This window comes from Ruegeria sp. BB9 (genome assembly GCF_056539345.1).
In genome coordinates, this window is the sequence record NZ_JBQFUU010000001.1 from 1 (window position 1) to 113,243 (window position 113,243).

A 113,243-nucleotide genomic window follows, 5' to 3' on the forward strand; every position below is an offset into this window, starting at 1 on the left:
ATAGGCAACAGACCAAACCAAAGTGTCGCGGGATGGAGCAGCCCGGTAGCTCGTCAGGCTCATAACCTGAAGGTCGCAGGTTCAAATCCTGCTCCCGCAACCAAACTCAAAAAATCAAACTACAGCCCGAAAACCCAAACGGCCAACGGGAAGTAAGTAAGATATGCGCGTAGTCACTGCGCGAAAAGTGCAGCGCGCCGCCGAAGAAATCTTAGAATTTTTCGAAACCCTCGTCAGCTCCGCGGCTCTTGGCACACCCGTCACGGTAACCAAAATATCGGTGTCTGCCCTCGGAACGGGACAGTCCGATCACAAGCCGATGGGTGAAAGTAGACCCTGATGATCTGTCGCTATCGGCAGCCGATCCGCCGGATAGGCCGATTGCGGCGCTGCGCGTTTCTTCGTGTCGCCCCTTCACAACGTTCTACAGGTCATCGGACATGATCCGTAGATCGGGCACCTCTTCTATTACCCAGTCTTCGGGCGGGTTCAGTTGCGCCTGTCGTTTGCCGGTGTTTGGGTCTTTGACGAAACGCTGCCGGTTCCAAACCAACCGCCCGATATAGAGTTCGTTGTTCAAGATGCCGGTGCCACGCTGGTAGTTGCCGTAGATCGTCGATGATCCCCATGTGCCAAGGGGGCCGTGAATGCCCTCATTGTTCAGTTGAGCAGCGATGTTGCGTGGGCTTTGCCCATGGCTGTAGTCCTGAAAGATACGTTGAACGATCTGGGCTTAGCTTTCATTGATCCGCCGTTCCCCTGTGGTGATAGACCCGTCTGCGTCCATATCTAGCGCAATGTCGTAACGGTATGTGATACCACCGGTTGATTTACCTTTACGCACACGTCCTTCAAGGTCGCGATGGGTCTTTTGAGCCAGGTCTTTCAGGATCAGGCTGCTCATAGTGCCTTTGAGACCGATATGCAGTTCAGAAATTTCTCCCTCTGCCACGGTTACAATCGGGATGCCCTGAAACCGCATCTGCTTGAAAAAGGCCGCGATATGTTCCTGATCTAGGCTTAAGCGGTCGAGACCTTCGGCTACGACGACTTCGAAATTATCAAGCCGGGCGTCTTCCAAAAGCCGTTGATAGCCAGAGCGAAGATGAGATGCTCCGCTCAGTCCTCGGTCGGAAAAGGTCTGGGCCTCCTGCCAACCATTGCTATTGATCAAGCGCAGGCACAGCCGATGCTGGTCCTCAATGGAGGCGTCACTTTGAAGATCGGTGGAGTAGCCGGCGTGGATAGCGGCGCGCATGGGTCGGGCCTTTCGGCCTTAGGAGCTGGTTGGTCCAACCCGTTATAGGCATGGATTGGGCCGTGTTTTGTACTTTCATTGCAACCCGTTGCAATGAAAGATGCTTCGGTCATAGGTATTTGGCCGAACCGACGAGCGGCTTTAGGGTGCGATAACTTGCCGTTTGCGACCCAAGGTCTTCATCTTTGCCTGCAGGAGAGATTGGTAGTCGTCACAGGCTTACAGTCCGATGGAGCGATTGTAATGCTTCTGAGACATGTCCAGCGTGGCATGTCCGAGGATATCCCGGATGATGTTGACATTTTCCGGGTCTGTCTCTGCGAGGCTGGTCGCCGCAATGTGCCGAGAATTGTGTGTGCGCAACTTAACGCCCAGCAAGCGTTTTGCCGCTTTCGGCAGCTCACGAGACAGGCCATTGGCGGTAATCGGGTCTCCATATTGGCTGATCCACAGCGCATTGGATGTCTTGGGTCCAACCAGGATCGGACGATAGATCCCCAGATAAGACACCATCGGTTGCACCAGTAATTTGGGTAGAGGAAACCAGCGCTCTTTTTTGTCTTTGGTGTCCTCAGCCGAAAGATGAACTTCAAAAGCATCAGGGCTTGTATCGTGCGTACCCAAAGTCCATATACACACGGCTTACGTTTTTCTTTTTCGACCTGCTGTCTCCTCAATTCGGCGTTCAGTCTCTCGATTCAGACCGACCACGCCGAGTCGCCGCAATGATGCGGGCGACAAGCATTAGGAGACTTCCACCATGGCAAATGGCACAGTAAAATGGTTCAACTCAACCAAAGGTTTTGGCTTTATCGAGCCTGACGATGGGAAGCGCGACGTGTTCGTGCATATTTCCGCACTTGAGCGTTCCGGCATTAGCGAATTGAAGGACGGCCAGAAGGTTACCTTCGACGTCGAAGCTGGCCGTGACGGACGCGACAGCGCTTCCAACCTGGCACTCGCATAGCCTGCTACGGGCATCCTTCTGGGGTGCCCGGTTGCTCAGAGGGTTCCCAAGAGCCGTTGGAGAACAAGTCAGTTGCAACAGCAGGAATTGACCCGGGCGCTCGTTCAATACCGCGTACCCGATACGAAGCGTAGTGTTTTTGAACTGACTATTACTGTTATCCCTTTTTTCGCGCTATGGGGCGCAGCGTGGTTTGCGCTTTCCCTTGGTGTCTGGGTCGCTATTCCACTGGCAATCCTTAACGCTGCATTTCTGGTGCGTCTCTTCATCATCATGCATGATTGTGGTCACGGATCATTTTTTAAAAACCGTACCGTTTGCAATTGGACAGGCCGGGTCTTGGGTGTTCTCGTCCTCACACCTTATGACGTCTGGCGGCAAAGCCACGCGATTCACCACGCCTCAACCGGCAACCTCGATCGGCGCGGGATGGGCGATATCCCTACGTTAACTGTAGAGGAATATCTGAAGCGAAAGTGGGTCGGGCGTGCCGCTTACAGGTTAATCCGGAACCCCTTCTTCCTGTTCTGTATCGTGCCTGTCTACACGTTCTTTCTGCAAAATCGCTTACCCTTTGGTTTCATGCGGTCAGGCTGGCTGTATTGGGCAAGCGCAATGGGAACAAACGCCGCGATTGCGGTGGTCCTGGCCCTGATTTTTTGGACCGGAGGCCTGGATGTGCTGGTTTATGTATTCCTGCCGACCATGATCGTCGCCGCCTCGATTGGTATTTGGCTTTTCTATATTCAACACCAGTTTGAACACACGACATGGGAACGGGAAGAAGAGTGGAACCTTCAGGACGCCGCATTCTATGGAAGTTCTCATTATGCCTTACCAGGCATCCTGCTTTGGTTCTCTGCAAATATTGGCGTACACCATGTTCACCACCTTGCCAGCCGCATACCGTTTTATCGGCTAAACGAAGTTTTGCGGGACCATTCCGAGTTGGAAAATTGCCAACGTATTACTCTATATGAGAGCCTTCACTGTGCACGATTGCATCTTTGGGACGAAAAAAGCCAGCGCCTGCTGACATTTTCCGAGGCTTTGTCGAACGCCAATTCCAATAGGCATTTAGTGTAGCCTGGCGCGTACCAGATAGGCTTCGACTGTATCACCGCCCAAGGCACGAATGGCCTCTAACCGGTGAAGGCCTTCAATCAGCACGAATCTCTTGTTGTCCGAGCGTATCTGGATCGGGGTTTGCTGGCCGTTTTTCAAAATATCTTCGGCCAGCGTCAGAACTTTTTGTTGATCAAGCGTTTTTGCCCGTTTCACAGGTACATAAATCAGGTCGAGCGGATATGGTCGTTTCTCCAACATAAGCTACGTGACCAACCTTTCGTACATTTGTTCCGATTTAGAGCTCACTTCAAAAGCGGGGGCTGGAACGTGCGTCATAGAACTGAACGAACAGCGTCGCGCAGTTCCTGATGCATAATCCAAGTTGCGGGCTCGTCGTCACTTTCGATGTAAGAAAATGCCAGAACCTGTGCGGCTCCATCATTCTGTGCCGATCCGGCTTCGGGAAGATCCAGCTCCAGATATTCCGCAATCAATAGCCCGATTTTCTTGAAGACCTTGATAGAGGCTTCGCGCGATTTGTAACCGGCCGCCTGAGACAAGTTACCAATGGTCAGACCGTCCTTGCCTGCGATTGTAAGTGCTTTCAGCAACCTGACCTGCGCAGGGGTGAGCCTGATCTGGCGCAATGCCTCGGCATATTCTCTTTCACTGGGAACGAGGGTTCCGGAGTTTCCCTCCAAACGGCGTTGACCGCTACGCTTCCTGTCTCGTGCTTCGAGAATTTCTTTCAAGGCTTCTATAGCCAATGCTGGTGTTTCTCCAACTGCATCGGCAATCATTGTCTGCGTTTTGGCCGGCGGTTTGGGAAATGCCCGTGCAACACTATCGCCGCTCAGAACGCCGGCCTTGATCAAGTACTTTCCAAACTCTTCCTCAATCACTCCTGATACGTCAGCGTTCCGCGACTTACGAACACTGCGGTCCTGAAATGCTCGTTGTTCCAGACCTCGAGCTGACATCTTTGAACCGGAAAGGGTAATTTGAGGGGTATTTTTGCGCATCAGAGAAACACCACTACAACTATCGCTGCGACAAACACCGCCGATGCAATAGATATCTTTATCCCATTGGACCGGCGGCGCGCCTTTTCAGCCTTGATGCTCTTGCCCAGGTTTTCATCAATCGAGTCATTGTTCACGGCTTTGTCCTTCCTGATTTCTCATGCGGCATAGGTTTCCACCAACGCATTGTTATGGCACATTTTCCGTGCACGTATCGTTCTGTCTTGTGAATGGACGATTACATTCCCAACCGTCACCTCTTCGGTTCAAATGAGCGTTGGAAGGAACTTGAATCTTATCGCACCTGTTCCGGTTTGCGCGAAAACCACGTTCGCATTTCCATCCGGAAAAAGTCTCAGGGGCGAGATATGCATCCTGTGGAATTGCCACTGGTTCACAGCTGCTCTCCGCCGCCCTGTAACCTCTGAGGCACACCCATCCATCCGAGCTTCTTTTGTCGCTCAGACGACCGTTTTTTGGGACATCTATTTCAACACAATCCTGGCTCTCTTTACGAAATCCCCAGTTGCAGTGTATTTCCTGCACGCCAAACCGAGTTTCGACGTACCCATTTTGGGGCGAAATCACTTCTTCACACTCTTCTCCGGCACGCTGGAACAGCCGATTGCACGCCCACTGATCTCCGGTTGATGCCAGGTAGGCATTTTCAGGAACTCTTATTTTCTCACAGAGTTCTCCGACATTCTGAAAACCGTGATTGCATTCCCACCCGCGGCCATAGGAGCTACCCGTTAAATATGCGTTTTGGGGTACGTCTGGACTTTGGCAGGATCCGTTTCTGTTTTCGAAACCTTCGTCACAAACCGTTGCACTGGCATTGCCTGCGACTTGGGCAGCAAGCTGCGTTCCTGAGAGCGACACCAAAAGTGTCGAGATCAAACAAAGTATGCAGCGCGTAAACCCAATGAGTGACTGATCCAAACGGAGCCAGAGACCTGATCTATCGGGCATCAAACACGCAATTCATGTGCCAAGTGCTGTTCATGCGGCGCCTTCTTTCCTTGGTCACGCGATGACAGGTGCATGTCCTGTGACAGTTGCAAATGCTTGCGAGGAACGAGCTCATAGCGAAGACCCCAGCGAAACCCGTTCCTATGCTGGGGCACATGCTACAGTTAGTCTGAAGGCCATTGGTTTATCGTAACCGGCAGCATCGCGGCGACGAGATACTTTCACCAATACACTTTTGTGGTTCGTGGCAGCGATAGAGTCAAGGAACTTTCCTTCGTCGCCGTGGCAGCACCGTTAGGGCAGGTAGTAATTGAAACTGCAGGTGACCAAGTTGCCAAACAAGCCTCCGAAAGAAATTAACTGGCAGCGGTCTGACGTTGTAGAGATTTCGGACTGGACCAACAGCGAATACCAACTTTGTCTCGCGTCGCCCTTATCGGGCCTGAGCGCCGCGAAAGTGCTGTACGTGATCAAGGTTTCCAGGTGTCTATAGATGATTGGCCAGACGTCATCAGGAGCAGTGCAGCGACAAAAGTGCCGCATGCTGCGCGATGCTCAAATTACAGCAATGCACATGAAGCGGGCATGGTGCAGTCGCTGAGCATTCGGTCTCAATGACATTGTGAGAAACACTATTGGCCGAAGTTTGAATTCAAACTCCTAACTTGGTGGTTTCCAATTGGCTTGTCTCATGGCGTAACTGAGGTCTTTGCCGTATTTCGAATCTACAAATAGCTCCTCAAAGAGCGCATCCACGCGACTGTCAGGCCACTCGCGTGACAGTTGCTCAGATAGAGTTTGAGCTTCTGCCTTATTCCCCAACATCTGATGTGACGCCATAAGGTAAGCAACGGTTACTGGTCCCACAGGGCCGCCTTTTTCAGCTACGCTTTCAAAGGCTGACACAGCGCCTTCGTAGTCCTTCATATGGAACTTTGCTGACCCCATCGCGTTCTGAAAAACATAACCCCGCTCTAGCTCGATTTTTGAGAGTGCGTCCTCGCTAATTTCTACGACTTGTTCAAACGAACCGGAATAGAGCAGGACCAGCGACACGAACTCCAAAACATGTACATCGTGTGGTGCCAAACGCCGTGCTCTTTGCGCAAATTCTATGGCTTCAAGCCAGTTTCCCTTGGCAAATTTGACCCAAGCCATTGCGGCTTGGCTCCACCCCGCTTCCGGAGCCAATTCGATGGCCCTGTTGGCCTGAGTGTCCGCGTAGTTCAACATGTCCTGAGCTAGGTCGACGTCGGATGTCAGCACTGCAATTGTGGCGGCGACTTGTGCAGCGCCTGCATGGCCGCCGAAATAGCTGTCGTCGTTTTCAATTGCTCCCTGGAATATGGTTAAGGCCGCGTCAAGACGCGCAGGTTCCAAGGCCGGAAAGATCAGGTCCCGACCAGTATGGGCCAGATTTACAGCCTGAAGACGCATTGGGGATGCATCAAAAATGGCGCTGCGCTCATCACGGCTCAGCCCATCGACCGATAAGTCAGTTGGAACATCCTGCTTTGTCGAGCTCACCAAAAAAGCAATCGCACAACAGCCTAGAATTGTGATCCCGACAATCCTAACAGCTGGCCGTGCCAATGCACGAGCACTGGCGTCCAGCTCGGAGAAGTGGGGGTGAGCCGTTTCGGAGCCGCTTCTCAAAATCCGAGGTGCGTAACCACCCTTTGGCAGTTCAAACACCGTTTTTTCCCCGTGCCCATCTGCAGCGTAATATTCGGCAAGCTTGCGTCGCAGGCGCCCAGCGTCCACTCGCACCACATTTTCACGGCGAGCCATCTCGGACATTGATCCGCCATAGACATCCATTGCAATCGTCTTGGCGCGAATTTTATCGGCCCTTCCATTGAGAGACTCCTCGACCACATACGCAAGAAAGTCCTGCAAGCGCTGCGAGCCCGTGAAAGTCGAAGACCTGATAAGCCGCTGAAGTGCCGCCCGAACATCTTTTGCAGCAGGTGACCCGCTCTCATTCAGTGGAGAAGATGTGTCTTTGGTTAAACCCATATTTTCAGTAAGTTACGCATCTGATTACACCGTATTATGCCCCGATATACCTATTGTTAAAAGTGAATTCGTCCAACACTCCCCTAAACCAGTTGATCCATTGAACGAGCTCCGAAATGAAAGGCATCGCCCTTGATAACCTGTTTCCCAACCATCGGGCCGCGATTGCGGACCTAAGGCGGGCGGACACCGTTTTCGATGAAATCTGCCGAGACTATCAGCTTCTAAGTGACGAGTACCTCTCCGTGAACACTGAGCCGAGAAGTCGGTCGTACACGATTGCCCGCGACATCCGCGAGTCTTTGGATGGTCTTCGGGATGAAATTGCTGAATCGCTGCGGCGTGCAGGGAAGATATAATTCAAATAGGGGAAGGGAAACCGATGAGATCAATATTGAAACATGCCACAGCCATGGTGCTGATTTCTGGCGCGGGTTTTGCCCAAGAAGCGCCTATCATACACGACGGCGAGTTCGAGTTTCTCCGCGCGCAGTTTGGCGAGCAATGGGATGCTCAGGATGCGGAGGTAGAAGTTAAGCTTGCCGAGATCCGTGGCGCGAATGGAGGACAACCACCCAACATTCTCTACATTCTGATTGACGATGTGAGTTTCGGTCAAATGGGCAACCGGACGATGAACTATGTCACCGGTTTCGATACGCCCAACATCAATGACTTTGCCACAGAAGGCATGTCTTTGATGCGAATGTACACGGAGCCATCCTGCACACCGACTCGAACGGCGATGTTGACCGGTCGACATCCGGTGCGCGCGGGCGTGGAAGAGGTCAAGGTCGCCCTGGTCGGCGAAGGTCTTGCGTCCGAGGAAGTCACCATCGCCGAAATCCTCAAGGAAGTAGGGTACAACACCGCGCACGTCGGGAAATGGCACCAAGGCGATATTGAACAGGCCTATCCGCACAATCAGGGCTTCGACTGGGCGGCTTTTCCCTTGCATCAGCAGGTTCAGCTGAGCTTGATGACACGTGATGCGATGGTCGCCAACAATATGCTTGGTTACCATTGGTCAGGGCAGTCCAACCAATTTCAATTGGACGAGCGGTTCAAACCCTATGGCCTTGTGACCGGCGTAGAAGGTGAAGCGGGTGGTCTGGCTCGCGAAGTCGAAATGGAGCCCGGCGAAGAATGGACCCAAGCGAAATACGAGGAAATGAACTTGCGCTATCAGCTTCAAGCATTGGAGCAGCTGGAGCGGCTGGCTTCGCAGGACGCGCCATTCTTTATGCAATACTGGCCACTCTATCCGCTGAACTTTGCTTATCCTGAGCAGGCCGTATCTCGCAACGGCGGCTTCCATGCGGACAAATTGCAGGTTCTAGACGGTTGGATCGGCGAGGTTTTGGCCAAGCTGGATGAAACCGGCAAGGCAGACAATACCGTCGTCATGATCATGGCCGACAATGGTTTGATGTACCACTACGAAGGTACATCCGGCCTGAACCAGCTGATATATCGCGGCGGAAAGACACAGCACCTTGAAGGCGGAGTGCGAACCGATGCCTTTATCCGCTGGCCCGGCGCCATTGAGGCGGGCAGCGCGGCAGGTGACATCGTGCACGTATCTGACCTGTTCACCACCTTCGCCCGTATAGCAGGTGCGACTGACCGTATTCCACGGGACCGTGTGATTGATGGCATCGACCAGACGGCATTGTTGCTTGAGGGAGAAGGCAATTCGCGCCGTGACTACGTCTACGTGTACGAAGGGCCTGTTCTGCGCTCAGTTGTGAAGCAAGAGTTCAAGATGCATTTGCCGGCCCCCGGCCAGCCCGGCGCTGCGGCCCCCGTTTTCAATGTCTATCGAGACCCACGTGAAGAACATCCGCTTGTCGGGTACTCACTATGGTCCGGTGCATCTTTCCAAGACATGGTGAAGCGCCATCAGAAAACTATAGCAAAGCACCCGCATCTGCCACTGGGAAAGGGCGTTCCGTATGAGGGGATCGAGAACCTTCGTCCTGAAAGCGAACTGACCCGAGAAGTCTTCTCCAGTTGGCAATGATGAATGTAGACGGCGGCGCAAACCCGTCGCCGTCTAACCAGACCATTCAATTTCTCTCAGGCATATGATGCCACGCATCTTCCTGTGTTTTGTTCCCCTGATCTCTGCGCTGCTCGTGGTGGGCTATGCAGCCGAAGCTGAGGAAACGCGTCAATTCCATTGGCTGTGGTGAACAACACCGACATTCGATATCAGTATTTTGATTTGGGAGGGGGTACAGACCTTCAGGATTCCTTTGTCGATGGTGCATACATGCTGCGCCCTGATCTAAAACTAAAATACGAGCTCCACTAAAATTCAACGAATGCGACTGGCGAAAGGTTCAACGGGTTCGAAAAGACCAGCTTCAAGCTGATCTACTTTCCCTCACAGAAACCCTTGTCTGACACCTGGAGCAAAAAATCCGCACTTGGTTTGGAGTGGATCCTCGATTTTGTTGACCCCGACGAAGGCATCGGCATCGGTACGGATCAGATCGCCCCATTTGGTGGGTTCGCTTTTGCAAACACGAATACTGGGCTGACTCTGATCCCTCTGGTCCAGCACTTTGCTTCGCATAACGCTTCTACTTGATATCAGCCAAATTGCGCTGCGCCTGATTGCGCTTCAGCCATTTGGTGACGGGTATTGGGCAAAAGCAGATATCAAAGCGCCATACGATTGGGAAAATGACGCGTGGCCCGCGACCGCCGAGTTCCAGATCGGTAAAAACCTCAACCCTGGAACTGCTCTCTACACCGATGTGTTGGTCGGTATTGGTGCTAACAGACCCTACGACCAAGGTGCCGGGATAGGTCTCAGGTCCAACTACTAAGCACCGCCAATATGCAAGGAAGCTTTGATGCTCCACCTCAGATGAATTAGCGCCCTCGTAGTTCTGACCGGCGTATTTTCTATGCCCGGGCTTTCCCGCGCTCAGACTCTACCTGCGCCAGGTCAAAACGAAACAGGCTGTCGGCATGGAGCCTCATTCTATCTGTTCACACCCCTGCGAATCACGGGTAAGTCAACCGTGGCTGGACAATCCGCGGATTTGGATCTGGACCTTGGTGACGTTCTGGATGTGCTCGATTTCGCGGCAGCTGGCCAGTACGAGGCATGGAACGGGGGTTTTGGGATAATCGTAGATGCGAATTAAGTGGTGATCGAACAGTATACCACTTTGCCTGGCCCCCTGGGAGCCGGGGTTAACGTTGACGTTCGTCAAAGATGGTTTGGTGAACTGTGGCCTTACTGTATTTCAGATGGCGAATACGGCAGCAGCGGCCAGAGATGTACAATCGATCTCCAGGGCGGCCTGAGGTACAATTCCATCCGTTAGGAAATCGACATAGCGACCCCAGGTCTGGGAAACCCACCAACATTGGACGGAGATCAGGGTTGGATAGAACCAGTCGTCGGCATACGCGGAATGTGGCGGCTAAACCAGAAATGGACTGGGATTGCGTCTGTGGAACTTGGCGGTTTTGGTGCCGGTGGAAATGATCTCCAGATTGGCACAAGTATTGGCTTTGACTATCAGCCCTGGGAGAAAACCTCACTGACATTCGGGTATCGTTACTTTAGCGTCGACTATAGCGACACACTGAGTTCCGGTGAATTTGCCTATGACGTCGATCAGCATGGTCCATACATTGGTATCAAGTACTTTTTCTAGCGAGCGGGCGTAAGGTGAATTTCATAAGAAACGAACTGGGCCGGAAACTCGCGCTGCGTCAGCTCAGTCGCTAGTCTGATCGCGGCCGGGCCACATGTGCTTAATCGCGTTGAAGGTCGATCAACACCGGCATCAACTGCAACTGCAAAGCGCGGTTACCTCCGGCATTTGGTTAGCAAAAAACTCGGTTCATATTGTCTCCCTTGGGTTGCGAACATTCCTTGATTGTTCAGCCTTCGATGACGGCTTTGTCCGCACAACGTAATTCTAAGAGTGGCAACACTGACGTCCGCTTGGCGAATAAACCTGACATCTCAATTGCGTTCGGAAACGGTGGTTGCGCCCTCCCGCAACCAAACTCAAAAAATCAAACTAGCGCCCAAAAAACCAAGCTGTGGGCAAAGGTCGGCCCTATTCCGATAAGGCAATGCCTTGGGGCGCCAAGCAGAAGCGCTTTGGGAGTGTTTCAGCGAAAGTGGTCCACTGTAACGACGCACCTTCACGCCCGATGAGCCAATCCGCCTAACTTACGTTCGCGCTACCGTCGATGCGATTGACATCTGTGTTGGGAAAGAACTCTGCCCAGACGTGCCAGAACAAACCGGCACGCAAGGTTTCAACCCGCGTGAGTTGCCCCTGATCGCTATTTCCCCAAAAGTCACAACGCTTTACTGGTTTGCCGCTGTCGTTGTACCAGACCCCGAGGCTTTCGAAATGTGGGTCTATTTGAACCACAAGATCACGCCCTCCGACTTGTGTGTTCACCAGCCAGTTCTGGTCAACCACGAAGTCGTCGGTCCAACACACGGCATCCGACCCGATGGTCACGCCCCAAACAGGTGTCTTGTTGGGCAGGCGCGTGTCAGGCGCGCGCTCCATGTTGTCCATGACGGGGTCAGCCTCCTGATGCTGCCTGGCGATCCCCCATCCGAAAACGATCTCCAGCACCATGTCCAGCAGTCTCAGGAACGGGTTGCTCGACGGCTTGTTCAGAAAGACCTCACCGTCCGGGTAGGCTTTCTTGAAGCCACGGAATGTCATGCGGAACGTTGGCCATGGCTCCATTTGAGCTTCCGGACGCAATGGGCAGGCGGGCCCGTCCGACGCGGTGTCCCGATCCGCTTCTCGGAACCCATAGATGTGTTGGATTGGCTCCCCGGAGTCGTTGTCCCGCAGGATCAAGTTGTTGCCATGTTGCGCTAGAACTTGAAGGTTAAGCCGTTTTCCTTCGATGGATGGCCTGTAACCCTGACCAAGATTGGCCATTGCGCAATAGGTCATGACCACGTCTTCGCCCCCAAGCCCCTTGGCGTCGCCGGCCAGATGCGGCCGCATGATCTGGGCGTCAGGATGTGCCCGGGCGAGATCGCCGTTTGTTATCACGATCACGGGCGCGGTCGGTCCGACGAACCGTTCGGCTTCGGCAATGCTGTAATACCGGGCTGTGTTGAGCTGGTTTCTCAACCCTAAATGGACCCACACATAGGGAAAGCCATACAGAACCAATGCCAGAGCCGCGCCCAACCACCAGATCGCGCCGATGCCGGCACCGAACGCAAAGTGGGCTATGGTCGCAACCGCAAAAGCCGCAAGGCCAAGCCCGATCAACCGATATTCGTTGCGAATGAAGCGGATCATGTTTTCTCGCTTTACCTTCAGCAACATCTGGGAAACGTCACCGAGGTCGCGGAAATAGACAAAGCCAATCCCGAGCGAGATAGCGAGGCCAGTATAGAAGATCAGATTGGCAAGCATGGAGGTGCCTCTTGAACGTGGCGGGCCGAGGTGAGGTCGGACTGCAGTTAGCGTTCGACCGCAGTCTGTTTGGTCAGAAAGGCTTCGACCGCGGCAACGGTTTCTGGGCGCAGGTTTTCGATGCCTTCATACGGCACGCCGCGCGCAGGTTCGGTATCAGGATACAGCTTTTTTCGGGCAAGATGCCGTCCCAGAATGCGCTGGAATTCCTGGCCGCCCCACGCGCCAACTTCGGTCGAAACCGGGTACTTTTCATGCGTATCCCGATAAATATCGAAGAAATTCGCCAGAATTGCACTTTCTCCGGCACCCGGAAGGTTCAGTTTCAACTGATCCTTCACGATCGCCTTCGGGGATGCCACCGAATAGATGATCACATGATCGCGACGCGTTTTCGACTCGTCGCCGAACAGGATTGACGCGGATTGGTCCACCCCATCCACAAGCCTGTCCCGTGGGATGAACGCGTCGGCACCAGCCAGGCGGGACAGGGTCGTATACAGATCCGACACATGGATGATGTTGTTCACGATCGAGTCCGCCTCGATCATTCCGGGCCAACGGATAAAGGCATCCACACGTACGCCGCCTTCTGTCGTATCTCCCTTGCCGCCACGGAAAATCATCGGCGTGAAACCTGACTGTGGGGAATATTTCGTGAAGTGCCCGTTGTCGCCCATCAGCACCACAATGGTGTTTTCGGCTACGCCAAGCGTCTCCATCTCGTCAAACAGCACGCCCAGATATTCGTCCAGCAGTTGCAACTTGTCCGCATAAAGGCCGCCATTCACGCTTTCAGGGCCGTCGCGTCCGGCGCGCGTGTTGTCGAGCGGGATCATCGGCCAGTATTGCAGAAAGAAGGGGGTGTCACCGCCTGCCAGCCGCTGCAGTTCAGACAGCGCCTTGAGCTGGAACTGTTCGTTCATCTCATCGTATTTTTCTGCGTCCCAACGCTCGCCGGGCTGCATGCGGATTTCGCGGATTGGACCGCCAGCCTCACCTTCGATGACGGTGGCCATGGCGGCAGGATCCGGGCGGAACCAATCGTCTACGATATAGTCCTCTTCAAAGTCCTGGATGCCGACCGAGACCTGCTCGCGGATCGCATCATCGTTGAAGATTGTCAGTTGACCCTGTTGATGGATGGCATGCTGCGCATAGTCGAAACCCTGATTCATCGCCCAGCTTTCGGCGATATCACCCATATGCCATTTGCCGACATGACTGGTGGCATAGCCGGCCTCTTTCAGAACCTCTGCCAGTGTGACCTCATCTCCGGGAAGGCCAAAGCCGGCAATGTCGACCGTAGTGTCGCCCATACCCATGCGCACCGGCAGCCGCCCGGTCATCTGGGCCACGCGCGTCGGCGTGCAGGACGGCTCGGTATACATTCGAACCATGCGCATGGCTTCGTCCGAGAACGCATTGATGTTGGGGGTTTCAATTCCGCGTACCGCATTCAGTTCGGGAATGCCCATGTCGCCGAAACCCAGATCGTCGATCAGAATGGACACGATGTTGGGATGGTTGCCAGCATTGCCTTCCCGAAACTCGACCAGTAACGCATCGACGGCAGCGTTGTCTTCAATCCACTGCTCGCCATTCTGCGCTTCCAGAATATAGTACTGTGCGTCATGGATGATCGGCGTGTCCTGCGCAAAAAGCGGGGAAGACAACAGGATCGAGATGGCCGGCGCCAAACAAAAAAGTCTTGTGAACATAAAGGGTTCCCCGCTGTAGGAAGGTTGCGATTGCGACAAGTCTAATTATTTCGGCCTCTAAATCAAATTCAGGGGCGGTGGCACGAGGGCCGGTCGCCCCGTTTGGGGGCAAACCACCGGCGTGATCGCTAGGCTGTTTCGAACAGGGCGTCGGTGAGCAGGTGTTCCGAAAGCGCACCGGGCGCGCCGATCGCCACAAGCCGCGTCTCGGGTTTTCGATCACCCCATGCGCCATCCCGTGAAATGTCCATGCGCTTTCCGACGACCTGCACAAGAATGCGATGATCCGGGTCCTCCTCGCTGAAAACAAATCCTTTGAGGCGATAGACGTCGCCCGGTAGCTTTCGAATTGCGCCTCTCAGCGATGACAGGCTGATGGGTTGCTCGGCCTTCATCATCGTGGTTGAGAATCCGTCAGAATGGTCAGCGTGTTGGCACCCGCAGTCAGGCCCATGCTCATGATGCTCCGGCACTTCTGTCTCAAGCTGTTCGGCAGCAAACCGGCCGACCGACAGCAATATGTCCAGCGGGACATCCGCATTGACCGCTTCGACCAGGCGATACCTGCGGAAACGCGAGCCGAGCCAGTCGTGCACTTTCTGAACTGTTTCTCTGCTGACCAGGTCCACCTTGTTCAAGATGACCATGTCGGAAAACGCGATTTGCCTGAGTTTCAACTCCATCTGCTCTGGTGCGGCGAACAGCTGCTCGGCGTCGACAAGGCACATGAGGCTGTCGAGGCGGATCATGTCCCGGAACTTCTGGTCCGTGAACGTCATCGCAATTGAAGACGGATCAGATACGCCACTGGCCTCGAGGACGATGTATTCCGGTTTTTCCGGCCGGGCGAGAACGGCCTCGACCGTTTCGATCAGGTCATCCCGGATCGAGCAGCACACACACCCATTCGCCAGGCTCATCACATCATCTTCCAGGCCAACCACAAGATCAGCATCCACATTGATCGAGCCGAAATCGTTGACCAGAACTGCAACCCGCAGACCATGATTGCCGGTCAGGATGCGGTTCAGAAGGGTAGTTTTCCCCGCCCCGAGAAAGCCGGTCAGAATTGTGACCGGAATTGCCGAAGTCGAACCAAACTCGATCATAGTGTCACTCCGTCTTCTTCTTGCGGTTTGGAATGACGTCGTCGGTTTTGATCACGAAGTCGCTGGGCCATTCGGGATTGGGCGCACGGAACACGTCGGAGGGGTAGTATTCCTTGGGGTCGATCTCCATGTCGCGGTACTTTTGGTCCTGCTGTTCGGCGCGCGATGACCGCGGGGCAGGTGGCTTGATTTCATCGGGCAAGGTGATCTTGCCTTCGGCTTCCATCTTGCCCAATTCACGGAACGGTGCGACCGAGCCTGACTTGCCGGGCAGTGTCGCCTTCCGATACCAGATCGCATCTTTTGTGACGTTGACCACGGCCACGTCCAGACCCCAGGCGAACAGCCCATCATAATGGGCCCGGATACCCGCCAGCATCTCGGCATCAATGTCCTCGTCCTGCGTGTAATGGGTCACCATCGCAAGCCGGGGGCGTGCCTCAGCCATCATCTTGCCAACCGCATAATGCGAGGTGTGATGGGTATCGATCGTGTAGTTGAACAGCTCCTGCGGCAGGCCGTATTTGTAGGTCATCAACTGGCCGATATCCTGACCGGACATTTCGGTGACGAACACATCAACGCCTTTGCCGTATTCAAGGCTCAATTCATCCGGTCGGCCGTCCCCGGTCCAAACGAAGCTCAGGCCGTTCCAATCCAGGCGATACCCGACGGCGCCGTCCTTGGCATGGCTGCGTGGCCAAGAGCGCACGGTGACGCCATCTTCGTCATAGACGATGCCGCCTTCCTGACGGAAATCGAACTCGTTGACCTCGATTTCGTAACCGTCTCCAATCGGGAATACGTCGAAGGCCTCTAAATGCCATTTCAGCATTTGCTTCATGCCGTCCACCATGCCCGCCGTCCCAAGCTCGGGGGTCCGACCGGACGGGCCGTGGATCCGCAGCGGCGTGTAGCCTCCCGACCAAGCTCTGAACGGATAGATATAGGGGATGTCGGCGTAGTGATCGACATGCAGATGCGTGATGAAGATATCGTTGATCAATTGCGCAGGCACCTGCATCCCGATGATGTTGCGCACACAGCCCGACCCGAAATCGAAGAAGAACCGTTTTCCATTGCCCAGCTCGACCATCACACAGGTGCCTGCCTGATCCTCACGCGGAGGAAACGGCGTTGACCCGCAGAAGGAGATGCGCATCTCGTCGGGCCCCAATTCCTCGGAAAGCGGGAAATAGTTTGCGTTCGACCCGGTCATGTATTTCGTCGGCCGGAAGTACTCTGGCAGAGTGATGCCGCCGGCAGGCCGGCCGCCATAGGGGTTCTTCAGGCTTTCACCCAGAGGGCCGTCCCCCTCATGCGCCTGTGCTGCGCCGGAGCCGTAGCTGACAGCCCCCGTTGCCACCGCACCTGCCGCCAGCCCCTGCATGACATGCCGGCGCGAAGGGTTTTCGATCTCATCCGCTGGCTGGTTTTGCTCGTTTTCGTGATCGTTGCTTTGGTCTTTGTCGGTCATTGCGATACCCTCAGTCGGATGCGTTTCTAAGATTGCGCTTCGCCAGACGACGAAGCTCGTTCACAAGTTCAGATTTGATGTGGGCCCATTCCTCGCGCTCGGACGCGGTGATCGACGTATCCTTAAGCTTTGCGCAGACTTTGCCGAAGTCCTCGATGGCCTCGCTCAGAAATGCGTCCGGTTTGAACTGGCTGGAAAGCGCAGTCGAAAGCTCGGGTAGCTCGTCTTTGAGGTCGTCCGTCACTGGATAAAGCCCGATTCCCACTATCTATTCTCGCATCAAGATGCGTGCGGTTGACCGGGGCGGCCAAGTGAGTCACCGTGAGTTGGGGGTGAGTTTGCAGTGAACCAAGCCAATGATTTATCGATAGATCAAGATGTTGGGCTGCCATCACCTGACCTGGTTCGGCAGGCGCTGCGTGACGTTGTTGCCAGCGCCGAGTTCCAAACGTCGCCCCGGCTTCAGCAGTTCCTCACCTATGTCGTCGAGGAAACCCTCGCCGGTCGCGGTTCCCAGATCCGCGGCAAGGCCATTGCCGTCGAAGTGTACGGTCGCAGCATTGATGGCAGCGGCGGTCGAAATCTGGTTCGGGTAGAGGCCAGGCGACTACGGCGTTTGCTGCGTGAGTTTTACGAAGACCATTGGGACGGTCAGGGCGTTCGGATCTTCGTCGATCCAGGCGGATACAAACCGCGGTTTTCACACCAAGCTTCCCTGGATGATCCCAAGTCGGACTTGGCAAGCCACGGCCCGTCCGGCGGACCCAGCCACCTGCGTGGACTTCTGTTGGTCGGGCTGTGCGTTGTGGCCATGATCGTCATGCTGGGCATGTGGCTGAGACCCGGCAACGACGAGGCCGGGCAACCCACCAACACCACCCGGCAGGCCGAACGGGCTGCGCTTGGTCAGCAATCGCTTGCCAGATTGCAGGCGGCCAACCTGGCGGATCAGGCGCGGGGGATGTTCTTTCCGGTCTTCGATGTCAAACGCCAGCAGATCGCCCTGGGAATGTTCCAGCATTCCACCGAGCTCGACCCGGCCTTGCCCGATGGCTATGCGGGAATGGCTCAGGTCTTGGCCACACTGGCTCTGCTGTCTCAAGACGAGGACACACGAGAGGATCTGTTGCGGCAAGCATCCCAGATGTCAGGAACGGCGCTTGAGTTGTCCCCGTCGGGTGCTTGGGCCAACGCCTCGAACGGTTGGCGATTGGCGGTGTCGGGCGACGCGGATGAGGCTTTGAAATATGCGCGCCTGTCTGCTGAACTAGCGCCTGAAGATGGCCATGTTCTGGACCTTGTCGGGATTGCCGCCCTGATTGCGAACGAGCCTGAACTTGCGGCCGAGGTCAGTAATCCGACGCGGGTCAGATCCGGATCCGGCCGATTTGGGGCGAGAAATATCTGGGGGGTATCCCAGCTTGTGCTCGGGAACTACGAAAACGTTGTCGAAGCCTTTCAGGGCGCACCGGCTGCTGGAGCGCCCGTAAGCGGGCCATCACTTTTATTCCAGGCCGTCGCTCATGATCGGCTGGGCAATTTTGACGAAGCACAAAGACTTGTTGACGAGTTGGACACCACGTGGCCGGATTTTCCGTCCGAATTTCTGGTGCAAAGGATTTTTCCGGGTGATGCCGATATGTGGAAGAAGATACTCGAATCTCTGGCGAAGTACTGACAAGCCCGTCGCAGCCGGCGCCATTCAGAAGTCTTCAAGTTTCAACTGACGGCGTCATGAACGGTCCGGGAGATTTGCGCTGTGCATCCCGGATCCGGCTTACACTTCGACCACAGCGATGGGGGATTCGGCCGTTTCTCACGATTGGAATCCTCGGGCGGCTTAGCTCGGCGATGACCTTTCGGTACGGTGCTGCAGTCCTTCGTCGGCTTTGGGCGAATTTGCAGCAAACTTCTCTTGACCTTCCAGCGCGGGAATGGGGCAGACAGTCCCCCCGAAACTGTGCGCAAGGCGGCAAAACCGGCAGGTCAAGCAGGTTTGATCAGTGTCAGACCGTTTCGGTGTCGCCTGCGCCAAGCCAAAAAACAACCGAGTGAAACGAGCCGATGAACAAACTGACGCTATTGGTAGGCGGCGTTCTGATCGCAGGCGCTGCCGTATTTGTCTACAACTACAACCAGCAGCCTGCGGGCCATTCGATGGTGGTGCCCGACACGTCGTCGCTGTCGCAAGGGGAACCAATCGCGCAGGTCCGGGTGCCAGCGACGTTGAGTGCGCAGGCGCAGATGGGCAAGGTTGCCTTTGACGTCAAATGCGCTGTCTGCCATGGGGCGAATGCCACGGGGTTGGAAGGCCTGGCGCCGCCGCTGGTGCATAAGATCTACGAGCCCAGCCACCACGGGGACGAGGCCTTTCAGCGGGCGGTTCAATATGGTGTTCAGGCCCACCACTGGCGCTTTGGCGACATGCCGCCGGTCGCTGGCTTGACCCGTGCAGACGTGCAGGGCATCGTTGCCTATGTCAGGGAACTGCAGCGCGAGAACGGGATAAACTGAACCTTGCACAGCTGGGCGGACAGGATGATCGGACGGTGGATTCTGGCCTTGGGCCTGGTTCTGGCCGGTATTCTGGTGTTCTCGGAACCCGCCTTTGCGCATGGGGGCGATGGGGGCACACATGCCGTCGTCGATCTGGGAGCACCCGACCCCGACCACGTCGAACAGGGCCACCCGGGCCATTGCCACGGCGGGGCCTTCTGCAACGGCGTCGCAATGACCGTGGCCGCGCCAGTCCTTTCCGCGCTGGTATCAAGGATCAGCCGTCGTGCCATCCCGCCGGGCCGGTACCGGATGCTGCCGGTGGCCCTGTTCGATCCGCCCCCGCCACGCGCCGTGTCCTGAGTCATGAAAGGCCCCTTTCGGTGGGCGAGTTGAAGCAGACATACAGGACAAGACGATGACCCTTTTCAAGCTGACGACGGGCGCCGTGCTGGCGTCGATGATTGCCGTGACCGCCCTGGCGCATGGTGGCGCCACCGGGATCGTGAAGGAACGGATGGACGGCATGTCCGCCATGAAGGACGCCATGAAGACCCTGACGCCGATGATGCAGGGCAAGACGCCCTATGACGCCGCCACCGTCCGGCGCGCAGCCGAGGCGATCGGCCGCCATGCCGGCGACAGCATGACCCGGCTGTTCCCCGAAGGCAGCAACGGCATGCCCTCCGAGGCCAAACCCGCGATCTGGCAGGACTGGGACGCTTTCGCCGAACTGGCCGAACAGCTGCAGACCAATGCCGAGGGGCTGGCTTTGGCGGCCGACAACGGGCTGATGATGGCCGGTGCCGGGCAGGGGTCCGGCATGATGAGCGGATCGGGCATGATGGGTGGCGCCTCGATGATGGGGGGCGGGGCCATGATGGGCGGAACCCCCAAGCGCGAGGAGCTGTCCGAGATGCCCGCCGATGACGTGTTCATGATGCTGGGCCAGACCTGCTCGGCCTGTCACACGCGGTTTCGGTCGGAATAGGGTGCCACGATGAAACGCATCTATCGTCTGGGCCTTGCCTCTGCCGTTCTGGCAGCGGCGGGGCTGGCCGCCGTGATCGCGTGGCCGATCGGCCTGACGCCGCAACTGCCCGACCTGACAAGCGAGGTTGACCGCGGGGCCTACCTAGCGCGGGCGGGCGGCTGCATCGCCTGCCACACCAACTTCGCCGAGGGCGGCGCGCCTCTGGCCGGCGGCGTCAAGCTCGAGACGCCCTTTGGCACGCTGTATTCCCCGAACCTGACCACCGACCCGGACCACGGCATTGGCGGCTGGACGATCGAGGAATTTGCCAAGGCTGTGCGTCAAGGCGTGGCGCCGGACGGGCAGCCTTATTACCCGGCCTTCCCGTACCCGTTCTACGCCGATTTCACCGATCAGGACATCGCCGACCTGTGGGCGGCTTTCCAGACCGTGCCGCCGGTGGCCACGCCGTCCCGCGTGCAGGAGATGGCCTTTCCCTTCAACCAGCGCTGGGGGCTGAAACTGTGGCGCGCGGCGTTCCTTGAGCCGCCGCACACCGATCCGGTCCCCGGCAAAGGTGATGTTTGGAACCGCGGCCGGCTGCTGGTCGAAGGCGTCACCCACTGTGCCGCCTGCCACACCGGGCGCAATCTGCTGGGCGCCCGCAAGTCGGATACCGAGCACTTCAAGGGCAGTGATGCACTGCCGGGCGGCGACAAGGCGCCGGCCATCGACTCTGAAACCCTGCAGATGCGGGGCTGGACCGTCGACAGCCTGGCCTATGCCCTGCGCACCGGCATCATGCCCGACGGTGACGTATTCGGCGGCGCAATGGGCGAGGTCGTGACCTACGGCACCAGCTTCCTGACGGACGAAGACCGCCGCGCCATGTCAACTTATCTGCTCGATGACCATGACGGAGGGTGAAAAGGTGGAGGTGCTGCGCGGAACGATCTCGCCAATGATGAAATGGGGTACACCGGTGGCCGTTGTGATCATCGTCTTGGCCAGCGCTCAATGGTGGATGTCGAAAGGGGTGCCTGACGGAGCATCCGGCGATCCGCTACGTGGGGCGGCGCTTTATGCCGAGAACTGTGCATCGTGTCACGGGGCCAACCTGGAGGGTCAGCCCGATTGGCAAACGCCTGATGCGGACGGCGTCCTTCCAGCCCCGCCGCATGATCGAACCGGGCACACCTGGCATCATGGCGATGGCCTATTGTTCGACTATACCAAGTTGGGCGGCGAGGAGATGCTCAAGCGAATGGGAGTCTCGGGGGTCAAAAGCGGAATGCCGGGATTTGCCGACAGCCTGTCCGATCAGGATATCTGGGACATTCTCGCGTTCATCAAGAACAGCTGGCCCGAAGGCGAACGCGCGATTCAACGCCAACGCACCGAGGCGGAACATCAGGCAGGCAACTGACTATTGGCCGGGGTGGGCGCGTCAATTCTGTGTCTGCCCAAGTCGGTGGGGCGAGATCACTGCTCGCCTCCGCACGGCTGGGTCCCGTGCCGGCCCACCCTACGAGGCAAGCAGACCCGACAGTTTGAGTGCCCCGGACTGCAGCAGTGGCAGGAATTGCTTCAGGCTTGTCAGATCGTGACGTTGTGTGGGTGCGTGCACGGACAGAGTGGCCGCAAGCCGGTCATTCTCGTCAAAGACCGGAACCGCGACGGCGGCCATGCCGGGCATGAACTCCTCGTCGTCGGTCGAGTAACCGTTTTGGGCGATTTTGGCGATCTCGGCACGCATGGCCTTGGGGTCAGTAATGGTTTTCTCGGTGTTTGCGGTCAGTCCGCGCGCCGAGAGAAACCCATCCAAGGTGTTTCGGCGCAGGGTCGAGAGGTACATCTTTCCGCTGGCGGTGCAGTGGAATGGCACCTGGGTCCCGATCGGCAGCTGGATTCTCAGCGGCCATTTGGTCTCGACCCGATCGAGATAGATCATGCCCTCGCGGTCGGGGATGGCAAGGTTGCAGGTTTCGCCAATTTCGTCGGCTACTCCGCGCAGGATTGCCAGCCGGGCCGTGCGCAGATGTTCGGACGAAACAGTGTTCACGGACATCTGCCGCAACCGGGGGCCGGGCCCATAGGACCGGCCGTCCAGATCACGTTGAAGGAACCCTTCGGCCTCGGCCGTCTGCAGCAGCCGGTGGACCGTCGGCTTTGCCAGACCCAACGCTTCAATCAGGTCTGCCGGTTTGACCGCGACCCCGCGCCGCGCGACCTCTTCCAAGATCAGCAACAGGCGCAGGTTCGTTGGAATCTGGGTGTCCTTGTCTTGTGTGTCCGTCGCGGTCATCCGGCTACAGTCTAGTTTTTCGGCAGCAGTATCAAGGCCAGATCAGGCACCAGTGACACCAGAATCCAGACCGAGAGCAACGCCACCAGATAAGGCACCGTATACCGCAGAAGCCGGAAATACGGCACGCCTGTAACTCCCGAGGCGACATACAGGTTCAGCCCGTATGGCGGCGTGATGAAGCCAATGGATGCTCCGACAAGGAAGATCACCGAGAAGTGGATCGGATCAATCCCGACCGAAGCTGCGATCGGAGCCAGAATCGGAGCCAGAATGATGGTCACCGGCAGGCTTTCCAGAACCATGCCCGAGAAAAACACGATCACCATCGAGGTGAACAGAACAGCATGGTAGCCCCCCATCGAGGTCACGAAATTGCCGATCGTTTCCTGGGCACCCAGCAGGGAAAGGATCTGCTGCATCACCACCGAGATGGCAATCAGAGGCGCCAGGATCCCGGTGATCTGTGCCGAACGGATGACGATTGACGGGATCTCGGGGATCGTGAAGCCCTCGACCACCAGCATTTCGGCAAAGCTCTTGTCCGTTGGGGAAACATCGTCGCGGGCGCCCATGATCCGGTTGATCGGATAACTCACCAGCCCGGCGATGACGCAGAAGCCAACGGTGACCCCGGCGGCCTCGGTCGGAGAGAACTTGCCGGTGTAGATGCCCCACAGCACGAGCCCGATGGCAAAAAAGCCCAGCCACGCGCCGAAGGCGGTTTTCAGAACGCGGTTCAGCTGCAGCGGGATCAGGTGACCCCAGCCGTTCATGCGGCAGATGATCCAGCAGGCAAACTGCATCCCGATGACCATCAGCGCGCCGGGCAGGATGCCGGCCACGAACAGCTCGGAAATCGGCAGGTTCATCAGGAAGCCATAAACGATGAAGATGATTGATGGTGGGATGATGATCCCGACTGTGCCGCCCGCCGCGGCGGTCGCAGCGCTGAAGCGTTCGTCATATCCGCCCTTGACCATCTCGGGGTGCAGCATCGATCCGATCGTGGCTGTCGTGGCCGAGTTCGACCCCGAGATCGCCGCGAACAACCCGCAGGCCCCAAGCGAAGCCATCGCCAGACCGCCGCGTATCCAGCCGAGACAGGCATAGGCGAAATCGCTGAGCCTTCGGGCGATACCCGACTTGTTGATCAGGTCTCCGGTCAGGATGAACAGGGGCATGGCCAGCAGCGCGAAGCCCTTGTTGAACACGTTCAAAAGCTCGGCGCCCATGTTGTCGAGCGTCAGGCCCAGAACAAACGAGCAGCCGATCACCCAGTAGCCGATGACCAGAAGGACCGGCACGCCCAACATGAACAGGAATGTCACGCCGAGCGAAATCAAAGTAACCCAAGTTCCGTCTGCCATCAGTCTGCCCCGATCACGGCCTGCTTGATCAGCGGCTCGCCTGTTTTGAAGTTGCGCAGATCGTCCGCCAGGTTCTGGAATACTCGGCCGACCATAAGAAAGAATGACAACGGTGCCGCCAGCAGGAACCACCACTGCATGACGTTGTCCGTGCCCAGAACGATCTGGAAGTTGGACGCTGACAAGGCCACCAGCCGCGACGTGGTCACGATGACGATGACCGCGAAGATGAACCACAGCACCGCGTCCAGGATCAGGCAGGCCAACTGCCCGCCGCGTGGCATCGCGGTCCGGAATTCGCTGAAGCTCAGATGCGTTCTGAGGCGCACGTTGTAGGAGGCCCCGAACCACGCCATCACCATGAACAGCAAGGGTGGAATCGTTGTGGACCAGGGTTCCTGGTCATTGAAGACGAATCTGTCGATCACGCCCCAGAAGATAATCAGCGCGATGGCGAGATAGGAATACACCATCACGGATCGTTCCAGATGGCGCTCGATGAAGGGAACCTTGCGATAGATCAGCATGACCAGAAGCCCGCCCAGCGCAGCGACGACGGCGCCGACAACCCACGCTGCGTCGGGCTCCAACGCTGATTGAATTTCAAAGGAATCCTGGCTGAGAAAGGCGCTGAATATCGCGCCAATGTCTGCCCAAAATGACATGAACCCCGTCCTCCCAGTCGGTCTTCGGATGAATCGGCCCACGCGGGGCCGGTTCAAATCAGTTTATCAGGCTTGGCCCATCCACCAACGGCGGGGCTCGACATTTTCCGGCAGGGTGTCTGCCGGGATCTCGCGCGCGATGTCGTAGATCTCCTGATAGGTGTCGATGCCGCCGGCCCACTTGTTCAGGCGCTCGCGCCATTCCGCCCAGGGTTCCGGGTTGAAGTTCGGGGCACACATTTCCTCGGCCAGCTTGATCTGGTCGTCCGGCAGGAAGGCCGCACGCACACCGTTCTCGGCAAAGATCGTGTTGGGCAGCTGCGGATCCGAGAAGCCGACCGTGTTCAGCAACGCGGCTTCGTTTGCACCCTGGATCAGCGCCTGCGTGAAGTAGGACGATTCCATGACCGCATCCTGCAACTCGCCGCCCAGGCTGTCGAAGACCTTGGCCGACATCGACGTGTGTTCGGTACCGCAGAAGAACTTGAGGTTGACCGACTGGGAAACGACTGGCGCCATGTTCGCATAAGCCACCGCCGATGCCCAGGTTTCGGCCCCATCGATCAGACCGGTCTTCAGCGCATCCAGCGTCTCTTCCCAGGCCACCGGAACAGGGTTCAGGTTCAGCAGTTGCATCGCGATTCGACCCAGCTGAGTGCCGGTCACGCGGTTCTTGGTGCCAAACAGCTCTTCCAGTTTGGTGACGGTGGGCTTGTCCGCAAAGGTCGACCCCATCTGAAGCCCGCGCAATTCGCAGTGGGTGAAAAGGAACTTCAATCCGTGGCGCTTCTCGAGCGGCTCGCGCAGGATCCGCTGGCTGGCGGGGCTGTAGAAGAAATGATACTGCGCTGCGCGGCTTGGGAACATGTAGGCATAGTCCAACACGTTCAGATAGGGTGCGCCACCGGCCGAGTTCTGGGTCGAGGCCGCGTAAATGTCCACGATGCCCTGCTGGGTTTTCTCGACACAGCTCAGCTGACCGCAGATCTGGTTGTCGCCGATGAACTCGATGCGAATCTCACCGTCCGTGCGTTCCTCGAGGTCGCGGGCGAATTCGATGGCGCCGGCCCGTTCGATGAGAAGGTTGCGCGTGTTGAAGCCTGCCGCACCGAATTTCAGCGTATGCTTAGGCTCTTTCGAGAACCGTTTTTCATACGTGGATTCAGCCGCCTGCGCGAGATTGGCAAGGCTCATGGCCCCACCGAAACCCCCTGCTGCCAGCAGAGTGGAACTCATGCCATAGCGTCCGGCAACGCGGAAAAAGTCCCGCCGTGAAATGCCACTTAACTTTCGTCCGATCTCCATTGCTATCCTCCCGTTTCGCAATTAATGAGACGTTTTGTATCAAAAAATGCTAGCTTAATTCATGCATCTTGCATAGGGTTTTTTTAGCAACTTCGGGAGGAGCCGATCATGGAAGTGGACTATGTGATTGTCGGTGCCGGTTCTGCGGGATGTGTCATCGCCAATCGGCTTAGTGCTGATCCCCAAACCAAAGTTGCATTGATCGAGGCGGGCGGACCAGACACCAACCCGTGGATTCACATCCCGGTCGGGTACTTCAAGACCATGCACAACCCCTCGGTCGATTGGTGTTATCGCACCGAGCCTGACCCGGGCCTGAATGGGCGTTCCATTGATTGGCCGCGCGGAAAAGTGTTGGGTGGGTCGTCGTCGTTGAACGGGCTTCTGTACGTTCGCGGACAAAAAGAGGACTATGACCGCTGGCGCCAGATGGGAAACGTCGGGTGGGGCTGGGACGATGTTTTGCCCCTGTTCAAACGCAGCGAAGATCAAGAGCGTGGAGAGGATGAGTATCATGGCGTAGGTGGGCCATTGTCCGTCTCCAATATGCGCATACAGCGCCCGATCTGCGATGCTTGGGTCGCTGCGGCACAGGCCGCAGGCTATCCGTTCAATCCCGACTACAACGGCGCCAACCAGGAGGGTGTCGGGTATTTTCAGCTGACCACGCGCAACGGGCGACGTTGCAGTGCAGCCGTCGCCTATCTCAAGCCCATCCGCAACCGTCAGAATCTGACGATCGTCACGCGCGCGCTGGTGACGCGGGTTGCCATGGACGGCAAGCGCGCAACAGGCGTTGTCTACCGCGATCGGTCGGGCGAAACCAAAACGGTGAAAGCACGGCGCGAGGTCATCCTGTCCGGGGGGGCAATCAACTCTCCGCAGATCCTGATGCTGTCAGGCATTGGTGACCCCGATCATCTGAAGGCAAACGGAATCGAACCCGTTCACGCCTTGCCGAACGTCGGCAAGGGGCTGCAGGACCACCTCCAGGCGCGTCTGGTATTCAAGTGCAACGAGCCGACCCTGAACGATGAGGTGCGAAGCCTGTTCAACCAGGCCCGCATTGCGCTGAAATACGCGTTGTTCCGGGCCGGTCCCATGACCATGGCGGCCAGTCTGGCAACCGGTTTCATGAAGACCCGTCCCGATGTTCAAACCCCGGACATCCAATTTCACGTCCAGCCCTGGTCGGCGGACAGCCCGGGCGAAGGCGTGCACCCGTTTTCGGCCTTCACGATGTCGGTCTGCCAACTCAGGCCGGAAAGTCGTGGAGAGTTGCGGTTGGATGGACCGGACCCCGCCAGCTATGTCAAAATCATCCCGAATTATCTGTCGACAGAGACCGATTGCCGAACGATCGTCGCTGGCGTCAACATCGCTCGCAACATTGCGCGCCACAATCCGTTGGCCTCAAAAATCTCCGAGGAGTTCCGACCGACGGCCGATCTGTCCTGTGATGACTATGAAGGTACGTTGGACTGGGCGCGCTCGAATTCGGTGTCGATCTATCATCCGACCGGAACCTGTGCGATGGGCACGACCGACGCCGCCGTTGTCGGTCCTGACTTGAAGGTGAAAGGGATCGAGGGGTTGCGCGTTGCGGATTGCTCGATCATGCCGGAAATCGTCAGCGGAAACACCAATGCGCCCGCCATCATGATCGGTGAGAAGGCCAGCGATCTGATCGCGGGACGCGGCTGACGCCGTGTTTGGGGGTCGGTTTTTGGCTCGGTAAGGTCAGAGCGTCATTCGACCGGCAATCCGAATACCGCGATTGCTGCGCCAAGAATGCAGAACAAAGCAAACATCAACGCGCGGAGGCGCAGGTTCTGCTGAGACGCCGACCGGGCCGCGATGCCGGCCTGCAGCGCGTAATAGGCTGCAAAGGCGCGCGACGCATAGCTGATGATTTCAAAGACATTCGATGTCCAGGTCAGTATCAACCCGACGCCGACCAGAACGGTATAGGCGGTCCGTTCAGAGACGCGCCCGCCTGAAATCTCGGACAGCAATCCACCGGACCCGCTTGTATCCGCGACGGCGGCGCTGAACTGGGCCGACAGGGCCGCAATAACCAGAAGAACGGGCAGTATCGGGGCGACGACTTGCATCAGGTCAATGATTGCCGTTTCGTCCAGAACCAAGCCGCCCGGTTCGACCGAATAGGTCAACAGGCCGATATAGATCAGGTAAACTGCGCTTGCGATCAACTGGGCCCACCGCATGGAGCGAATTCGCGTTTCCGCATCATAGGCGTGGCCGAGGTAGCGCGAGGTCTCAAATCCCTGCACGGTGACGATCAGCCCGGCCAATAACATGAACGCGTGCGAGCCACGCTCGGCCGGCGGGTCAAAGACAAGTGCATCATGGCTGTATTGCTCGGCAAAATACGTGGCAAGTCCGACAAGCAGCCCGGCGATGATTGCCAGTTTCAGGCCGACTGAAATCTGCTCCAACCGTTCCAGCGCGGAAAACCCCCGGGTGCAGCCGACGAAAAGGATCAGCACAAGTACGCCAGAGGTCACAAGGCGGGCATGGAACGCGTCGTCCACTTGGGTCAGGCTCACGCCAAACGAGCCGAACAGGTTCAGGTAGTAGGCGACCGATATGAAGTAGGCAAAAGCCAGGCTTGCCGACGCGACTCTTTCGGCCCGCTCGATACCGGCGCCGCGGTCGGATCTGTGCGCCATGTCGCGGATGTTGTATCGAATTGCGCTTCCGAACCCCCAGGCCGCGGCGCAGAGGCCCAGCATGGCAAGCGGGGCCAGATCGCCAAAACTGACGTCCAGGATCGGACCAAGAACAAGGAACCCGCTGCCGATGATCGACGCCAACGGGGTGATCGAAGCTCGCCACATCCGGGAATTGGCGACACCCGGCCAAACCAGAATGGCCAAGACCACCACGACCGCGGACAGGATCAGCGTATTCTGCAACTCGGTCGTCAAGGGAAGGGTTCTGCCTCGCTAGTGCTCTTCGGGACGCCGCTGGTGGGGGGCAATCGCTGAAGAGGCGATCATGGTATGTGTACCGGCATCCAAGGTCGCTCAGATTTACCAATCAGCGGTATCCCGTTCAACTCTGGCGCTTGGTTGTGCCGCGTTCCATCGCCTTTTCCGAAGCCAGATGGCCCGCGCGCCCAAAAAACCGGCTGGCTGTCAACGTCTTGTTCCATCTTTCGTGAAAGGTCTTCCTGCACGCCAATATGACGTGACGTGCCGGGGTATGAGTTGGACATTTCGCGTGTAATCCATCAGGTTCCGGGCAACACAGCTCCGGTCGCTCGGCCCTTGCATGGCCGCGTTCGGCGCGCAGCATTCGCAGGTTGAACCAGATGCAGTATCACAACAAACCCTATGATCAGCTCAACATCGGGGACACGGCCGAACTGAAACGTTTGTGCACCGAGGATGATTTTTATGCCTTTGCCGCGAATTCGGGCAATCACAACCCGCTGCACCTGGCCCATGAAGACGGGGACGGAGACGACCGGCCCGAGGCGGTAGCGCCATCGCTGTTCGTGGGCGCGCTGATCTCGGCGGTTCTGGGAAACATCCTTCCCGGGGCCGGGACGCTTTACAAATCGCAACAGTTCGACTTCGTGGGCCGTGCCATGGCCGGGGACGAGCTTTTGGCGCGTGTGGTCGTCACCGAAAAGCGCGCCAACCGCGAGGTGGTCCTGGATACCACCGTCACCCGATGCAGGGATGACGCGGTCATCGTCAGCGGCAAGGCCGTGGTAATCGCGCCGGACCGCGCCCTGTCGTTCCGTGAAGTCGAGGTTCCCGGCCTGATCGTTCAGCGGCACCGTCACTTCGACGCGTTGCTGGAGAAATCCCGGCCGATGGACCCCATCCCGACCGCCGTCGTCGCGCCGGAGGACCCGAACTCGCTGGGCGGCGCGATCCTGGCTGCGCGGGAAACGATCATTGAGCCGATACTTGTCGGTCGCCCGGACCTGATCGGGCAGGCGGCGCAGGAACTGGGCGAAAAGCTGGATGGTTTCGAGATTGTCGCCGCGGAAGAGCACAGCGAAGCCGCCCGCATCGCCGTCGACCTTGTGGTCGAAGGCCGGGCCGGGGCGCTGATGAAGGGGCATCTGCACACCGATGATCTGCTGAGGGCCGCATTGCGGAAGGATCAGGGATTGCGCGCGGGCCGGCGCTTTACCCATGTTTTCGTCATGGACGTGCCCGGGCAACCGCACCCGCTGCTGGTGACCGACGCCGCGATCAATATCGAGCCCGATCTGCAAACCAAGATCGACATTACCCAGAACGCGATTGATCTGGCGATCTCGATCGGGATGGAAACGCCCAAGGTCGGCGTTCTGTCGGCGGTCGAGACAGTGAACCCGGCCATTCGGTCCTCGATCGACGCGGCGTTGCTGTCCAAAATGGCTGAACGGGGCCAGATCATAGGAGGCTTGGTCGACGGTCCGCTGGCCATGGACAATGCGGTCAGCATGGCCGCAGCACGGATCAAGGGGATCGTCTCGCCAGTGGCCGGACAGGCCGACATACTTGTGGTTCCGAACCTGGATGCGGGCAACATGCTGGCCAAACAGCTGACATATATCGCCAACGCCGAAGCGGCAGGGGTGGTTCTGGGGGCGAAGGTGCCGATCATCCTGAACAGCCGCGCGGATGACGACAAGGCGCGTTTGGCATCCTGCGCCGTGGCTGCCCTGCACGCCGCCCGCATTGCCGGGGGGCGGTCATGAGCCATGTCATCACGCTGAACGCAGGCTCGTCGTCTCTGAAGTTCGGGCTGTTTTCGTTGCCATCCGATGACCCGGTTGCAATCTGCACCGGAATCGTGGACCGCATCAGCGCCGCTGGCGCGACCATCCGCGCCAAAACGTCGGATGGCCGCACGTTGGGCGGTGATGTGGCAGACGGGATTGCCGATCATAACGAGGCCCTGAACCATGTTCTGGACCTGATCGTCCAGCAATTTCCCGCGGCCAATATTGCAGCCGTCGGCCACCGCATCGTTCACGGTGGTCCTGACCACGATCAACCGATCTTGCTGACACCTGAAAGCCTTGCAGCGCTTGACGAACTCTCGCCGTTCGCGCCGTTGCACCAGCCCTACAACCTCAGCGGCGTTCGTGCCTCGGTCGAGCGGTTCCCCGATGCGGTGCAGGTTGCCTGTTTCGACACCGCCTTTCATCGCAGTCACCCTTGGGTCAACGATACGTTTGCCTTGCCGACCGAGTATTATGACAAGGGCGTTCGCCGTTATGGGTTTCACGGCCTCAGCTACGAATACATCTCGGGCCATCTGGCCAAGACCGCGCCGCTGCTGCATGGCGGCCGGGTCATCGTGGCGCATCTGGGCAACGGCGCGTCGATGTGCGGTATGATCCACGGCCGCTCGGTCGGGTCCAGCATGGGGTTCTCGGCCATAGACGGTCTGCCTATGGGAACCCGATGCGGCCAGTTGGACCCCGGTGTCGTCCTCTACCTCATGGACCAGAAGGGCATGAGCGTGGATGAGATCACCGAACTTCTGTATCGCAAATCCGGTCTGCTGGGTCTGTCCGGTCTGTCCAGCGACATGCGAACTCTGGAAAAGTCCGACAGCGGCAGCGCGCGCCGGGCCATCAGCTATTTCAATTTCCGTGCGCGGCGTGAACTCGGTGCCCTTGCGGCTGTGCTGGGCGGGCTGGATGCGGTGGTGTTCACGGGTGGGATCGGCGAGAATTCTGCGCTGGTGCGCGAAAGGATTTGCGTCAATATGGGGTGGTTGGGGATTGAACTGGACCATGATGCCAATACGGACCACGCCCGGATTATCTCGACACCGCTGTCCCGGGTTCAGGTCATGGTCATCCCCACCAACGAGGAACTGGTGATCGCCCGTGCGGCTGCTCGCTTCGTCTATCCGCACATGTACGAGACGCTATTGGACAAAGCGAGCCCAGCCTCGCCGCCCCCGGCCGATGGTTCGGGGCCTGAGTGATCAGGCGCTGGACGTCAGCGAAGGATTTTCGGCGAATTTTCGAAAAAATGGCTCTCTACGGGAAACCCCCAATTTCGGGCATAGGTGGGCTGGGCTATTGTCTGATTAACCAAGGTCAAACTTGGCCTACCACTTTCCCCGAAGAGGGGCTGGCTACCTACCCCCTCAGCCGGCCCCTCAAAAACCCCCAAAAAAGTTGAATCCCTTGACAGCCAAAGCCTTAGAGCCCGGTACCAGATAAGCCCGTGATGCGCATTGCCAGGTCAGGGAGGAGCGCAAAGTCGTCGAAGCTGGCCAAATGGGGAAGTTCCGAGACCGGCGACTTTCGATACCCTTCCGAATACAGAATAAATGGGACTTGGGCACGTTGGGCGGTTTCTGCGTCCACTTCGCTGTCGCCCACAAAGACCCGCGCGTCGTTTGTGCCCAGTGCCTCGAACGTGGCGGTCAGGTGGGCGGGGTCGGGTTTGCGGGATTTCACTGTATCTCCGCCGATCACCACGTCGAAGAACTGCGCCAGATCCAGAACCTCAAGGATATGCTGCGCGGGCGCTTCCGGTTTGTTGGTGCAGACCCCTAGCGCGATATTTGCAGCCCGCAGTCGTCGCAGAGCGTCTTTGACACCTGGATAAGGCCTGGTGATCGCACTTGATGCCTGGCTGTAATGGTTCAGCGTGACCTGTGTCAGTTCGGAATGGCGCTCAATGCTCAGTCCGCAGTGGAGTATCACGCGCTCAACCAGTTTTGGCAGACCATTGCCGACGAATCCCCGGATCGTTTCTTCGGGCAGGGGCGCATAGCCCTGATCGGCCAGCATCCGGTTCGCTGCTGCCGCAATGTCAGCCAGGCTGTCCACCAGCGTGCCATCCAGATCAAACACGATTGCCGCCGTCATCTCCGCTCCCGTCTCTAAGTGCCGAGACCCGGCCTAACGGGCCTGCCGCAAGGGCGCAATGGTTCGGTGTGCGAATAGCAGGAAACCGGCACTTGACATACCTTAGTATTTTTATCAGATTAAGCATGAAGACACGCAGCCAACCCGGTTCCGGGCCAGCCAGATCCATGAAAGTTGAACGGAAAAGGCGCTTTGCCTGAACACAACCGGAGATGACCCGATGAACGCGCAGAACCCGAATCCGACCCAAGCCTATGCCGTTTCGATGCTGCCGGCCCACAAGGCCGAGGACCTGACGCAGGGCGGCAACCTGGCCCATATCGAACTGGGCGACCAGCTGTATACCCTGCGCATCACCCGCGCGGGTAAATTGATCCTGACAAAATGAGCGGCGCATCGACCCGGGGCGGCGCCCCGGTCGGACGGCTGGCCGATCTGACCCCGATCGAGGCTGGCGCCGTCATGTACCTGCGGATGTGGAGTGACGGGGCCGCCGGCCGTGCCGACGCCGCACATGACTTCGACATCGCGCTGGGCGCCGATCATGGGCAGCTGGCCATGCTGGCGCTGGATCGTCTGTGCAGCCTGTGCGCCCATCACGCCCGCCGCCCCCTGATCCGGCACGGGCTGGGCTGCGCCAGTCTGGGCGCGGACGAAAGCTGTTTCGCGCAGATGATCGCCGCGGCCTCGGAAGGGGCGCGCGAGGATGCGATGATGCTGGCCGCCTTGATCGTACGCCCCGATTTCGCGCCCGCACTGGCGTCACTGTCCGAAGAGTTCGGGCTGGCCCTGCGGCGCATGACCACCGCCATCCCACTGCCGTCTACCGGCCATCAGCCCCCCTCGGCCGTGCTGCACTGACAGCGCGGTTAACTGCCCTGGCCGAATCCGGCCGGGGCGTATCTCAGCAGCAGCCGCACCCGTCATGGTGATGGCTGTGGTCGCACACCGGGGCAGGGGCATAGTCGCCCACCTCGGCCAACACAGACCGCAGCGCCCACAGGATCATGTCCACATCCTCGGCTTCGATGGTCAGAGGCGGGCGGATCTTCAGGATGTTATCCTTCGGCCCCTCGCTGCCGATCAGGATGCGGTGGTCCCGCATCCGGTTCTTGACGTATCGGCAGATCTCGGTGCCTTCCGAGCCGTCGGGGTTGATCAGTTCGACCCCAAGAAACAGGCCCATGCCCCGCACATCACCCACGCAGGCGAACTCGGCTTCGATCGCGCGCAGACCATCCATCAGCCGTGCGCCCATCATGCGGGCATTCTCCTGCAGGCCCTCGTCATCGACGATGTCCAGCACCTCTTTGCCGATCCGGCAAGACAGGGTCGAGCCGCCGAAGGTCGAGAAGAACTCGATCCCGTTGTCGAAACTGTCGGCGATCTCGCGCGTTGTGACCAGCACGCCCAGAGGGTGGCCGTTGCCGATGGGCTTGCCCAGAACCACGATATCGGGCGACGCGCCCTGGTGTTCGAATCCGAAGTAGTACTCGCCCAGCCGGCCCAGGCCCGTCTGCACCTCGTCGGCGATGCAGACGCCACCGGCGGCGCGGATCTTTTCATAGACCGCTGGCAGATAGCCCTTGGGCGGGATGATCTGCCCCCCGACCGAGGGGAAGGTCTCGGCGATGAAGCCGGCCACCCCGTGCCCCTTGCGCTGAAGGGCGGCAATCGCGTCGTCCACAAGGTCGGCATATTTGCGCGCGCGGTCGGGGTCGTCGCGTTTGAACCGGCCGCGATAATCGTCGGCCACCTCGACCAGTTCGACCCAATCGGCCTGACCCACGCCGCCGGGCTTGTTGAACTTGTAGGCCGAAATGGCCACCGCCGCATTGGTGTTGCCGTGATAGCCGTGATCGGGCGTCACCATGCCCTTGGCCCCGCTATGCGCCCGCGCCAGACGCAGGGCCAGCTCGTTGGCCTCGGTGCCCGAATTGACGAAGAAGCACACCTGCAGGTGGTCGGGCAGCTTCGACAGCAGCTTGTCGGCAAATTCCACCTGCGCGGGGTGCAGATAGCGGGTGTTCGAATTCATCCGCTTCAGCTGATCCGCCGCCACGGCCTGAATGCGCGGATGCGCGTGCCCAACATGCGGCACGTTGTTGTAGGCATCCAGATAGGGCCGCCCCCATTCGTCGAACAGGTGATGTTTCCAGCCGCGCACCAGCATCACCGGGTCGTCATAGGTCAGGCTCAGGTTGCCGCCGAAATGGTCCCGCCGTTTGTTCAGGATCTCGGCCTTGTCGGTCGGGCGATAGAAGACTTTCTCGTCCGGCAAGTTCAGTAAGGCCGCCGGGTTCGGACAGACCGCGTGCCACAGGTCCAGCTCGTCCGGGTCGGCGACGCCGGGCCAGTCGGCTTGCATGCCGGCCGTGGTCAGGGCCAGCTGGAAATGCACATGCGGCGCCCAGCCGCCGTTCTGGCCGGCATCGCCCAGCCGGGCAAAGGCCGCCCCCTGCGCCACCGGATCGCCCGGTTTCAGCCGGTCACAGACCTCGGGGTCCAGATGCCCGTACAGCGTATAGAACGCGTCACCCTCGGGGGTTTCGTGATGCAGGATCACCACGCCGCCATAGTCCAGATGGTTCGCCCGGTTCTCGACCGCCTCGACCCGACCGCTCAGCGGCGCCAGCAAAGGCGTCCCCGCCGGCGCGAACACATCCACCGCCAGATGCACCGTGCGCCGGTCCGAGGCCTTCCACGGACCCTTGCGGAACGTCGGCTCGGCATAGATCAGGCGCGGTTCGTTGTAATAGCCCAGCCACAACCCGTCGCCGAATTCCGCGCCCACCCGCGCCGCCTCGTCCAGCGGCATGTGAAACGGGTTCTGCGGCCAGGTCGAGTTTTCGACTGACAGCGAACCCATCGGAACGTCCGACAGATCCTGTCCCAACAGCTGCGCAAACCGACCGCGATGTTCGGACAGGTACGCGTGAATGCGATCGGCCCCGTCGGTGACGGGCAGCCCGCAGGCCGCCCGCAGCCGCGCGGACATCAGCTCGCCATTGACCGAACCATCTTCGAGGAACCGCCAGGCCGGTGCCTGGCTGATCGTCACATACGGGTCGTCCGGGTTTTCGACGGCCATCAGCGTGGAGTTGACGACCGACACGGCCAGCCGCATCCGCAGCAGAGGCCAGATCAGGTCCACTTCCTGCGGGCGCAGCCGGTTCGCAGCGTGATAGCCCCGCACCAGCGCGGCCAGTGCCCGTTCAGGGCGAGGGTGATCCAGCACCACGTATGCCCCCGCAATCGCCAACTCGCACACCCGCGGCGCGGCGCACATGTCGCCCAGGTCGATCAGGCCCGAGACCTGCCTGCGCTCAGACAGTTCTCCTTCCACCAGGATGTTGTAGTCATTCACGTCATTGTGGATGGCCTGCCGGGGCAGCTCGGCCAGCATGTCCGAGACGGCATCGAACTGCGCACAGATCTCGCGCAGAAGGGCCGCACGATCCAGGTCGGAAACCGCATCCAGCTTGTCAGCGATCCAGCCGGCCTGGGTCAGGTCCCATTTGAACTCCGGCCGCTCCAGGCCGGGATGCGAAAACCGCTCCAGCGCCCGATCGGTTGCTCCCAAGACCCGGCCCAGTTTCAGGATCAGGTCGTCGGATTTCGGCGCCGCCTTGGCATAGCACCGGCCCGGCAGCCGCTCCAACAGCCACGCCAGCCGCGGCCGTCCCGCGTCGTCGTCGATCTGCGGCAGCAAGCCACCGTCAAGCCCGGGGATCACCTTGGGAAACGGCAGCCCGGGGGCCTCGGCCGCGATATGCTCCAACGCCTTGATCTGCAGATCCACCAATTGCGGGTCACACCCGGCTCGCATGACCTTCAGAACGTAGTCCTGCCCATTGGTGGCCTGCACCAGGAAATTCAGGTCATACTCGCCATCCAGCCGCGAGAGCCGGGCGTCCAGCCCCCAGACCCGCCGCAGCGCGGCCGCCCAAAAATCACTGACATCATTCATTCGAACTTCCGCCCCGCGCGCGCCGGAGCCCTCTTCATCTGGCCAAAAAATTCTCGGGGAATCGCGTCTTGGCGCGATGGGGGCAGGCGGCCCCCCGTTTTATCCCAATGCCCGCAGGCGTTTGATCAGTGACGAGGTGTCCCAGCGGGCGCCGCCCATCTTCTGTACATCCTTGTAGAACTGATCGACCAGCGCGGTCACCGGCAGTGATGCCCCGGTCTCGTCCGCCGTGTCCAGGCAGATGCCAAGGTCCTTGCGCATCCAGTCCACAGCAAAGCCGTGGTCGAAATGGTCGTCCAGCATGGTCTCGTACCGGTTCGACATCTGCCAGCTTCCGGCGGCCCCCTGGCTGATTACCTCGACCACCGCGCGCCCGTCCAGCCCGGCCTTCTCGGCGAAATGCAGCGCTTCGCTCAGGCCCTGCACCAGCCCCGCGATGGCGATCTGGTTGCACATCTTGGTCATCTGGCCCGCGCCGCTGTCTCCGATGCGGCGGCAGATCTTGGCATAGACCTGCATCACCGGCTCGGCCCGGTCATAGGCGGCCTGATCGCCGCCGCACATAATCGACAGAACCCCATTCTCGGCCCCGGCCTGACCGCCCGAGATCGGCGCATCGACAAAAGAGATCCCGCGCGCCTTGGCCGCCGCGTAAAGCTCGCGCGTGACCTTGGCCGAAACGGTGGTGTGGTCAACAAAAACCGAGCCTTCCGCCATACCGCCGAACGCGCCGTCCGCGCCCGTGCAGACCATGCGCAGATCGTCGTCGTTGCCGACGCAGGCCATCACGAACGCGGCCCCCTCGGCGGCATCGCGCGGCGTGGTCGCCATATGGCCACCATGCTGCGACACCCATTTCTCGGCCTTGGCCGCGGTGCGGTTGTAGACGGTCACCTCATGCCCGGCCGCCTGCAGATGCCCGGCCATCGGATAGCCCATGACGCCCAGGCCAAGGAATGCAACTTTCGCCATTTTCGAGATCCTCCCTGTGACCGGTCCGGGACATGAAACGCCCACTGGCCGGAATGCTTGCCAGAGACAAAGCAAAGCCGCGCCGAAAGGGCAACCCCACACCGGGAGACGTGCCGCAAATAATGGCCGTGCGTCACGCGCCGCTGATATTGCGCTCCATCAGGCGTTGGTACAGGCGTGGGGCCAGCCGGTTCAGCCACCAGGCCAGCCGCGCCACCCGGCCCACCGGGATGACGGGCCGCCCGCGATCCAGCCCTTGCAGGATCACGCGGGCGGCCGCCTCGGGGGTCATCTCGTCCATGCCGTCGCTGGCCGATCCGGGGCGTGCGGTGCCGTCGGGCTGCCGCTCGGCCCGGCCCGGGTTGGTCGCCACGAATGAGGGCGCCGCGATATGAACCCGCACGCCATGGGGCCGTTCTTCGGACCGCAGTGATTTGAAGAAACCTTCCAGCGCGTGTTTCGAGGCCGCATAGGCCGTGCGGTGGTACAGAGGCGCAAACCCCGCCACCGACGAGATCGCCAGATGCGCACCGCGCGACCGGCGCAGCGCGGGCAGAAAGGCGCGGGCCATCGAGACGGCCGCGAAATAGTTGATCTCGAACACCTTGCGGTGGCTGGTGTCGTCGGACTGATCGAACCCGCAGATCTGGGTGATCCCGGCGTTGTAGACGACCAGATCGATGCTGTCGCAATGCGCAAGCGTATCGGTCACGGCGCGCGCCAACTGGGCCGAATCGGTCAGATCACAGGCAATCGCCATCTGCGTGGCGGTGTCCTGCACCCCGTCCACCTTCAGATCCAGCAGGACCACGCGCCATCCACGCTCTTGCAGCGCGGCCGAGAGCGCCTGACCCAGCCCGCCGGCCCCGCCCGAAATCACTGCGGTTTTCACAGACCCACACTCCTTTTCCAAAGGTCGAACACCTCGGCGCTGGTCTTCTGCGGGACATAGCCGAACACGGTCTTCAGCGCCGTATTGTCCAAAACCGGTCGGTATTGCAAGAACCGCACCTGTTCAGGCCCGTAGCGCGACAGGCGCAGAGGACGGGCCACGGCCAGCGCCGCCTTGAGTGCCCAGGCCGGCAGGCGCAGCACGGGTTTGTCCAACGCGCGGGCCAGATCGTCGACGCTCAGCGCGCCGTCCCCGGCCACGTTGTACACCCCCGGCGGCCCGTCGGTGGCCGCGCGTTTCAGGATGCGGGCTAGATCGCGGGTCCAGATGAACACGAAGGGGCTGTCGCTGCCCGCCACCGCCAGCAGGCGGGGTTTGCGGAACAGGGCGGTGATCTGGTTGTCGGTGCCGTCGCCCAGCACCGTGCCCACCCGCAGCACCACCTGCTCCAGCTGCGGCGCGGCGCTTCGGGCCTCGGCCAGCAATTCCTCGACCTGCCGCTTGTGGTCGGAATAGGGAAACTCGGGGTTGCCGCGCACCGGATCGGTTTCGCGCAGCGGCTCCGGGTTGTCCGCGTGATAGCCATAGGCCGCTCCCGACGAGGTGACGACCAGCCGCCGTACGCCATGGGCCAGCGCGGCATCGACCACCTTGCGCGTGCCGCCCACATCCACCGCATGGGCCTCGGCCCGTGACATGCCCGGCGGCGGCGTGACGATCGAGGCCAGGTGCACGATCACCTCGGGCTTCACCTTGGCGATCACCCGTGCCAAGTCGCCCGTGGTGACATCCATGCGCAGAAACGGAACCTCTTCCGGCAGCGTGTCCGGGCGGCGCAGGTCGGTGGCAAACACCTCGTGGTCGCTCAGCTCGTCCAACAGGGCGCGGCCGACCAGCCCCGCGGCGCCGGTGATCAGAATGCGGGTCATCGGGCGGCCTTGGTCCGAGCCATCAGCTGCGCCAGCGCCAGCCCCGAGATGGCATGCCAGATCCCCCAGAAGGCGGCCACCACGGCCATGCCGCCCAAGCCGTTGAAAAAGGCGAAGATCAGCACCAGTCCAAGGCCCGAATTCTGGATACCGGTCTCGATCGTGATTGCACGCCGGTCAAAGGGGGGCAGCCGGGTCAGAGTGGCCACAACCCAACCGCCCCCCAGTGCCAGTGCGTTGTGAGCGATCACAAGCCCGGCGACCGCCCCGGCGTAGCCCAGGAAGAAACTCCAGTTGGCCGCCAGGGCGAGCACGACGAAAGCCATGAAAATAGCCATGGACAGGATCTGCAGCGGCCCGCGCAGCCGCGCCGTCAGGGCGGGGCGCTTCTGGTTCAGCGTCACGCCCAGAACCAGCGGCAGGATCAGCATCAACCCGACGATGATGGCGATCTGCACCGGGTCGATCTGGGTCTGCTGCAGAATGGCGCGGGTCGGCGGGTACAGCCCGCCCCAAAGCGCGATGTTGAACGGTGTCATCACGATGGCCCCGATGGTGGCGAAGGCGGTCATCGACACCGAAAGCGCCGCGTTTCCGCCCGCCCGATGGGTGATGAAATTCGAGATATTCCCCCCCGGACAGGCCGCCACCAGGATCAGCCCCAAGGCGATCGAGGGGCGCGGCTCGGTCAGCCAGACCAGCAGGAAGGTCAGCGCCGGCAGCACCAGGAATTGCGAGGCCAGCCCCACCACCACCGGCTTGGGCGCGCGCCGCAGCCGGTCGAAGTCGCGTGGTGACAGGTCGATGGCGATCGAGAACATCACGATCGCCAGGATCGCGTTCAGCAGGGTCAGCGAGCCGGGGTTGAAATTCAGCGTGATCTCGTCGATGCCGGTCATGCGCGGGCTTTCCGGAACCGCGCGATCCAATCCGTCACCGCCTTGCGATAGGTCGCCTTGTCCACGTAATAGGCCATGCGGGGCAGGTTCAGATACTGCATGCCTCCGGTGGCGCGCTGATAGTCTTTTTGTTTTTCCGCCTTCAGCGCCGCGGCCACGGGGCAGCCGGACTGAAGACCCTTGATATAGCGCGCCACCATTTCGGCCTGCTCGTGGCGTCCTTGCCAGCCCAGCCCGGTGGCCTCGATCATGCCCAGAACAAACAGGTCGTCGCGTTCGGGATGCATGGCGTTCAGGTACAGATGCGGCGCATCGCCCTGCCAGTTCAGCAGGTTCGGGTCGATGAACGGGTAATGCAGCTTGTAGCCGGTCGCGGCCAGAATCATGTCATAGTCGCTGGCGCTGCCGTCCTTGAAGTGAACGGTGCGGCCCTCGATCCGGTCGATATCGGGGCGAATGCGCAGATCGCCGTGGCCCGCGTGATACAGGACCAGCGAATTCACCACCGGGTGGCTTTCGTAAAGCTTGTAGTCAGGCTTGGGAAAGCCGTATTTCTGCGGGTCGCCCACGAACCAGCGCAGAATCATCCCGTCGATCCGGCGCTTCAGCCACATGGGCAGGCGGATCATCCCGCCCAGCGTGTCGGCGGGTTTGCCAAAGACGTATTTCGGCACGAAATAGTATCCCCGCCGCATCGACAGGTCGCACTGCGCGGCGTGATGGATGGCGTCCACCGCAATGTCGCACCCGGAATTGCCCGCGCCCACGACCAGCACCCGCTTGCCGTCGAACTGGCTGGGATAGCGGTACTGCGAGGCGTGGATCAACTCGCCGTCGAACTTGCCGGGAAAATCGGGCATGTTGGGCTCCGACAGGGTACCGTTCGCGATCAGAACCCCGGCAAACTCACCGCTATGCGTTCCCTGGTCGTCCCGCCAGGTCAGTCGCCAGCCATCGCCCGGCGCGCCCAGTGGCGATGCGTCTATCACCTCGGTGTTGAACCTGTAGTGATCGCGCAGTCCGAAATGATCGGCAAAAGCCCGGAAATAGTCGCGCATCTGCCGGTGCGACGGGTATTCAGCTACGTCGTCGCCCATCGGAAAATCGGCAAATTCGGTCATCGACTTGGACGAGATCAGATGCGCGGATTCGTACATGGTCGACCGCGGCGCATCGATATCCCACAGCCCGCCCACATCGGAATGCAGTTCGAACCCCTTAAACGGGATGCCCTGTTCCTTCAGCACCTTGGCCGCCGCCAGCCCCATCGGACCTGCGCCGATCAAGGCATATGCCTTGCGCACTTGTGTCATGAACCCTCCCCTGCTCGTGGCGCTTAACTTGAACGATCGTCCAAAATAAGGCAAGATGAAAAACATGAGCGCGAAATACATTGAAAAACAAAGGCAAAGGGCGCCGTCGGCCCGGTCGCTTGAAACCAAGGCGCGGATTCTGGACGCGGCCGAGGCGCTGTTTGCCGAGCGGGGATTCGAGGGCGCCTCGATCCGCGACATCGCCACGCGCGCCGGGGTGCAGGTGGGTCTGGTCCACCACCATGGCGGCGGCAAGGAAGAGCTGTTCTTCCAGACTGTCGCGCGCCGCGCCGACGAGCTTGCCCGGATCCGGATGCAGGCGCTGGAGGATCGGCGCGCGCAGGGCCCGCTGACCCTGCGGGGCATTCTGGACTGTTTCATCCGCCCCTATGTCAGCCTTGCCGAAACCGGCGGCCCGGGCTGGATGGCCTATGGGCGGCTGGTGGCGCATGTGTCGGTCGATCCGCGCTGGCGCCATATCGCGGCCGAGTGTTTCGACCCAACCGCTCAGCTATTCATCCGTGAGATCGCCGCGCTGTATCCGCAGGCCGATCCGGCGCTGTTGGCCACGGGCCAGATCTATTCGGTTTCGGCGATGCTGGCGCATCTCAACAGCGCCTGGCGGGTGCAGGCACTGTCACAGGGGGGCGATCTGTCCGGGATCGACCAATTGGTCGAATTCTGCGCCGCGGGGATCGAGGCAATGGTGCACTCGGGCCCCGCTCGGCTCAGTCGATAGCGCGGGCGGTGCCCGAGACGCGCGGGGATTCAAGATTTCGGTCCTCAATTGTCAGTTTGTCGGCAGCTTGGGTGAAGACTCGGGCTTTGGTTGCGCCTTGGATTCTGTGTAGGGGGTGAGCACGGGATAAGCGCTCTGCATCGCTTCGATGGTCTGTGCCCGGAACTGGGTCTGAAACGGGTCGGGCTCGGCGGCGCGCACGGCCTCGGGCGAGAGGTAGAAGCCGACGGTCACGACCGAGACCGCAAAGACCGATCCGGCGGTCAGGGTTGCAAGTGTGTTGGTAATCGCGCGTAGCATGGCATTGATACTCCTATTGCTGACGGTTTCGGGGTCTTGGGGTTGCCTCAGGCCTTTCGGGCCAGAGTCTGCTTCAGTTGGTCGTTCTCGGCCTGCAGCTGGGCCAGTTGGCGGCCAAGCTCGTTCAGATGGGGGCGCAGCTCGGCCTCGGTGAAGCGCGGAGTGATGTGGCGCGGGCAGTTCCAGTCCAGCGCTGCGACATGGATGATCGCCGCGCGTTCCGCCTCGGCCCCATCGGGAAACAGATCGCGCGCGGCCTCGGCGCCTTCGCGAAAGTCCACGCGGCCCAGGATCTTGAGCCTGCGCTGGTTGGCATAATCCATCAGGATCAGCGCGATCCGGTCATTGCCGTCCAGGTTCCCGCGCGAGATATACTGCTTGTTGCCCGCGAAATCGGCAAAGCCGATGGTCCGGTCGTCCAGCACCTTCAGAAACCCCGCCGGCCCGCCGCGATGCTGGACATAGGGCCAGCCGGTCTCGGACACGGTGGATTGATAGAACCCGTCGCGCGCCTCTATGAAGGCCTGCTCGGCGGGGCCGATCAGGTGGCCCTGCTGCGGGCCGCCGTCGATGAACTTGGCGTAGGAGGCGGCGGACCCCATCCGCTCTTGATGCGCGCGGACGGCGGGGGTGAAGGTCAGTTCGGAAAAGGCTCGGGGCATGGGGAGCCTCCTTTCACAGGTTCAGGTCGGACAGGCCGGGATGGTCGGCGGGCCGCGGCCCCAGGGGCCAGTGAAACAGGCGCTGGGCGTCGGTGATCGGCAGATCGTTCAAGGACGTATGTCGCTGGGCCATCCGGCCATCGGCGGCGAACTCCCAGTTCTCGTTGCCGTAGGAGCGGAACCACTGCCCTCTGTCGTCGTGCCATTCATAGGCATAGCGCACCGCGATGCGGTTCCCGTCACAGGCCCACAGCTCCTTGATCAGGCGATAGTCCAGCTCGGTGCGCCATTTGCGGGTCAGAAAGGCGTGGATCTCGGCGTGGCCGGTCAGGAACTCGGACCGGTTCCGCCACTGGCTGTCCTCGGTATAGGCCGGGGTCACGATGTCGGGGTCGCGGCTGTTCCAGGCGTCTTCGGCCTTGCGGACCTTTTCGATGGCGGTCTGCGTCGTGAACGGGGGCAGAGGAGGGCGCGGCATGATGGGGGGCTTTCAGGCGAGGGTGGCGGCCAGAAGGGCCACAGTCAGAAGGAAGGGAACATAGCTTGCGGGAAATGGGCTGGCGCGGCGTCGCATCGGTCAAATCCTTTGGGTGTACAGATCAGTAAACTGCGTTGATAAGGTGTACAGATCGGTCACCACTTTCAACCCTTGGGTCAAAAAAAGTTTTTCGATATGGCCGGTGGTATAGAGAAAAAGACCTAATAACAGCGACTTCAACGGTGTGAATTGCACCTGAACGGAAAAGGTATTATGTACTGATCTGTACGCAAAGGAGCCGAATCATGCGTCCGAACAAACGGGATGAGCTGGTCCGCAAGGCGCTGCAGGTGTTTTACCGCGACGGGTTTCACGCCACCGGAATGGACCGGCTGGTGGTCGAAACCGGCGTCTCAAAGACCTCGATGTACAAGCATTTCCGCACCAAGGAAGAGCTGATCCTGGCGGTGCTGCGCCTGCGGGACGAGAATTTTCGCAACTGGTTCGTGCGCCGGATCGAAGAACTGGCCGACACCCCCGCCGATCAACTGCTGGCCGCGTTCGATGCGCTGGGCGAATGGTTCCGCGAGGACAATTTCCGCGGCTGCATGTTCATCAAGGCCGGGGCCGAGTACCAAGACCCCGACCACCCGATCCATGTGCAGGCAGGCGAGCACAAGCGCCTGTTGCTGGAGTATTTCACCGACCTGTGTCGCAAGGCCGGGGCGCAGGGCCCGGACAAGCTGGCCTGCCAGCTGCTGCTGTTGAAAGAGGGCGCGATCGTCACCGCCGTGCTGCTCCGCAACGGCGATCCCGCGCGCGACGCCAAAGAGGCGGCTGCCGTCTTGCTGAAAAACGCGCTGGCTTGACCCATGAAAACCCGCTTTAGTCCCTGAAGCAGGCAAAAGGGGGGGCGTATGCAGCAGGCTTCGGATTTTCTGGAAGAATGTCAGGTTCTTGATGACGCTCTGAAGGGGCTGGGTGCCGCGGATTGGCAAATCGTGACCCAGTTCAAAGACTGGACGATCGACGATGTGTTGGTGCACCTGCATTTCTGGAACCAGATGGCCGATCTGTCGCAGCGTGACCCGGATGGGTTCGACGCAAGGGTGCAGCAGGTGATGCCGCGTATTCAGGCCGACGGGTTCCGTGCGACGGAAAACGTTGCAATCACCGAGCGTGGACATGAACTGCGCGCCGCATGGTCTGATCTATGCAGCCGAATGGGCCGCGACTGGTTGGGCCTGGACCCCAAGGCGCGGGTCAAATGGGTGGGGCCGGATATGTCGGTGCGGTCCTCGATGACCGCCCGGCAGATGGAGACCTGGGCGCATGGTCAGGAGGTGTTCGACACCCTTGGCTTGACCCGGCCCGAGACCGCCCGGATCCGCAACATCGTCGTGCTGGGGGTGAACACCTTTGGCTGGACCTTCACGGTACATGGCCGCCCGGTGCCACCGGTGGCACCTCATCTGCGCCTGACCGCGCCCTCGGGGGAGCTGTGGGAATTCGGCGCGCCCGGTGCCGACCTGATCGAAGGACTGGCCGTCGATTTTGCCCGCGTGGTGACCCAGACCCGAAACGTGGCGGACACCGGCCTGTCGGTGCAGGGGCCGGTCGCGCAGGAGTGGTTGGCCATCGCCCAGTGTTTCGCCGGCGCCCCCGAAACGCCGCCGCCGCCCGGTGCCCGGCATTGCGTAGGGCATTGACGCCAAAGGACGTTGCGTAGCAGCGCAAACCGACGCGGCGTCACCCGGATTGGCGGAATCGGCGGCGAAAGCTACCCTTTCCGCCAACAGAATTCCGGAGAACCAATCATGTCGCTTTTTACCTCGACCGCTTCCTGGGTCACTGACGAACACCGCATGTTTGCCGAAATGGCCGGACGGTTCATGGATGATGAGCTGGTGCCCAACATCGAAGCGTGGGCCGAGCAGGGCGTGGTCGATCGCGACTTCTGGCGGAAAGCCGGGGAAACCGGGCTGATGGCCGGGGCCATCCCCGAGGAATTCGGCGGTGTCGGCGGCGGTATGGGTTTTGATGCGGTCACGATCTATGAGCAGACCTCGCGGGGGGATGCAGGCTGGGGCTATGGCATCCAGTCGATCGTAATCCATTACATCACCGCCTATGGCAGCGAGGACCAAAAGAAGAAATGGCTGCCCAAGCTGGCCTCGGGCGAGATGGTCGGCGCGCTGGCCATGACTGAACCGGGCACAGGCTCGGACGTTCAGGCGATCCGCACCACCGCCGAGAAGGATGGCAACTCGTACCGGATGAACGGGTCCAAGATCTTCATCACCAACGGCCAGACCGCCGACCTGATCATCGTGGCCGCCAAGACCGACAAGTCGCTGGGTTCCAAGGGCGTGTCGCTGATCGCGGTCGAGACCGAGGGGGCCGAGGGCTTCCGCCGGGGGCGCAACCTCAAGAAGTTGGGCATGAAGGCCAATGACACGGCCGAGCTGTTCTTCGAGGACGTCAAGGTGCCGATGACCAACCTGCTAGGCTCCGAGGAGGGGCAGGGCTTCTATCAGCTGATGAAGCAACTGCCGTGGGAACGTCTGACCATCGGCATCATGGCGCTGGGCGCGATCGACTTCGCCATCGCTGAAACGGTGAAATACACCCAAGAGCGCAAGGCGTTCGGCCAACGAGTGATGGACTTCCAGAACACCCGCTTCAAGCTGGCGGAATGCAAGACCAAGGCCGAGGTGCTGCGCAGCTTCGTCAATGACTGCATCGGCAAGCTGGAGGCCGGTCAGCTGGATGCGGCCACCGCCTCGATGGTGAAATACTGGGGGTCCGAGGTGCAGAACGAGATCATGCATGAATGCCTGCAGCTGTTCGGCGGCTATGGCTTCATGATGGAATACCCGATCGCGCGGCTTTACGCGGATGCGCGGGTGCAGATGATCTATGGCGGCACCAACGAGGTAATGAAGGAACTCATCGCCCGCTCGATCGACGTCTGACCGGGGCTCCCGCCCGTCGTCAACGGCACTTGCGGGCCGCCTTCTCCGGTTGGGCCCGGCCGCGCCCGAGCGATGCTCGGCCGCGGCGGTGCCGGATCGGCTAAGTCAGCTGCCCCTGCAGCCAAGCGCGGAACGAGACAAGCGGGGCCGGTTCCGTGCGATTTTGCGGCCATACAAGATAGTAGTCGCCCAGACTGACCGGCGGAGCTGCGCAGGCCGGAACCAACCGGCCGGCCTCGAGCTCGGCTGAGATGAGATGGCTGGGCAGCAGTGCAACGCCCAGCCCATGGATCGTGGCCTGGATAATGGTCGAAAACTGGTCGAACAGCATGCCTCGGACGCCCTCGACAGGGGTGCCTTGCGCGGCGAACCAGCGTTCCCACGCATCGGGCCGGGTATCCAGATGCAGCAGTGGTGCGTCGACCAGCCATTCAACCTTTGGGGTTTCGGCTGGCAGCAGCGCTGGCGCGCAGACCGGCAGAACCTCTTCGCACATGATCGGCAGATAGTTCACCCCGGTCCAGTCTCGCTGGCCGAAATGGATAGCCGCGTCGAAAGGTTCGGTGCCGAAGTCGAAAGGCTTGAGCCGTGTGCTCAGGTTCATCGTCACTTCGGGGTGGCGCTGCGCGAAATCCTGCAGGCGCGGTGCCAGCCAGTGCATGCCGAACGCGGGCAGAATCGACAGTTGCAAAGAACCGCCAGAGGGGTTGGCCTTCAGCTTCAGTGAGGCCTGCGCCAGTTGCTGCAGCGCTGTTCGGGCGGTTTCCACGTATTCCTTGCCAGCGGGTGTGAGTTGCAGGCGCATTTGGTCGCGCTGGATCAGCGCGACGCCCAGCTGTTCTTCGACGGCCTTCAACTGGCGACTGACCGCGCTTTGGGTCAGCGAGAGTTCATCGGCTGCTGCTGAAGCGCTGCCTAGGCGGTCGACGGCTTCGAGCGCCAACAGGGAAGAAATAGACGGCAGAAATCGACGCGGCGCCAGCATATGATTTTCCCTCATGGCTTGTGGAGGGAATATCACTGGTGGATCCTCCAATCCAATAGCAAAAAGGCGCAGCCGTAGAAAAGTGCAGCGGGGCGATTATGACCATTCAGAACAGTTTGAGCGGATTTCGGAGGGCGGGCCGTCTCGACGGGATCGAATTGTCCGAGATCGTCCAGATCTCGGAACGGGCCGCGCAGCTGCGGGCGCAGAGCGTGGACGTGATCGCGCTCAGCACCGGCGAGCCCGACTTTCCGACCCCGCCGCATGTGGTCGAGGTCGCGCACAAGGCGGCGCTGGACGGTCAGACCCGATATCCCGCCACCGCCGGAACCCCGGCCCTGCGTGCCGCCATCGCGGAACAGGCCGGGGTCGAGTCTGCGCAGGTCATCGTCTCGACCGGGGCTAAGCAGGTGCTGGCCGGCGCGTTCCTCGCGACGCTCGATCCGGGCGATGAGGTCATCACCACCGCGCCCTTCTGGACCAGCTATGCCGACATGGTGAAGCTGGCGGGCGGCACTCCGGTGGTGCTGGACTGCCCGCGTGAACAGGGTTTCAAGCTGACCCCCGAACAGCTCGATGCCGCGATCAGCCCGCGCACCCGCTGGCTGCTGCTGAACACGCCCTCGAACCCGACCGGGGCGGTTTACACCGAAAGCGAATTGCGAGCGTTGGGCGACGTGCTGGAGCAGCACCCGCAGGTCTGGGTGATCTCGGACGAGATCTATCAGCACCTTGCCTATGTGCCTTTCACACCCTTCGTTCAGGCGGTTCCGGCGCTGGCAGACCGCACGCTGACGGTGAACGGCGTGTCCAAGGCCTATTCGATGACCGGCTGGCGCATCGGCTGGGGGATCGGCCCCGCGCCGCTGATCAAGGCGATGGTGGCGGTGCAGGGGCAGATCACCTCAGGCGCCTGCTCCATCGCGCAGGCGGCGGCGCTGGCCGCGCTGACCGGCCCGCAGGACCTGCTGACCGAACGCCGCGAGGCCATGCGCGCGCACCGCGATCTGGTGGTGGCAAGCCTGAATGCCGCCGGATTGGACTGCGCGGCGCCCGACGGGGCCTTTTACGTCTTCCCGCGGACGCCTGCTGCGATGCCCTCGGACCCCGAGTTCTGCCGCCACCTGCTGGATCATGCGGGCGTCGCGGTGGTGCCGGGGCGGGCCTTTGGCATGCCGGGGCATTTTCGGCTTTCCTTTGCCTATGACACCGATAGCCTGACCCAAGGCCTGCGCCGGATTACCGACGCTACGGCCAAACTCTGACCTGACCGGGGAACCCAGATGGATCGCGCCCAGATCGTTCACGAAAACTTCCTGACCCGCGTCGCCAATCGCGACCTGCCCAAAGGCGCGCCGCCGCGCCCGGGCCTGACTGCGCCCGAGGCGGTGTCGCTGTTCCGCTCGCAGGTGCTCAGCCGCGCGCTGGATCGCACCAGCCGGGCGATGCAGAAGGCGGGGCAGGGGTTCTACACCATCGGATCCTCGGGGCACGAGGGGATGGCCGCCGTGGCCCATGCCCTGCGGCCGACCGACATCGCCTTTCTGCACTATCGCGACGCCGCCTTTCAGATCGCACGCGCCGAGCAGGTGCCCGGTCAGCAGATCGCCTGGGACATGCTGCTGAGTTTCGCGTGTTCCAAAGAGGACCCGACCTCGGGCGGGCGGCACAAGGTGCTGGGGTCCAAGGCGCTGATGATCCCGCCGCAGACCTCGACCATCGCCAGCCACCTGCCCAAGGCGGTGGGCGCGGCCTACAGCCTGGGCGCGGCGCGGCGGCACGACCCCGAGCACCGGCAACTGCCCGAGGATGGCATTGCCATGTGTTCCTTTGGCGACGCTTCGGCCAACCACTCCACCGCGCAGGGGGCGATCAACACCGCAGGCTGGACCAGCGTGCAGTCGATCCCGCTGCCGCTCTTGTTCGTGTGCGAGGACAACGGCATCGGCATCTCGGTCAAGACGCCCAAGGGCTGGATTCAGGCCTCGATGGAGCATCGACCGGGCATCAGGTATTTTCAGGCCAACGGGCTGGACATCTTCGAGACCTTCGCGGTGGCGCAGCAGGCGGCCGACTATGTCCGCACCCGGCGCAAACCGGCCTTCCTGCACCTGAAAACCGTGCGCCTGTATGGTCATGCCGGGGCGGATGTGCCGACCACCTATCTCAGCCGCGCCGAGGTCGAGGCCGACGAGGCCAATGATCCGCTGCTGCATTCGGTGCGCCTGCTGGATCAGGCCGGGGCGCTATCGCCCGGTCAGGCGATGAAGATCTATGAACAGACCTGCGCCCGCACCGACCGCATCGCGGCGCAGGCCGCCACCCGTCCGCATCTGACCACCGCCGCCGAGGTCGCGGCCAGCCTGATCCCGCCCAAGCGCCCCTGCAAGCCCACCAACGGCCCCAGCGCCGAGGCCCGCGCCGCAGCTTTCGGCAGCGACCTGCGCGCGATGGACGACCCGCAGCCGATGGCCCGCCTGATCAACTGGGCCCTGACCGACCTGATGCTGGAACATGGCGAGATCGTCTGCATGGGCGAGGATGTGGGCCGCAAGGGTGGCGTCTATGGCGTGACCCAGAAGCTGCAACAGCGCTTCGGCCCCGACCGGGTGATCGACACGCTGCTGGACGAACAGTCCATCCTCGGCCTTGCCATCGGCATGGCCCACAACGGCTTCGTCCCGATCCCGGAGATCCAGTTCCTCGCCTATCTGCACAATGCCGAGGACCAGATCCGGGGCGAGGCCGCCACGCTGCCCTTCTTCTCGAACGGGCAGTTCACCAACCCGATGGTCGTGCGGATCGCCGGGCTGGGATACCAGAAGGGCTTTGGCGGGCATTTCCACAATGACAACTCGCTGGCCGTGCTGCGCGACATTCCGGGCGTCATCATCGCTTGCCCCTCGACCGGGGAAGATGCGGCCCGGATGCTGCGCGAATGCGTGCGGCTGGCGCGTGAAGAGCAGCGCGTGGTGGTGTTCCTCGAACCCATCGCGCTTTACCCGATGCGCGACCTGCATCAGGCGCAGGACGGCGCCTGGATGACCCGCTATCCCGCGCCCGGCGAACGCATCGCGCTGGGCGAGGTGGGCGTGCATGGAGACGGCACCGATCTGGCCATCGTGACCTACGGCAACGGCCAATACCTGTCGAAACAGGCCCTGCCCGAGCTGCAGGGTGCCGGGCTCAACACCCGCATCATTGACATGCGCTGGCTGGCGCCGCTGCCGGAACAGGCCCTGTTGGAGGCCACCAGGGGCTGCAAGCACGTCCTGATCGTCGATGAATGCCGCCGCACCGGAAGCCAGTCCGAGGCGCTGATGACGCTCTTTGCCGAGCAAACCGACCTGCCCACCGCCCGCGTGGTGGCCGAGGATTGCTATATCGCCACCGGCCCCGCCTATGCCGCGCCGCTGCCCTCGCGCGAGGGGATCGTGGCCACCGCCCTGACCCTGACCGGAGCCAAGAAATGACCCGCACCGCTGTCGTGATCTGCCCCGGCCGGGGCACCTACAACAAGCCCGAGCTGGGCTATCTGCACCGCCACCACGCGGGCCGGATGGAGCTGTTCCGCGAATTCGACGCCATCCGCGCAGAGACGGGCCAAGAGGCGGTGACCGCGCTGGACGGCGCGTCGCGCTTCTCGGTCAGCAAGTATTCGCGCGGCGACGTGGCCTCGCCCCTGATTTATGCCGCCGCACTGGCCGATGCGCAGGCTCTGGCCGAGGATATCGAGGTGGTGGCCGTCACCGGCAACTCGATGGGCTGGTATATCGCGCTGGCCGCCGCGGGGGCGCTGTCGCCCGAAAACGGGTTCCGGGTGGTAAACATCATGGGCACGCTGATGCAGACCCACCTGATCGGCGGGCAGCTGGTCTATCCCTTCACCGGCGACGACTGGCGCGACGACCCGACCCGCAAGGCCGAACTTTTGGCCGAAGTTGCGCGCATCAATGCCCTGCCGGAGCATGACCTCGCCCTGTCGATCGATCTGGGCGGGATGCTGGTGCTGGCGGGCAACGAGGCCGGGCTCAAGGCGTTCGAGGCTGCCCAGCCCGTGGTGCCGGAGCGGTTCCCGATGCGGCTGGCCAACCACGCCGCCTTTCACACGAGCCTGCAGGCCCCCGTGGCGCAGGAAAGCCGCCGCCAATTGCCCGCCACGCTGTTCACTCAGCCGGACCTGCCGATGATCGACGGGCGCGGCAAGATCCGGTGGCCCGGCGCCACCGACACGGGCGCGCTGTGGGATTACACGTTGGGCCATCAGGTGACCGAGCCTTACGACTTTACCCGCGCGGTGCAGACCGCCGCCCGCGAATTCGCGCCCGACCTGTTCATCGTGACCGGCCCCGGTGCCACGCTGGGCGGCGCGGTGGCGCAGTCGCTGGTGCTGGCCAACTGGCGCGGCATGTCCGACAAGGAGAGCTTTCAGGCCCTGCAAGCCCAGAACCCGTTCCTGATCGCGCTGGGGCGCGAGGATCAAAGACCTCTTGCCATCGGCTGAGCCCTCGGGAAATCTGCGCTCGCATTCAAGGACATCCCGCCCATGACCACCGACCCGGAAATCAGCCTGTGGACCAGAACCAGCCGCGAGCGGGTGGACGCCCCGCCCCTGACCGGGTCCGTCACGGTGGACCTTGCGGTGATCGGCGGCGGCTACACGGGTTGCTCGGCGGCACTGCACGCGGCGCAGGCGGGGGCCTCGGTCTGTCTGCTCGAGGCGCACCAGATCGGCCATGGCGGGTCGGGCCGCAATGTCGGGCTGGCCAATGCCGGGCTGTGGCTGCCCCCGGCCGAGATCCGCGCCCATCTGGGCCGCGAGGCGGGCGATCGGTTGATCGCCCTGCTGGCGCAGGCCCCGGCCGAGGTGTTCCGCCTGATCCGTGACCACGCCATCGACTGCGAGCCGGTGCAGGCCGGAACCCTGCACCTAGCCCATTCGCCAAAAGGTCTGCGCGACCTGCAGGCCCGCCACCAACAACTGTCATCCGACGGCGCGCCGGTCGAGCTGCTGTCCGCGCAGGAAGCCGCCCGCCGCACTGGCAGCGAGGCCTTTCACGGCGCTATTTTCGACCCGCGCGCCGGGACGATCCAGCCGCTGGCCTATGTGCAAGGCCTCGCCCGCGCAGCGCGGCAGGCCGGGGCGGCGATCCACGCCAACAGCCCGGTGCAGACCCTGCGCCACGATGGCGAGCTATGGCATCTGGAGACGCCGCAAGGCTTGGTGCGGGCCAAGGCGCTGATCCAAGCCACCAACGCCTATCATGCAGGACTGCCCGACACCCGTCAGGATTATGTGCCGGTCTACTACTTCCAATACGCCACCGACCCACTGCCCGAGGTCATCCGCGCCACCCTGCTGCCGGGGGGCGAGGGCTGCTGGGATACCGGGCTGATCATGACCTCGTTCCGCATGGATCAGGCCGGGCGGCTGGTGATCGGGGCGATGGGTGATCTGGGACACGTCGGCAGCTTTGCCCATCGCGGCTGGATCACGCGGAAACTGGCGCAGATCTTTCCCCCGCTGGCCGAACGGCCGCTGAAAGACGGCTGGCACGGGCGCATTGCCATGACCTCGGACCACATCCCGAAACTGGTTCAGATCGGGCCGAACGCCTTGTCGACGCATGGCTATTCCGGGCGCGGCATCGGGCCGGGCACTGTCTTCGGCCGCATGATGGCCGACAGCCTGCTGACGGGCGACCCCGCCCGCCTGCCATTGCAACCGGTGACCGCCCATCACGAAAGCTGGACAGGCTTGCGCCGCGCCTTCTTTGAAACCGGCGCGGCGCTGACGCATCTGGTCAAGGCAAGGGTCTGACCGGTCAGACCGAGCGGGTGATCCCGCCATCCACCCGGATGTTCTGCCCGGTGATGTAACCGCCGCCCTCGGAGGCCAGCAGCGATATGACTGAGGCGATCTCGTCATAGCTGCGCCCATAGCGGCCCATGGGGATCTTGGCCTTGAACTCTTCTTTCTCAGGCAGGCTGTCGATGAAGCCGGGCAGGACGTTGTTCATGCGGATATTCTCGGCGGCATATTTGTCGGCGAACAGCTTGGTGAACGCCGCCAGCCCGGCCCGGAACACGCCCGAGGTCGGAAATACCGGGTCCGGCTCAAACGCCGCGAAGGTCGAGATGTTGATGATCGCCCCGCCGCCCTGCGCCTGCATGATCGGCGTCACCAGCCTTGTGGGGCGCACCGCGTTCAGGAAATAGACGTCCATCCCCTGATGCCAGTCTTCGTCGGTCAGCTCCAGCACCGGCGCGCGCGGGCCATGCCCGGCCGAGTTCACCAGCACGTCGATCCGCCCCCAATGGGCCATCGCCGCATCCACCAGCCTCTGCAGGTCGTCATTCGACTGGTTCGAGCCGGTCACGCCTACGCCGCCCAGCTCGGCTGCCAGCGCCTCGCCCTTGCCGGACGAGGACAGGATGCCCACCTTGAACCCGTCCGCCGCCAGCCGCCGCGCCGCATCCGCGCCCATGCCGCTGCCGCCGGCGGTGATCAGAGCCACTTTTTCCGTCATCTTTGTTCTCCGTTTCAATCTGCCGCCAAGATGAAGCGTGGCAGGCCGTTTGACCAATCAGTTCTTCTGCCTTAAGGGTGTAGAAAATCTATAGTATGGATGCCATGGCTGCCCTTCCTCCGCTGAACGCTCTGCGCGCCTTCGAGGCGTCAGCCCGTCACCTGAACTTCAGGCTGGCGGCGCAGGAACTGGGTGTCACCCAAGGGGCGGTTGCCCAGCAGGTTCGGGGCCTCGAGGCGCGGCTGGGAACCCCGTTGTTCGACCGCCTGCCGCGCGGCCTGCGGCTGACCGAGGCCGGACGGCGATTCCACGCGCCTCTGCGTCGCGCTTTTCGCCTGATTGAAGAGGCGGTCGAAGACCTGTCCGGCCAGCGCCAGATCACCTTATCGGTCACGCCCAGCTTTGCCTCGAAATGGCTGGTGCCGCGGCTGGGCGATTTCACCGCGCGCCACCCGGATGTCTCGGTGCAGGTCGATGCGCGCGAGCGGCTGGCTGATTTCCAGACGGACGGGGTGGATATCGCGGTGCGGCAGGGCCGCGCGCGGTTTGGCGACGGCCTGGTGGCCGAGCCGCTGTTCCCCACCGAATTCGTCGTGGTTGGCAGCCCCGACCTGGCCGCGCAGGTGACATCGGCGCAAGACCTGCTGGCGCATGTACTGCTGAGCGATTCTCATGGCCTTTGGCCCCTGTTTCTGGAACGCGCCGGCGTGCAGGGGCGCCCGAGAATGATGAATTTCAGCCAGACCAGCCTGGCCATCGACGCCGCCGTGGCCGGGCAGGGCTTTGCATTGGCAAATGCGCCACTGGTCGCGGCCGAGCTGATGGCGGGGCGGCTGGTGCAACCGCTGGCGCAGGTGCTGCTGGACGATCTGGGGTTCCATATCGTCATCCCGCGCAAGCCGCGGCAGCCGGATCTGGTGGCGCTGATGCGCGACTGGTTGCGGGCTCAGGCCTGAAGCGTGGCGGCGATCGCCGCGATCCGCCGGCGCAGCCAGCGATGGGCGGGATCGTTGGCGAACCGCTGGTGCCAGACCATATAGATCGAAACCGGCTGACAATCGAAGGGCAAGGGCGCGCAGTTTAGCGCCGCCAAAGGCCCTTGTTTCATCAGCGCCGTGTCGGTCGAGATCAGATCGCTGCCTTTCACGAAGGCCGGGATCGCGTTGAAATGCGGCAAGGTCACGGTGGGCGGGCGGATCTGGCTCTGATCCACGCCGCGCATCACCGCCCGCGCGTTGCGCCCATCGGGAAACCGCACCTCGACATGGTCGGCGGCGCAATAGGCGGCCCAGTCGGCGGGCGGATCACGCCGCTCGGCGTCGTAAAACACCATCAGGGGGCTGCTCACCAGCAGCTTCTGAAAGATGTCGGGGCCGTCCGGCGGCAGCGGGGTCAGCATCAACTGGCACCGGTCGCTGCGCAGCAGTTCCGGGTCGGGCACGCCCGAGGGCATGAACCCCAGCTGCAGCCGCACCCCATCGGCCCGCGCCCTGCGCAGCAACTTCGGAAAGATCAGCTCGCGCGGCATGTCGTTGGTGGCGATCTGGACGGCGATCTCTTCGGACAGCGGGTCAAAGGGCCGCTCGTCGGTCAGGGCGCGCATCCCGTCCAGCACCTTCTGAACCGGCTCCTTCAGCGCCAGCGCCCGCTCGGTCGGGGTAAGCCCTTGACCGGAGCGCACGAACAGCGGATCGCCCAGCACATGCCGCAACTTGGCCAACGTGTGGCTGATGGCCGATTGCGTAACGCCCAGGCGGTCGGCGGCCTTCGAGACCGAGTTTTCCTCGAGAATCGTCAGGAAGGTGCGCAGGACCTTGCCGTCCAGATCAGTGAAATCGATTTTCTTCATACCGTTTATGATCTGCCATGAATGGTGTTGCTGTTCATGCCGCGCTAGGGGAAGCTTGGCAACAGGAGGCACGCGATGGGGATCCGCTTTTTCTCGGACAAGAACCGACCCGTTCACATGGGTCCTTATCCGCTGGAACGGCTGCGGCGACAGGATGCGCTGCCCGACCTGTCAGCGCTGGCGCCCATGCCGGTGCTGAGTTTCGACCGCCCCGAGCAGCCCCACAGCATCGTCAACGCGATGGGCGAGTTTCAGGCAATGCTGGACACCATCCGCGATGGCTTCGTCAATCCGGCCCGGGCCGAGATGCCCCGCGATCCGGCTGAACGCGCCAACCACCTGAAGGCGTTCGGCTATTTCAACGATGCCTCGATGATGGGCTGTGGGCCTCTGCCGCCGCAGGCGCTGTTGGACCGGCCCCGGCGAAACCCCGATATCGACCGGCTGGCCCATGCGCTGCAGACCCGGCAGACGAAGACACTGGCCTCGGGGATCGACGTGATCATGGCCGATCTGCGCGACAGCGTGGCAGCCCAACCGGGGCCGATCACCGCCCACCGTCATGCCATCGTGTTCCTGTACGAACATCACCGCGACCCCGATCCGTCCGAGCCGGGCGCTGAGTGGATCCTGGATGCGCAGGACCACCGCGCCTGCCTGCTGGCCACCGAAAACGCGGTGGTGATCGCCAATTACATCCGTCTGTTGGGGTATGACGCGCGGGCGCATTCGGTGATGTCCTCGGACGTGGACCTGCCTCGCCTTGCCGCCGCAGCCGGGTTGGTCTGGGCCGAGGATGGCACCGCCGTGGCCCCGTGGCTGGGGCGTAGGTTCGGCCTGGCCGCCGTGACCACCGAGATGGAAATCGCCCATGATCGACCGCTGGCCCCGCGCGACCGGCAGCCGTGGTTCAGAACCCAAGGCCCCGCGTGGTGGCTGGGCGCGGGCTTTGCCAAAAGCGCGCTGAACCGCGACCCTTACGCCCGCCGCCGCTATGCCGATGGCGCGCACCCGTTCGAGACGCTCAAACGCGTGGACAGCCCGACCACCTATATCGACGAGGCGAACGTGGCCCGCGTGCCCAAACGGGCCGACATGTTCGCGCGGGCTCAGTTCGGCGATATGGGCAAGCCGCTGCAGGATGCGGCCAAGGGCGGGCACTACGTCCGAAAATCCGCGCCCAGCTTTGCGCAACGGCGCGCGCTGGGGGCCTTCGTCTTGCTGCAGGACGGCGACAGCGCCGAGGTCGCCAGACCCACCGATGCCGAGCGCAACGCGGCGAACATCAAGGCGGCCAGCTATTTCCTGGGCGTCGATGCCGTAGGCCTCAGCCGCTGCCCCGAATGGGCGTGGTATTCCCACGACGCCACCGGCGAGGAGATCGTGCCGCCCCACGATCAGGCCGTCAGCATGATCATCGACCAGGGTTATGAGACGATGGAGGGCGCATCCGGTGACGACTGGATCAGCGTTGCCCAGTCGATGCGCGCCTATCTGCGGTTCTCGCTGCTGGGCGGGGTATTGGCCCGTCAGATCCGCAATCTGGGCTACAAGGCCAAGGCGCATACGGTGATGGATGGCGAAGTGCTGCAACCGCCGCTGCTGTTGCTGTCGGGGCTGGGCGAGGTCAGCCGCATCGGCGAGGTGATCCTGAACCCGTTCCTTGGCCCGCGCCTGAAATCGGGGGTCGTGACGACCGACATGCCCATCACCCATGACAAGCCCATCGACTTCGGCCTGCAGCGGTTCTGCGAAAGCTGCAACAAATGTGCCCGCGAATGCCCCTCGGGGGCGATCACCGCCGGACCCAAGCTGATGTTCAACGGCTACGAGATCTGGAAATCCGACAGCCAGAAATGTGCCACCTACCGGATCACCACGCCCGGCGGGGCGATGTGCGGGCGCTGCATGAAGACCTGCCCGTGGAACCTGGAAGGGCTGTTCGCCGAACGCCCGTTCCGCTGGGCCGCGATGACCATTCCCGCCGCGGCACCCGCGTTGGCGAAACTGGACGATGTGCTGGGCAATGGCGGGCTGAACGACACCAAGAAGTGGTGGTGGGATCTGGAGCTACAGCCCGACGGCGCCTATCGCCCCACCGCGCACCCGCTGAACCGGCGCGATCTGCAAAAGGATCTGGATCTGAAATACGAGGATCAGACGCTGGCCGTCTATCCCGCCCCGCTCGCGCCGCATCCCTGGCCCTATCCTTTTGCGATGGACCGCGAGGCCGGGATCGCCGCCTATCAGGCCATGGTAACCGCCGACGAATACAAGGCCCGTCTGGCCGCAGGCGATGTGTCGGTCATCCACCGCTACACGATCTCGGGCGATGCGCCGGTGATGCAGCTGGTGCTGTCGAAGGTCGAGAAGATGACGGCGGATGTCACCAAGTACGAGTTTTCCACCCCGGACGGTGCACCGTTGCCGGATTGGACGGCCGGCGCGCATCTGGATGTGCTGGTGGCGCCGGAATTCCTGCGGCAATACTCGATGTCCGGTGACCCAGCCGAACGCATGACCTATCAGATCGGGGTACTGCGCGAGGATCAGGGCCGCGGCGGTTCGGCCCTGCTGCACCGGATCTTCACGCCGGGCCGCAAGGTGTTCGTGTCAAAGCCGATCAACCATTTCGAACTGGACGAGACCGCCACCCGCACCCTGCTGATGGGCGGTGGTATTGGCATCACCCCGATGATCGCCTTCGCCCATCGCCTGCACGCGCTGGGGCGCGATTTCGACCTGCATTATTCCGTCCCCTCACGGGAAAAGGCCGGGTATCTGGCCGATTTGGCCGCCGCTCCCTGGGCGGACCGCGTGCATCTGCATGTCTCGGACGAGGGCACCCGCGCCGATCTGGACACAATCCTGGCGGGTTATAGCGACGGCTGGCATGTCTATACTTGCGGCCCGGACCGATACATGGAGGCGGTGATGCAGGCTGCCGAACGTCAGGGTTGGCCAGAGGAGGCCCGGCATCTGGAGTATTTCTCGGTGCCCGAGCAGCCCGACTATGAAAACCACCCGTTCACCCTGCGGCTGGCGCGCTCGGGGCGTGACCTTGAGGTGCCCGCCGACAAGGACGCGGCGCAGGTGCTGAACGAGGCCGGCATCCATGTCGACGTGAAATGCGCCGACGGCATCTGCGGCGTGTGCAAATGCGGGCTGATCGCGGGCGAGGTCGAGCATCGCGATTTCGTCCTGTCGCGCAAGCAGCGGGAATCGGCGCTGATTCTCTGCCAGAGCCGTGCGGCCGAGCCGGGCGGGGTGGTCGAGATCGACCTCTGACCTCGGTCGGAAAGCGACATTTTCAGGTGAAAAAATAGGTCGCGCGGGCCATGGACGCCGCCGCGCGGCTGCTCTAACGTCGCCCCAAACCCAGTGAACCCTGACCAACAGGCGCGAGGTACAATCATGCAATATCACCGCCCCGCCAGCTTTGCCGAAGCTTCGGATCTGGCTGCCCATGCAACGGGCATCACGCGGTTTCTGGCCGGCGGCACCGACGTCTTGGTGCAACTGCGGTCCGAGATCGTGACTCCGGACACCCTGATCGACATCAAGGCCATCGACGGCGTACACGCCATCACCCGCCACGCCGATGGTAGCTGGACGCTGGGCGTGGCCGTCACCGGCGCCGAGATGAGCGAACACCCCCAGCTGGGACGCGAGTGGCCCGGAGTGGTCGAGGCGATGGACCTGATCGGCTCGACCCAGGTCCAAGGCCGCGCCACCCTGACGGGCAATCTGTGCAATGGATCGCCTGCCGCCGATTCCGTCCCGGCCATGGTTGCTGCGGGCGTGACAGCAACGGTGACCGGTCCGAGCGGTGATCGGATCGTGGCGGTCGAGGACATCCCGACCGGCCCCGGCAAGACCTCGCTGGCGAAGGGCGAGTTGATCTCGGCCCTGCATATCCCGGCGCGGGGCGAAAATGGCGGCGACGCCTATCTGCGCTTCATTCCGCGCACCGAGATGGACATCGCCGTGGTCGGCGTGGGCGTAAACCTGCGCGTCGATGGTGACACGATCACCGAGGCCCGCGTTGCGCTGGGGGCCGTGGCGCCCACCGTCCTGCTTGTCGAAGACTGCGCCCGGGCGCTGATCGGCACCACGCTGGACGATGCCGCGTCGGCGGCACTGGCCGCCGCCGCCTCGGCCGCCTGCAAACCCATCGACGACAAACGCGGCACGATCGAATTCCGCACCGAAGTGGCCGGCGTTCTGGCAAAACGCGCCGCGAAAATCGCCTATGCCCGCGCCAAGGGAGAGACCGCATGACCAAGCATCACGTCACCACCACCGTCAACGGCGATACGGTCGAATACCTGTGCGACGCGCGCGAAACCCTACTGGACTGTCTGCGCGACAAGCTGAACCTGACCGGCGCCAAGGAAGGCTGCGGCACCGGCGATTGCGGGGCCTGCTCGGTCACGCTGGACGGGCGGCTGGTCTGTTCCTGCCTGGTGCTGGGGGTCGAGGCCGAGGGCAAGCAGATCGAAACCATTGAAGGCATGGCGCAGGGCGAAACCCTGCACCCGCTGCAGCGCAAGTTCATCGACCATGCCGCGCTGCAATGCGGGGTCTGCACACCGGGCGTTCTGGTCGCCGCCAAGGCGCTGCTGGAAAAGAACCCCGACCCGACCGAGGAAGAGGCCCGCTATTGGCTGGCCGGCAACCTGTGCCGCTGCACGGGTTATGACAAGATCATCCGCGCCGTTCTTGAGACGGCCGCCGAGCTGCGGGAGGCTTCGTAATGGCACTCGACGATCGCAAGTCGCACTTCACCTTCGTGGGCACCCGCCCGAACCGTCCCGACGGATTGGACAAGGTCACCGGCCGCGCCCGGTTCGGGGCCGACGTGACCGCGCCGGGCATGCTTTTCGGCGCCATCCTGCGCTCGCCCCACGCCCATGCGCGGATCGTCCGGATCGACACTTCGAAGGCCGAAGCGCATCGGGACGTGAAGGCTGTGGTTACCCGCGCCGATTTCGCCGATGTCCCGTTCAAGCCGGGGCTCGAGGGCGAGTTCTGGAACGTTCTGGAAAACGTCATGGCCGGGGAAAAGGCGCTCTATGACGGGCACGCGGTGGCGGCGGTTGCGGCCAGTTCGGCGCTGGCGGCGCGGGATGCGCTCAAGCTGATCGAGGTCGAATACGAGGTGCTGCCCCATGTCACCGACGTGGACAAGGCGATGGCGCCCGACGCACCGGTGATCCGCGAGGGCGCGGCCGACTATTCGGTGCCCGAGGGCATGCACCCCAACGTCGTGCGCTATCACGAAAGCGGGCATGGCGATGTTGAGGCGGGCTTTGCCGAGGCCGATCTGGTGATCGAGGATCACTTCGTCACCGAGGCCACGCACCAGGGCTATATCGAACCGCACGCCTGCCTTGCCTCGCTGGGCGCTGACGGCAAGGGCGAGCTGTGGTGCTGTACCCAGGGCCACTGGATCGTGCAGAAGACCTGCGCCGCGCTGTTGGGGATCGAAACCGCGCAGCTGCGCGTGACCGCATCGGAAATCGGCGGCGGGTTCGGCGGCAAGACCACCGTGTTCATCGAACCAGTGGCGCTGGCGCTGTCGCGCAAGGCCAACCGTCCGGTCAAGATCGTGATGTCCCGGTCCGAGGTTCTGCGGGCTACGGGGCCGACGGCCTCGGCCTCGTTGGACGTCAAGATCGGCATGAAGAAAGACGGCACCATCACCGCCGCCCAAGGCGTCTTCCGCTTGCAAGGCGGTGCCTTTCCGGGTGCGCCGGGCGACATGACCGCGATGTGCGCCTTTGCGCCCTACAACCTGACCAATGTGCGGCAGGTGGGCTATGACGTCATGTCCAACCGCCCGAAGCAGGCCGCCTATCGCGCGCCCGGCGCGCCGATGGGGGCGTTTGCGGTGGAGTCGGTCATCGACGAGCTGTGCAAGAAACTGGGCCTCGACCCGGTCGATGTGCGCCTGAAGAACGCCGCGCACGAGGGCACCAAGGCCAGCTATGGCCCCACCTATGACCGGATCGGCCTGGTCGAGACGCTCGAAGCCGCCAAAGCCCACCCGCATTATGCCGCGCCGCTGAAGCCGCGGCAGGGACGGGGCATCGCCTGCGGGTTCTGGTTCAACCACGGGGGCGAGACCTCGGTGTCGCTGGCCCTGTCCGAGGACGGCTCGGCGCAGCTGATGGTCGGCACGCCCGATATCGGCGGCTCACGCGCGTCGATGGCGCTGATGGCGGCCGAGGTGCTAGGCATTCCGTACGAGAACATCCGCGTGACCATCGCCGACACCGCCACGCTGGGTTACAACGACGTCAGCCACGGCTCGCGCGTGACCTATGCCAGCGGTCTGGCCACGATCAAGGCGGCGCAGCACGCAGTCGAGAAACTGTGCGAACGCGCGGCGGCCAAATGGGGCATCCCGGTGGACGCGGTGAAATGGGAAAACGGCTGCGCGGTGCCATCCGGCCCCAACGCAGGCGATTTCGACCCGCTGCCGCTGGCCGAGATCACCGCCGACATGGGGCGCACCGGCGGCCCGATCTCGGGCCATTTCGAGGCGACCCCCGAAGGCGCAGGCGTGTCCTTCGGCACCCATATCGTCGATGCCGAGGTCGATCCCGAAACCGGCAAGACCTCGATCACCCGCTACACGGTCATCCAGGACGCGGGCAAGGCGATCCACCCCGCCTATGTCGAGGGCCAGTTCCAGGGCGGCGCGGCGCAGGGCATCGGCTGGGCGCTGAACGAGGAGTACATCTATGGCGAGAATGGCCGGCTGCAGAATCCGGTGTTCCTCGACTACCGTATTCCGGTGGCCAGCGACCTGCCGATGATCGACACGGTGATCGTCGAAGTGCCCAATCCGGGCCATCCGTTCGGCGTGCGTGGCGTGGGTGAAACCGGCATCGTGCCGCCATTGGCAGCCATCGCGAACGCGGTCTCGAACGCGGCGGGCGTGCGGATGCGACAACTGCCGATGTCGCCGCCGCGCATTCTGGCCGCCCTCAAGGGCAATGGTTGAGGTCCATCTCTGGTCCGGTCTCCGGTCGCTGACCGGGGGCCAGGAAGTGGTGCAGGTTCAGGCTGCGACAACCGGCGAGCTGCTGCGCGAACTGGTGCGCCTCCATCCGCAATTGCAGGCGCCGATCGACGCGGGCGTGTCCGTTGCCGTCAATGGCCGGATCATTGCAGCGGGTCTGTCCGAACCCATTCCCGAAGGTGCCGAAGTCTATCTGATGCAGAGGTTGCGGGGCGGGTAGCCTCGTGAAATCGGCGGGGGAGGACCGGAAGCCCCGGTCTTGAATTCAGCGCTTCGGCCTCACCCCTGGTCCTACCGAAGTACCCCCTCGTTAAAAAAACACCATCAAACGGATCGGCAGGATTGATCCGCTATGTATTGCAATATTGGCATTAGTATTGCGGGAAGGTGTCAGATGTGTGTGATTTCCGGCCAAGTCCGGTTGACGTTGGGGAAGTCGCGCCTGCCAAGATATTGAGGCGTCGTACAACGGAATCCGGAAAAAACTGGAAGATGGTGCTGCTGGAGAGAATTGAACTCTCGACCTCTCCCTTACCAAGGGAGTGCTCTACCTCTGAGCTACAGCAGCGCTGTGGGCGGGTGATTAGACTCAAACGAAACGGGGCGCAAGGGTCTCTGGACGGTTTTTTTCGCCTCCTGTAGAGAAAGATCATGGCAGAGAAAAAATCACCCAAAAAACACGGACAATCCGGATCCGCGCGCGAAGATCGGCTCAAGGCTGCCCTCAAGGCAAACCTGGCGCGGCGCAAGGCGCAGGCCAAGGCGCGCAGCGCACAGGATGACCGGCCGGGACAGCACAAGGACTAAGAGCAGATGGATTCGATTCTGGTAACGGGCAACGGGCCGCTTCACGGCCAAATTCCGATCGCGGGGGCCAAGAATGCCTGCCTGACGCTGATGCCGGCCACGTTGCTCAGCGAAGATCCGCTGACGCTGACCAACGCGCCGCGTCTGAGTGACATCAAGACCATGACCGCGCTGCTGCAGTCGCTGGGGGCCGAGGTGTCGGCCCTGCAGGACGGGCAGGTTCTGGCGATGTCCAGTCATGATCTGACCAGTCACACGGCGGACTACGAGATCGTGCGCAAGATGCGTGCCTCGAACCTCGTTCTGGGGCCGCTCTTGGCGCGTTTCGGGCGAGCCGTGGTGTCGCTGCCGGGCGGTTGTGCCATCGGGGCGCGGCCGATGGACCTGCATGTCGAGGGGTTGGAAGCCCTGGGCGCCGAAATCGAGTTGAAGGACGGCTACCTGCACGCCAAGGCGCCAGGTGGATTGAAGGGGGCGGTGCATGAAATGCGCTTTGCCTCGGTGGGTGCCACGGAAAACATCGTCATGGCCGCGACGCTGGCCAAGGGCACGACGGTTCTGAAAAACGCCGCACGCGAGCCCGAGATCGTGGATCTGGTTCAATGCCTGCGCAGCATGGGCGCGCAGATTGAGGGCGAGGGCACCTCGACCATCGAGATCCAGGGTGTCGACCGCCTGCATGGGGCCACGCACCAGGTAGTCACCGACCGGATCGAACTGGGCACCTACATGCTGGCCCCTGCCATTTGCGGCGGCGAGGTCGAACTGCTGGGCGGCCGCCTGTCACTGGTCGAATCCTTCGTCGAGAAGCTGACGGCCGCAGGGGTGGACGTTGCCGAGACGAAACAGGGCCTGAAGGTCTCTCGCAAGAATGGCCGGGTGCGCGCCGTGGACGTGGTGACCGAGCCGTTCCCGGGCTTTCCCACCGATCTGCAGGCGCAAATGATGGCGCTGATGTGCACGGCCGAGGGAACCTCGGTGTTGGAGGAGCGGATTTTCGAGAACCGCTTCATGCATGCCCCCGAACTGGTGCGCATGGGCGCGCAGATCGAGGTGCATGGCGGCACCGCGACGGTGACGGGGGTCGAGCGCCTGAAAGGCGCGCCGGTGATGGCCACCGATCTGCGGGCCTCGGTCTCGCTGATCCTGGCCGGGTTGGCGGCCGAGGGCGAAACAACCGTCAGCCGGGTCTATCATCTGGACCGCGGATATGAGCATGTGGTCCGCAAGCTGGAAGGCGTGGGCGCGAAAATCGAACGGATCAAGGGCTGATGGCAGACGCAACATTCGAAGATGGGCGCGAGGCGCCGCTGAACCTTGGCGCATTGGATGTCGAGGACCTCAAGGTGATCGCAACGCTGACGCAGGATGCGGTTTTTCCGGTCAGCGAAATGACCTGGCAACCAGCCCGCCGCCGCTTTGCCTTGCTGCTCAACCGGTTCCGGTGGGAGGACAAGGAAGCAGCCGAGCGCCGTGGCCGGGATTTCGAACGCGTGCAGTCGCTGCTGGTATTCGACTCGGTCCTGTCGGTGTCCAGCCAGGGGGTTGATCGATCCGACAAGGACCTGATCCTCTCGGTTCTTGATATCGAGTTCCACCCTTCGGATGACGGCACGGGCGAGGTGCTGCTTGTTCTGGCCGGGGATGGCGCGATCCGTCTGACGGTGGAAGCGGTTGATGCAACGCTCAAGGATGTGACCCGCCCCTATCGTGCGCCTTCGGGCAAGGCGCCTCGGCACCCGGACTGATATGCAGAACAAGCGTGGCATTTCGCAGGCGCTGTCTCAGGGGCGGGCCGGCGTGTCGCTGCGCCGGGCCACCGTGTTCGACGTGTTCGGCCTGAGCCGGGTTCTGGTCCGCTCCATCACCCGGCTGTGTGAAGCTGACCACGGAAATCAACCAGACAAGATCGCAGCGTGGACTGCCAACAAGGACCCGCAGTCCGTTCGCAACTGGATCGCGTCGGGCGCCCAGATCTGGATGGCCGAGCGGAGCGGGCAAGCGGTCGCCGTCGGCGGGCTGCGCGCACCGGCCGAGATTTCGCTGCTTTATGTCGATCCGGGCCACGCGGGGCAGCGGGTCGGTGCGGCGTTGCTGTCCCGGCTCGAGGCCGAACTGGCCCTGTCCGGGGCCACCACGGGTCATTTGATGTCCACCCGGACCGCGCTGGGCTTCTATCGCCGGAACGGCTGGGTCGCGGCGGGAGAGCCCGCGGACTGGAACGGCATTCCCCAATTTCCCCTGCGCAAATCGCTGCACCCCTCGGGCTGAGGGTTGAGGCCCGCCCCGGCGGGCGATAAGACCCGTTAAAACGCCCCGGAGTACGCAAATGCCCGTTTTCCTCGACACGACATCCGCCGATTTCGAAACCGGATTCCTGGCCCTTCTGTCCGCCAAACGCGAAGACAGCCCCGATGTCGACGCCGTCGTGGCGCAGATCATCGCAGACGTGCGGTCGCGTGGCGATGCTGCGGTGATCGAATTGACCGCAAAATTCGACCGGTTGCAACTGACGCCGGACACTCTGGCCTTTAGCGCCGCCGAGGTGACGCAGGCCATCGCGACCGTCAGCGACGATGACCGCGCGGCGCTGGAACTGGCCGCCGCGCGCATCCGCGCCTATCACGAACGCCAGATGCCGCAGGACCAGGAATGGACCGACGAGGCGGGCGCGACCCTGGGCTGGCGCTGGTCGGCAGTGTCTGCCGCGGGGCTTTACGTGCCGGGCGGGCTGGCCTCCTACCCGTCCTCGGTGTTGATGAATGCCATTCCGGCCAAGGTGGCCGGGGTCGAGCGGCTGGCCATCGCGGTGCCCACGCCGGACGGACAGGTCAACCCGCTGGTCCTGCTAGCCGCGCGTCTGTCGGGGGTCGACGAAATCTATCGCATTGGCGGCGCGCAGGCGATTGCCGCTCTGGCCTATGGCACCGACACGATCGCGCCGGTGGACAAGATCACCGGACCGGGCAACGCCTTTGTCGCGGCGGCCAAACGGCGGGTGTTCGGCAAGGTGGGCATCGACATGATCGCCGGCCCCTCCGAAATTCTGGTGATCGCGGACAAGGACAACGACCCCGACTGGATCGCGCTGGATCTGCTCAGCCAGGCCGAGCACGACGAAAGCGCCCAGTCGATCCTGATCACTGATGATGCCGGTTTCGGCCGGGCGGTGGCCGAAGCGGTGGAAAAACGGCTGGAGACGCTCGAACGACGTGCGATCGCCGGGGCCAGCTGGCGCGACTATGGTGCGGTGATCACCGTGCGCGACCTGGACGAAGCCGCCGCGCTGTCGAACCGCATCGCACCCGAACACCTTGAACTGTGCGTGGCCGATCCGGTGGCGCTCAGCCAAAAGACGATCCACGCCGGCGCCATTTTCCTGGGCCAGTACACGCCCGAGGCCATCGGCGACTATGTTGGTGGCCCGAACCACGTGTTGCCCACCGCACGCTCGGCCCGGTTTTCGTCGGGGCTCAGCGTGATGGATTTCCTCAAACGCACCACGCTCAGCCACATGACGCCCGAGGCCCTGCGCGCCATCGGCCCGGCGGCCGAGCAATTGGCGCGGTCGGAAAGCCTGGAGGCGCACGGGCTATCCGTGGGCGCGCGGCTCAAGCGGCTGAATGGTTGACCTTGGCATCATGGCGGCGGGGTCACATCCGGCTTGCGACTGCCGCGGCGCGTGCAAAACCACTTGCGGTGGTCGTCCGACCCGTGCGTTTTAACCGGTGACGTCTTAGGACAAACCCGGAGCCGAATTTGGAACGTGTCGCAACCCTCTGGATCGGAGAGCGCTTCAGCTTTCTGGAGCATCTGTGCCTGAAATCCTTTGCGGACTTGGACCAAAAGCCGATCGTCTACCACTATGGCGATCTGCAGGACATTCCGGGCTATGTTGAGGCCCGCGATGCGCGAGAGGTATTCGATGCGTCCGAAATCTATCGCGATCCGATCACGCGGTCGGTCGCCGTACATGCGGACCTGTTCCGCTTGAAACTGCTGCAGCAGACCGATCAGATATGGGTGGATGCGGATGCCTATGCGGTCAAACCTTTCCAGACCGATCAGGGCTATTTGTTTCCAGCGGCCAACCGCAGACGACAACGCATCATGAATGGCGTTCTTGCCCTGCCGAGCGACAGCCCGGCCTTGGCCGAAATGTGCGCCTTTGCCTTTGACGGCGATCTGGTGCCGCCCTGGTGGCCCGAGGAACAGCAGCGCGCCTATCTTCAGATCTTCGGGCGCTCGACCTATTGGAGCCTGCCGATCTTCAGCCTTGGCCCGCCGATGTTGTTTCACTACCTTTTTCCGACGCCGGAACATGCCAAGGCCGTCTCGCGGAAATCGCTGTATGCGGTTCCGCTGCGCCATCGGGCACTGTGGAACGAGCCGGATCAGGACAAGCTTGAGTTCCTGGACTGGCAGAACCAAACCTCGATCCATTTCTACGGCTCGTGGTTTCGCAGGATCTTCAAAGATCGCGATATCAATCCCGGTTCGCTTGTTGACACCTTGCTGCGAAAGCACGGGATCGACCCCAACGAGCACCCCATCTGACCTTGCGTCCAGCCCGTTTCCCGCGTTGTCCCGCGGGCATAGGTGCGCTAGGTCTGGCCTGACCTGAACGGAAGTCGATGACAATGACCCGCATTTCGCATATCGAACTGGACGATCGAAACCTGCCGCCGCCCACGCCCGAGATCGAGCAGGAGCGCAAGGTTGCGATCTATGACCTGCTCGAGGAAAACTCGTTTGCCCTGCCCAAACGCGACGATCGGTTGGTGCCCGACGGCCCCTATCACGTGCAGCTGTCGATCCGCGACAAGCGGCTGGTGTTCGACGTCACCACCGAAGACAGCCAGAAAGCCGCCGAGTTCCACCTGTCGCTGGGTCCGTTCCGGCAGGTGGTCAAGGACTATTTCCAGATCTGCGAAAGCTATTTCGATGCGGTCAAGACCCTGCCGCCCAGCCAGATCGAAACCATCGATATGGCCCGGCGCGGCATCCACAATGAAGGCAGCCGAGTCCTGCAGGAACGGTTGGAGGGCAAGGCCGAGATCGACACCGATACCGCCCGCCGCCTGTTCACGCTGATCTGCGTGCTGCATTTCGGAGGCTGACGGGTGAAGCCTCTGCCGCATTCGGTCCTGTTCTGCTGCGACCACAACGCGGTGCGCTCGCCCATGGCCGAAGGCATCATGAAGAAATTCTACGGCACGGGCACATATGTGCAGTCGGCCGGGGTGCACAACGACCTGGAAATCGACGGGTTCAGCATCGCCGTCTGCCAGGAGATCGACGTGGAGCTGTCGCGCCACCGGTCGCGGTCGTTCGACGAGATGCAGGAATGGGGAGATGACCTGGGGTCATTCGACCTGATTGTGGCCCTGTCGCCTGCCAGCCAGCGCAAGGCGCTGGAGCTGACGCGGGTTTTTCACCTCGATGTCGATTATTGGCCAATAATGGACCCTACCGGGCTGGGCGAGACGCGCGAGGAAAAGCTACACCACTACCGTCAGACCCGCGATCAGATCATCAAACACCTGAAGGATCGCTGGGGGAAACCTACGGAGATCGCATGACCCAGACCGTCCAAGCCTATTTCGATGCCTTCAACGCCGGGGATGTGGCCGGCATGCTGGCCTGCCTGTCCGACGACGTGGCCCATCACGTGAACGAAGGCCAGATCCGCGTCGGCAAAGAGAAATTCGCCGAATTCTGCGCGCATATGAACCGCTGCTATCGCGAGACCTTGACCGACATGGTGATCTTCGAGGCCGAGGGCGGCACCCGCGCCGCCGCCGAATACATCGTCAACGGCACCTATCTGGAAACCGATGCCGGCCTGCCCGCGGCCTCAGGTCAGTCCTATCGCCTGCCCGCCGGGTCGTTCTTTGACCTCAAGGACGGCAAGATCACCCGCGTGACAACCTATTACAACCTGGCCGACTGGGTGAAACAGGTGTCGGGTGGCTGAGGTCACGCAGGTCCGCGCGCTGACGGGGCCGGCGCTCGAGGTGGCGCTGGACGACGTGGCGCGCCTGCGCATCGCGGTGTTCCGCGACTGGCCCTATCTCTATGACGGCGATCTGGCCTACGAGCGCAGATACCTGCAATCCTATCGCGACAGCGACCGGGCGATCGTGGTCGGGGCCTTTGACGGCGACCGACTGGTCGGGGCCGCGACCGGCGCGCCGCTGGCCGACCATGCCGAGGATTTCGCAGCCGCTTTCGACGGCACCCGGCTGGAGTTGTCGCAGATCTTCTACTGTGCCGAATCCGTGCTGCTGCCCGACTATCGGGGGCAGGGCGTTGGACATGCGTTCTTTGACCTGCGCGAAGACCATGCACGTGCCTTGGGCTTTGCCAAATGCGCCTTCTGCGGCGTGCAGCGTCCGGCGGACCACCCGATGCGGCCAGCCGGCTACCGGCCGCTCGACCCGTTCTGGCGCGCGCGGGGCTATGCGCCCTTGCCCGGCGTTATCGCCCAGTTTTCGTGGAAGGATCTGGGCGAGGACTCGGAAACCCTCAAACCGTTGCAGTTCTGGATCAGGGATTTGTGAACCCGCCCTATCGCGTTGTTTGTGCCGCCGGCACGCGCGCCGACAGCCGTTCGTCTAGCCGCGAAAATCTTCGAGGATCCGTCGATAGAACGCTCCTCGTGCTCCAGCGCCCAAGGGTCCTGCGACACATTCCCGATCCAGGTTTAATTCCCCCGCGGGCACGATCTGCCGCGCGATTTCGGGCGGTGTCGTTTCGTCAGACGTTCCCGTCCTCCAATCGTGAAAGGCGGTGGAGTATCGAACGACCGCGCCGCTCGCCGGCAAGTCAAGCAACCCACCCTCGGCAAAGAACGTCAGTCTGTCTCCCATTTCTTCCCCGATGAGTTTGAGCCTGTCACCCAAGCGATGCTTGAGGATAGCGACAAACACGATCGCGGCGGAGAACGTGAATTTATCGACAATTACGACGACCCGCTGACTTGCGTTTTGCGCGATTGCGTCGATCAAAGGCATCGTCAGAAGAAAATCACCGCCGCTGTTTCCGCGAACGTCAATCAAAAGCGTTTTGCCAGAGCAAGCGCGCACGCGACCCGCTGCCTCGGATATGGCTTTGCGCAGCGCATCGTTGTCAGGGTCAAAGAAGCTCGGCAGTTGAATTAAAAGCCCAAGTGCCTGCCAATCCTCAATTTCCACAAAGCTCTCGGGTTCCCATGCTGGATCGGCTTTGCCGCGCTCGTTTCTCGGGTAGAGCGTCGACGCAGGAACGGTGTTTCCATTTGCTACTTTCAGGTTGGTTGTCTGCCCATTTTCGTCCTGCAAATGATACTCGGTCGTACCGTCGTTGGACGAAAATCCCAGCCGTTCCAACGCCTGCGGCCAAGCCAGAATAATCGGGCCGATGACCCGCTTCCTCTGGCGCGTTCCCGCCAGAAATTTGTCCGCCGCGGCCTCGATTTCGCTTACAGCAGCGCCATTGACTGCCAGCAGCGCGCCTTGTGGAGCGATCACCCCCGATGCCGACCCAAGGACTTGGACGGAACGCCCCACGCTTACGAACCGCAGAGGCAACACCGAGATTGCATCATTCGGGATCAGCCGGGTGTGCCCGTTGCTGGGAAGTGCCAGAAGGCGCATCGCGGACAGGAGAAATGCATCGACCGAGCTCTCAAGTGCGTATCGCCGACTGTCACTGACACAGCTGTCTATCGCCGCCCTTTCGATCCGCTGAAAGCTGGGATCGTTTGGCAGAACAGTCTCCAGAATGAGCTCCAGGTCATCGATCAGCGACATGGGTCACAGTGCGCATGGCCGATCGGCAATGTCCAGATTGGGTGTGGGTCCGGCGCTCTACCGGCCCGGACCCTTGCTTTGAAAGGCTATGCACCGAACCAATAGTTTCTGTTGCGGCGAACAACCCGATTGGCCTGTACACCGGGCAACAACGGCTATTTACTTCTTCGCAAGAACAGCATTGGAACCCGCATCATGAAAATCGCCACGGCCGCCTACAATCTCGACTGGCTCGACAGCTGGGCGCATTACGAAGACAAGCTGGACGCTTGGGTTTCGCAGGCCGCGGGGCAGGGGGCCGAACTGCTGGTGTTTCCCGAGTACGGCGCGATGGAGCTTTCGACGCTGGCCGGGGCCGAGGTTGCGGGGGATCTCGAGCGCTCGATCCAGGCGGTATCCGAGCGGATGGAAGATGTACAAATCCTGCATCGGTGCCTCTCGGCCGAATACAATTTGTACATTCTGGGCGCATCCGCCCCGGTTCAGGCCGGCTCAGGCCGCCCGATGAACCGGGCCGAATTCTACGCCCCTTCGGGCGCGCAGGATCATCAGGACAAGCAGATCATGACCCGGTTCGAGCGCGAAGACTGGGACATCGCGCCGGGCGGACCGTTGAAGATCTTCGAGACGGCGCTGGGCCGGATCGGCGTTCTGATCTGCTATGACAGCGAGTTTCCCCTGCTGGGCCGCGCCCTGTCAGAGGCCGACGTGATCCTTGTACCGTCTTGTACCGAGGCCCTGTCGGGCTATTGGCGGGTCCGCATCGGCGCGATGGCACGGGCGCTGGAGAATCAATGCGTTACGGTCATGGCGTCGCTGGTGGGTAACAATGAATGGTCCCAGTCCGTGGACGCAAACACCGGGACCGGAGGCGTTTTCGGCCCGCCGGACAAGGGCTTTCCACAAACCGGCGTGCTGTCGGAAGGCGTGCTCAACCAGCCCGGCTGGACCTACGCAGACGTCGATCTGTCGGCGATCGCCGAAGTTCGGGCGGATGGCCATGTCCTGAACCGATCCCACTGGACCGAGCAGACGCCCCGAGTCGAATCGGTCACAATGTCGCGCCTTTAAGTGATTCCACCCTTGAAATAAGGCCGAAATAGGCTCATTTAAGCGCCACCTGCGGATTCTGCAGGGCAACGCAAAGATGGAGACAACATGGCCAAGGAAGATACGCTCGAATTTCCCGGTGTCGTGAAGGAACTCCTGCCTAATGCGACGTTTCGGGTCGAGCTGGAAAACGGCCATGAGATCATCGCACATACGGCAGGCAAGATGCGCAAAAACCGCATCCGTGTTCTGGCCGGCGACAAGGTTCAGGTCGAGATGACCCCCTATGATCTGACCAAGGGTCGGATCAACTACCGCTTCAAGTAACGCCTGCCGCAATGGCGTTCATTCTAGGATCGGGCAGCCCCAGACGGCTGGACCTGCTGGCTCAGCTTGGCGTGCAGCCCGACGCCATTTCTGCCCCTGACATTGACGAAGACCCCCAAAGGGGCGAGCTTCCGCTGCCGTATTGCGCGCGCATTGCCCGCGAGAAGGTGCATGCCGTGAAGGCGGCCCCGGACGATATCGTCCTGTGCGCCGACACGACGGTTGCGCTGGGTCGACGCATATTGGGCAAGCCCGAGGGTGCGGGACAGGCAGCCGAATTTCTGCATGCCCTTTCAGGACGTCGCCACCGTGTGATCACCTCGGTCGCGGTGCGTCGCGGCGATCGGATGTTGCAGCGTGACGTGGTCAGCCAGGTCAAGGTCAAGCGACTTTCGGACGTGGAAATCAACGCCTATCTCGCTACCGGCGATTGGCAGGGCAAAGCCGGTGCCTATGCCATCCAAGGGCCCGCGGGCGCCTTCATTCCTTGGATCTCGGGCTCGTTCACCGGTATCGTCGGGCTGCCCTTGTCTGAAACCGCAGGACTGTTGCAAGGCATCGGTTACCCCCTGTATCGCGAGGCATCATGAAAGGTCGAACGATCATTCTGGATCACATTCAAGGCCGCGAAGCCGCGGCCCTGATGGTGGATGGCAAACTGGATGATTTCCTGATCGCTGCCGATGCGCCCGCCCCCGGAACCATCTACCGGGCCCGGGCCGAGCGGGCGATCAAAGGGCAGGGCGGGATGTTCCTGACAACGCCGGATGGTCCGGCTTTCCTTCGGCAGGTCAAAGGGTTGGCGCAGGGTGAGATGCTGCTGGTGCAGGTCACGGGTTATGCCGAACCGGGCAAAGCCTTGCCAGTGACGAACCGCATCCTGTTCAAAAGCCGCTATGCCATCGTCACGCCGGACGCGCCCGGGCTGAACATCTCCCGCTCGATCCGCGATGATGATGAGCGCGACCGGCTGCTGGTGATTGCCCATGAGCAGATGGACGGCAGCCCCTTCGGTCTGATCCTGCGCTCCGGTTGCTGGGGCGCGGATGCCGATGAAATTGCCGAAGACATCGCCGCCATGCGGGCGCTGGCCGAGCAGGTCGTGAACGACACCGGAGACGCACCGGAAACGCTGTCCGAGGGCGACGGACCGCATGTTCTCGCCTGGCGCGAATGGGTGGAGCCGGCCGAGGTCTCGACCCAGGCGGGCGGGTTCGCGGACCATGGCGTGCTCGAGGCGCTGGACGCCGCACGTGGCGCATCCCATCCTTTGGCGGGTGGGGCGCATATGTATATCGAACCCACCCGGGCGTTGGTGGCCGTGGATGTGAACACTGGTTCGGATGGCTCGCTGGCTGCGGGAACAAAGGCCAATTTCGCCTGCGCCAAGGAACTGCCGCGCGCCCTGCGCGTGCGCGGGCTGGGCGGGCAGATCACGCTCGACCTTGCGCCGATGCCCAAAAAAGACCGGCGCGGATTCGAATCCGCACTCCGCGCTGCCTTCAGGGCTGACAGCGAAGAAACGATCCTCGCCGGCTGGACGCCGCTGGGGCATTTCGAATTGCAGCGAAAACGCGGCCGTATCCCATTGTCGGAGGTCCTGAGATGAGCTGCCCGATCTGCGGAGAAGATACGGTCAAACAGTTTCGTCCGTTTTGCTCGAAACGCTGCGCCGATATCGATCTGGCCAAGTGGCTGAACGGCTCCTATGCGGTTCCGTCGCAGCGCGAGGATGACCTTGATGATGAGATTCAGGATGCCGTCGAAATCAAGGATCGCCCGCACTGAAAAAATCTGAAAAAGCCTCTGGACACCGCGTTTGGCAAGTCATAGAAGGCCTGCACCCAACGGCAAACGCCGTTCCCGTGCCCGGGTAGCTCAGGGGTAGAGCAGTGGATTGAAAATCCTCGTGTCGGTGGTTCGATTCCGCCCCCGGGCACCACTTCAATTCTTTGAAACCTCTTGTATATTCACAACTCTAGATGGATTGATGTCGAGCCGAAAGCGGTCGATTCGCGACTTGCGCAGCGAACAACGCTCGCCGAACCCCAGATCAACATGCAGTATTTGGAGCCAAAATAGGTGGCTCTTCAACGTTTGGAATTTTTGCGCAGGTCGTTTTGCGCTTTGCCGTACAGATCCCAATTACTGTGGCACACTGTTCGAAATGAATAGTGCCCAATCTCTTGATCCAACGATTTTCAGAGATTTAGTGGCTGGGGTGGTAGGATTCGAACCTACGATACACGGTACCAAAAACCGCTGCCTTACCACTTGGCTACACCCCAACGGTGAGCGGCTATCTACGATTGTTGGTGACGGTGTTCAAGTGCTTTCCCGCAAAAAATCGAGGCCCGCGAAAATTTTTTTGCGGCGATCTATTTGGTCTCCAACAGCACCGCTCCGGTTCGGTTTCCGGCCTCGACCGCACGGTGTGCGGCGGCGCATTCTTCCATCGAATAGACCTTTTGGATCGGGCAGTTCAGCGCGCCGTCGGCCAGCGCGTGGTGGAGGTTCGCGATCGCTTCGTTGCGCAGATCGGCCGGCAGCAGATACACCAGAACCATTTCCAACGTCACCGATTTGAACATGAGCGGGTAAAACGGAAGCGTCGGCGTCATTTTCTGGGCCGAGCCATACGCATTGATTCTGCCGCTTTCGGCGATAACTGCAACATTGGTTTCGACGTTTTGGCCAAACTCCACATCGACGATGCGACCGACCGGACGCCCTTGATTGGCGTCCAGGATCTGTGCCGGCAAATCGGTCGCCGTGTAATCCAGTACCGCATCGGCTCCGGCCTTTGTCACACGTTCGAAGTTGCGTGGACTGGCTGTGGCCAGCACCTTTGCTCCGCCCCATTTGGCCAACTGGACGGCAAGGAATCCGACCGTCCCTGCACCACCGTGAACCAGCAGGGTTTTACCCGATACCGGGCCTCCGGAAAACACGGTGTGGCTGGCGGTCAGGCCGGGAATGCCGAGGACGGCACCGGTTTGCAGCGCGACCGTGTCGGGCATGTGAACAGCCTGTTCCGAGGGCAGGGTGATTTGGGTTGCGGCCGTCCCGAACGCACGACCCCACTGGCCGTTCCAGATCCAGACCCTTTGACCCACCCGCGAGTCCGGAACCCCAGGCCCGACAGCCGAGATGACACCTGATCCGTCGCTGTGCGGCACAATCACCGGGAAAGGCGGTTTGGTGATCCCGGGCCGTGCCCCCGCACGTGCCTTCACGTCCGAAGGGTTCACTCCGGAATAGGCCAGCGCAACGGTCACTTCGCCCGGGCCCGGGGGTGTATCCGGTAGTTCTTGAATGGACAGAACATCGGCGGGGGGCCCAAATGTCTGGTAGGTGACGGCTTTCATGGCGGCTCCGGTTTGTCGCGTCGTGACGTTCACCCTATCGTCGCGGGCCAGGAATGCTAGCCTGTCAAAAACCATGGGAGATCAGAGTATGAAGGCATTGCGCACACCGGACGAACGGTTCCAAAATCTGCCCGACTATGATTTCGCACCCAACTACCTTGAGGTGGATGATACTGAAGGCGGCGCGTTGCGGGTCCACTATCTGGACGAGGGGCCGCGCGCGGCAGCTCCAGTACTGATGATGCACGGCGAACCCAGTTGGTCTTTTCTGTATCGTCATATGATCCCGCCAGTCGCCGCCGCGGGTCATCGGGTCATCGCTCCGGACCTTGTGGGTTTCGGCAGATCCGACAAACCCGTCGAGCGCGGCGACTATACCTATGCGCGCCACGTCTTCTGGATGGGTGACGTTCTGCGTCAACTCGATCTGCGGGACATCACTCTGGTCTGTCAGGACTGGGGCGGATTGATCGGGTTGCGCCTGTGGGCCGAGATGCCGGACAGGTTCGCCCGGGTCGTTGTCGCCAACACGGCCTTACCAACCGGGGACCAGCCCTTGGGCGAGGCGTTTGCCGCCTGGCGACAGTTCAGCCAGGAGGTGCCGGATTTCCGCGCCGGCCGCATCGTCTACGGCGGAACGGTTTCAAAGCTGACCGAGGACGAGGTCGACGCCTATGACGCGCCGTTCCCTGACGATCGTTTCAAGGCGGGGGCGCGACAATTTCCGATGCTGGTGCCTGACCGCCCCGACGACCCCGAGTCTGAACCGAACCGACAGGCTTGGAACGTTATCCGCGGTCTGCAAACCCCTGTCCTGACGGCTTTTGGTGCTGAGGACAGGATTATGGCCGGGGTGGATGGGGTTTTTCAGAAACTTTGTCCCGGTGCGGCGGGACAGAACCATGTTGTGGTGCCGAAAGCCGGTCACTTCCTTCAGGAGGACGTGCCCCTGGAACTTGCGGAAACGGTTCTGGCCTTCATCCGCGAGACGGCCTGAGCAGCGGTCTCATTCTCGGATTTCGTCGGGCTCCACGCCCCAAAGATTGCTTTTGAGGGTCCAGCCGCGATAGCCACCGGCCGAAATGCGGCACCAATCCACCGTGCAGGTGCCCAAGCGGGCCACGACGCCTGTTTCGAAATGAGCGTTGACCGGGGATTTGGGGTCGGGGCTGGCATAGACCGGCAGCATGTCCGATTCAATCAGAACCGTGCGGACACCTGACAACAGTGCGTAGTGGACCCATCCGCCAGCCCCGTCGCGATCCTGAACCTTGCGCCAGTTGCCGTATTCGGCCGTCACCTGAAGTGGCATGCCGCGGCGCTTGAAAACCCAGTCAACACGATGAGTCAGCGAAGGGCCGCGGCGTACGTTCGCCTCGGCCGCCTTCATCGACACGTAGCGCGGCAAAGGCAGGTTCGTCACCTGCCCGCGTTTTTCCTGCGCGTGCGCGATTGCGCCTGTCAGGAACAGAAGCGTGATTAGAAATGCCAGAACTGGGCGTTTCGCCCTCAAGAAAGCACTCACTGCCTGCCCGCTGATTTGCCTGTCTGCCGTGTTTCAAAAAAGGTTGGGGCGATGCCCATGGGGTTCTTGTGCCCCGGCTGATCCTGCGCCACGATGCCATGACGCGCATCGGAATGCAAAGCGGTAGGAGGGCTGAAGTGCCAAGAGAACGTCTGAGTGTTGTTGTAACGCGACGGTTGCCCGAAGTGGTCGAGACACGTCTGAGCGAGTTGTTCGACGTCCGTTTGCGGGACACCGACACACCGATGACGCGCGACGAGTTGGTCGAGGCGGTCAAACAGGCCGATGTGCTGGTTCCGACGATCACGGACACGATCGACGCGGGTGTTTTGGGCCAAGCCGGAGAGCGGCTGAGGCTGATTGCGAATTATGGCGCCGGTGTCGACCATATCGATGTCGCGACGGCCCGTCAGCGCGGCATCCTGGTCTCGAACACGCCGGGTGTTCTGACCGACGATACCGCCGACATGACGATGGCGCTGATCCTTGCCGTAACCCGTCGGATTCCCGAGGGTCTGTCGGTTATGCAAAAGGGGGACTGGACCGGCTGGGCGCCGACGGCATTCCTTGGCGGGCGGATAGGAGGCCGGCGTCTGGGCATTCTGGGTATGGGGCGGATCGGACAGGCCGTCGCGCGCCGCGCCCGGGCCTTCGGAATGCAGGTCCACTACCACAACCGCCGCCGGTTGCGTCCCGAAATAGAACAGGATCTTGAGGCGACCTATTGGGAAAGCCTCGATCAGATGGTGGCGCGTATGGACGTGATCTCGATCAACTGCCCATCAACGCCGTCGTCATTTCATCTGATGAACGCGCGACGTCTAAAGCTGATGAAGCCGACGGCGGTCATCGTGAACACGTCGCGGGGCGAGGTGTTGGACGAAAACGCGTTGACGCGGATGATCCGGGCGGGCGAGATCGCCGGTGCCGGGCTGGACGTCTACGAGCACGGAACCGACGTGAATCCCCGACTTCGGCAGCTGCCGAATGTCGTGCTGCTGCCGCATATGGGGTCGGCGACGCTCGAGGGTCGCATCGAGATGGGCGAAAAGGTCATCATCAATATCAAGACGTTTGAAGACGGGCACCGGCCGCCTGATCAGGTCGTTCCCGCGATGTTGTAAGAAAACGCCAAGGCATACGTGCTCCTGCTGTTTGCAAGGCAGAGCTTTGCCGTCTTTGGCGGTCGTCCCCGCACATGGTTGCGGGGCAGCACGGTGCCGTGCACTGTCAGATTCAGTATTTGGATAAGGAGGTTTTTTATGTGCTCCAATTGGTTCCCTACTGTTGTGGCCTGCGCGCTGACCCTGGCGAACCCAGTGATTGCCCAGCAAACCGCCGATGAGGTCGCGCCCGAGGGTGCATCCGACGGCCAAGTTCAGGCCTTGACCGACGAGGTGATCGCCGCGCTGAAGGCCAAGGCCGACGGCGTGCCTGTCAAAGCTGAAACCTGGATGGTTGCGGCGGCCAACCCGCTGGCCGTCGAGGCGGGTGCCAAGGTTCTGGCTGCCGGCGGAACGGCAGCGGATGCAATGGTCGCCGTTCAGGTTGTCTTGGGCCTGGTCGAACCGCAGTCCTCAGGATTGGGCGGGGGTGCCTTTCTGGTCTGGTACGACGCGGCCAGCGGACGCCTGACCACCTTGGATGGGCGAGAAACCGCGCCGAGAGAGGCAAGCCCGACCCTGTTTCTGGACGAAAGCGGCGAGCCGCTCAAATTTTTTGACGCGGTTGTTGGCGGGCTTTCGGTCGGGACACCCGGTACGCCTGCATTGTTGGAGGAAGCCCATCGGCGCTGGGGGCGCAGCCCCTGGCCCGGTCTGTTCGAGGATGGTATCCGCCTGGCTGACGAGGGGTTTGTCGTTTCGCCGCGGCTGGCGGGCTTGATTCAGGCCGACGCTGAACGTCTGGCACGCTTCCCTGACACGGCCAACTACTTCCTGCCGGACGGCGAGCCGCTGGCGCAGGGTCAGCGCGTCTCCAACCCAGACTATGCCGAGACTCTGCGCGTTCTGGCATCCGAAGGGGCTGCGGGCTTTTATGGAGGAGAGATCGCGGCGGACATCGTGCGGACTGTCCGAAACGCTCCGGGTAACCCGGGGGTTCTGTCCGGAGTTGATCTGGCGTTGTATCAAGTGATCGAGCGCGAGCCGATCTGTGCCGCCTATCGTAGCTATGAGGTCTGCGGGATGGGTCCGCCGTCCTCGGGTGCGCTGACGGTTGGACAGATCCTTGGCATTCTCGACAATTACGATTTGGCGGCGATGGGTCCCGAAAGCGCCGAAGCGTGGCGGCTGATCGGCGATGCCTCGCGCCTGGCCTTCGCGGATCGCGGTCGCTACATGGCCGACAGTGATTTCATTCCGATGCCGACGCAGGGCCTGATCGATCCGGCCTATCTGGCCGAGCGTGCCGCGTTGCTGAATGACGCTGGGGCGTTGACCGAGGTTGCGCCGGGAAATCCTGAGTTTGACCACGCGCTGAACTGGGCCGACGATGCTTCGATCGAACTGCCGTCGACGTCCCATATTTCGATCGTGGACGCCTATGGAAACGTGCTTTCGATGACCACGACAATCGAGAACGGTTTTGGTTCGCGTCTGATGACCAACGGCTTTCTGCTGAACAACGAACTGACCGACTTTTCCTTCCGGACCCACAGGGACGGGGTTCCGATTGCCAACCGGATCGAACCGGGCAAACGCCCCCGTTCCTCAATGAGTCCGACGATTGTCATGCAAGACGGGTCTCCGATTCTGGCGATCGGGTCTCCGGGTGGCAGCCGGATCATCGGTTATGTCGCAAAGTCTATCATTGCCTGGGCGGACTGGGGTATGGACGTCCAGCAGGCGGTCGCCCTTCCTCATCTGGTGAACCGTTTCGGGACCTATGATGTCGAGGTCGGCACAAGCGCCGAAGGCTTTGCGGACATGTTGGGCGAGCTGGGCTTTGAAGTGAACGCGCGGGATCTGACCTCGGGCCTTCATGCCATCGAAATCCGCGACGGTCTGCACGGCGGAGCCGATCCCCGTCGAGAAGGGATCGCACTGGGCGAGTGATCACGTCGGAGCGTATGGGTATTGCTCCTGTGGCGTGGGCCTTCTAGTCATTGTCTGGGCCTGCGCCACTGCGCCAAGGGAGGGTTGCCATGGTTGAAGCGACAGCATTGTTCCGCAATGCGGCGGGGATCGACACCGCCATCAGCATTCTGAAACAGCGGTTCGGGGACCGGTTGCAGACCGGCGCCTCGGTCCGCGAGCAGCACGGGCACACCACGACCTGGATTGAAAACCAAAGCCCGGACGCGGTGGTCTTTCCCAATTCGACCGAAGAGGTCTCGGACATCGTCAAGACCTGTGCAGCGCACAAGGTTCCCGTGATCCCTTTCGGCACCGGAACGTCGCTGGAAGGCCACGTGAACGCGCCGGCCGGCGGCGTTTGCATCGATCTTGGCCAGATGAACCGGGTCTTGGCCGTGAACGAAGGTGATCTGGATTGCGTCGTGCAGCCCGGGGTCACCCGCGAGGACTTGAACACCCATCTGCGCGACAAGGGGCTGTTCTTTCCGATTGATCCCGGAGCCAATGCCTCATTGGGCGGGATGGCGGCGACCCGAGCGTCGGGTACCAATGCGGTTCGCTATGGAACGATGAAGGACAATGTCCTGAGCCTCGAGGCGGTTATGCCCGATGGCAAAATCATCCGTACCGGTCACCGGGCCAAAAAATCCTCGGCCGGCTACGACTTAACCCGCTTGCTTATCGGTGCCGAGGGCACGCTGGGCATCATCACGGAACTGACTCTGAAACTGCACGGCATCCCCGAGGCGATTACCTCGGCCCGGTGTTCTTTCCCGACGGTTGATGCGGCCTGTCAGGCCGTGATGACGACCATTCAATTCGGCGTTCCGGTTGCCCGGATCGAACTGCTGGACGCGATGTCGGTCAAGGCGGCCAACGCGTATTCCGGGCTGAAGCTGCCGGAAACGCCGTTGCTTCTGCTTGAGTTTCACGGCTCGGAGGCCGGCGCAGCGGAACAGGCCGAAACCTTTGGCGAAATCTCCGAGGATTTTGGCGGCACGGGCTTTGTCGCTACGGCCAGCACCGAAGAAAGGTCCAAGCTCTGGCAGGCGCGGCACGACATGTATTGGGCGTCCCTCCAGCTTCGGCCCGGAGCGCGAGGAATCTCGACGGATGTCTGCGTCCCGATCTCGCGCTTGGCCGAATGCGTCACCATGGCTCAGGACAAGGCAGCCGAGTTGGACCTGCTGGCCCCGGTCGTCGGTCATGTCGGTGACGGAAACTTCCACACGCTGGTGCTGATCGACATGGACGATGCCGACGAAGTGGCGCGGGCCAGTCAGTTTGTCGGATGGCTCAATGATCTGGCGATCTCGATGGACGGGACCTGCACAGGTGAGCATGGAATCGGGCAGGGCAAGAAACCGTATCTGGTACGGGAACTTGGGGATGCGACCCGGTACATGGCGGCGATCAAGGCCGCGCTGGATCCTGACAACATCATGAACCCCGGCAAGATCGTTTGACCAGGCCGGGAAAGCGCGCGCAACTATCGGCTCTTGGTGCGTGCCTGTTCGCGGATTCGCGTCCCAACGTGTACGGCAGGTCGGTTTTGCACCGTTTTGCGTCGGATGGACTTGGCGCTGATTGGTCCCGTTCGGCATAAACCTTGCCAAACAGACTCAATCCGGAGAGCGGGCGTATGAAAACCCAAGTCAAAGCACTGGTCGTTGGCGGCGGCGCCGTCGGGACCTCGATAGCCTATCACCTGGCCAAGGCGGGCTGGGAGGATGTCATGCTGATCGAGAGGGACGAGTTGACCTCGGGCTCGACCTGGCACGCTGCGGGTCTGCTTCCGCTTTTCAACATGTCCTATGCGACGACCCATATCCACAAATACTCGGTGGATTTCTACAAGACGCTGGAAGAGGAAACCGGCCTGAACGCGGGGTTCGCGGTGGTTGGAAACCTGCGCATGGCGCAGACGCAGGACCGCATGGATGAGTTCATGCTCTATGCCTCGACTGCCGAGACCTGCGACGTCAAATATGAATGGTTGACGCCCGAGCAGATCAAGGAGCGCTGGCCGCTGATCGAAACCTCGGATCTGAAGGGCGCGCTTTACCATACCGAGGACGGTTACATCAATCCGGCCGACGTGACCCAGGCGATGGCAAAGGGCGCCCGCCAGCGCGGTGTCGAGATCGTGCGCAAGATGCAGGCCGATGCCTTCCATTGGAACGGAACCCACTGGGAAGTCACCTGCACCAAGATGGTCGAAAAGGGTGGCAACCTTGTCCCCAGCGACGAGCAGGTGGTCATCACCGCCGAGCACGTGGTGACCGCTTCGGGAAACCATGCCCAGCGTACCGCCAAGCTGCTTGGGATCAAGATGCCGGCGATCCCGGTCGAGCATACCTTCATTGTCATGGACAAGGACCCGGAACTGGTGAAATGGCGTGAAGCCGGCAATCAGGAACACCCGGTCGTGCGTGACGCCGACAACGAATCCTACGCACGCGAGGAGCGCGGCGGCTGGATCCTTGGCATCTACGAGCACGGTGCCCCGGCACGTTTCGAATACGGTGTGCCCGACAGTTTCCGCGCTGACCTGTTCCCTCTGGATCTGGACCGGATCGCCGATCAGTACATGGCCATGGCCGAGCGTGTCCCGTCCTGTGCCGAGTCCGGCCTCAAGGACGATTTCAACGGTCCCATCTGCTATACGCCTGATGGCAACCCGCTGGTCGGCCCGGCGCCGGGCCTGCGCAATATGTGGCTGGCCGAAGGGTTCAGCTTTGGCATCACCGCCGCCGGCGGCACCGGCTATTATCTGGCGCAGATGATGGTCGACGGCGAAGCCGAGATCGACATGGCCTCGCTGGACCCCAAACGCTATTCGTCCAACTGGATGACCACCGAATTCGCCGCGCGCAAGAACGAGGAATGCTACGAGCACGTCTACATTCTGCATCACCCGGATGAAGAGCGCGAGGCCTGCCGTCCGCTGCGCACCGTTCCGGCCTATGATCGTCAGAAAGCCCGCGGCGCGCAGTTTGGGTGGGTCAACGGATGGGAACGCCCCAACTATTTTGGCCCGGTCGATGCCCCTGACAACTTCGACAGGGAAAGCCGCAGCTTCCGCCGTGGTGGATGGTGGCAGTATGCCGTCGAAGAAGCCAAGGCGATCCGCAACGGTGTCGGTCTGATCGACGCGTCAGCCTTCACCAAGCATGTCGTCAAGGGCCCCGGCGCCACCCAGTTTCTGGATTGGTTCACCTGCAACAAGCTGCCCAAGGTCGGTCGCATCAATCTGACCTATGCGCTTACGGCGCATGGCACCACGCGTACCGAGTACACCATCGTTCGCCTGAAAGAGAACGAGTATTACCTCGTCTCGGCCGGTGCCTGGACCGAGTATGACGCCGACTTCCTGCGCAAGGCGGCCGAGGACAAGATGGACGAGTTCGGCTACATCGAGATCCAAGACGTGACCACCCAGTGGGGCGTCTTTGCCATCGCCGGGCCGAAATCGCGCGATGTGCTGAAAGAGGTCATCAAGGACGCCGAGCCGGAAACCGCCCTTTCGAACAAGCGCTTCCCGTGGCTGTCGGCACGTCAGATCGAACTGGGCATGTGCCCGGTCAACGCGATCCGCGTGGCCTATACCGGCGAGCTGGGCTGGGAACTGCATCACCCGATCGAGATGCAGAACTACTTGTTCGACCTGCTGGAACAGGTCGGCGAGAAGCACGGCATGAAGCTGGTCGGCGCCCGCGCGCAAAACTGGCTGCGGCAGGAGAAATCCTATCGCGCCTTCGGCACCGAACTGGGCCGCGACGCCACCCCGCTCGAGGCCGACCTGCCGCGTTTCGTCGATTTGGACAAGGAGTTCCACGGCAAGGACAAGCTGATCGAAACCGGTGTGCGCGTGAAATGCTGCACGTTGCTGATTGACGGGCCTGAGGATGCCGATCCGTGGGGCCGCGAGGCGCTCTATACGCCCGAAGGTGAGCGCGTGGGGCGTCTGACCTCGGGCGGGTATTCGGTGGCTTTCGAGAAATCCATCGGCATGGGCTATGTAAAGCCCGCACTGGCCGTGGAAGGAACCAAACTGAAGGTCAAAATGCTGGACCACCTGTGGGATGCGGTCGTGACGTGCGACAGCCCCTATGACCCCAAGAACGAGACCATCCGCAAGGACGGTTGATCGGACAGAGGCCCCGGACAACTCCGGGGCCTTTTTTTGGCTACGCGCTGAGCTCGTCGAAGCACTCCAGCGCCTTGGCTGCGTACATCATCGACGGACCGCCACCCATCTGGATCGCCATGGCCAGAACGTCCGAGAATTCTTCACGCGAAGCGCCCGCTTTGACCAGTGTTTCGGTGTGCAGCGAAATGCAGGTTTCGCACCGTACTGCTATGGACATGCCCAAGGCGATGAACTCCTTGGTCTTGAAATCCAGTGTTCCGCCTTCCTTGACCGATTTCCCGAGCGTACCGAAAGCGCGGGCGGTATCTGGTATGGCTCCGTTCAGGTTGCGCAATCCGCTGCGCGTTTCAGCAAGTCTGTCTGACCAGGTCATGTCTTGTGCCTCATGTACATATTGCATCTTGCATATGTATCAGCGGCGTCAGAGCGGCTTTGATCTTGATCAGATCGAGGGCTTTTCTGCGACAAAAGCCAGATTGTTCGCAGGCATTGGAACCACTCCGACAACCCGCAGCCCTGTGCTTTCCAAGTAGTTGCTGATCTGGCTGTCGTCCTTGTAGCCGATCTCGGGGTCTTGCCGGGTCAGGTCGGCATGAAAGCGTCGGTCGCCGTCGCTGATTAGCTTGCCCTGGCGCATGAACGGTCCGTAGAGAACGAACCGCCCCCCGGGGCAAAGGGCCAATGCGGCCTCGGACAGAACATTCCGGGCTTCTTTCCAGCTGATCAGATGCAGCAGGTTGATCAGAATGATAAGGTTCTGGTTGCCAAAGTTTTGGTGCCATCCGGGCAGGGTTGCGTCCAAATCGACGGCGGGAAGGATGTTTGGCAGGTCCTCCGCATAGGCGTCGATGCTGGCCCGGCGGGCGGGATCGATCTCGCTTGGCTGCCAAGTCAGGTCAGGAAAGATACGGGCAAATGCGGCGACGTGTTGACCCGTGCCGCTGGCCAGTTCCAATGCGTTTCCAGTTGCGAAGGGCATCTCGGCTAGCACCGCGCACAAGGCGTCTGTATTGCGGCTGGCCGCAGGAGCGATCATCTTCGCGCCGTCACCCTGAGAGGCGACGCTTGCCGTCGGAGGCAGTTTCCGCCCGCCCATCAGCGTAACCGGGACACGGATAGCGCGGAGACCATCGCGGCATCCAACTCGGGCGCGCGGCCTAACGCAAGATCCGCGACCAATCGCGACGCCACCGGTGCGGTTTGAAACCCGTACCCTCCCTGACCGGCAGACCAGACAAAACTTTCATCTGACGGGTCGGGACCCAGAACAAGCGTGCCATCCGGGGCAAAGCTGCGCAGCCCGGCCCAATTGGTCTCGACACGGGTGACCGGGCTGGTCACCATTTCTTCGTACCGGGCCAGGCCCTCGGCCAGCACCATATCGTCGGCATAGGCGTCATGCGGTTCGACCGGGTCGGCCTCGGACGGTGACACCAACAGCTTGCCGGCATCCGGTTTGGCGTACCAGGTTTCACCCGCGCCCAGCATCATCGGCCAATTTTTCACATCATGGCCCCCAGGTGCTGGCAGTCGGGCCATGGAACGGCGGCGCGGCGTGATTCCGATCGGTGCGATCCCGGCCATCCTTGCGACCTCGTCCGCCCACGCACCAGCGGCATTGACGATGGTGCGCGCCTGAAAGGCCTCGGCCGCTTCCACCAGCCAATGGCCGTCCTTGCGGATCCGCGCCACTTTTTGGCGGATCAGGACCGATCCCGCATTGGCGCGAATGGTGCGGGCGAAATCCTGTAGTATACGGTCGGTGTCGATGTCGTAAGCGCCCTCACTCAGCGCTGCGTATGCGACGGTTTCCGGGTTCAGGACCGGAACACGCACCAACGCATCGGCGACCGAGATTTCGGCCATTCCCAGCTCGCTCAGGTCTTTGCGGAACTGGTCGGCCTGATCAATTTTGGCCAGCAGCATCAGCCCGCGCGGGGTCAGATAGTCGTTCGAAAAAAAGAACTCGGCGCTGGCCTTGTTCAGAGTCACGACCGAAGGCGGGCCATAACCTTCTTCGAACAATGCCGCCGATCGCCCCGAGGCGTGATAGCCCAGCGCGTCCTCGGCCTCGAGTACGGTTACCGTCCCATGCTCGGACAGACGCGCACCGGCGCTTAGGCCGGCAATACCTCCGCCGATGATCAGAAAATCAATCACTGGACCTCCTCCAACCGGTCCGTCGCCGGTGGCGGTGTCTGGCTGAGCGCCGTGATTCGGGCATAGAGCTTAGCCGGAAGGTCGAGCGTCAGCGCAGCCAGCGACGGCGCCAGCTGTTCGGCAGATCTGGCCGATATGATCGGCGACGGCGCAAACGGGCTGGCGGCAACCCAAGCGACGGCAAGCGTCGCCGGATCCACGCCAGCCTGATGTCCCAAGCGGGTCAGTTCGGCAGCTGTTTCGGCCATCCATTCAGCCCCATAGCGGCTGGCATATCGGTCATCTTCGGACAGCCGGCCGGCTGCACCGCCATGGGAGTACTTCCCGGTCAGCAACCCGCCACCCAGCGGCGAGTAGGCAAAAACCGATATACCTTGATCCGCACACATAGGCAGGATCTCGACCTCGGCCTGTCGCTTGACCAGGTTGTACATCGGTTGCAGCGCGTCGATGGTCAGGCCGAAATCTGCGGCGACGCGCACGGCTTTCATCACTTGCCAGGCGGCAAAATTAGACAGGCCGACATAGCGGATCTTGCCCGCGTCTTTGAGCTGGGCAAAGCACTCCATCGTTTCGGCAAGATCGGTATCCGGGTCGAACCGGTGCAGGTACAGCAGGTCGACCATGTCCTGACCCAGACGTTTGCGCGAAACGTCGAACTGCGCACGGATGTTGGCCGCGCCGGCGCCGCCTGTGTAGCCCGCTTTGGTGGCGATCGTCAGCTGCTCGCGCTGAGACGCGATCATCTGGCCCAGCAACGTTTCCGACGCACCGTCGGTATAGACATAAGCCGTATCGAAATGCGTGATGCCGGCCGCGCGACAGGCTTCGAACATGGCCCGGCTTTGTTCGGCATCGGCGCGGCCCCCGAACTGCATCGTGCCAAAGGTGAAACGGCCAATGTCAGTGCCGTCGGGATTGGAAAGCCTGAGTGTCATGAGAGTGCCTGAAATGTGCCCGACGAACGGGGGTCTTTGATCAATTGTCGCCCCAAGTTTTAATCAGGGTTGAATTTGCGCATCAACCCTTCCAAACATTCACAACCAAAAACGCAGGAGGGCAGGGTGACCAGCGCAGACCTACACCCAATGGCCACAGGGCACATTCCGTCATATGTGACCCAGGCGGATGGCAGCGATTTTCTCTTCAATTTCATGGTGATCTTCACGGTTGGTCTGATCCTGCTGATCGGTGTCGCGTATTTCACATTGCACTCGATCCCCGAGAAGATGGCCCATGAGAACAACCACCCGCAGTTTCAGTTGGTTGGTATCCTGGCGTTGTTGGCCCTTTTTACGCACAACGGGATTTTCTGGGTTGCTGCTATCCTGGTCGCGGGTTTTCAGTTTCCTGACTTTGCAGCGCCCCTGCGCGCAATTGCAGATGCAATTCGGTCGCTGGCACCCGGGGCGTCACCTCCGCCCGCCGAGCCTGACCCTGAGCCCGCCGCTCCGCAGGAGCACTGACGCATGATCGAAACATTTCTGTGCGCACTGGTCACCGTTCTGCCCGACTTTCTGTTCCGACGCTTCGTTCAGGGAAAACGTATTGGTCACGAAATCACCCTGTTCACCATGTGGTACGAACTGCGCTGGGGGCTGACCGCCTGCGCGATCCTTGCGCTGACGGTGATTACCACGCTGTTCTACTTCCACCCGGCAAGCAAAACGGCGGCGTCCTATTTCCGGACCGTGACGATTCTTCCGCAACTGGGTGGGCGGGTGTCCGAGGTCTATGTCTCCAACAACCAAATGGTCACCGCGGGCCAGCCGATCTTCCGTATCGAGGATTTCACCCAGCGCGCGCAGGTCGAAGCCGCACATGCCCAGATTGCTCAGATACAGGCCTCGCTGAAGGTCGCGCAAACGGATCTGGCCGAGGCCGAAGCCGGTATTGCAGGCGCGCAGGCGGCGCTGGCGCAGGCGCTTGAGGATTTGGAGCGCAACACCACCCTGCGTGATCAGGGATCCAGCGCAGTCCGCCTGACCGAGATCGAGCGACTGGAGAACCTTGTCGCCGAGCGCGAGGCCAAGGTTCTGGCCGCGCAATCCCAAAAGGCGGCCGTTGTTCAGAAGATCGAAGAACTGATCCCGGCCCAGTTGGCCAGCGCCGAGGCGCAGCTGGATGCCGCTCTGGCCGAATTGGACAAGACGACAATCAGCGCCGGTGTGACGGGCAGGGTCGAGCAGTTCGGGCTGCGGGTCGGCGATTTTGTCAGCCCGCTGATGCGCCCGGCGGGAATTCTGGTTCCGACGGATTCCGGGCGCGACCGGTTTCAGGCGGCTTTCAACCAGATGTCGGCGCAGGTGATCAAACCGGGAATGATCGGAGAGCTGGGCTGTATGACGCGGCCATTCACGGTGATTCCTGTCGTAGTGGTCCAGGTGCAGGATGTGATCCCTTCGGGGCAGATCCGACCCACTGACGAATTGCGCGACGTTCAACAGAACACAACCCCCGGATCAATCCTCGTGTACCTCGAGCCACTTTATGAAGGGCTGGCAGACAAGGTGCCCCCGGGCAGCAACTGTCTAGCCAATGTCTACACCGACAATCACGAAAGGCTTGAACACGAAGATCTGGGGTTCTGGGAAAGGGCATTCCTGCATGTCGTGGACACGATCGGTGTGGTTCATGCGGCAGGCTTGCGACTGCGTCTGATCCTGATGCCGGTGAACACGCTGGTTCTAAGCGGTCACTGATGGCGGGAACGTGAGTGTTCTCGCGCTATTGTGTCTGGAAATGGCGCCTGTCCCCGGTTAACTGCCGCACATGTTTGATGCGCAAATCCGCCCGATTATCGACCCGGCCCTGAACGCTCAGGGCCGTTTTCTCGCGCGGTTGGGCTTTACGGCAAACCAGGTGACGCTGATTGGGCTGGCTCTTGGTTTGGTCGCAGCGGGCCTGATCGTGACAGGCGCGACGTACTGGGCGCTGCTGCCGTTACTGCTGTCGCGTCTCGCGGATGGCTTGGACGGTGCTGTTGCGCGCGCCCGGGGCGGGACCGATTTCGGCGGCTATCTGGATATCACCTGCGACTTTTTGTTCTACGGCGCGATCCCGTTCGCATTCGTTCTGGCTGACCCGGCTGCCAATGGCGTGGCCGGTGCTTTCCTTTTGCTGTCCTTCTATTTCAACGGCACCAGTTTTCTGGGCTTTTCGCTGCTGGCCGACCGGCACGGGTTGAAGACCGACGCCAGAGGGCAGAAGGCCCTGTATTTTTCCGGTGGTTTGCTGGAGGGGGCCGAAACGATCGGTTTCCTTGTTCTTTTGTGTCTGGTGCCGGATGCGTTTGCCGCCTTGGCGTGGATATTCGGCAGCTTGTGTTTCCTGACCGCCATATCCCGGATCGTGTTGGCAGCGCGCAGTTTCGGCAACCGTTCCGGGAACTGAAAAAGCCCGCCGTTTCCGGCGGGCTTTGGGTTTGTTGACAGTACATGCCACGCTTATTGCGGGATGTCGCCTTCCAGCCCTTCGACATAGAAGTTCATGCCGGCCAAGGTGCCGTCATCAGCCACTTCGCCCTCGGCCAGCCACGCGCTGCCGTCCTGCTTGTTCAGCGGTCCGGTGAACGGGTGATAGCTGCCATCTGCAATCGCGGCTTTCAGGGCCAGCGCCTCTTCTTTGACGTCGGCCGGCACGGCGTCGGAAATCTCGCCGATTTCAACCATGCCTTCCTTGATGCCGTCCCAAGTGTTCACCGACTCCCAGGTGCCGTCCATCACGGCTTGGGTGCGCGCGATGTAGTAAGGCGCCCAATTGTCGATGATCGAGCTGACGCGCGGCATCGGAGCATATTCGCTCATGTCCGAGGCCTGGCCGAAAGTGATCACGTTGCCGGCTTCTTGTGCGGCAGCCTGCGGTGCGGTCGAGTCCGTGTGCTGCAGGATCACGTCGGCGCCCTGTTCGATCAGAACCTTGGCGGCATCAGCCTCTTTCGCCGGATCGAACCAGGTGTAGGCCCAGACGATTTTGAACTCGACATCCGGGTTCACCTTCTTGGCGTGGATGAAGGCCGAGTTGATGCCGCGGATCACTTCGGGGATCGGGTACGAGCCGATGTAACCGATGATGTTCGACTTGGTCATCTTGCCGGCGATATGACCTTGGACAGCGCGACCCTCATAGAAACGCGCCGAGTAGACCGACACGTTGTCGGCGGTCTTGTAGCCCGTGGCGTGTTCAAATTTCACGTCCGGGAATTTCTTGGCCACGTTGATGGTCGGGTCCATGTAGCCGAACGAGGTGGTGAAGATCAGGTCGGCGCCTTCCAGCGCCATCTGAGTCATGACGCGCTCGGCATCCGGGCCTTCGGGCACCGACTCCACGTACACGGTTTCGACCTTGTCGCCAAAGTGCTTCTCGACGGCCTGGCGGCCCTTGTCGTGTTCATAGGTCCAGCCGCCGTCGCCCACCGGGCCGACATAGACGAAACCGACCTTTGTCTTGTCCTCGGCCACGGCGCCCGTGGCAAGGCCAAGTGCCATGGCGGCGCTTGCCAGAAGTGAAGTGAATTTCATTTAGTTACTCCCCAAGTTGGTACAGTTGGCCCCTAGTGCGAGGCGTGGAAGGTCCGGCCCAGTGAGGCAGGTGCGCTGCTCTTGTCGGCCGAAAGGATCACAAGCACAAGGATCGTGATGATGTAGGGCGACATTGCCAGATACTCGACAGGTATGGCAACGCCCGCTGCCTGCAGATTAAGCTGCAAGACCGTGATTCCGCCAAACAAATAGGCACCCAGCAAGGCACGCCACGGTTTCCAGCTGGCAAACACCACCAGAGCCAGAGCGATCCAGCCGACTCCGGCGGTCATGCCTTCGGTCCACTGAGGGACCCGGATCAGGCTGATATATGCACCGCCAAGCCCCGCACAGGCCCCGCCGAACAGAATCGCCATAATGCGGATCTTGATGACCTTGTAGCCGAGGGCATGCGCCGCATCGTGGTTCTCACCCACCGCACGAAGGATCAGCCCGACGCGGGTGTATTTCAGAGTGGCCCATACCGCTGCAGTCAACGCGATCCCGACATAAAGGATCGGATCATGTTGGAACAGGATCGGGCCGATGACCGGAATATCGCTGAGCAGCGGGATATGGATGTCCCCCATGCTGGGCGGTTTGATGCCCACGTAGCTTTGGCCCAGAAGGGCACTGAAGCCCAAGCCAAACAGCGTCAGCGCAAGACCGCTGGCCACCTGGTTCGCCAGCGCGAACTGGGTCAGCAGAACGAACAGCAACGACAGCAGTGCACCGCCGACGGCCGCCGCGACAAAACCCAACCATGGCGAGCCTGTCTCGACCGAGATGGCAAATCCGCTGATTGCGCCCACGATCATCATGCCTTCGACGCCGAGGTTCAGAACGCCGGCCTTTTCGACGACAAGCTCTCCGATCGCCGCGAGCAGAAGCGGGGTTGCGGCAACCATCAACGAGGCCAGCAAAAGAACGGGATTGATTTCTCCAAGGTCCATGGTCACGCCACCTCGCTACGGGCCGCACGGATGCGGTAGTTGGTCAAAAGATCGAAGGCCAGCAGGAAGAACAGAAGCATTCCCTGGAACACCTGGATGGCCGCAGCGGGCAGCCCCAGCTGCGATTGTGCGATTTCGCCACCGATATAGGTCAGCGCCATCAGGCCGCCGGCCAGCAGGATGCCCACCGGGTGCAGACGGCCCAGAAACGCCACGATGATCGCGGTAAAGCCGTAACCCACGTTGAAGTCGATGCTGACCACGCCGGACGGGCCCGAGACCTCGAACATACCGGCAAGACCGGCCAACGCGCCCGACAGTCCCAGGCAAAACAGTATCAGCCGCGGGGGATTCACGCCGGCAAATCGTGCCGCGCGCGGAGCTTCGCCTGTAAGGCGGATGTGAAACCCCAGCATGTGCCGGTTCAGCAGGACATAGGCAAAGATCACCGCGACAAAGGCCGCGACGACGCCCCAGTGCATGCCTGTTCCGGCAAACAGTTCGGCATTGTGGGCACTTTCATAGGACTGCAGGTTGCGCGAGCCGGGAAACCCGAATCCTTCGGGGTTTTTCAGCAGACCCAGCGACATCGAGGCCAGAAACTGCTCGGCCACGTAAACCAACATCAAGGAAACGAGAATCTCGTTGGTGCCGAACCGAACCTTGAGCAGGGCAGGGATCATCGCCCAGATCCAGCCGCCGAACGCGCCGGCGATCACCATGATGGGAAAGACGTACCACGCATCCAGAGGGTAGAAGGCCAGGCCGGCCGCGGCGCCGAAGATAGCGCCCATGATGTACTGGCCCTCGGCGCCGATATTCCAGATACCGGCGCGGAAGCCCAGCGACAGACCAATGGCGATCAGAACCAACGGTGCGCCCTTCACCAGAAGTTGCGGTCGGTAGTAGAATGAGAACTCGCCGAACAGGGGTTCCCAGAAGATGGTTCCGATGGCTTCGACCGGGTTCTTGCCCAGAATTGCAAACAGCAACCCGCCGAAGACCATGGTCGCCAGCACTGCGACCAGAGGGGTGGCATAAGACCACGCCTTGGACGGCTGTGGCCGTTTCTCCAACACTATCATTTGCTCATCCCCCCAAAGTCTTCGTCTTTTTTGGATTCTTGCGCCAGAGGCGGCACCGTAGGTTACACATGGGCCACCTCCATCCCATGCGCGCCGCCCATCATCAGACCGATCTCTTCGACTGTCAGGCCAGTTGTGGGTCGCGGAGCGCTGAGGCGCCCTTCGTTCAGGGCGGCGAAACTGTCGGAGATCTCCATCAGTTCATCCAGATCCTGGCTGATGCAGACCACCGCCGTTCCCTTGGCCGCAAGGTCCAGAATGGCCTGACGGATCGCAGCGGCTGCGGCGGCGTCGACGCCCCAGGTCGGCTGGTTCACGACCAGCACTTCGGGGTTTTGCAGGACTTCCCGGCCGATGACGAATTTCTGCAGGTTGCCGCCCGACAGCGACCGCGCGGCGTTTTCCGGCCCCGGGGTCCGCACGTCGAATGCCTGAATGATCTTTTCCGCAAACACGCGGGTGTCGGCCCATTTCAAAAAACCGTTCTTCTCCAGAGACTCGCGCACCGAACCGGTCAGCAGAGCGTTTTCCGTCAGGCTCATGTCCGGCGCCGCGGCATGTCCCAACCGCTCTTCTGGGGCCGTCAGCACACCCAGTCTGCGCCGGGCCGTCGGGCCCAGTTTGCCGATCGGCTGGCCGTTGAAGCGGATCGCATCCGCGTCCGTCAGGATTTCACCGGACAGAACGCCCAGCAGTTCGTCCTGACCGTTGCCGGCCACGCCGCCGATGCCAAGGACTTCGCCCTTGCGGACGGTCAGGTGCACGTTCTTCAGCGCGGTCCCGAATTCGGAAGGGGACGGAACCGAAAGCCCGGTAACATCCAGCGCGACGGGTCCGAACTCGCGCCCAGACCGTTCAGGGGTCTGAAGGGCTGATCCCACCATCATTTCGGCCATGTCGCGGGCGGATGTTTCGCTGGGTGTGCATTCACCCACATTCTTGCCCAGCCGCAGAATGGTGGCGTGGTCGCACAGCGTGCGGATTTCCTCCAGCTTGTGCGAGATGTACAGGATCGAGGTTCCCTCCGACCGCAGCTTTTTCAGTGTTTCGAACAGGATATCTACCTCTTGCGGGGTAAGAACCGAGGTGGGTTCGTCCATGATCAGCAGCTTGGGGTCCTGCAGCAGGCAGCGGATGATCTCGACCCGCTGGCGTTCACCGGCGGACAGGTCACCAACCCGACGATACGGATCCAGTGGCAGGCCATAGGTCTCCGAGACCTCGCGAATGCGCGAAGCCAGATCACCCATCGGCGGCGGGCTTTCCATGCCCAAGGCGATGTTTTCGGCCACGTTCAGCGCGTCAAACAGCGAAAAATGTTGGAACACCATGGCAATGCCGTCGGCACGGGCCGCGCGCGGCTCGGCCGGCGCATAGGGTTGGCCGCGCAACAGCATCGTGCCGCTGTCCGGCTTGACCAACCCGTAGATCATCTTCACCAGCGTGGATTTTCCTGCGCCGTTTTCGCCCAGCAGGGCGTGAACTTCGCCCTCACCGATGTCAAAGGACACTTGGTCGTTGGCCACGACGCCGGGATAGGCCTTGGTCAACCCCTGCAAGCTCAGTAGTGGAGTGGTCACGCGCTCTGGTCCTTCTTCAAGTCGTTCTGTCGGGCGGGGCGCAGGATTTGCGCTGCCACACCAACTGCGATCATCTGCGGGTGCTTGCCCAACGATGGGTCACCGATCGGGCAGGTGATCCGGGCGATCTGAGCCGGTGAATGACCCAGCGCAGCCAGGCGCGAGCGGAATCGCGCCCATTTCGTAGCCGAGCCGATCAGCCCGGCAAAGTGAAAACCGTGCGTCAATAGCCGGTTGCACAGTTCCAGATCCAGATTGTGTGAATAAGTCAGCACCAAGTGCTCGGCTTGAACCGGTGCGTGGTGCACGAGGTCGGCCGGGTTCGCTGCCGGAACCACGGTTACATCTGCTGGGATGCCAGCTGGAAACCGATCGGCGGCGGTGTCTACCCAAGTGATGGCAAGATCGGGGAGAGGCGACAGCACATCCACCAGCGCCCGTCCGACATGACCGGCCCCCCAGATCCACAATCGGCGGGTCGGTGTGTGCACCGGTTCGATCATCCAGCTGTCAAGCAATTGCGGTTCAGGCGCGATACCCTGTGCGCGTGCGGTTGCCAGCAGCCGCTTGACCGACAATGGCATGTCACCACCGGCAGTCGGGCGTGCGATGACGGTGTCGTCCAGGGCCTCGACGGACTTCAGGTCATAGACCTCGCTCAGCAGCGTTACGGCACCGCCGCAGCATTGCCCGAGGTCGGGACCCAGCGCATGGCGGGACAGGCGGGTTGGGCTTTGCTGAACCCGGGCGGCCTCAGCCGCCTGATACTCCAGCGTGCCGCCCCCGATCGTGCCGGATTGCCCGCCCTTCCAGACCAGCATCGCGGCGCCGACCTCGCGCGGGGACGAGCCTCGGATTGCGGCAATGACCACGCGGGTCACCTTGCCATGCGTTTTGACCGCCTCCCTCAAAGTCTGCCGGTCAAATCCCATCAGGTGTCTCCACGCATGCGTTGAACGGCGGTCCAGACCTCTTCGGCGGTGGCTGGGGCATTGATCGCCGGATACCCGTCACCGCAGGCCGCAACCGCGTTCGACAGCGCCAACCAGGCCGAGATGCCCAGCATGAAGGGCGGCTCGCCCACCGCTTTTGAGCGATAGATCGTGTCCTCGCGGTTCCGGCAGTCCCAAAGTGCGACATTGAAGATGTCGGGGCGGTCCGAACAGGCAGGAATCTTGTAGGTCGATGGCGCATGGGTGCGCAGCCGGCCCTTGTCGTCCCAGACCAGCTCCTCGGTCGTCAACCAGCCCGCGCCTTGCACATAGCCGCCTTCGACCTGCCCGATATCCAGCGCAGGGTTCAGCGAAGCACCTGCGTCATGCAGGATATCCGTCCGAAGGATGCGGTTCTCGCCGGTCAGAGTGTCCACGGCGACTTCGGTCACCGAAGCTCCGTAGGCGAAGTAGAAGAACGGGCGCCCGCGTCCGGCGATTCGGTCCCATTCGATCTTGGGGGTCTTGTAGAACCCGGTTGCCGACAGGCTGATGCGCCCCTGATAGGCCAGCGCCGCGGCTTCGGCAAAGCTATAGCTTTCCTCGCCCAAGCTGACCCGGCCATCGGCAAATACGACCGCCGATGGATCGGTCTGATGCCGCTCGGCCAGATAGGCGGCCATCCGGTCGCGGATCGTGTCACAGGCGGCCTTGACCGCCATCCCGTTCAGGTCGCTGCCCGACGAGGCCGCCGTGGCCGAGGTATTCGGCACCTTCGCGGTATCGGTCGCGGTGATCTTCACCATCTCCAGCGGAATGCCGAACCGCGCGGCCGCCACCTGCGCCACTTTCTGGAACAGGCCCTGGCCCATCTCGGTGCCGCCATGGTTCAGGTGGACCGAGCCGTCCTGGTAGACATGCACCAACGCCCCGGCCTGGTTCAGATGGGTCAGCGTGAAGGAAATCCCGAACTTGACCGGTGAAAAGGCGATGCCCTTCTTGATCACGCGGTTTTCGGCATTCCACTTCTCGACCGCTGCCTTGCGGGCTGCGTAATCGCAGGACTCCAGCAAGGCTTCGGTCATGGGATGCAGCTCGAAATCGGTGACTTCCATGCCGTAGGGGGTGGTGTTTCCACCCGCGGGAACGGGGCGCACCACCGAGCGGCCGGTTTCGACTGCGCCGCGGCTGGTCAGATCTTCATGCGGGTCCGGGTGGCCCAGCTGCTTGTCCCGCACCGGTTCTTCAACGCCTGCGTGCGCCGGTTCATAGTAGTTCCGCCGCCGCAGCTCGACCGGGTCCAGACCCAGCACATGCGCGGCGTGATCCATCACCCGCTCGATCCCCACCATGCCCTGCGGCCCGCCAAAGCCGCGATAGGCGGTTGCGGACTGTGTGTTGGTCTTCAGTCGATGGCTCTCGATCCGCGCGTTGGGCAGAAGGTAGGCGTTGTCGGAATGCAGCATCGCGCGGTCGGCGACCGGCAGCGACAGGTCCTGCGCCCAACCGCAGATGGCGTAGTGCAGGAAGGAAACACCCTGAATGTGGCCGTTTTCGTCAAAGCCGGCTTTGTAGCTGATGCGGAAGGCGTGGCGCTTGCCGGTGATGGTCATGTCATCATCGCGGTCATAGCGCATCTTGCAGGCTCGACCGGTTGCCCGTGCCGCAACTGCGCAGGCCACAGCCAGCGCGTTGCCCTGGCTTTCCTTGCCACCGAACCCGCCGCCCATCCGCCGGGTTTCGACCCGCACCGCGTGCATGGGAACGCCCAAAGCATCAGCTACCTTGTGTTGAATCTCGGTCGGATGCTGGGTCGAGGAATGCACTAGCATGTCGCCGCCTTCGTGCGGCACCGCCAGCGCGGCCTGACCTTCCAGGTAGAAATGCTCCTGCCCGCCGATCTCGAACGTGCCTTCGACCACATGCGCCGCCTGCGTGATGGCGGTTTCCGCATCACCTTTGGCATAGATGCGGGGGCCGTCCTCGAACCGGCTGTCTGCGGCCAAGGCCTCCTCGATGGTCAGGATCGGCGTTTCCTCGGCATAGTCGATCCTGCCCAACCGCGCGGCTTTGCGCGCCGCCAGATGGCTGGTGGCGACAACCAGAAACACGGGCTGGCCCACATAGTTCACCGTCCCATCCGCCAGCAGCGGCTCGTCATGGATCGAGGGCGAGACGTCATTGGCAAAGGGCAGATCTTCGGCCGTCATCACCAAAACGACTCCCGGGGCCGCACGGACATCTGACAGGTCCATCGCCGTGATCCGGCCCTTGGAGATCGGGCTCAGGCCGAACGCCAGATGCAGCGTTCCCTTGGGCGTCGGAATGTCGTCAACATAACGGGCGGTTCCCGACACATGCAGGGGTGCCGCGTCATGGGGCAGGGGCTTGGTCACGCTCATGCCGAAACCTCCAGCACATTGGTCAGCTCGCCCTGATCTTCTAGGAAATAGCGTTCGAGCATGGCCTTTGCGGTCTCCAGCCGGTAGCGGGCCGAGGCACGCATGTCGCTCATCGGGGAATAGTCCTCGGCAAAGGCCGGCAAGGCGCTTTGAACCGTTTCCGCCGTCCACGGGCGACCGGTCAGCGCGGCCTCAACCTGTGTCGCGCGTTTCGGCACACCGGCCATTCCGCCAAAGGCGATCCGGGCTTGCGAGACGACGCCGTCCGAAACGGTGATGTTGAAACAACCGCAGACGGCCGAGATATCCTGATCGAACCGTTTGCTCAGCTTGTAGCATTTCAGCCGATCGGGTTGGCGCATAAAGCTGACCGCTTCCACGAACTCGCCGGGCGCGCGATCCTGCTTGCCGTAATCAACAAAGAAATCCTCCAGCGGGATCGCCCGCCTCTCGTCGCCCTTGCGCAGGTGCAATGTGGCCCCCAGCGCGATCAGTGCGGGCGGATTGTCTCCAATGGGAGAGCCGTTGGCGATGTTGCCGCCCACCGTAGCCGCGTGGCGCACTTGAACGCTGGCATAGCGCCGGATCATCTCGGCATAGGACGGATGCAGATCGGCCATCGCCGCGCCCATGCGGTTCATGTCCACCATCGCGCCGATGCGCACTTCGTCTTCGGTGACCGAGATCTCTTTCAGATCATCGCATCCGCCCAGAAAGATCACCGGGTCCAGGTTCCGCAGTTGCTTGGTGACCCAGAGGCCGACATCGGTGGCACCCGCGATCAAAGTTGCACCGGGATGGGCGGCAAAGACTTTGGCCAGTTCGTCGGATGACTTCGGCAGAAGGGGCGAGGCCGGCTTGGCCGCAACCGGCTTGTCCTTGACCCAGACCGGCACCGGCTGGTCTTCGACGGCCTTTGCCGCGCGGATGATCGGCGCATAGCCGGTGCAGCGGCACAGGTTGCCGGCCAGTTGCGTGTCGTGATCGGTCGCGCCATTTGCATGGCTCGCCACCATCGACATCACGAAACCGGGTGTGCAGAATCCACATTGCGAGCCATGAAGATCCACCATCGCCTGCTGGACGGGATGGGGCTCGCCGTCGGGCCCGCTCGCCCCCTCGACCGTGCGCACAGCCTTGCCGTGCAGTTGAGGCAGAAAAAGAATGCAGGAATTCTGCGCCTTGGCACCGGCCTCATCCGTAACCATGACCGTGCAGGCCCCGCAATCGCCCTCGTTGCAGCCTTCCTTGGTGCCGGTCAGGCCGCGATCCTCGCGCAGCCAATCCAGCAATGTGGCCGTCGGATCGACATCCGCCAGCTCCACTGTCTCTCCGTTCAGAAGAAACGTGATATTCATTCTTGAAACCCGTCGCCTTACCCGGTTGCGCCCATGGGTGCTCATGTCTCGATGCGACGTAGAGACAGAAGCGGGCTTGTAGCTTGCCTGAAGATGTTAGAAACAGCCTGTGCGCGCTGGCAAGAAAAACTGCCTGCCGAATGTACCATTTCCGATCCCATGCCTTGATATGCACCACGTCATTATTATCTAGGCATCTGAATTGAAAGAGATTTTGGTGTAACGCCGGCGGCGTCGGCTGAAGCACCTTCTGGAATCTCCGAATAATGCGCGGCTATTTTTTCAGCAATCACCCTTAACTGTTCCGTCTTTTTCCCGGGTCGCGAGTGCGATAGCCTGCCTCGTATGAGCAGTACTCCTCGATTCATCCACCTCCGAGTTCACACCGAATATTCCCTTCTTGAGGGGGCGGTGCGCCTGAAGAAACTGCCAACGCTGTGCGAGCAGATGGACATGCCCGCCGTTGCGGTGACGGACACCAACAACATGTTCGCGGCGCTGGAATTCTCGGTCACCGCAAGCGGTGCGGGTGTGCAGCCGATCATGGGCTGCCAGGTTGATCTGGCGTATGTTCAGGCGCAACCGGGGGAAAAACCCAAGCCCCCCGCGCCGATTGTACTGCTGGCACAGTCTGAGACGGGGTACGAGCATCTGATGAAGCTCAGCTCGTGCCTGTATGTGGACAAGGGCGGGCAGTTGCCGCAGGTCACGCTTGAGGAGTTGACTGCGCATGCCGATGGGCTGATCTGCTTGACCGGCGGACCGGATGGGCCCGTGGGCCGCCTGTTGCAGCAGGGCCAGCGTCCGGCGGCCGAGTTGCTGGTCGATCGGTTGGCCGCGATGTTCCCCGATCGGCTTTATATCGAACTGCAACGTCATCCCGGCGAGGATGGTCAGCCCGAGGCCGAGCGCCTGACCGAGCGCGGCCATGTGGAAATGGCCTATGCCAAGAACCTGCCTCTGGTGGCCACCAATGACGTCTATTTCCCGACTTCGGACATGTACGAGGCCCATGACGCCCTGATCTGCATCGCCGAGGGCGCCTATGTCGACCAACAGGAGGGCCGCCGCCGCCTGACCGCGCAGCATTACTTCAAATCGCCGCAGGAAATGGCCACGCTCTTTGCCGATCTGCCCGAAGCGATCGAAAACACGGTCGAGATTGCCAAACGTTGCGCCTTCATGGCCTACAAACGGGATCCGATCCTGCCGAAATTCGCCGATGACGAGGTCGAGGAGCTACGCCGCCAGGCCAACGAGGGTCTGCAGGCCCGACTGGCGGTGATCCCGCACGCTGTCCCACCCGAGGAATACCAGAAGCGTCTGGATTTCGAATTGGACATCATCGAGGGCATGGGGTTCCCCGGTTACTTCCTGATCGTTGCGGATTTCATCAAATGGGCCAAGGATCATGACATCCCCGTCGGTCCGGGTCGGGGCTCGGGCGCGGGCTCGCTGGTGGCCTATGCGCTGACGATTACCGACCTAGACCCGCTGCGTTACAGCCTGCTGTTCGAACGCTTCCTGAACCCCGAACGGGTGTCGATGCCCGACTTTGACATCGACTTCTGCATGGACCGCCGCGAAGAGGTGATCCGGTATGTTCAGCAGAAATACGGCCGCGACAAGGTTGGCCAGATCATCACCTTCGGCGCGCTCCTGTCCAAGGCAGCGGTGCGCGACATCGGGCGGGTGCTGCAGATGCCCTACGGCCAGGTGGATCGCCTGTCCAAGATGATCCCGGTCGAAGGCGTCAAGCCGGTGTCGATCGAGAAGGCCCTGAAAGACGAACCGCGTCTGCGCGAAGAAGCCCGCAACGAAGAGGTGGTCGATCGCCTTCTGACTTACGGCCAGCAGGTCGAGGGGCTGCTGCGCAACGCTTCGACCCACGCCGCCGGCGTGGTGATCGGCGACCGGCCGCTGGACGAGCTGGTGCCGCTCTATCAGGACCCCCGCTCGGACATGCCTGCCACCCAGTTCAACATGAAATGGGTCGAACAGGCCGGTCTGGTGAAATTCGACTTTCTGGGCCTCAAAACTCTGACGGTCATCCAGAACGCTATTGACCTGATCTTCAAGTCCGGGCGGCCATTGCACGTGGCGGCCGACGGTCGGCAACTTTATGAGCCGGCCGAGGGGGCCGAGAACCAGATCAACGCCATCCCGCTGGATGACCCGGCCACTTACAAGCTTTATTCCGCGGCCAAGACCGTGGCGGTGTTCCAGGTTGAAAGCTCGGGCATGATGGATGCGCTCAAGCGCATGAAACCCACCTGCATCGAGGACATCGTGGCGCTTGTCGCGCTCTACCGCCCCGGCCCGATGGAGAACATCCCGACCTATTGCGAGGTCAAGAATGGCCAGCGCAAGATCACTTCGGTCCACCCGCTGATTGACCACATTCTGGAAGAAACGCAAGGCATCATCGTCTACCAGGAGCAGGTGATGCAGATCGCTCAGGTCATGGCGGGCTACAGCCTCGGCGGCGCCGACCTGCTGCGCCGCGCGATGGGCAAGAAGATCAAAGAGGCGATGGACGCCGAACGCCCCAAATTCGAGGCCGGGGCAGCCGCGAACGGGGTAGATGCCAAGAAGGCGTCCGAGGTGTTCGACCTGCTGGAGAAATTCGCCAACTACGGCTTCAACAAATCTCACGCGGCGGCCTATGCGGTGGTCAGCTATCAGACCGGCTGGCTGAAGGCGAACCACCCGGTCGAATTCATGGCCGGTGTCATGAACTGCGATATCCATCTGACCGACAAGCTGGCGATCTATTTCGAAGAGGTCCGCAAGGGGTTGGAACTGCCCTATGTGCCGCCTTGCATAAACCGGTCGCAGGCGACGTTTGATGTGGTGGATGGCAAACTGGTCTATGCGCTGGGCGCGCTCAAGAACGTGGGCGTCGAGGCGATGAACCTCGTGGTGCAGGGCAGGGGCGACAAGCCGTTCGTCAACCTCTTTGACTTTGCCCGCCGGGTCGATCTGAAAAAGGTCGGCAAACGGCCGCTGGAGATGCTGGCCCGTGCGGGGGCCTTTGACGAGCTGGACAAGAACCGCCGCCGGGTCTTCGAAAGCCTGGAACAGCTGGTGCAGTATTCCGCCGCGATCCACGAACAGAAGAACTCGAACCAGGTGTCGCTGTTCGGCGAGGCGGGCGACGATCTGCCCGAACCGCGCCTGTCGAAATCGCCCGACTGGCTGCCCGCCGAACGGCTGAGCGAAGAATTCAAGGCGATCGGCTTCTACCTGTCCGGCCACCCGTTGGACGACTACATGCCGGCCCTGAAACGCAAGCAGGTGATGACGCTGGACGAGGTTACCGAAAAGGCACGCTCGGGTCCGTTGATCGCCAAGATGGCCGGTGTGGTCGCCGGGCGACAGGAGCGGAAATCGGCCAAGGGCAACCGTTTCGCCTTTGCCCAGCTGTCCGACCCGACCGGGGCGTACGAGGTGACGCTGTTCTCGGAAACCCTCGAGAAATCACGCGAATACCTGGAAACGGGCGCGCAGGTCGTGCTGACGGCCGAAGCCACGATGGAGGCTGACCAACTGAAGCTGCTGGCGCGCTCGGTCGGGCCGGCGGATTCAGTCGTGGCCGAGGCCGGCGCGACCGGGCTTCGTATCTTTTTGGACCAATCACAGGCGTTGTCGACGGTCGCCAGCGTTCTCGCGGATGCTGCGGGGGCGGCCAAAAACGCCTCGAAAGGGCCGATCCATTTGTGCCTGCTGGATCCAGGCTTGCCGGGCGAGGTCGAGATGGACCTGGGGCAGGAATTCCCGATCAATCCCCAGATCAAGGGTGCCATCAAATCACTGGATGGGGTCTTGTCCGTCGAAGAAGTCTAGGGTGACGGTCCAGACCGACACGTCTTAGTAGTCACGCTCGAAGAAAATCCCGATGCCGGTATCGCCGCGCCCATCTACGGTGCCGCGCACTGTCACGCTGTCGCTGACGTCCAGGTTCAGGTTCACCTCGGTGTCGCCTTCGGTGTTCACGGTGAAATCGGTGTACAGGTTGTCACTCAGATAAGCGCCGGCGCCCAGACGCCCGCCGCCGCCCTCGGTCGCGCCGACGTCGACGGTATCTACGCCCGTGGCGTCCCGAACGCCCTTGGTGGCATCGCCACCGGCACCGCTCAGCTGGGCCAGCGACGCGGCCATCTGGGCAATGACAAACGGGGACAGTTCGGAAAAGCGGTTGCCGAACAGCAGCATGGCCAGCGCCTCTTCGGCGGGGCGTTCGGGGTCCGAGAACACATCGACTGTCGGAGAATCCAGCGGGCCCGCGATTTCCAACGTCGCGGTTCCATCCGAAGTGCTGGCCGAGGATTCGAACTCGATATACGGCGTCAGGTCGCCCTGCAGGCTGACCACGCCCTTGGTCAGCGCCAGCCTCCGGCCAAGGATGTCCAGATTACCGCGGATCAGTTCGATCTGGCCCGATGGGATGACGGATTTGGTGGTGCCCTTGATGAAGATCGCACCGCCCAATTCAGCATTCACACCGCGGCCCCGCACGAAAACCGCCTTGGGGGCCAACAGGCTGATGTCGAGAGAGATGCGAGAGTCCGATTGCGACGTTTCCTCTTTTTCAACCAACTGCGCCCGTTCCCGAGTGACGTAGCTGGCATTGCTTTCGTTCACGTGTTCGATCTTCGGGATCGGCGCGGCCCCCACCGCGCCAGATGCCGCGGCCAGGTTGATATTGGTCTCGCCAAATGTGATCTGCCCGGCCAGCGAACTGTTCCCCGCCAAAGCGCCCGTCATAGCGATCTGGCCGTTCAACGTGGTCTCGTACAAAAGATTGTCGGTCAGGACGAGATTGTTGATTGCAGTTGTGATCTGCGCGTTGAACGGCGGTGTAAGGTCGACCGGGCCACTGACCGTAAATCCGCCTCCGGCGCGCATGCCGCCGCGCATCGAAATCGTTGCGCGGCTGTTGGCAAGGTCTACAGTTCCGCCGATATCGGTGATGGTCTGCCCAACGCTGGGGATCGCCATCGACGTCCCTGAGGTGGTGATCTGACCACTCAGCGACTCCAGCGCCGGCTTGCCCTTCAACGCCAGGTCGAACCGGGCCGATCCGTCGATCTTGTTGGGCGTGATGAAGATGTTTGCAATGCCCAAATTGACGCCGCCCTGTGCGGAGATGTCGGCATTGCCCGAGGCTTCGTCGTAGGTTCCCTTGACTGCACTGCTGATCTCGGCCGGTCCGGCGGCATTGGCATCAATGGTCCACACGCCGTTCTGGCGCGTTGCATTGCCTTTCGCCGTCAAGCTGCCCGGAAACTCGGGCGCAAAACGTTCGACCCGATCAAACTTGGCGTCAAAGTCCAGGTCAGCCGAGCCATCCGTATTTACGCTGCCGACAAGATTGGCATAGGACGTCTCCGGGCCGGTCACTCTGACCGTGCCCTCGACACCGCTGGATGTGGGGGCCACATTCCCGTTCACCTTCAGCGGTCCCGTCAGGGTCTGTGAAACCCGGGCGAGGTCGTCCAACGCGGCGGAGAAGCTCAGCCCGCCGCTTTCGCGGCTCAAGATGCCGGATGCGTTGGCGGACAAGGCTGTCCCTGCAAGCCGGAAGTTGCGGATGTTCAACCCTTCCTCGCCGTTCGATGCGTCGACTGTCAGCGTCGTCTGTCCGGGGATCAGCGCATCCACCGCTTGGATTCCGGTCAAGATGTCCTCTGCATTGATTTTGCCCTGCACGTCGAAGACTTTGCTGCCACGGGCCCCTCGACCGGTCACATCCGCCGTGACCGCGCCCGCCAACGTACGGCCTGCCAGTCCGGAAAAGACGGACAGGTCGGGGGCATTGACCTGCGCCTGACCGTCAAAGGCCAGGTTTCCGGTCGGATCGTCGATGGTTGCCGCGACTTGGGCACTCAGCGTGGCTGCGTCAACGGTCGCCTTGCGGATTTCGATCCGGTCACCGGTGCGGGCCCCGTCGAAGTTCAGGACAACGCGGCCGGTCACAAGCGGATCCACCTGATCCAGCCCGGTTTGCAGGTCTGTAGTCGTCACCTGCGCAGTGCCATCAAACTCAAGGGTCTGCACGGTGCCTTTGCCATCCACCTGGGCCTGAACGGCCCCCGCAAGGTCGCGCTTGGCGAGGCCGGAGAATACAGAGAGGTCCGAGGCATTCACCCGGGCCTGGCCGTCGATGGTCAGATTGCCGTTCGGAGTGGTGACCGCGCCATCCGCCCGTGCGTTCAGCGTTTCGCCGTCGATGGTGAAAGCGCGGATCAGGATGCCGTTTGCATCCCTCTTGGCGTCCAGCGTGATGTCCGTCTCGCCCGCGATGATGGGGTCGATATCGTCCCGACCAGTGGACAGGTTTTGTCCGGAAACGGCCAGCTTGCCGTCAAAACTGCCCTCCAACGGCGAGCCCGCCCCCTCGACCCGGACCGATGCCCGGCCGCCCAGATCCAATTTGGCGACCTCAGAGAACCGAGACAGATCGGACGCCTGCATCGTTGCCGATCCGTCAATCTTCAGACCGCTTTCAAGCCCGCTGACGACAGCATCGGCGGTCGCTGAATAGTCGGTTCCCCCAAGTTCGAAACCCGAGAGTCGGAGCGATTTGTCCCGTCCGTATTCGAACAGGCCATCAAGGGTTACGCGATCGCCCACCGCTGTGTTCAGAGCAGGATCAGCCAAGTCCAAACCATCCAGAGAGGCTTGAAGATCCCCAGTCAGGTCCAGACCGCCGATCTGAGTCAGGGTGCCCTGTGCGGTCACCCGCGTGTGCGCAATCTGGACTTGGGGTGTGACAACATTCTCGGTCGTCAGGCTCAGGTCCCAATGATTGCCGTTCTCGTGGTCGAACAGGGCAGAGAGCTGTGCGGCCTTGACAGATGTGTCTCCTCCACCGAATGGCAGGACCACGTCGTCCCCGGCCGGCGGCGAGATCCTTGCCTGGACGGCTGCCAGTTGCAGCGCCCCGCCTGTTCCAAGGCTGAGCTGCGCTTCCAGTTTCAAAGCTTCGGACGTGATGTCCGCCTCGGTAATCTCCAGCGCACCTTCGGCTCCGGTACGGCCATCGACATACAGACGTGTATCCGTACCGAAGAAGGTATCCATGTTGGCGGCCAAAAATGGGGTCAGGTCGCCGCCCAAGTCGGCGGTAAAGGCAATGCCTTCGTCTGCCGCCCCTTCCGTCTTTTCTATCCCGCGCAGGCGCACCTGGCCCGAGACACGGTCGACATTGTCACTGCTCAGCCCGATATCCGCCGTGAAATCGGTGATCGGACCGGACCCTTTGGCCGTCAGGCCGATGGGTGGGCTGTCCGGTATTTTCAATGCGGTCGAAATCAACCCGCCTGACGCCTCGGAGACGGTCAGGTCCAGGTCGATTTGTCGGCTTTCGTTCTGGAAACCAGCCACAAGATTTATCTGATCTCCGGCCCGGTCCAACCGGTTGATGTCCAGCTTGGTGTCCAGCGCGCCATCGGCCAGATTCAGGTTTCCGTCCACTGAAAGGTCTGCTGCAACGCCTATCAGCGGTTCGCCCAGGGACAACTCGTTGACGCGCAGTTCACCGATCTCGATCGCCACGGGCAGTTCGGGCAGTTGAAAGGGTTCGGTCTCGGCGGTGGCGGCCGGTTCGTCTGTGGTGGTCTTGCCGGGTGCGCGTGCGATGTCGATTTCTTCGGCGGTCAGGGCGTTCACGGAAAACCGGCCGCGGATCAGGGCCAGCCGGTTCCAATCCAGCTCGGCGTTTTTGATGGTCAGCCAGACTCCTTCGTCGTCGGCCACCGTGATCTCCTGGATGCGTGCGCGAGAGCTCAGCGCGCCCTCCAGCCCGATGACCCGGATATTGCGGTTGTCCCCGGATAACGTGTTCTGCAGGAAATCGGTCAGCAGACCGCCACTCTCTTCCTCTTGCGCGGCCACGGGGCCGGACAGGGCAAAGGCGGTTGCCCCGACCGCCAGAGGATATGAAAGGTAGCGCCTCAAAATGCTTGCCCGATCCCGATATAGAACTGCAGCCCGTTGCCCGTGTCACCTTGCACAGGCACCGCCAGGTCCAGCCTTAGCGGGCCGAAGCCGCCCAGATCGTACCGAACGCCAAGGCCCGCGCCCGCGTGGTACTCGGCGCCACTGCCAATGAACGAAGACGTGTCCACGATACCGTAGTCGTAAAACCCAACAAGAGACAGCTTTTCAGTGACCTTGCCGCGCACCTCGCCCGACAGGCCAAGAAAGGACTTGCCGCCGGCAATGCCCGTGCCGACGGGGACACCAAGGCTTTCATAGGGCTGACCGCGAACGGTGCCCGCGCCGCCGGAGAAGAACAGGAAATCCGGTGTGACACCATCCGCCGGGGGGCCGAGTATCGATCCAAGTTGCACCCGCCCGGCCAGCACGATCCGGCCGCCAGTGCCCAGGCTGGTATAGGCGCGACCGTCGAAAAACAGGCGCAGCCCGGTATCCGTGCCCGAGATGCCGACAAAGGGCATGAACTGGCTGTCCAGGTAATACCCGCGGGTGGCGCTGACCTTGCTGTCGCGTTTGTCCCACTCGGACCGGAACGGAATGATGAAATACCGGAACTTGCGGCCGTCACCATAGGCGTCGTCAGCGTTCGAGAAGGAAAAGCCCACAGCCGCCTCGGCATACAACTCGTCCGAGAATGTCCGCCGTGCACCATAGGTCAGCGAGGCAACCGACACGCTGTAATTGTCGGTGTTTCGGCGCTCGAGCAGCGCGCTCCAGAAGGTGTTGTCGTCCGGGCCCAGTCGGTCGGGCTGATCCAGACGCAGACCCAACCGCCCGTCGATATCCTCAGACCCGCCGATGTTTCGGATGGCGGCCTCAAAGCGTAGCCGCTGGGCGCGCCGGAACACGTTGCGGTGGGTCCAGGTGGCGGTCAGGTCGAGACCATCGCGCGAGGCCAGTTCGACCCCAAACGTCAGGCGGCGTTTGGGCAAGTCCTCGAAGGTGGCGTCGAAATCCAGCGTGCCGTCCGGGTTCGGCGTGTCCCGTTCCTGGATCGAGACGGTGCTGAACGTACCAGTCCGCCGCAGCCGTGTGCCGACCTTTTGCAACTTTTCGGGCGAGTAGACCTCGCCCGACGGGAAACCGGCGATTTTCTCGATCGAACTGTGGCGGACATCGGTGCCGCCTTCGATATACATCTTGCCGAACTTCAGGCGCGGCCCCTGATCCAGGTCGATCCGGGCGTCCAGCTGGGCCTGTGCGTGCCGGGCGATGATCTGTTGATCGCGCAGTTTCGCTTTGGCGTGGCCCGCGTCCTTCCAGGCCTGAATCCCGGCCGAAGTCGCCTGTTGAATGGCGCCGGTCGTGGCCAGCTTGCCGGGGGCAAACTCTTCGGGCAATTCCGTATCGGGGGCCAAAGGCTGAACGACTGCGGTTCCGAAATTGTACGCTTTGCCGGGGCGAATGGTGATCGTTGCCCGATTGATCTGCGCAGGAACGCTCAGCGAGCTGAGATCTGCCGCTTCTTTCCCGTCCAGCTTGATGCTGACCGACGGGCCGAAATATCCGGCATCATAGAGGATTTGTACGATCGTTCGGTAATCCGACAACGCGGCTGACAGAACTTCAAGCGGCGTGTCCAGCCCCCGGTTGTCGGCAGTCATGACCGAGGACGTTTCCTCAATCTGCTTTTTCAAGTCGTCCGACAATCCTGGCGCTGCAAGCGATGTTTCCAGTGCCATCGCACAGGTCGGGGCGAGGGCAAAAAACACACCCGCACACCAGTTCTTCAGACCGCCCCTACGTCTGCTCGCCTGCATCAAATGGCTCCACCTGTCCCGGGCCGCATTGATTTGCGCTGCTTGTCGCGGCGCCGCGATCCCTTGGAAACAGTTAGATCATCTCAAACCGCTCAGGCAAATAAATAAACGCGGATTTCCCAGTTCCCATGCGAAGTTGTGGAAAAGCTGCCGCTACAGGCCCGCGTTTCGGAACCAGCGGATAATGGCCTCGCGGTCTTCGGGTTCCATATAGGTGACGTTGGCCGGCGGCATCGCGTGGCTGACTCCAGCCTGCAGATAGATTTGCTCGGCATTGCGCGCGATGTCACCTTCGGTTTCCAGAAGAACACCCTTGGGGGCCCAGAGGATTCCGTCCCAGACGGGCTCGCGCGCGTGACACATGGAACAGCGCCCCAAGACTACGTCATGGGCTTCTTCAAAGCCGCTGGCCTGCACAAAGCGCTCCTCGAACTGTGTCAGGGGCTGCGCCTCGGCCTCTTCCAGCGGTTTGTACATCGGCGCAGTGGACAGCCACATGATGGCGATGAACAGCAGGGCCGTCACAAGCCAGGTCCAGGTCGGGTTGCCGGCCCGGGCGTGGCGTGTGTTGAAATAGTGCCGGATGGTGACGCCCATCAGGAACACCAGCGCCGCGATGATCCAGTTGTATTCGGTCGCAAAGGCCAGCGGGTAATGGTTCGACAGCATCAGGAAAACGACCGGCAGTGTCAGATAGTTGTTGTGGGTCGAGCGCAGCTTGGCGATCTTGCCGTATTTCGGGTCGGGGGTGTGGCCGTTTTTCAGGTCATCCACCACGATCCGTTGGTTGGGCATGATGATGAAAAACACATTGGCCGTCATGATCGTGGCGGTGAAGGCGCCCAGATGCAGCATCATCGCGCGGCCGGTGAAGATCTGATTGTAGCCCCAGCCCATCGCCACCAGCAGAACGAACAGCAGCAGCATAAGCAGGGTCGGGCGCTCGCCCAGCCCCGATTTGCACAGGAGGTCATAGATCAGCCAGCCCACGGTCAGCGACGCCGCCGAGATCAGGATGCCCTGCCACAGTGCCAGATCGGCCTTCTGTGCGTCGATCAGATACAGCTCGCCGCCCACCCAGTAGACGATCATCAGCAGGGCCGCGCCGCTGAGCCAGGTTGCATAGCTTTCCCATTTGAACCAGGTCAGGTGGTCGGGCATCCGCTCGGGCGCCACGAGGTATTTCTGGATATGGTAGAAGCCGCCGCCATGCACCTGCCATTCCTCGCCATCAGCAGGACCGGGGATGTCGCGGTTCAGGCCGAGGTCCAGCGCGATGAAATAGAACGACGATCCGATCCAGGCGATTGCCGTGATGACATGCAGCCACCGCACCGCAAATGCCATCCAGTCCCAGAACACGGCGAATTCATACATGCAAAGCTCTCCGATTGCTTGCCGACACACTAGGCAAACGGGGTTTTCTTCGGTATTCCCGTATATTGTCAAACTGTATCAAAAAAAACGATAAGATGTCCTATCTCGACAATATCCGTACCTTTGTCCGGGTCTATGATCTTGGCAGCATGTCCGCGGCCGGACGCGATCTGCGAATCTCGCCAGCGGTGACTTCGGCGCGGATTTCCCAGCTCGAAGATCATTTGGGTGTGCGATTGTTCCAGCGTACCACCCGAAACCTCAGCCCGACCGAGCAGGGCCGGGCGTTCTACCCCGGTGCGGTTGCGGTTCTGGATGCCGTGAACGAGGCCGAGGCGCAGGTCGTGCACCTGACCGAAGCGCCCCGGGGGTCGCTTTTTGTAGCGGCTCCACTGGGGGTCGGGCGACGGCTGTTGGCCCCTCAAGTGCCGGAATTTCTTGCCGACTACCCCGAGATTGACGTGCGGCTGCGTCTGACGGACAGGTCTGTTGATCTCACGACCGAAGGGCTGGATCTGGCGTTCTTCATCGGTCAACCCGAAGACAGCACATTGCGAATCCGCAAAATCGCGGATTGCCAGCGCGTCTTGTGTGCTGCGCCAGACTATGTTGCGCGCCGGGGCATGCCCCGGACCGGGGCGGAGCTGATCTCGGACCGGCACGAATGTCTGAATCTGCGATTCCCCGGAGCAACCGAGTTCCAATGGCTGCTGCAGACAGCCGAAGGACCCAAACGGTTTGCGGTGTCCGGGCGGTTCGAGTGCGACGATGGCGATGTTCTGACTGATTGGGCGCTGGCTGGGCAGGGGATCGCGATGAAACCCGTTTTTGAAGTGGCCGAGCATCTCAAGGCCGGGCGATTGGTGCCCGTTGCCGTCGACACGCCACCGGTTTCGGTCCAGATGGCGTGTCTCTACACGCATCGGCGTCATCAGGACCCCAAGGCGCGCCTGTTCATGGATTTCATGATCTCGCGGATCGGCGACGTGGTGCGGACGTCGCAGGTCTAAGGGGTCAGCTGCCCCGGTAGGTCGAATACCCGAATGGCGACAGTAAAAGCGGCACGTGGTAATGCGCCTCGGGGTCGGACATGCCAAACCGGATCGGTATTTGATCAAGGAAAAGAGGGTCCTCAACGGCTTGTCCGGAGGCACGTAGGTAGTCCCCCGCAAAGAAGATCAACTCGTAGATACCGGTCTTGAAAGTCTTTTCCGGCAGGATGGGACTGTCGGTGCGCCCGTCCGCGTTGGTTTCCATCTCAACCAGTTTCCGGTGCGAATTGCCGGACACCCGGTACAACGCGATTTTCAGCCCGTCGGCCGGACATCCGCGCGCCGTGTCCAGAACGTGGGTCGTCAGATAACCTGCCACGAGTTGCTCCTGCTGTTGTCTGCACGTTTCGTGTTTGGATGCCATTTTAGGCAATCCGGTTTGCATTGCCCATCTTGCGGCAAAGGCCATG

The 113,243-nt window shown here is 61.6% G+C and carries 104 protein-coding genes and 4 tRNA genes; 58 read left to right on the forward strand and 50 right to left on the reverse strand.

The window, feature by feature from the left end:
* Positions 1 to 26 precede the first annotated feature (26 nt).
* Positions 27 to 103: transfer RNA gene (locus tag ACR0FC_RS00005), tRNA-Met, on the forward strand.
* Between the two features lie 321 nt (positions 104 to 424).
* Here the strand turns inward: ACR0FC_RS00005 and ACR0FC_RS00010 are convergent.
* The 3 genes from ACR0FC_RS00010 to ACR0FC_RS00020 all read right to left on the reverse strand — a co-directional run bounded on the left by ACR0FC_RS00010 (position 425) and on the right by ACR0FC_RS00020 (position 1,882).
* Positions 425 to 727: a recombinase family protein gene (locus ACR0FC_RS00010; RefSeq protein ID WP_170339364.1), complete on the reverse strand. Its 303-nt coding sequence runs from the start codon at positions 725 to 727 to the stop codon at positions 425 to 427.
* 6 nt (positions 728 to 733) lie between these two features.
* Positions 734 to 1,258: a recombinase family protein gene (locus ACR0FC_RS00015; RefSeq protein ID WP_170337398.1), complete on the reverse strand. Its 525-nt coding sequence runs from the start codon at positions 1,256 to 1,258 to the stop codon at positions 734 to 736.
* 219 nt (positions 1,259 to 1,477) lie between these two features.
* Positions 1,478 to 1,882 carry a site-specific integrase gene (locus tag ACR0FC_RS00020; RefSeq protein ID WP_170337399.1) on the reverse strand — a complete coding sequence of 135 codons (405 nt, stop codon included), beginning with the start codon at positions 1,880 to 1,882 and terminating at the stop codon, positions 1,478 to 1,480.
* Positions 1,883 to 2,018: 136 nt separating this feature from the next.
* Between ACR0FC_RS00020 and ACR0FC_RS00025 the strand changes: the two genes are divergently transcribed.
* On the forward strand, positions 2,019 to 2,225 hold the full coding sequence (locus tag ACR0FC_RS00025) for a cold-shock protein (protein ID WP_170337400.1): 207 nt from the start codon (positions 2,019 to 2,021) through the stop codon (positions 2,223 to 2,225).
* 72 nt (positions 2,226 to 2,297) lie between these two features.
* Positions 2,298 to 3,311, forward strand: a complete 1,014-nt coding sequence (locus ACR0FC_RS00030) for a fatty acid desaturase (RefSeq protein WP_170337401.1) — start codon at positions 2,298 to 2,300, stop codon at positions 3,309 to 3,311.
* On the opposite strand, the gene ACR0FC_RS00035 is transcribed toward ACR0FC_RS00030, so the two are convergent.
* From ACR0FC_RS00035 to ACR0FC_RS00050, 4 genes are all read right to left on the reverse strand, one after another.
* Positions 3,303 to 3,551 carry a ParB N-terminal domain-containing protein gene (locus tag ACR0FC_RS00035; protein WP_170337402.1) on the reverse strand — a complete coding sequence of 83 codons (249 nt, stop codon included), beginning with the start codon at positions 3,549 to 3,551 and terminating at the stop codon, positions 3,303 to 3,305. The two genes, ACR0FC_RS00030 and ACR0FC_RS00035, sit on opposite strands and share 9 nt — an antisense overlap.
* Positions 3,552 to 3,625: 74 nt before the next feature.
* Complete coding sequence (locus ACR0FC_RS00040) at positions 3,626 to 4,315, reverse strand: hypothetical protein (protein ID WP_170337403.1); 690 nt, start codon at positions 4,313 to 4,315, stop codon at positions 3,626 to 3,628.
* Positions 4,315 to 4,452: a hypothetical protein gene (locus ACR0FC_RS00045; RefSeq protein WP_170337404.1), complete on the reverse strand. Its 138-nt coding sequence runs from the start codon at positions 4,450 to 4,452 to the stop codon at positions 4,315 to 4,317. Before ACR0FC_RS00045 ends, ACR0FC_RS00040 begins: the two co-directional genes overlap by 1 nt.
* Positions 4,453 to 5,947: 1,495 nt before the next feature.
* Entirely contained in the window at positions 5,948 to 7,186 is a 1,239-nt protein-coding gene (locus tag ACR0FC_RS00050) for a tetratricopeptide repeat protein (RefSeq protein ID WP_170337405.1), read from the reverse strand.
* Between the two features lie 236 nt (positions 7,187 to 7,422).
* Between ACR0FC_RS00050 and ACR0FC_RS00055 the strand changes: the two genes are divergently transcribed.
* The 4 genes from ACR0FC_RS00055 (at position 7,423) to ACR0FC_RS00070 (ending at position 10,467) form a co-directional block, all read left to right on the forward strand.
* On the forward strand, positions 7,423 to 7,665 hold the full coding sequence (locus ACR0FC_RS00055) for a hypothetical protein (protein ID WP_170337406.1): 243 nt from the start codon (positions 7,423 to 7,425) through the stop codon (positions 7,663 to 7,665).
* Positions 7,666 to 7,700: 35 nt separating this feature from the next.
* Positions 7,701 to 9,329: a sulfatase-like hydrolase/transferase gene (locus ACR0FC_RS00060; protein WP_254432914.1), complete on the forward strand. Its 1,629-nt coding sequence runs from the start codon at positions 7,701 to 7,703 to the stop codon at positions 9,327 to 9,329.
* A 378-nt stretch (positions 9,330 to 9,707) separates the two neighbouring features.
* Positions 9,708 to 9,902, forward strand: coding sequence for a hypothetical protein (locus ACR0FC_RS00065; protein ID WP_170337408.1), 195 nt, complete (start codon positions 9,708 to 9,710; stop codon positions 9,900 to 9,902).
* Between the two features lie 439 nt (positions 9,903 to 10,341).
* Positions 10,342 to 10,467 carry a hypothetical protein gene (locus tag ACR0FC_RS00070; protein WP_302476835.1) on the forward strand — a complete coding sequence of 42 codons (126 nt, stop codon included), beginning with the start codon at positions 10,342 to 10,344 and terminating at the stop codon, positions 10,465 to 10,467.
* A 1,041-nt stretch (positions 10,468 to 11,508) separates the two neighbouring features.
* Here the strand turns inward: ACR0FC_RS00070 and ACR0FC_RS00075 are convergent.
* From ACR0FC_RS00075 to ACR0FC_RS00095, 5 genes are all read right to left on the reverse strand, one after another.
* Positions 11,509 to 12,741, reverse strand: coding sequence for a DUF3179 domain-containing (seleno)protein (locus ACR0FC_RS00075; RefSeq protein ID WP_170337409.1), 1,233 nt, complete (start codon positions 12,739 to 12,741; stop codon positions 11,509 to 11,511).
* 47 nt (positions 12,742 to 12,788) lie between these two features.
* The gene (locus ACR0FC_RS00080) at positions 12,789 to 14,441 is read right to left on the reverse strand and encodes a sulfatase-like hydrolase/transferase (RefSeq protein WP_254437741.1); all 1,653 of its coding nucleotides are present in this window, start codon (positions 14,439 to 14,441) and stop codon (positions 12,789 to 12,791) included.
* 149 nt (positions 14,442 to 14,590) lie between these two features.
* Positions 14,591 to 15,571: a CobW family GTP-binding protein gene (locus tag ACR0FC_RS00085; protein WP_170337411.1), complete on the reverse strand. Its 981-nt coding sequence runs from the start codon at positions 15,569 to 15,571 to the stop codon at positions 14,591 to 14,593.
* 4 nt (positions 15,572 to 15,575) lie between these two features.
* Entirely contained in the window at positions 15,576 to 17,048 is a 1,473-nt protein-coding gene (gene gntH / locus ACR0FC_RS00090; RefSeq protein WP_217353966.1) for a guanitoxin biosynthesis MBL fold metallo-hydrolase GntH, read from the reverse strand.
* Between the two features lie 10 nt (positions 17,049 to 17,058).
* The gene (locus ACR0FC_RS00095) at positions 17,059 to 17,292 is read right to left on the reverse strand and encodes a hypothetical protein (RefSeq protein ID WP_170337412.1); all 234 of its coding nucleotides are present in this window, start codon (positions 17,290 to 17,292) and stop codon (positions 17,059 to 17,061) included.
* Between the two features lie 99 nt (positions 17,293 to 17,391).
* Between ACR0FC_RS00095 and ACR0FC_RS00100 the strand changes: the two genes are divergently transcribed.
* From ACR0FC_RS00100 to ACR0FC_RS00125, 6 genes are all read left to right on the forward strand, one after another.
* Positions 17,392 to 18,726: a tetratricopeptide repeat protein gene (locus ACR0FC_RS00100; protein ID WP_170337413.1), complete on the forward strand. Its 1,335-nt coding sequence runs from the start codon at positions 17,392 to 17,394 to the stop codon at positions 18,724 to 18,726.
* Between the two features lie 386 nt (positions 18,727 to 19,112).
* On the forward strand, positions 19,113 to 19,562 hold the full coding sequence (locus ACR0FC_RS00105) for a c-type cytochrome (RefSeq protein WP_170337414.1): 450 nt from the start codon (positions 19,113 to 19,115) through the stop codon (positions 19,560 to 19,562).
* A 24-nt stretch (positions 19,563 to 19,586) separates the two neighbouring features.
* Entirely contained in the window at positions 19,587 to 19,907 is a 321-nt protein-coding gene (locus ACR0FC_RS00110; RefSeq protein WP_170337415.1) for a hypothetical protein, read from the forward strand.
* Positions 19,908 to 19,962: 55 nt separating this feature from the next.
* Positions 19,963 to 20,535, forward strand: a complete 573-nt coding sequence (locus tag ACR0FC_RS00115) for a c-type cytochrome (protein WP_170337416.1) — start codon at positions 19,963 to 19,965, stop codon at positions 20,533 to 20,535.
* 9 nt (positions 20,536 to 20,544) lie between these two features.
* Entirely contained in the window at positions 20,545 to 21,444 is a 900-nt protein-coding gene (locus tag ACR0FC_RS00120; protein WP_170337417.1) for a c-type cytochrome, read from the forward strand.
* Positions 21,431 to 21,943 carry a c-type cytochrome gene (locus ACR0FC_RS00125; RefSeq protein ID WP_170339371.1) on the forward strand — a complete coding sequence of 171 codons (513 nt, stop codon included), beginning with the start codon at positions 21,431 to 21,433 and terminating at the stop codon, positions 21,941 to 21,943. The genes ACR0FC_RS00120 and ACR0FC_RS00125 overlap by 14 nt, the downstream gene beginning before the upstream one ends.
* A 99-nt stretch (positions 21,944 to 22,042) precedes the next feature.
* Here ACR0FC_RS00125 and ACR0FC_RS00130 read toward each other — a convergent pair whose 3' ends face one another.
* From ACR0FC_RS00130 to ACR0FC_RS00145, 4 genes are all read right to left on the reverse strand, one after another.
* Positions 22,043 to 22,822, reverse strand: a complete 780-nt coding sequence (locus ACR0FC_RS00130; protein ID WP_170337418.1) for an IclR family transcriptional regulator — start codon at positions 22,820 to 22,822, stop codon at positions 22,043 to 22,045.
* Positions 22,823 to 22,833: 11 nt separating this feature from the next.
* On the reverse strand, positions 22,834 to 24,192 hold the full coding sequence (locus ACR0FC_RS00135) for a TRAP transporter large permease (RefSeq protein ID WP_093962896.1): 1,359 nt from the start codon (positions 24,190 to 24,192) through the stop codon (positions 22,834 to 22,836).
* Positions 24,192 to 24,857: a TRAP transporter small permease gene (locus tag ACR0FC_RS00140; RefSeq protein WP_170337419.1), complete on the reverse strand. Its 666-nt coding sequence runs from the start codon at positions 24,855 to 24,857 to the stop codon at positions 24,192 to 24,194. Before ACR0FC_RS00140 ends, ACR0FC_RS00135 begins: the two co-directional genes overlap by 1 nt.
* Before the next feature lie 66 nt (positions 24,858 to 24,923).
* Positions 24,924 to 26,162: a TRAP transporter substrate-binding protein gene (locus ACR0FC_RS00145; protein ID WP_093962894.1), complete on the reverse strand. Its 1,239-nt coding sequence runs from the start codon at positions 26,160 to 26,162 to the stop codon at positions 24,924 to 24,926.
* Between the two features lie 108 nt (positions 26,163 to 26,270).
* On the opposite strand from ACR0FC_RS00145, the gene ACR0FC_RS00150 reads away from it, so the two are divergent.
* A complete protein-coding gene (locus ACR0FC_RS00150; protein ID WP_170337420.1) occupies positions 26,271 to 27,866 on the forward strand; it encodes a GMC family oxidoreductase in 1,596 nt (531 codons plus the stop codon).
* A gap of 44 nt (positions 27,867 to 27,910) precedes the next feature.
* Here ACR0FC_RS00150 and ACR0FC_RS00155 read toward each other — a convergent pair whose 3' ends face one another.
* Entirely contained in the window at positions 27,911 to 29,113 is a 1,203-nt protein-coding gene (locus ACR0FC_RS00155) for an APC family permease (protein WP_254432912.1), read from the reverse strand.
* A 386-nt stretch (positions 29,114 to 29,499) separates the two neighbouring features.
* Between ACR0FC_RS00155 and ACR0FC_RS00160 the strand changes: the two genes are divergently transcribed.
* Positions 29,500 to 30,888 carry a bifunctional enoyl-CoA hydratase/phosphate acetyltransferase gene (locus ACR0FC_RS00160; protein WP_170337421.1) on the forward strand — a complete coding sequence of 463 codons (1,389 nt, stop codon included), beginning with the start codon at positions 29,500 to 29,502 and terminating at the stop codon, positions 30,886 to 30,888.
* A complete protein-coding gene (locus ACR0FC_RS00165; RefSeq protein ID WP_170337422.1) occupies positions 30,885 to 32,132 on the forward strand; it encodes an acetate/propionate family kinase in 1,248 nt (415 codons plus the stop codon). The genes ACR0FC_RS00160 and ACR0FC_RS00165 overlap by 4 nt, the downstream gene beginning before the upstream one ends.
* A 220-nt stretch (positions 32,133 to 32,352) precedes the next feature.
* Here ACR0FC_RS00165 and gph read toward each other — a convergent pair whose 3' ends face one another.
* Positions 32,353 to 33,027 (reverse strand): phosphoglycolate phosphatase, encoded by a 675-nt coding sequence (gene gph, locus ACR0FC_RS00170; protein ID WP_170337423.1) that lies wholly within the window; start codon positions 33,025 to 33,027, stop codon positions 32,353 to 32,355.
* A 220-nt stretch (positions 33,028 to 33,247) separates the two neighbouring features.
* Between gph and hemP the strand changes: the two genes are divergently transcribed.
* On the forward strand, positions 33,248 to 33,415 hold the full coding sequence (gene hemP, locus ACR0FC_RS00175; protein ID WP_005978533.1) for a hemin uptake protein HemP: 168 nt from the start codon (positions 33,248 to 33,250) through the stop codon (positions 33,413 to 33,415).
* Entirely contained in the window at positions 33,412 to 33,888 is a 477-nt protein-coding gene (locus ACR0FC_RS00180) for a hypothetical protein (protein ID WP_170337424.1), read from the forward strand. Before hemP ends, ACR0FC_RS00180 begins: the two co-directional genes overlap by 4 nt.
* A gap of 43 nt (positions 33,889 to 33,931) precedes the next feature.
* On the opposite strand, the gene ACR0FC_RS00185 is transcribed toward ACR0FC_RS00180, so the two are convergent.
* The 6 genes from ACR0FC_RS00185 to ACR0FC_RS00210 form a co-directional block, all read right to left on the reverse strand.
* Positions 33,932 to 36,997 carry an aminotransferase class III-fold pyridoxal phosphate-dependent enzyme gene (locus ACR0FC_RS00185; protein WP_170337425.1) on the reverse strand — a complete coding sequence of 1,022 codons (3,066 nt, stop codon included), beginning with the start codon at positions 36,995 to 36,997 and terminating at the stop codon, positions 33,932 to 33,934.
* A gap of 99 nt (positions 36,998 to 37,096) precedes the next feature.
* The gene (locus ACR0FC_RS00190; RefSeq protein ID WP_170337426.1) at positions 37,097 to 37,969 is read right to left on the reverse strand and encodes an NAD(P)-dependent oxidoreductase; all 873 of its coding nucleotides are present in this window, start codon (positions 37,967 to 37,969) and stop codon (positions 37,097 to 37,099) included.
* 133 nt (positions 37,970 to 38,102) lie between these two features.
* Entirely contained in the window at positions 38,103 to 38,861 is a 759-nt protein-coding gene (locus tag ACR0FC_RS00195; protein ID WP_170337427.1) for an SDR family NAD(P)-dependent oxidoreductase, read from the reverse strand.
* Positions 38,858 to 39,790 carry an SDR family oxidoreductase gene (locus ACR0FC_RS00200; protein WP_170337428.1) on the reverse strand — a complete coding sequence of 311 codons (933 nt, stop codon included), beginning with the start codon at positions 39,788 to 39,790 and terminating at the stop codon, positions 38,858 to 38,860. Before ACR0FC_RS00200 ends, ACR0FC_RS00195 begins: the two co-directional genes overlap by 4 nt.
* The gene (locus tag ACR0FC_RS00205; RefSeq protein WP_170337429.1) at positions 39,787 to 40,689 is read right to left on the reverse strand and encodes a bile acid:sodium symporter family protein; all 903 of its coding nucleotides are present in this window, start codon (positions 40,687 to 40,689) and stop codon (positions 39,787 to 39,789) included. Before ACR0FC_RS00205 ends, ACR0FC_RS00200 begins: the two co-directional genes overlap by 4 nt.
* A complete protein-coding gene (locus tag ACR0FC_RS00210; protein WP_170337430.1) occupies positions 40,686 to 42,002 on the reverse strand; it encodes a flavin-containing monooxygenase in 1,317 nt (438 codons plus the stop codon). Before ACR0FC_RS00210 ends, ACR0FC_RS00205 begins: the two co-directional genes overlap by 4 nt.
* A 64-nt stretch (positions 42,003 to 42,066) precedes the next feature.
* Here ACR0FC_RS00210 and ACR0FC_RS00215 point away from each other — a divergent pair, with 64 nt between their 5' ends.
* Positions 42,067 to 42,741 carry a TetR/AcrR family transcriptional regulator gene (locus ACR0FC_RS00215; RefSeq protein WP_170337431.1) on the forward strand — a complete coding sequence of 225 codons (675 nt, stop codon included), beginning with the start codon at positions 42,067 to 42,069 and terminating at the stop codon, positions 42,739 to 42,741.
* Between the two features lie 51 nt (positions 42,742 to 42,792).
* On the opposite strand, the gene ACR0FC_RS00220 is transcribed toward ACR0FC_RS00215, so the two are convergent.
* Genes ACR0FC_RS00220 through ACR0FC_RS00230 form a run of 3 tightly spaced genes read right to left on the reverse strand, consistent with a single transcriptional unit; the run spans position 42,793 to position 44,181 of the window.
* The gene (locus ACR0FC_RS00220) at positions 42,793 to 43,041 is read right to left on the reverse strand and encodes a hypothetical protein (protein ID WP_174819685.1); all 249 of its coding nucleotides are present in this window, start codon (positions 43,039 to 43,041) and stop codon (positions 42,793 to 42,795) included.
* Between the two features lie 47 nt (positions 43,042 to 43,088).
* Complete coding sequence (locus ACR0FC_RS00225; RefSeq protein ID WP_170337432.1) at positions 43,089 to 43,703, reverse strand: pyridoxamine 5'-phosphate oxidase family protein; 615 nt, start codon at positions 43,701 to 43,703, stop codon at positions 43,089 to 43,091.
* Between the two features lie 13 nt (positions 43,704 to 43,716).
* Entirely contained in the window at positions 43,717 to 44,181 is a 465-nt protein-coding gene (locus ACR0FC_RS00230; protein ID WP_170337433.1) for a nuclear transport factor 2 family protein, read from the reverse strand.
* 305 nt (positions 44,182 to 44,486) lie between these two features.
* Here ACR0FC_RS00230 and ACR0FC_RS00235 point away from each other — a divergent pair, with 305 nt between their 5' ends.
* The 3 genes from ACR0FC_RS00235 to ACR0FC_RS00245 all read left to right on the forward strand — a co-directional run bounded on the left by ACR0FC_RS00235 (position 44,487) and on the right by ACR0FC_RS00245 (position 47,156).
* Positions 44,487 to 45,050 carry a TetR/AcrR family transcriptional regulator gene (locus tag ACR0FC_RS00235; protein ID WP_093962879.1) on the forward strand — a complete coding sequence of 188 codons (564 nt, stop codon included), beginning with the start codon at positions 44,487 to 44,489 and terminating at the stop codon, positions 45,048 to 45,050.
* 48 nt (positions 45,051 to 45,098) lie between these two features.
* Positions 45,099 to 45,890 carry a TIGR03084 family metal-binding protein gene (locus ACR0FC_RS00240; RefSeq protein ID WP_170337434.1) on the forward strand — a complete coding sequence of 264 codons (792 nt, stop codon included), beginning with the start codon at positions 45,099 to 45,101 and terminating at the stop codon, positions 45,888 to 45,890.
* Between the two features lie 108 nt (positions 45,891 to 45,998).
* Positions 45,999 to 47,156 (forward strand): acyl-CoA dehydrogenase family protein, encoded by a 1,158-nt coding sequence (locus tag ACR0FC_RS00245; protein WP_170337435.1) that lies wholly within the window; start codon positions 45,999 to 46,001, stop codon positions 47,154 to 47,156.
* A 100-nt stretch (positions 47,157 to 47,256) separates the two neighbouring features.
* Here ACR0FC_RS00245 and ACR0FC_RS00250 read toward each other — a convergent pair whose 3' ends face one another.
* A complete protein-coding gene (locus tag ACR0FC_RS00250) occupies positions 47,257 to 48,141 on the reverse strand; it encodes a LysR substrate-binding domain-containing protein (RefSeq protein WP_170337436.1) in 885 nt (294 codons plus the stop codon).
* 98 nt (positions 48,142 to 48,239) lie between these two features.
* Between ACR0FC_RS00250 and ACR0FC_RS00255 the strand changes: the two genes are divergently transcribed.
* The 4 genes from ACR0FC_RS00255 to ACR0FC_RS00270 are packed head-to-tail and all read left to right on the forward strand — an operon-like array spanning position 48,240 to position 53,962.
* Complete coding sequence (locus ACR0FC_RS00255; RefSeq protein ID WP_170337437.1) at positions 48,240 to 49,406, forward strand: pyridoxal phosphate-dependent aminotransferase; 1,167 nt, start codon at positions 48,240 to 48,242, stop codon at positions 49,404 to 49,406.
* Positions 49,407 to 49,424: 18 nt separating this feature from the next.
* Positions 49,425 to 51,614 carry a dehydrogenase E1 component subunit alpha/beta gene (locus ACR0FC_RS00260; RefSeq protein WP_170337438.1) on the forward strand — a complete coding sequence of 730 codons (2,190 nt, stop codon included), beginning with the start codon at positions 49,425 to 49,427 and terminating at the stop codon, positions 51,612 to 51,614.
* Positions 51,611 to 52,645 (forward strand): ACP S-malonyltransferase, encoded by a 1,035-nt coding sequence (locus ACR0FC_RS00265; protein ID WP_170337439.1) that lies wholly within the window; start codon positions 51,611 to 51,613, stop codon positions 52,643 to 52,645. The genes ACR0FC_RS00260 and ACR0FC_RS00265 overlap by 4 nt, the downstream gene beginning before the upstream one ends.
* Before the next feature lie 42 nt (positions 52,646 to 52,687).
* Entirely contained in the window at positions 52,688 to 53,962 is a 1,275-nt protein-coding gene (locus ACR0FC_RS00270) for an NAD(P)/FAD-dependent oxidoreductase (RefSeq protein ID WP_170337440.1), read from the forward strand.
* A 4-nt stretch (positions 53,963 to 53,966) separates the two neighbouring features.
* Here the strand turns inward: ACR0FC_RS00270 and ACR0FC_RS00275 are convergent, their stop codons facing one another.
* Positions 53,967 to 54,671: an SDR family oxidoreductase gene (locus ACR0FC_RS00275; RefSeq protein ID WP_170337441.1), complete on the reverse strand. Its 705-nt coding sequence runs from the start codon at positions 54,669 to 54,671 to the stop codon at positions 53,967 to 53,969.
* Between the two features lie 104 nt (positions 54,672 to 54,775).
* On the opposite strand from ACR0FC_RS00275, the gene ACR0FC_RS00280 reads away from it, so the two are divergent.
* On the forward strand, positions 54,776 to 55,627 hold the full coding sequence (locus ACR0FC_RS00280) for a LysR substrate-binding domain-containing protein (RefSeq protein ID WP_170337442.1): 852 nt from the start codon (positions 54,776 to 54,778) through the stop codon (positions 55,625 to 55,627).
* Here ACR0FC_RS00280 and ACR0FC_RS00285 read toward each other — a convergent pair.
* A complete protein-coding gene (locus ACR0FC_RS00285; RefSeq protein ID WP_170337443.1) occupies positions 55,618 to 56,520 on the reverse strand; it encodes a LysR family transcriptional regulator in 903 nt (300 codons plus the stop codon). The genes ACR0FC_RS00280 and ACR0FC_RS00285 overlap by 10 nt on opposite strands.
* 75 nt (positions 56,521 to 56,595) lie before the next feature.
* Between ACR0FC_RS00285 and ACR0FC_RS00290 the strand changes: the two genes are divergently transcribed.
* The 5 genes from ACR0FC_RS00290 to ACR0FC_RS00310 all read left to right on the forward strand — a co-directional run bounded on the left by ACR0FC_RS00290 (position 56,596) and on the right by ACR0FC_RS00310 (position 63,770).
* Complete coding sequence (locus ACR0FC_RS00290) at positions 56,596 to 59,808, forward strand: reductive dehalogenase (protein WP_170337444.1); 3,213 nt, start codon at positions 56,596 to 56,598, stop codon at positions 59,806 to 59,808.
* 126 nt (positions 59,809 to 59,934) lie between these two features.
* Positions 59,935 to 60,801: an FAD binding domain-containing protein gene (locus ACR0FC_RS00295; protein ID WP_170337445.1), complete on the forward strand. Its 867-nt coding sequence runs from the start codon at positions 59,935 to 59,937 to the stop codon at positions 60,799 to 60,801.
* A complete protein-coding gene (locus ACR0FC_RS00300; RefSeq protein WP_170337446.1) occupies positions 60,798 to 61,277 on the forward strand; it encodes a (2Fe-2S)-binding protein in 480 nt (159 codons plus the stop codon). The genes ACR0FC_RS00295 and ACR0FC_RS00300 overlap by 4 nt, the downstream gene beginning before the upstream one ends.
* A complete protein-coding gene (locus tag ACR0FC_RS00305; protein WP_170337447.1) occupies positions 61,277 to 63,532 on the forward strand; it encodes a xanthine dehydrogenase family protein molybdopterin-binding subunit in 2,256 nt (751 codons plus the stop codon). The genes ACR0FC_RS00300 and ACR0FC_RS00305 overlap by 1 nt, the downstream gene beginning before the upstream one ends.
* Positions 63,525 to 63,770, forward strand: coding sequence for a MoaD/ThiS family protein (locus tag ACR0FC_RS00310; RefSeq protein ID WP_040633350.1), 246 nt, complete (start codon positions 63,525 to 63,527; stop codon positions 63,768 to 63,770). The genes ACR0FC_RS00305 and ACR0FC_RS00310 overlap by 8 nt, the downstream gene beginning before the upstream one ends.
* A gap of 273 nt (positions 63,771 to 64,043) precedes the next feature.
* Here the strand turns inward: ACR0FC_RS00310 and ACR0FC_RS00315 are convergent.
* Positions 64,044 to 64,118: transfer RNA gene (locus ACR0FC_RS00315), tRNA-Thr, on the reverse strand.
* An 83-nt stretch (positions 64,119 to 64,201) separates the two neighbouring features.
* On the opposite strand from ACR0FC_RS00315, the gene ACR0FC_RS00320 reads away from it, so the two are divergent.
* The 10 genes from ACR0FC_RS00320 to ACR0FC_RS00365 all read left to right on the forward strand — a co-directional run bounded on the left by ACR0FC_RS00320 (position 64,202) and on the right by ACR0FC_RS00365 (position 70,920).
* Positions 64,202 to 64,357, forward strand: a complete 156-nt coding sequence (locus tag ACR0FC_RS00320) for a hypothetical protein (protein ID WP_170337448.1) — start codon at positions 64,202 to 64,204, stop codon at positions 64,355 to 64,357.
* A gap of 6 nt (positions 64,358 to 64,363) precedes the next feature.
* A complete protein-coding gene (murA, locus tag ACR0FC_RS00325; protein WP_170337449.1) occupies positions 64,364 to 65,629 on the forward strand; it encodes a UDP-N-acetylglucosamine 1-carboxyvinyltransferase in 1,266 nt (421 codons plus the stop codon).
* Complete coding sequence (locus ACR0FC_RS00330; RefSeq protein ID WP_170337450.1) at positions 65,629 to 66,105, forward strand: DUF2948 family protein; 477 nt, start codon at positions 65,629 to 65,631, stop codon at positions 66,103 to 66,105. Before murA ends, ACR0FC_RS00330 begins: the two co-directional genes overlap by 1 nt.
* Position 66,106: 1 nt before the next feature.
* Entirely contained in the window at positions 66,107 to 66,628 is a 522-nt protein-coding gene (locus tag ACR0FC_RS00335) for a GNAT family N-acetyltransferase (RefSeq protein WP_170337451.1), read from the forward strand.
* A 58-nt stretch (positions 66,629 to 66,686) separates the two neighbouring features.
* On the forward strand, positions 66,687 to 67,988 hold the full coding sequence (gene hisD, locus ACR0FC_RS00340; protein ID WP_170337452.1) for a histidinol dehydrogenase: 1,302 nt from the start codon (positions 66,687 to 66,689) through the stop codon (positions 67,986 to 67,988).
* A gap of 128 nt (positions 67,989 to 68,116) precedes the next feature.
* Positions 68,117 to 68,914, forward strand: a complete 798-nt coding sequence (locus ACR0FC_RS00345) for a glycosyltransferase family 32 protein (protein ID WP_170337453.1) — start codon at positions 68,117 to 68,119, stop codon at positions 68,912 to 68,914.
* 83 nt (positions 68,915 to 68,997) lie between these two features.
* A complete protein-coding gene (locus ACR0FC_RS00350) occupies positions 68,998 to 69,477 on the forward strand; it encodes a UPF0262 family protein (RefSeq protein ID WP_093962859.1) in 480 nt (159 codons plus the stop codon).
* A 3-nt stretch (positions 69,478 to 69,480) separates the two neighbouring features.
* Positions 69,481 to 69,939, forward strand: coding sequence for an arsenate-mycothiol transferase ArsC (locus ACR0FC_RS00355; RefSeq protein WP_093962858.1), 459 nt, complete (start codon positions 69,481 to 69,483; stop codon positions 69,937 to 69,939).
* Positions 69,936 to 70,334 (forward strand): ketosteroid isomerase-related protein, encoded by a 399-nt coding sequence (locus ACR0FC_RS00360; protein WP_170337454.1) that lies wholly within the window; start codon positions 69,936 to 69,938, stop codon positions 70,332 to 70,334. Before ACR0FC_RS00355 ends, ACR0FC_RS00360 begins: the two co-directional genes overlap by 4 nt.
* Positions 70,327 to 70,920: a GNAT family N-acetyltransferase gene (locus tag ACR0FC_RS00365; RefSeq protein WP_170337455.1), complete on the forward strand. Its 594-nt coding sequence runs from the start codon at positions 70,327 to 70,329 to the stop codon at positions 70,918 to 70,920. The genes ACR0FC_RS00360 and ACR0FC_RS00365 overlap by 8 nt, the downstream gene beginning before the upstream one ends.
* 54 nt (positions 70,921 to 70,974) lie before the next feature.
* On the opposite strand, the gene ACR0FC_RS00370 is transcribed toward ACR0FC_RS00365, so the two are convergent.
* Positions 70,975 to 72,150 carry a S41 family peptidase gene (locus ACR0FC_RS00370; RefSeq protein ID WP_170337456.1) on the reverse strand — a complete coding sequence of 392 codons (1,176 nt, stop codon included), beginning with the start codon at positions 72,148 to 72,150 and terminating at the stop codon, positions 70,975 to 70,977.
* Positions 72,151 to 72,345: 195 nt separating this feature from the next.
* Here ACR0FC_RS00370 and ACR0FC_RS00375 point away from each other — a divergent pair, with 195 nt between their 5' ends.
* From ACR0FC_RS00375 to ACR0FC_RS00400, 6 genes are all read left to right on the forward strand, one after another.
* Positions 72,346 to 73,221, forward strand: coding sequence for a carbon-nitrogen hydrolase family protein (locus tag ACR0FC_RS00375; protein ID WP_170337457.1), 876 nt, complete (start codon positions 72,346 to 72,348; stop codon positions 73,219 to 73,221).
* 87 nt (positions 73,222 to 73,308) lie between these two features.
* Positions 73,309 to 73,527 carry a translation initiation factor IF-1 gene (infA, locus tag ACR0FC_RS00380; RefSeq protein ID WP_005978431.1) on the forward strand — a complete coding sequence of 73 codons (219 nt, stop codon included), beginning with the start codon at positions 73,309 to 73,311 and terminating at the stop codon, positions 73,525 to 73,527.
* An 11-nt stretch (positions 73,528 to 73,538) separates the two neighbouring features.
* Positions 73,539 to 74,117, forward strand: coding sequence for a Maf family protein (locus tag ACR0FC_RS00385; protein ID WP_170337458.1), 579 nt, complete (start codon positions 73,539 to 73,541; stop codon positions 74,115 to 74,117).
* Positions 74,114 to 75,136 carry a ribonuclease E/G gene (locus ACR0FC_RS00390; protein ID WP_170337459.1) on the forward strand — a complete coding sequence of 341 codons (1,023 nt, stop codon included), beginning with the start codon at positions 74,114 to 74,116 and terminating at the stop codon, positions 75,134 to 75,136. The genes ACR0FC_RS00385 and ACR0FC_RS00390 overlap by 4 nt, the downstream gene beginning before the upstream one ends.
* Positions 75,133 to 75,315 carry a DNA gyrase inhibitor YacG gene (locus tag ACR0FC_RS00395; protein ID WP_170337460.1) on the forward strand — a complete coding sequence of 61 codons (183 nt, stop codon included), beginning with the start codon at positions 75,133 to 75,135 and terminating at the stop codon, positions 75,313 to 75,315. Before ACR0FC_RS00390 ends, ACR0FC_RS00395 begins: the two co-directional genes overlap by 4 nt.
* A 79-nt stretch (positions 75,316 to 75,394) precedes the next feature.
* Positions 75,395 to 75,469: transfer RNA gene (locus tag ACR0FC_RS00400), tRNA-Phe, on the forward strand.
* 271 nt (positions 75,470 to 75,740) lie between these two features.
* Here ACR0FC_RS00400 and ACR0FC_RS00405 read toward each other — a convergent pair.
* Positions 75,741 to 75,815: transfer RNA gene (locus tag ACR0FC_RS00405), tRNA-Gln, on the reverse strand.
* A 90-nt stretch (positions 75,816 to 75,905) separates the two neighbouring features.
* On the reverse strand, positions 75,906 to 76,895 hold the full coding sequence (locus ACR0FC_RS00410) for an NADPH:quinone reductase (RefSeq protein WP_170337461.1): 990 nt from the start codon (positions 76,893 to 76,895) through the stop codon (positions 75,906 to 75,908).
* Positions 76,896 to 76,983: 88 nt separating this feature from the next.
* Here ACR0FC_RS00410 and ACR0FC_RS00415 point away from each other — a divergent pair, with 88 nt between their 5' ends.
* On the forward strand, positions 76,984 to 77,892 hold the full coding sequence (locus ACR0FC_RS00415) for a haloalkane dehalogenase (RefSeq protein WP_170337462.1): 909 nt from the start codon (positions 76,984 to 76,986) through the stop codon (positions 77,890 to 77,892).
* Positions 77,893 to 77,901: 9 nt separating this feature from the next.
* On the opposite strand, the gene ACR0FC_RS00420 is transcribed toward ACR0FC_RS00415, so the two are convergent.
* The gene (locus ACR0FC_RS00420) at positions 77,902 to 78,375 is read right to left on the reverse strand and encodes an SH3 domain-containing protein (protein WP_260066315.1); all 474 of its coding nucleotides are present in this window, start codon (positions 78,373 to 78,375) and stop codon (positions 77,902 to 77,904) included.
* A gap of 182 nt (positions 78,376 to 78,557) precedes the next feature.
* Between ACR0FC_RS00420 and ACR0FC_RS00425 the strand changes: the two genes are divergently transcribed.
* The 4 genes from ACR0FC_RS00425 (at position 78,558) to ACR0FC_RS00440 (ending at position 85,647) form a co-directional block, all read left to right on the forward strand.
* The gene (locus ACR0FC_RS00425) at positions 78,558 to 79,544 is read left to right on the forward strand and encodes a 2-hydroxyacid dehydrogenase (RefSeq protein WP_170337463.1); all 987 of its coding nucleotides are present in this window, start codon (positions 78,558 to 78,560) and stop codon (positions 79,542 to 79,544) included.
* Between the two features lie 138 nt (positions 79,545 to 79,682).
* Positions 79,683 to 81,476 carry a gamma-glutamyltransferase gene (gene ggt, locus ACR0FC_RS00430; protein WP_170337464.1) on the forward strand — a complete coding sequence of 598 codons (1,794 nt, stop codon included), beginning with the start codon at positions 79,683 to 79,685 and terminating at the stop codon, positions 81,474 to 81,476.
* Between the two features lie 89 nt (positions 81,477 to 81,565).
* Positions 81,566 to 82,963, forward strand: coding sequence for an FAD-binding oxidoreductase (locus tag ACR0FC_RS00435; protein ID WP_170337465.1), 1,398 nt, complete (start codon positions 81,566 to 81,568; stop codon positions 82,961 to 82,963).
* A 176-nt stretch (positions 82,964 to 83,139) separates the two neighbouring features.
* Positions 83,140 to 85,647, forward strand: coding sequence for a GcvT family protein (locus ACR0FC_RS00440; RefSeq protein WP_170337466.1), 2,508 nt, complete (start codon positions 83,140 to 83,142; stop codon positions 85,645 to 85,647).
* A 40-nt stretch (positions 85,648 to 85,687) separates the two neighbouring features.
* On the opposite strand, the gene ACR0FC_RS00445 is transcribed toward ACR0FC_RS00440, so the two are convergent.
* The 4 genes from ACR0FC_RS00445 to ACR0FC_RS00460 all read right to left on the reverse strand — a co-directional run bounded on the left by ACR0FC_RS00445 (position 85,688) and on the right by ACR0FC_RS00460 (position 88,748).
* Positions 85,688 to 86,023 carry a carboxymuconolactone decarboxylase family protein gene (locus ACR0FC_RS00445; protein WP_170337467.1) on the reverse strand — a complete coding sequence of 112 codons (336 nt, stop codon included), beginning with the start codon at positions 86,021 to 86,023 and terminating at the stop codon, positions 85,688 to 85,690.
* A 69-nt stretch (positions 86,024 to 86,092) separates the two neighbouring features.
* Complete coding sequence (locus ACR0FC_RS00450; protein WP_170337468.1) at positions 86,093 to 86,746, reverse strand: DUF938 domain-containing protein; 654 nt, start codon at positions 86,744 to 86,746, stop codon at positions 86,093 to 86,095.
* Entirely contained in the window at positions 86,746 to 87,810 is a 1,065-nt protein-coding gene (locus tag ACR0FC_RS00455; protein WP_170337469.1) for an NAD(P)/FAD-dependent oxidoreductase, read from the reverse strand. Before ACR0FC_RS00455 ends, ACR0FC_RS00450 begins: the two co-directional genes overlap by 1 nt.
* Positions 87,807 to 88,748 carry an aldo/keto reductase gene (locus ACR0FC_RS00460; RefSeq protein ID WP_170337470.1) on the reverse strand — a complete coding sequence of 314 codons (942 nt, stop codon included), beginning with the start codon at positions 88,746 to 88,748 and terminating at the stop codon, positions 87,807 to 87,809. Before ACR0FC_RS00460 ends, ACR0FC_RS00455 begins: the two co-directional genes overlap by 4 nt.
* 150 nt (positions 88,749 to 88,898) lie before the next feature.
* On the opposite strand from ACR0FC_RS00460, the gene ACR0FC_RS00465 reads away from it, so the two are divergent.
* The 3 genes from ACR0FC_RS00465 (at position 88,899) to ACR0FC_RS00475 (ending at position 91,203) form a co-directional block, all read left to right on the forward strand.
* Complete coding sequence (locus ACR0FC_RS00465) at positions 88,899 to 89,276, forward strand: hypothetical protein (RefSeq protein ID WP_093963046.1); 378 nt, start codon at positions 88,899 to 88,901, stop codon at positions 89,274 to 89,276.
* A gap of 3 nt (positions 89,277 to 89,279) precedes the next feature.
* The gene (locus tag ACR0FC_RS00470; RefSeq protein ID WP_170337471.1) at positions 89,280 to 90,512 is read left to right on the forward strand and encodes an HlyD family secretion protein; all 1,233 of its coding nucleotides are present in this window, start codon (positions 89,280 to 89,282) and stop codon (positions 90,510 to 90,512) included.
* Positions 90,513 to 90,582: 70 nt separating this feature from the next.
* Positions 90,583 to 91,203 (forward strand): CDP-alcohol phosphatidyltransferase family protein, encoded by a 621-nt coding sequence (locus tag ACR0FC_RS00475; RefSeq protein WP_170337472.1) that lies wholly within the window; start codon positions 90,583 to 90,585, stop codon positions 91,201 to 91,203.
* Positions 91,204 to 91,256: 53 nt separating this feature from the next.
* Here ACR0FC_RS00475 and ACR0FC_RS00480 read toward each other — a convergent pair whose 3' ends face one another.
* The 7 genes from ACR0FC_RS00480 to xdhA all read right to left on the reverse strand — a co-directional run bounded on the left by ACR0FC_RS00480 (position 91,257) and on the right by xdhA (position 100,640).
* Positions 91,257 to 92,330, reverse strand: a complete 1,074-nt coding sequence (locus tag ACR0FC_RS00480; RefSeq protein WP_170337473.1) for a BMP family ABC transporter substrate-binding protein — start codon at positions 92,328 to 92,330, stop codon at positions 91,257 to 91,259.
* A gap of 32 nt (positions 92,331 to 92,362) precedes the next feature.
* Positions 92,363 to 93,283, reverse strand: coding sequence for an ABC transporter permease (locus tag ACR0FC_RS00485; protein ID WP_170337474.1), 921 nt, complete (start codon positions 93,281 to 93,283; stop codon positions 92,363 to 92,365).
* A gap of 2 nt (positions 93,284 to 93,285) precedes the next feature.
* Positions 93,286 to 94,368 (reverse strand): ABC transporter permease, encoded by a 1,083-nt coding sequence (locus tag ACR0FC_RS00490; protein ID WP_170337475.1) that lies wholly within the window; start codon positions 94,366 to 94,368, stop codon positions 93,286 to 93,288.
* 62 nt (positions 94,369 to 94,430) lie between these two features.
* Positions 94,431 to 95,948 (reverse strand): ABC transporter ATP-binding protein, encoded by a 1,518-nt coding sequence (locus ACR0FC_RS00495; RefSeq protein WP_170337476.1) that lies wholly within the window; start codon positions 95,946 to 95,948, stop codon positions 94,431 to 94,433.
* Positions 95,945 to 96,880: a xanthine dehydrogenase accessory protein XdhC gene (xdhC, locus tag ACR0FC_RS00500; RefSeq protein WP_170337477.1), complete on the reverse strand. Its 936-nt coding sequence runs from the start codon at positions 96,878 to 96,880 to the stop codon at positions 95,945 to 95,947. The genes ACR0FC_RS00495 and xdhC overlap by 4 nt, the downstream gene beginning before the upstream one ends.
* Complete coding sequence (gene xdhB, locus ACR0FC_RS00505) at positions 96,880 to 99,282, reverse strand: xanthine dehydrogenase molybdopterin binding subunit (RefSeq protein ID WP_170337478.1); 2,403 nt, start codon at positions 99,280 to 99,282, stop codon at positions 96,880 to 96,882. Before xdhB ends, xdhC begins: the two co-directional genes overlap by 1 nt.
* Complete coding sequence (gene xdhA / locus ACR0FC_RS00510) at positions 99,279 to 100,640, reverse strand: xanthine dehydrogenase small subunit (RefSeq protein ID WP_170337479.1); 1,362 nt, start codon at positions 100,638 to 100,640, stop codon at positions 99,279 to 99,281. The genes xdhB and xdhA overlap by 4 nt, the downstream gene beginning before the upstream one ends.
* A 345-nt stretch (positions 100,641 to 100,985) precedes the next feature.
* Between xdhA and dnaE the strand changes: the two genes are divergently transcribed.
* Positions 100,986 to 104,486 (forward strand): DNA polymerase III subunit alpha, encoded by a 3,501-nt coding sequence (gene dnaE / locus ACR0FC_RS00515; protein ID WP_170337480.1) that lies wholly within the window; start codon positions 100,986 to 100,988, stop codon positions 104,484 to 104,486.
* Between the two features lie 24 nt (positions 104,487 to 104,510).
* Here dnaE and ACR0FC_RS00520 read toward each other — a convergent pair whose 3' ends face one another.
* The 3 genes from ACR0FC_RS00520 to ACR0FC_RS00530 form a co-directional block, all read right to left on the reverse strand.
* Positions 104,511 to 108,602 (reverse strand): translocation/assembly module TamB domain-containing protein, encoded by a 4,092-nt coding sequence (locus tag ACR0FC_RS00520; protein WP_170337481.1) that lies wholly within the window; start codon positions 108,600 to 108,602, stop codon positions 104,511 to 104,513.
* Positions 108,599 to 110,281, reverse strand: coding sequence for an autotransporter assembly complex protein TamA (locus ACR0FC_RS00525; RefSeq protein ID WP_480656755.1), 1,683 nt, complete (start codon positions 110,279 to 110,281; stop codon positions 108,599 to 108,601). Before ACR0FC_RS00525 ends, ACR0FC_RS00520 begins: the two co-directional genes overlap by 4 nt.
* Positions 110,282 to 110,557: 276 nt before the next feature.
* Complete coding sequence (locus ACR0FC_RS00530; RefSeq protein WP_170337483.1) at positions 110,558 to 111,781, reverse strand: urate hydroxylase PuuD; 1,224 nt, start codon at positions 111,779 to 111,781, stop codon at positions 110,558 to 110,560.
* Positions 111,782 to 111,876: 95 nt separating this feature from the next.
* Here ACR0FC_RS00530 and ACR0FC_RS00535 point away from each other — a divergent pair, with 95 nt between their 5' ends.
* A complete protein-coding gene (locus ACR0FC_RS00535) occupies positions 111,877 to 112,791 on the forward strand; it encodes a LysR family transcriptional regulator (RefSeq protein ID WP_170337484.1) in 915 nt (304 codons plus the stop codon).
* A 4-nt stretch (positions 112,792 to 112,795) separates the two neighbouring features.
* Here ACR0FC_RS00535 and uraH read toward each other — a convergent pair whose 3' ends face one another.
* On the reverse strand, positions 112,796 to 113,152 hold the full coding sequence (uraH, locus tag ACR0FC_RS00540; protein ID WP_170337485.1) for a hydroxyisourate hydrolase: 357 nt from the start codon (positions 113,150 to 113,152) through the stop codon (positions 112,796 to 112,798).
* Between the last annotated feature and the right edge of the window lie 91 nt (positions 113,153 to 113,243).

What these genes read in the sequence shown, in the direction of transcription:
- ACR0FC_RS00015 (WP_170337398.1), bottom strand. Translation starts at nt 1,258, where the DNA reads ATGCGCGCCGCTATCCACGCCGGCTACTCCACCGATCTTCAAAGTGAC.
- ACR0FC_RS00025 (WP_170337400.1), top strand. Translation starts at nt 2,019, where the DNA reads ATGGCAAATGGCACAGTAAAATGGTTCAACTCAACCAAAGGTTTTGGC.
- ACR0FC_RS00035 (WP_170337402.1), bottom strand. Translation starts at nt 3,551, where the DNA reads ATGTTGGAGAAACGACCATATCCGCTCGACCTGATTTATGTACCTGTG.
- ACR0FC_RS00040 (WP_170337403.1), bottom strand. Translation starts at nt 4,315, where the DNA reads ATGCGCAAAAATACCCCTCAAATTACCCTTTCCGGTTCAAAGATGTCA.
- ACR0FC_RS00055 (WP_170337406.1), top strand. Translation starts at nt 7,423, where the DNA reads ATGAAAGGCATCGCCCTTGATAACCTGTTTCCCAACCATCGGGCCGCG.
- ACR0FC_RS00075 (WP_170337409.1), bottom strand. Translation starts at nt 12,741, where the DNA reads ATGCTTGCCAATCTGATCTTCTATACTGGCCTCGCTATCTCGCTCGGG.
- ACR0FC_RS00085 (WP_170337411.1), bottom strand. Translation starts at nt 15,571, where the DNA reads ATGATCGAGTTTGGTTCGACTTCGGCAATTCCGGTCACAATTCTGACC.
- gntH (WP_217353966.1), bottom strand. Translation starts at nt 17,048, where the DNA reads ATGACCGACAAAGACCAAAGCAACGATCACGAAAACGAGCAAAACCAG.
- ACR0FC_RS00105 (WP_170337414.1), top strand. Translation starts at nt 19,113, where the DNA reads ATGAACAAACTGACGCTATTGGTAGGCGGCGTTCTGATCGCAGGCGCT.
- ACR0FC_RS00110 (WP_170337415.1), top strand. Translation starts at nt 19,587, where the DNA reads ATGATCGGACGGTGGATTCTGGCCTTGGGCCTGGTTCTGGCCGGTATT.
- ACR0FC_RS00115 (WP_170337416.1), top strand. Translation starts at nt 19,963, where the DNA reads ATGACCCTTTTCAAGCTGACGACGGGCGCCGTGCTGGCGTCGATGATT.
- ACR0FC_RS00120 (WP_170337417.1), top strand. Translation starts at nt 20,545, where the DNA reads ATGAAACGCATCTATCGTCTGGGCCTTGCCTCTGCCGTTCTGGCAGCG.
- ACR0FC_RS00125 (WP_170339371.1), top strand. Translation starts at nt 21,431, where the DNA reads ATGACGGAGGGTGAAAAGGTGGAGGTGCTGCGCGGAACGATCTCGCCA.
- ACR0FC_RS00130 (WP_170337418.1), bottom strand. Translation starts at nt 22,822, where the DNA reads ATGACCGCGACGGACACACAAGACAAGGACACCCAGATTCCAACGAAC.
- ACR0FC_RS00135 (WP_093962896.1), bottom strand. Translation starts at nt 24,192, where the DNA reads ATGGCAGACGGAACTTGGGTTACTTTGATTTCGCTCGGCGTGACATTC.
- ACR0FC_RS00140 (WP_170337419.1), bottom strand. Translation starts at nt 24,857, where the DNA reads ATGTCATTTTGGGCAGACATTGGCGCGATATTCAGCGCCTTTCTCAGC.
- ACR0FC_RS00145 (WP_093962894.1), bottom strand. Translation starts at nt 26,162, where the DNA reads ATGGAGATCGGACGAAAGTTAAGTGGCATTTCACGGCGGGACTTTTTC.
- ACR0FC_RS00150 (WP_170337420.1), top strand. Translation starts at nt 26,271, where the DNA reads ATGGAAGTGGACTATGTGATTGTCGGTGCCGGTTCTGCGGGATGTGTC.
- ACR0FC_RS00160 (WP_170337421.1), top strand. Translation starts at nt 29,500, where the DNA reads ATGCAGTATCACAACAAACCCTATGATCAGCTCAACATCGGGGACACG.
- ACR0FC_RS00165 (WP_170337422.1), top strand. Translation starts at nt 30,885, where the DNA reads ATGAGCCATGTCATCACGCTGAACGCAGGCTCGTCGTCTCTGAAGTTC.
- gph (WP_170337423.1), bottom strand. Translation starts at nt 33,027, where the DNA reads ATGACGGCGGCAATCGTGTTTGATCTGGATGGCACGCTGGTGGACAGC.
- hemP (WP_005978533.1), top strand. Translation starts at nt 33,248, where the DNA reads ATGAACGCGCAGAACCCGAATCCGACCCAAGCCTATGCCGTTTCGATG.
- ACR0FC_RS00180 (WP_170337424.1), top strand. Translation starts at nt 33,412, where the DNA reads ATGAGCGGCGCATCGACCCGGGGCGGCGCCCCGGTCGGACGGCTGGCC.
- ACR0FC_RS00185 (WP_170337425.1), bottom strand. Translation starts at nt 36,997, where the DNA reads ATGAATGATGTCAGTGATTTTTGGGCGGCCGCGCTGCGGCGGGTCTGG.
- ACR0FC_RS00190 (WP_170337426.1), bottom strand. Translation starts at nt 37,969, where the DNA reads ATGGCGAAAGTTGCATTCCTTGGCCTGGGCGTCATGGGCTATCCGATG.
- ACR0FC_RS00200 (WP_170337428.1), bottom strand. Translation starts at nt 39,790, where the DNA reads ATGACCCGCATTCTGATCACCGGCGCCGCGGGGCTGGTCGGCCGCGCC.
- ACR0FC_RS00205 (WP_170337429.1), bottom strand. Translation starts at nt 40,689, where the DNA reads ATGACCGGCATCGACGAGATCACGCTGAATTTCAACCCCGGCTCGCTG.
- ACR0FC_RS00210 (WP_170337430.1), bottom strand. Translation starts at nt 42,002, where the DNA reads ATGACACAAGTGCGCAAGGCATATGCCTTGATCGGCGCAGGTCCGATG.
- ACR0FC_RS00215 (WP_170337431.1), top strand. Translation starts at nt 42,067, where the DNA reads ATGAGCGCGAAATACATTGAAAAACAAAGGCAAAGGGCGCCGTCGGCC.
- ACR0FC_RS00220 (WP_174819685.1), bottom strand. Translation starts at nt 43,041, where the DNA reads ATGCTACGCGCGATTACCAACACACTTGCAACCCTGACCGCCGGATCG.
- ACR0FC_RS00225 (WP_170337432.1), bottom strand. Translation starts at nt 43,703, where the DNA reads ATGCCCCGAGCCTTTTCCGAACTGACCTTCACCCCCGCCGTCCGCGCG.
- ACR0FC_RS00230 (WP_170337433.1), bottom strand. Translation starts at nt 44,181, where the DNA reads ATGCCGCGCCCTCCTCTGCCCCCGTTCACGACGCAGACCGCCATCGAA.
- ACR0FC_RS00235 (WP_093962879.1), top strand. Translation starts at nt 44,487, where the DNA reads ATGCGTCCGAACAAACGGGATGAGCTGGTCCGCAAGGCGCTGCAGGTG.
- ACR0FC_RS00240 (WP_170337434.1), top strand. Translation starts at nt 45,099, where the DNA reads ATGCAGCAGGCTTCGGATTTTCTGGAAGAATGTCAGGTTCTTGATGAC.
- ACR0FC_RS00245 (WP_170337435.1), top strand. Translation starts at nt 45,999, where the DNA reads ATGTCGCTTTTTACCTCGACCGCTTCCTGGGTCACTGACGAACACCGC.
- ACR0FC_RS00250 (WP_170337436.1), bottom strand. Translation starts at nt 48,141, where the DNA reads ATGCTGGCGCCGCGTCGATTTCTGCCGTCTATTTCTTCCCTGTTGGCG.
- ACR0FC_RS00255 (WP_170337437.1), top strand. Translation starts at nt 48,240, where the DNA reads ATGACCATTCAGAACAGTTTGAGCGGATTTCGGAGGGCGGGCCGTCTC.
- ACR0FC_RS00260 (WP_170337438.1), top strand. Translation starts at nt 49,425, where the DNA reads ATGGATCGCGCCCAGATCGTTCACGAAAACTTCCTGACCCGCGTCGCC.
- ACR0FC_RS00265 (WP_170337439.1), top strand. Translation starts at nt 51,611, where the DNA reads ATGACCCGCACCGCTGTCGTGATCTGCCCCGGCCGGGGCACCTACAAC.
- ACR0FC_RS00270 (WP_170337440.1), top strand. Translation starts at nt 52,688, where the DNA reads ATGACCACCGACCCGGAAATCAGCCTGTGGACCAGAACCAGCCGCGAG.
- ACR0FC_RS00275 (WP_170337441.1), bottom strand. Translation starts at nt 54,671, where the DNA reads ATGACGGAAAAAGTGGCTCTGATCACCGCCGGCGGCAGCGGCATGGGC.
- ACR0FC_RS00280 (WP_170337442.1), top strand. Translation starts at nt 54,776, where the DNA reads ATGGCTGCCCTTCCTCCGCTGAACGCTCTGCGCGCCTTCGAGGCGTCA.
- ACR0FC_RS00285 (WP_170337443.1), bottom strand. Translation starts at nt 56,520, where the DNA reads ATGAAGAAAATCGATTTCACTGATCTGGACGGCAAGGTCCTGCGCACC.
- ACR0FC_RS00290 (WP_170337444.1), top strand. Translation starts at nt 56,596, where the DNA reads ATGGGGATCCGCTTTTTCTCGGACAAGAACCGACCCGTTCACATGGGT.
- ACR0FC_RS00295 (WP_170337445.1), top strand. Translation starts at nt 59,935, where the DNA reads ATGCAATATCACCGCCCCGCCAGCTTTGCCGAAGCTTCGGATCTGGCT.
- ACR0FC_RS00300 (WP_170337446.1), top strand. Translation starts at nt 60,798, where the DNA reads ATGACCAAGCATCACGTCACCACCACCGTCAACGGCGATACGGTCGAA.
- ACR0FC_RS00305 (WP_170337447.1), top strand. Translation starts at nt 61,277, where the DNA reads ATGGCACTCGACGATCGCAAGTCGCACTTCACCTTCGTGGGCACCCGC.
- ACR0FC_RS00310 (WP_040633350.1), top strand. Translation starts at nt 63,525, where the DNA reads ATGGTTGAGGTCCATCTCTGGTCCGGTCTCCGGTCGCTGACCGGGGGC.
- ACR0FC_RS00320 (WP_170337448.1), top strand. Translation starts at nt 64,202, where the DNA reads ATGGCAGAGAAAAAATCACCCAAAAAACACGGACAATCCGGATCCGCG.
- murA (WP_170337449.1), top strand. Translation starts at nt 64,364, where the DNA reads ATGGATTCGATTCTGGTAACGGGCAACGGGCCGCTTCACGGCCAAATT.
- ACR0FC_RS00330 (WP_170337450.1), top strand. Translation starts at nt 65,629, where the DNA reads ATGGCAGACGCAACATTCGAAGATGGGCGCGAGGCGCCGCTGAACCTT.
- ACR0FC_RS00335 (WP_170337451.1), top strand. Translation starts at nt 66,107, where the DNA reads ATGCAGAACAAGCGTGGCATTTCGCAGGCGCTGTCTCAGGGGCGGGCC.
- hisD (WP_170337452.1), top strand. Translation starts at nt 66,687, where the DNA reads ATGCCCGTTTTCCTCGACACGACATCCGCCGATTTCGAAACCGGATTC.
- ACR0FC_RS00350 (WP_093962859.1), top strand. Translation starts at nt 68,998, where the DNA reads ATGACCCGCATTTCGCATATCGAACTGGACGATCGAAACCTGCCGCCG.
- ACR0FC_RS00360 (WP_170337454.1), top strand. Translation starts at nt 69,936, where the DNA reads ATGACCCAGACCGTCCAAGCCTATTTCGATGCCTTCAACGCCGGGGAT.
- ACR0FC_RS00370 (WP_170337456.1), bottom strand. Translation starts at nt 72,150, where the DNA reads ATGTCGCTGATCGATGACCTGGAGCTCATTCTGGAGACTGTTCTGCCA.
- ACR0FC_RS00375 (WP_170337457.1), top strand. Translation starts at nt 72,346, where the DNA reads ATGAAAATCGCCACGGCCGCCTACAATCTCGACTGGCTCGACAGCTGG.
- infA (WP_005978431.1), top strand. Translation starts at nt 73,309, where the DNA reads ATGGCCAAGGAAGATACGCTCGAATTTCCCGGTGTCGTGAAGGAACTC.
- ACR0FC_RS00385 (WP_170337458.1), top strand. Translation starts at nt 73,539, where the DNA reads ATGGCGTTCATTCTAGGATCGGGCAGCCCCAGACGGCTGGACCTGCTG.
- ACR0FC_RS00390 (WP_170337459.1), top strand. Translation starts at nt 74,114, where the DNA reads ATGAAAGGTCGAACGATCATTCTGGATCACATTCAAGGCCGCGAAGCC.
- ACR0FC_RS00395 (WP_170337460.1), top strand. Translation starts at nt 75,133, where the DNA reads ATGAGCTGCCCGATCTGCGGAGAAGATACGGTCAAACAGTTTCGTCCG.
- ACR0FC_RS00410 (WP_170337461.1), bottom strand. Translation starts at nt 76,895, where the DNA reads ATGAAAGCCGTCACCTACCAGACATTTGGGCCCCCCGCCGATGTTCTG.
- ACR0FC_RS00415 (WP_170337462.1), top strand. Translation starts at nt 76,984, where the DNA reads ATGAAGGCATTGCGCACACCGGACGAACGGTTCCAAAATCTGCCCGAC.
- ggt (WP_170337464.1), top strand. Translation starts at nt 79,683, where the DNA reads ATGTGCTCCAATTGGTTCCCTACTGTTGTGGCCTGCGCGCTGACCCTG.
- ACR0FC_RS00435 (WP_170337465.1), top strand. Translation starts at nt 81,566, where the DNA reads ATGGTTGAAGCGACAGCATTGTTCCGCAATGCGGCGGGGATCGACACC.
- ACR0FC_RS00440 (WP_170337466.1), top strand. Translation starts at nt 83,140, where the DNA reads ATGAAAACCCAAGTCAAAGCACTGGTCGTTGGCGGCGGCGCCGTCGGG.
- ACR0FC_RS00445 (WP_170337467.1), bottom strand. Translation starts at nt 86,023, where the DNA reads ATGACCTGGTCAGACAGACTTGCTGAAACGCGCAGCGGATTGCGCAAC.
- ACR0FC_RS00450 (WP_170337468.1), bottom strand. Translation starts at nt 86,746, where the DNA reads ATGGGCGGGCGGAAACTGCCTCCGACGGCAAGCGTCGCCTCTCAGGGT.
- ACR0FC_RS00460 (WP_170337470.1), bottom strand. Translation starts at nt 88,748, where the DNA reads ATGACACTCAGGCTTTCCAATCCCGACGGCACTGACATTGGCCGTTTC.
- ACR0FC_RS00465 (WP_093963046.1), top strand. Translation starts at nt 88,899, where the DNA reads ATGGCCACAGGGCACATTCCGTCATATGTGACCCAGGCGGATGGCAGC.
- ACR0FC_RS00470 (WP_170337471.1), top strand. Translation starts at nt 89,280, where the DNA reads ATGATCGAAACATTTCTGTGCGCACTGGTCACCGTTCTGCCCGACTTT.
- ACR0FC_RS00475 (WP_170337472.1), top strand. Translation starts at nt 90,583, where the DNA reads ATGTTTGATGCGCAAATCCGCCCGATTATCGACCCGGCCCTGAACGCT.
- ACR0FC_RS00480 (WP_170337473.1), bottom strand. Translation starts at nt 92,330, where the DNA reads ATGAAATTCACTTCACTTCTGGCAAGCGCCGCCATGGCACTTGGCCTT.
- ACR0FC_RS00485 (WP_170337474.1), bottom strand. Translation starts at nt 93,283, where the DNA reads ATGGACCTTGGAGAAATCAATCCCGTTCTTTTGCTGGCCTCGTTGATG.
- ACR0FC_RS00490 (WP_170337475.1), bottom strand. Translation starts at nt 94,368, where the DNA reads ATGATAGTGTTGGAGAAACGGCCACAGCCGTCCAAGGCGTGGTCTTAT.
- xdhC (WP_170337477.1), bottom strand. Translation starts at nt 96,880, where the DNA reads ATGGGATTTGACCGGCAGACTTTGAGGGAGGCGGTCAAAACGCATGGC.
- xdhB (WP_170337478.1), bottom strand. Translation starts at nt 99,282, where the DNA reads ATGAGCGTGACCAAGCCCCTGCCCCATGACGCGGCACCCCTGCATGTG.
- xdhA (WP_170337479.1), bottom strand. Translation starts at nt 100,640, where the DNA reads ATGAATATCACGTTTCTTCTGAACGGAGAGACAGTGGAGCTGGCGGAT.
- dnaE (WP_170337480.1), top strand. Translation starts at nt 100,986, where the DNA reads ATGAGCAGTACTCCTCGATTCATCCACCTCCGAGTTCACACCGAATAT.
- ACR0FC_RS00530 (WP_170337483.1), bottom strand. Translation starts at nt 111,781, where the DNA reads ATGTATGAATTCGCCGTGTTCTGGGACTGGATGGCATTTGCGGTGCGG.
- ACR0FC_RS00535 (WP_170337484.1), top strand. Translation starts at nt 111,877, where the DNA reads ATGTCCTATCTCGACAATATCCGTACCTTTGTCCGGGTCTATGATCTT.